108 protein-coding genes and 1 riboswitch (2 of these 109 running past the window's edge) are annotated in these 113346 nt (G+C 66.8%); of the genes, 69 read left to right on the plus strand and 39 right to left on the minus strand.

Going from position 1 to position 113346, the window contains the following annotated elements; all coding sequences use genetic code 11:
- From ACIBK2_RS25305 to ACIBK2_RS25320, 4 genes are all read left to right on the plus strand, one after another.
- On the plus strand, positions 1 to 270 hold the final stretch of the coding sequence (locus tag ACIBK2_RS25305) for a response regulator transcription factor (protein ID WP_396970815.1). The gene continues 426 nt to the left of window position 1, outside the view; only the last 270 of its 696 coding nucleotides appear in the window; its start codon lies beyond the left edge, outside the window; the stop codon is at positions 268 to 270.
- Positions 267 to 1454, plus strand: coding sequence for an ATP-binding protein (locus ACIBK2_RS25310; protein WP_396970405.1), 1188 nt, complete (start codon positions 267 to 269; stop codon positions 1452 to 1454). The genes ACIBK2_RS25305 and ACIBK2_RS25310 overlap by 4 nt, the downstream gene beginning before the upstream one ends.
- Entirely contained in the window at positions 1451 to 2533 is a 1083-nt protein-coding gene (locus ACIBK2_RS25315; RefSeq protein WP_396970407.1) for a hypothetical protein, read from the plus strand. Before ACIBK2_RS25310 ends, ACIBK2_RS25315 begins: the two co-directional genes overlap by 4 nt.
- 126 nt (positions 2534 to 2659) lie before the next feature.
- Positions 2660 to 2941 carry a LuxR C-terminal-related transcriptional regulator gene (locus ACIBK2_RS25320; protein ID WP_396970409.1) on the plus strand — a complete coding sequence of 94 codons (282 nt, stop codon included), beginning with the start codon at positions 2660 to 2662 and terminating at the stop codon, positions 2939 to 2941.
- Here the strand turns inward: ACIBK2_RS25320 and ACIBK2_RS25325 are convergent.
- Positions 2922 to 3155 (minus strand): hypothetical protein, encoded by a 234-nt coding sequence (locus ACIBK2_RS25325; protein WP_396970411.1) that lies wholly within the window; start codon positions 3153 to 3155, stop codon positions 2922 to 2924. The two genes, ACIBK2_RS25320 and ACIBK2_RS25325, sit on opposite strands and share 20 nt — an antisense overlap.
- Positions 3156 to 3633: 478 nt before the next feature.
- Here ACIBK2_RS25325 and ACIBK2_RS25330 point away from each other — a divergent pair, with 478 nt between their 5' ends.
- The gene (locus tag ACIBK2_RS25330) at positions 3634 to 4044 is read left to right on the plus strand and encodes a hypothetical protein (protein ID WP_396970413.1); all 411 of its coding nucleotides are present in this window, start codon (positions 3634 to 3636) and stop codon (positions 4042 to 4044) included.
- 12 nt (positions 4045 to 4056) lie between these two features.
- Here the strand turns inward: ACIBK2_RS25330 and ACIBK2_RS25335 are convergent, their stop codons facing one another.
- On the minus strand, positions 4057 to 4341 hold the full coding sequence (locus ACIBK2_RS25335; protein WP_396970415.1) for a helix-turn-helix transcriptional regulator: 285 nt from the start codon (positions 4339 to 4341) through the stop codon (positions 4057 to 4059).
- A gap of 266 nt (positions 4342 to 4607) precedes the next feature.
- On the opposite strand from ACIBK2_RS25335, the gene ACIBK2_RS25340 reads away from it, so the two are divergent.
- Positions 4608 to 5840, plus strand: coding sequence for a TetR family transcriptional regulator (locus tag ACIBK2_RS25340; RefSeq protein ID WP_396970416.1), 1233 nt, complete (start codon positions 4608 to 4610; stop codon positions 5838 to 5840).
- A 62-nt stretch (positions 5841 to 5902) separates the two neighbouring features.
- Here ACIBK2_RS25340 and ACIBK2_RS25345 read toward each other — a convergent pair whose 3' ends face one another.
- Together ACIBK2_RS25345 and ACIBK2_RS25350 are read right to left on the minus strand one after the other, a co-directional pair.
- Positions 5903 to 6046: a hypothetical protein gene (locus ACIBK2_RS25345; protein ID WP_396970417.1), complete on the minus strand. Its 144-nt coding sequence runs from the start codon at positions 6044 to 6046 to the stop codon at positions 5903 to 5905.
- On the minus strand, positions 6043 to 7422 hold the full coding sequence (locus tag ACIBK2_RS25350; protein WP_396970419.1) for an alpha/beta hydrolase family protein: 1380 nt from the start codon (positions 7420 to 7422) through the stop codon (positions 6043 to 6045). Before ACIBK2_RS25350 ends, ACIBK2_RS25345 begins: the two co-directional genes overlap by 4 nt.
- An 83-nt stretch (positions 7423 to 7505) precedes the next feature.
- On the opposite strand from ACIBK2_RS25350, the gene ACIBK2_RS25355 reads away from it, so the two are divergent.
- The gene (locus ACIBK2_RS25355) at positions 7506 to 7946 is read left to right on the plus strand and encodes a nuclear transport factor 2 family protein (RefSeq protein ID WP_396970421.1); all 441 of its coding nucleotides are present in this window, start codon (positions 7506 to 7508) and stop codon (positions 7944 to 7946) included.
- Positions 7947 to 7948: 2 nt separating this feature from the next.
- On the opposite strand, the gene ACIBK2_RS25360 is transcribed toward ACIBK2_RS25355, so the two are convergent.
- Entirely contained in the window at positions 7949 to 9040 is a 1092-nt protein-coding gene (locus ACIBK2_RS25360; protein WP_396970423.1) for a ThiF family adenylyltransferase, read from the minus strand.
- Positions 9037 to 10476 carry a phenylacetate--CoA ligase family protein gene (locus ACIBK2_RS25365; RefSeq protein WP_396970425.1) on the minus strand — a complete coding sequence of 480 codons (1440 nt, stop codon included), beginning with the start codon at positions 10474 to 10476 and terminating at the stop codon, positions 9037 to 9039. Before ACIBK2_RS25365 ends, ACIBK2_RS25360 begins: the two co-directional genes overlap by 4 nt.
- 84 nt (positions 10477 to 10560) lie before the next feature.
- Between ACIBK2_RS25365 and ACIBK2_RS25370 the strand changes: the two genes are divergently transcribed.
- Together ACIBK2_RS25370 and ACIBK2_RS25375 are read left to right on the plus strand one after the other, a co-directional pair.
- Positions 10561 to 10767 carry a hypothetical protein gene (locus ACIBK2_RS25370; protein WP_396970426.1) on the plus strand — a complete coding sequence of 69 codons (207 nt, stop codon included), beginning with the start codon at positions 10561 to 10563 and terminating at the stop codon, positions 10765 to 10767.
- Between the two features lie 249 nt (positions 10768 to 11016).
- Positions 11017 to 11142 carry a pentapeptide repeat-containing protein gene (locus ACIBK2_RS25375; protein WP_396970428.1) on the plus strand — a complete coding sequence of 42 codons (126 nt, stop codon included), beginning with the start codon at positions 11017 to 11019 and terminating at the stop codon, positions 11140 to 11142.
- A gap of 285 nt (positions 11143 to 11427) precedes the next feature.
- Here ACIBK2_RS25375 and ACIBK2_RS25380 read toward each other — a convergent pair whose 3' ends face one another.
- Positions 11428 to 11550: a hypothetical protein gene (locus ACIBK2_RS25380; RefSeq protein ID WP_396970430.1), complete on the minus strand. Its 123-nt coding sequence runs from the start codon at positions 11548 to 11550 to the stop codon at positions 11428 to 11430.
- A gap of 309 nt (positions 11551 to 11859) precedes the next feature.
- On the opposite strand from ACIBK2_RS25380, the gene ACIBK2_RS25385 reads away from it, so the two are divergent.
- Genes ACIBK2_RS25385 through ACIBK2_RS25430 form a run of 10 tightly spaced genes read left to right on the plus strand, consistent with a single transcriptional unit; the run spans position 11860 to position 29328 of the window.
- Positions 11860 to 12366: a hypothetical protein gene (locus tag ACIBK2_RS25385; RefSeq protein ID WP_396970432.1), complete on the plus strand. Its 507-nt coding sequence runs from the start codon at positions 11860 to 11862 to the stop codon at positions 12364 to 12366.
- The gene (locus tag ACIBK2_RS25390; protein WP_396970433.1) at positions 12333 to 15047 is read left to right on the plus strand and encodes a vWA domain-containing protein; all 2715 of its coding nucleotides are present in this window, start codon (positions 12333 to 12335) and stop codon (positions 15045 to 15047) included. Before ACIBK2_RS25385 ends, ACIBK2_RS25390 begins: the two co-directional genes overlap by 34 nt.
- A 50-nt stretch (positions 15048 to 15097) precedes the next feature.
- Positions 15098 to 18643, plus strand: coding sequence for a tubulin-like doman-containing protein (locus tag ACIBK2_RS25395; protein WP_396970435.1), 3546 nt, complete (start codon positions 15098 to 15100; stop codon positions 18641 to 18643).
- A gap of 16 nt (positions 18644 to 18659) precedes the next feature.
- Entirely contained in the window at positions 18660 to 21278 is a 2619-nt protein-coding gene (locus ACIBK2_RS25400; protein ID WP_396970437.1) for a hypothetical protein, read from the plus strand.
- Positions 21279 to 21292: 14 nt separating this feature from the next.
- A complete protein-coding gene (locus ACIBK2_RS25405) occupies positions 21293 to 23323 on the plus strand; it encodes a hypothetical protein (RefSeq protein ID WP_396970439.1) in 2031 nt (676 codons plus the stop codon).
- A 1-nt stretch (position 23324) separates the two neighbouring features.
- A complete protein-coding gene (locus ACIBK2_RS25410; protein ID WP_396970441.1) occupies positions 23325 to 26102 on the plus strand; it encodes a hypothetical protein in 2778 nt (925 codons plus the stop codon).
- Complete coding sequence (locus ACIBK2_RS25415; RefSeq protein ID WP_396970443.1) at positions 26099 to 27076, plus strand: hypothetical protein; 978 nt, start codon at positions 26099 to 26101, stop codon at positions 27074 to 27076. Before ACIBK2_RS25410 ends, ACIBK2_RS25415 begins: the two co-directional genes overlap by 4 nt.
- Positions 27073 to 28236, plus strand: a complete 1164-nt coding sequence (locus tag ACIBK2_RS25420; RefSeq protein ID WP_396970445.1) for a hypothetical protein — start codon at positions 27073 to 27075, stop codon at positions 28234 to 28236. Before ACIBK2_RS25415 ends, ACIBK2_RS25420 begins: the two co-directional genes overlap by 4 nt.
- A 49-nt stretch (positions 28237 to 28285) precedes the next feature.
- A complete protein-coding gene (locus ACIBK2_RS25425) occupies positions 28286 to 28804 on the plus strand; it encodes a hypothetical protein (RefSeq protein ID WP_396970447.1) in 519 nt (172 codons plus the stop codon).
- On the plus strand, positions 28801 to 29328 hold the full coding sequence (locus ACIBK2_RS25430; RefSeq protein WP_396970449.1) for a hypothetical protein: 528 nt from the start codon (positions 28801 to 28803) through the stop codon (positions 29326 to 29328). Before ACIBK2_RS25425 ends, ACIBK2_RS25430 begins: the two co-directional genes overlap by 4 nt.
- A gap of 22 nt (positions 29329 to 29350) precedes the next feature.
- On the opposite strand, the gene ACIBK2_RS25435 is transcribed toward ACIBK2_RS25430, so the two are convergent.
- A complete protein-coding gene (locus ACIBK2_RS25435) occupies positions 29351 to 30463 on the minus strand; it encodes an alpha/beta fold hydrolase (protein ID WP_396970451.1) in 1113 nt (370 codons plus the stop codon).
- 378 nt (positions 30464 to 30841) lie between these two features.
- A complete protein-coding gene (locus ACIBK2_RS25440) occupies positions 30842 to 32041 on the minus strand; it encodes an esterase/lipase family protein (protein ID WP_396970453.1) in 1200 nt (399 codons plus the stop codon).
- A 309-nt stretch (positions 32042 to 32350) separates the two neighbouring features.
- Here ACIBK2_RS25440 and ACIBK2_RS25445 point away from each other — a divergent pair, with 309 nt between their 5' ends.
- Positions 32351 to 33382 carry a fused (3R)-hydroxyacyl-ACP dehydratase subunits HadA/HadB gene (locus ACIBK2_RS25445; protein ID WP_396970455.1) on the plus strand — a complete coding sequence of 344 codons (1032 nt, stop codon included), beginning with the start codon at positions 32351 to 32353 and terminating at the stop codon, positions 33380 to 33382.
- 4 nt (positions 33383 to 33386) lie between these two features.
- On the opposite strand, the gene ACIBK2_RS25450 is transcribed toward ACIBK2_RS25445, so the two are convergent.
- The 4 genes from ACIBK2_RS25450 to ACIBK2_RS25465 form a co-directional block, all read right to left on the minus strand.
- Positions 33387 to 34421: an LLM class flavin-dependent oxidoreductase gene (locus ACIBK2_RS25450; protein ID WP_396970457.1), complete on the minus strand. Its 1035-nt coding sequence runs from the start codon at positions 34419 to 34421 to the stop codon at positions 33387 to 33389.
- 343 nt (positions 34422 to 34764) lie between these two features.
- On the minus strand, positions 34765 to 35766 hold the full coding sequence (locus tag ACIBK2_RS25455; protein WP_396970459.1) for an alpha/beta hydrolase: 1002 nt from the start codon (positions 35764 to 35766) through the stop codon (positions 34765 to 34767).
- Between the two features lie 29 nt (positions 35767 to 35795).
- Positions 35796 to 36746: an acyl-ACP desaturase gene (locus ACIBK2_RS25460; RefSeq protein ID WP_396970461.1), complete on the minus strand. Its 951-nt coding sequence runs from the start codon at positions 36744 to 36746 to the stop codon at positions 35796 to 35798.
- A 160-nt stretch (positions 36747 to 36906) separates the two neighbouring features.
- Positions 36907 to 37863, minus strand: coding sequence for a transcriptional regulator (locus ACIBK2_RS25465; RefSeq protein ID WP_396970462.1), 957 nt, complete (start codon positions 37861 to 37863; stop codon positions 36907 to 36909).
- Positions 37864 to 38421: 558 nt separating this feature from the next.
- Here ACIBK2_RS25465 and ACIBK2_RS25470 point away from each other — a divergent pair.
- Positions 38422 to 39969 carry an acyl-CoA carboxylase subunit beta gene (locus tag ACIBK2_RS25470; RefSeq protein ID WP_379288518.1) on the plus strand — a complete coding sequence of 516 codons (1548 nt, stop codon included), beginning with the start codon at positions 38422 to 38424 and terminating at the stop codon, positions 39967 to 39969.
- A 202-nt stretch (positions 39970 to 40171) separates the two neighbouring features.
- Here ACIBK2_RS25470 and ACIBK2_RS25475 read toward each other — a convergent pair whose 3' ends face one another.
- The 6 genes from ACIBK2_RS25475 to ACIBK2_RS25500 form a co-directional block, all read right to left on the minus strand.
- Complete coding sequence (locus tag ACIBK2_RS25475) at positions 40172 to 40756, minus strand: hypothetical protein (RefSeq protein ID WP_396970465.1); 585 nt, start codon at positions 40754 to 40756, stop codon at positions 40172 to 40174.
- Entirely contained in the window at positions 40753 to 41397 is a 645-nt protein-coding gene (locus tag ACIBK2_RS25480) for a TetR family transcriptional regulator (RefSeq protein WP_379288514.1), read from the minus strand. The genes ACIBK2_RS25475 and ACIBK2_RS25480 overlap by 4 nt, the downstream gene beginning before the upstream one ends.
- A 175-nt stretch (positions 41398 to 41572) precedes the next feature.
- A complete protein-coding gene (locus ACIBK2_RS25485) occupies positions 41573 to 42436 on the minus strand; it encodes a helix-turn-helix domain-containing protein (RefSeq protein WP_396970467.1) in 864 nt (287 codons plus the stop codon).
- 213 nt (positions 42437 to 42649) lie between these two features.
- A complete protein-coding gene (locus tag ACIBK2_RS25490) occupies positions 42650 to 43717 on the minus strand; it encodes a fused (3R)-hydroxyacyl-ACP dehydratase subunits HadA/HadB (RefSeq protein WP_396970469.1) in 1068 nt (355 codons plus the stop codon).
- A gap of 212 nt (positions 43718 to 43929) precedes the next feature.
- Positions 43930 to 45363 (minus strand): lipase family protein, encoded by a 1434-nt coding sequence (locus ACIBK2_RS25495; protein ID WP_396970471.1) that lies wholly within the window; start codon positions 45361 to 45363, stop codon positions 43930 to 43932.
- Positions 45364 to 45587: 224 nt separating this feature from the next.
- A complete protein-coding gene (locus tag ACIBK2_RS25500; protein ID WP_396970817.1) occupies positions 45588 to 46811 on the minus strand; it encodes a lipase family protein in 1224 nt (407 codons plus the stop codon).
- A 299-nt stretch (positions 46812 to 47110) separates the two neighbouring features.
- On the opposite strand from ACIBK2_RS25500, the gene ACIBK2_RS25505 reads away from it, so the two are divergent.
- Complete coding sequence (locus ACIBK2_RS25505; RefSeq protein ID WP_357388477.1) at positions 47111 to 47353, plus strand: hypothetical protein; 243 nt, start codon at positions 47111 to 47113, stop codon at positions 47351 to 47353.
- A 98-nt stretch (positions 47354 to 47451) separates the two neighbouring features.
- On the opposite strand, the gene ACIBK2_RS25510 is transcribed toward ACIBK2_RS25505, so the two are convergent.
- Positions 47452 to 48576: a lipase family protein gene (locus ACIBK2_RS25510; RefSeq protein WP_396970819.1), complete on the minus strand. Its 1125-nt coding sequence runs from the start codon at positions 48574 to 48576 to the stop codon at positions 47452 to 47454.
- A 212-nt stretch (positions 48577 to 48788) separates the two neighbouring features.
- Between ACIBK2_RS25510 and ACIBK2_RS25515 the strand changes: the two genes are divergently transcribed.
- From ACIBK2_RS25515 to ACIBK2_RS25530, 4 genes are all read left to right on the plus strand, one after another.
- Positions 48789 to 49307, plus strand: coding sequence for a DUF2599 domain-containing protein (locus tag ACIBK2_RS25515; RefSeq protein ID WP_396970473.1), 519 nt, complete (start codon positions 48789 to 48791; stop codon positions 49305 to 49307).
- A gap of 34 nt (positions 49308 to 49341) precedes the next feature.
- A complete protein-coding gene (locus ACIBK2_RS25520; RefSeq protein WP_396970475.1) occupies positions 49342 to 50037 on the plus strand; it encodes an SDR family oxidoreductase in 696 nt (231 codons plus the stop codon).
- Positions 50038 to 50088: 51 nt separating this feature from the next.
- On the plus strand, positions 50089 to 50367 hold the full coding sequence (locus ACIBK2_RS25525; RefSeq protein WP_357388470.1) for a putative quinol monooxygenase: 279 nt from the start codon (positions 50089 to 50091) through the stop codon (positions 50365 to 50367).
- 296 nt (positions 50368 to 50663) lie between these two features.
- Positions 50664 to 50891, plus strand: a complete 228-nt coding sequence (locus tag ACIBK2_RS25530; protein ID WP_379291615.1) for a hypothetical protein — start codon at positions 50664 to 50666, stop codon at positions 50889 to 50891.
- A gap of 800 nt (positions 50892 to 51691) precedes the next feature.
- Here ACIBK2_RS25530 and ACIBK2_RS25535 read toward each other — a convergent pair.
- Both ACIBK2_RS25535 and ACIBK2_RS25540 read right to left on the minus strand, forming a co-directional pair.
- Positions 51692 to 52585: a helix-turn-helix domain-containing protein gene (locus ACIBK2_RS25535; RefSeq protein ID WP_396970477.1), complete on the minus strand. Its 894-nt coding sequence runs from the start codon at positions 52583 to 52585 to the stop codon at positions 51692 to 51694.
- 89 nt (positions 52586 to 52674) lie between these two features.
- Positions 52675 to 52896, minus strand: a complete 222-nt coding sequence (locus ACIBK2_RS25540) for a DUF397 domain-containing protein (protein ID WP_357388464.1) — start codon at positions 52894 to 52896, stop codon at positions 52675 to 52677.
- Between the two features lie 326 nt (positions 52897 to 53222).
- Here ACIBK2_RS25540 and ACIBK2_RS25545 point away from each other — a divergent pair, with 326 nt between their 5' ends.
- The 4 genes from ACIBK2_RS25545 (at position 53223) to ACIBK2_RS25560 (ending at position 56482) form a co-directional block, all read left to right on the plus strand.
- Complete coding sequence (locus tag ACIBK2_RS25545) at positions 53223 to 54011, plus strand: SAM-dependent methyltransferase (RefSeq protein ID WP_396970479.1); 789 nt, start codon at positions 53223 to 53225, stop codon at positions 54009 to 54011.
- A gap of 211 nt (positions 54012 to 54222) precedes the next feature.
- On the plus strand, positions 54223 to 54453 hold the full coding sequence (locus tag ACIBK2_RS25550; RefSeq protein ID WP_357388460.1) for a hypothetical protein: 231 nt from the start codon (positions 54223 to 54225) through the stop codon (positions 54451 to 54453).
- 262 nt (positions 54454 to 54715) lie between these two features.
- A complete protein-coding gene (locus tag ACIBK2_RS25555) occupies positions 54716 to 55978 on the plus strand; it encodes a PucR family transcriptional regulator (protein ID WP_396970482.1) in 1263 nt (420 codons plus the stop codon).
- A gap of 69 nt (positions 55979 to 56047) precedes the next feature.
- Complete coding sequence (locus tag ACIBK2_RS25560) at positions 56048 to 56482, plus strand: CBS domain-containing protein (protein ID WP_379291626.1); 435 nt, start codon at positions 56048 to 56050, stop codon at positions 56480 to 56482.
- A 10-nt stretch (positions 56483 to 56492) separates the two neighbouring features.
- On the opposite strand, the gene ACIBK2_RS25565 is transcribed toward ACIBK2_RS25560, so the two are convergent.
- Positions 56493 to 56915 carry a pyridoxamine 5'-phosphate oxidase family protein gene (locus ACIBK2_RS25565; RefSeq protein ID WP_396970484.1) on the minus strand — a complete coding sequence of 141 codons (423 nt, stop codon included), beginning with the start codon at positions 56913 to 56915 and terminating at the stop codon, positions 56493 to 56495.
- Between the two features lie 158 nt (positions 56916 to 57073).
- Here ACIBK2_RS25565 and ACIBK2_RS25570 point away from each other — a divergent pair, with 158 nt between their 5' ends.
- From ACIBK2_RS25570 to ACIBK2_RS25590, 5 genes are all read left to right on the plus strand, one after another.
- Positions 57074 to 58390: an aminotransferase class V-fold PLP-dependent enzyme gene (locus ACIBK2_RS25570; protein ID WP_396970486.1), complete on the plus strand. Its 1317-nt coding sequence runs from the start codon at positions 57074 to 57076 to the stop codon at positions 58388 to 58390.
- Positions 58387 to 59667 (plus strand): heavy-metal-associated domain-containing protein, encoded by a 1281-nt coding sequence (locus ACIBK2_RS25575; protein WP_396970488.1) that lies wholly within the window; start codon positions 58387 to 58389, stop codon positions 59665 to 59667. Before ACIBK2_RS25570 ends, ACIBK2_RS25575 begins: the two co-directional genes overlap by 4 nt.
- Positions 59664 to 61142 (plus strand): decarboxylase, encoded by a 1479-nt coding sequence (locus tag ACIBK2_RS25580; protein ID WP_396970490.1) that lies wholly within the window; start codon positions 59664 to 59666, stop codon positions 61140 to 61142. Before ACIBK2_RS25575 ends, ACIBK2_RS25580 begins: the two co-directional genes overlap by 4 nt.
- A complete protein-coding gene (locus ACIBK2_RS25585) occupies positions 61142 to 62467 on the plus strand; it encodes a pyridoxal-phosphate dependent enzyme (protein WP_396970492.1) in 1326 nt (441 codons plus the stop codon). Before ACIBK2_RS25580 ends, ACIBK2_RS25585 begins: the two co-directional genes overlap by 1 nt.
- A gap of 116 nt (positions 62468 to 62583) precedes the next feature.
- Complete coding sequence (locus ACIBK2_RS25590; RefSeq protein WP_396970494.1) at positions 62584 to 62991, plus strand: hypothetical protein; 408 nt, start codon at positions 62584 to 62586, stop codon at positions 62989 to 62991.
- On the opposite strand, the gene ACIBK2_RS25595 is transcribed toward ACIBK2_RS25590, so the two are convergent.
- Complete coding sequence (locus ACIBK2_RS25595; protein WP_396970496.1) at positions 62957 to 64387, minus strand: condensation domain-containing protein; 1431 nt, start codon at positions 64385 to 64387, stop codon at positions 62957 to 62959. The two genes, ACIBK2_RS25590 and ACIBK2_RS25595, sit on opposite strands and share 35 nt — an antisense overlap.
- A gap of 220 nt (positions 64388 to 64607) precedes the next feature.
- On the opposite strand from ACIBK2_RS25595, the gene ACIBK2_RS25600 reads away from it, so the two are divergent.
- The 5 genes from ACIBK2_RS25600 to ACIBK2_RS25620 all read left to right on the plus strand — a co-directional run bounded on the left by ACIBK2_RS25600 (position 64608) and on the right by ACIBK2_RS25620 (position 70129).
- The gene (locus ACIBK2_RS25600; RefSeq protein WP_396970497.1) at positions 64608 to 65237 is read left to right on the plus strand and encodes a TetR/AcrR family transcriptional regulator; all 630 of its coding nucleotides are present in this window, start codon (positions 64608 to 64610) and stop codon (positions 65235 to 65237) included.
- A 107-nt stretch (positions 65238 to 65344) separates the two neighbouring features.
- A riboswitch (M-box (ykoK) riboswitch) is annotated at positions 65345 to 65516 on the plus strand.
- Positions 65517 to 65754: 238 nt separating this feature from the next.
- Positions 65755 to 66471, plus strand: coding sequence for an MgtC/SapB family protein (locus ACIBK2_RS25605; protein ID WP_396970499.1), 717 nt, complete (start codon positions 65755 to 65757; stop codon positions 66469 to 66471).
- Between the two features lie 73 nt (positions 66472 to 66544).
- Positions 66545 to 68281, plus strand: coding sequence for an ABC transporter permease (locus ACIBK2_RS25610; protein ID WP_396970501.1), 1737 nt, complete (start codon positions 66545 to 66547; stop codon positions 68279 to 68281).
- A 40-nt stretch (positions 68282 to 68321) separates the two neighbouring features.
- On the plus strand, positions 68322 to 69668 hold the full coding sequence (locus ACIBK2_RS25615) for an AAA-associated domain-containing protein (RefSeq protein WP_379291595.1): 1347 nt from the start codon (positions 68322 to 68324) through the stop codon (positions 69666 to 69668).
- 71 nt (positions 69669 to 69739) lie between these two features.
- Positions 69740 to 70129, plus strand: a complete 390-nt coding sequence (locus tag ACIBK2_RS25620) for a hypothetical protein (protein WP_396970502.1) — start codon at positions 69740 to 69742, stop codon at positions 70127 to 70129.
- On the opposite strand, the gene ACIBK2_RS25625 is transcribed toward ACIBK2_RS25620, so the two are convergent.
- Positions 70130 to 70996, minus strand: a complete 867-nt coding sequence (locus ACIBK2_RS25625; protein WP_396970504.1) for a LysR family transcriptional regulator — start codon at positions 70994 to 70996, stop codon at positions 70130 to 70132.
- 92 nt (positions 70997 to 71088) lie between these two features.
- Between ACIBK2_RS25625 and ACIBK2_RS25630 the strand changes: the two genes are divergently transcribed.
- The 5 genes from ACIBK2_RS25630 to ACIBK2_RS25650 all read left to right on the plus strand — a co-directional run bounded on the left by ACIBK2_RS25630 (position 71089) and on the right by ACIBK2_RS25650 (position 74489).
- Positions 71089 to 71805 (plus strand): SDR family oxidoreductase, encoded by a 717-nt coding sequence (locus tag ACIBK2_RS25630; protein WP_396970506.1) that lies wholly within the window; start codon positions 71089 to 71091, stop codon positions 71803 to 71805.
- 215 nt (positions 71806 to 72020) lie between these two features.
- Positions 72021 to 72485: a YbaB/EbfC family nucleoid-associated protein gene (locus ACIBK2_RS25635; RefSeq protein WP_396970508.1), complete on the plus strand. Its 465-nt coding sequence runs from the start codon at positions 72021 to 72023 to the stop codon at positions 72483 to 72485.
- Between the two features lie 2 nt (positions 72486 to 72487).
- Complete coding sequence (locus ACIBK2_RS25640) at positions 72488 to 72829, plus strand: type VII secretion target (protein WP_396970510.1); 342 nt, start codon at positions 72488 to 72490, stop codon at positions 72827 to 72829.
- Positions 72829 to 73725 (plus strand): hypothetical protein, encoded by an 897-nt coding sequence (locus ACIBK2_RS25645; protein WP_396970512.1) that lies wholly within the window; start codon positions 72829 to 72831, stop codon positions 73723 to 73725. The genes ACIBK2_RS25640 and ACIBK2_RS25645 overlap by 1 nt, the downstream gene beginning before the upstream one ends.
- Positions 73726 to 74102: 377 nt before the next feature.
- Positions 74103 to 74489 carry a hypothetical protein gene (locus tag ACIBK2_RS25650; protein ID WP_396970514.1) on the plus strand — a complete coding sequence of 129 codons (387 nt, stop codon included), beginning with the start codon at positions 74103 to 74105 and terminating at the stop codon, positions 74487 to 74489.
- Positions 74490 to 74517: 28 nt separating this feature from the next.
- On the opposite strand, the gene ACIBK2_RS25655 is transcribed toward ACIBK2_RS25650, so the two are convergent.
- Positions 74518 to 77547 (minus strand): tetratricopeptide repeat protein, encoded by a 3030-nt coding sequence (locus ACIBK2_RS25655; RefSeq protein ID WP_396970515.1) that lies wholly within the window; start codon positions 77545 to 77547, stop codon positions 74518 to 74520.
- 166 nt (positions 77548 to 77713) lie between these two features.
- Between ACIBK2_RS25655 and ACIBK2_RS25660 the strand changes: the two genes are divergently transcribed.
- The 5 genes from ACIBK2_RS25660 to ligD all read left to right on the plus strand — a co-directional run bounded on the left by ACIBK2_RS25660 (position 77714) and on the right by ligD (position 81879).
- Positions 77714 to 77947, plus strand: a complete 234-nt coding sequence (locus ACIBK2_RS25660; protein ID WP_396970517.1) for a hypothetical protein — start codon at positions 77714 to 77716, stop codon at positions 77945 to 77947.
- A 19-nt stretch (positions 77948 to 77966) separates the two neighbouring features.
- Positions 77967 to 79067, plus strand: a complete 1101-nt coding sequence (locus tag ACIBK2_RS25665; RefSeq protein WP_379291586.1) for an SPFH domain-containing protein — start codon at positions 77967 to 77969, stop codon at positions 79065 to 79067.
- A gap of 34 nt (positions 79068 to 79101) precedes the next feature.
- Positions 79102 to 79506 (plus strand): cold-shock protein, encoded by a 405-nt coding sequence (locus tag ACIBK2_RS25670; RefSeq protein WP_396970519.1) that lies wholly within the window; start codon positions 79102 to 79104, stop codon positions 79504 to 79506.
- 295 nt (positions 79507 to 79801) lie between these two features.
- Positions 79802 to 80881, plus strand: a complete 1080-nt coding sequence (locus ACIBK2_RS25675) for an ATP-dependent DNA ligase (protein ID WP_396970520.1) — start codon at positions 79802 to 79804, stop codon at positions 80879 to 80881.
- A complete protein-coding gene (gene ligD, locus ACIBK2_RS25680) occupies positions 80878 to 81879 on the plus strand; it encodes a non-homologous end-joining DNA ligase (protein ID WP_396970522.1) in 1002 nt (333 codons plus the stop codon). Before ACIBK2_RS25675 ends, ligD begins: the two co-directional genes overlap by 4 nt.
- A gap of 6 nt (positions 81880 to 81885) precedes the next feature.
- Here ligD and ACIBK2_RS25685 read toward each other — a convergent pair whose 3' ends face one another.
- Entirely contained in the window at positions 81886 to 82650 is a 765-nt protein-coding gene (locus ACIBK2_RS25685) for a DUF4190 domain-containing protein (RefSeq protein ID WP_396970524.1), read from the minus strand.
- Positions 82651 to 82844: 194 nt separating this feature from the next.
- On the opposite strand from ACIBK2_RS25685, the gene ACIBK2_RS25690 reads away from it, so the two are divergent.
- On the plus strand, positions 82845 to 83207 hold the full coding sequence (locus ACIBK2_RS25690; protein WP_396970526.1) for a hypothetical protein: 363 nt from the start codon (positions 82845 to 82847) through the stop codon (positions 83205 to 83207).
- 79 nt (positions 83208 to 83286) lie between these two features.
- Here the strand turns inward: ACIBK2_RS25690 and ACIBK2_RS25695 are convergent, their stop codons facing one another.
- From ACIBK2_RS25695 to ACIBK2_RS25705, 3 genes are all read right to left on the minus strand, one after another.
- Positions 83287 to 83934: a TetR/AcrR family transcriptional regulator gene (locus ACIBK2_RS25695; protein ID WP_396970527.1), complete on the minus strand. Its 648-nt coding sequence runs from the start codon at positions 83932 to 83934 to the stop codon at positions 83287 to 83289.
- Positions 83918 to 85063, minus strand: coding sequence for an acyl-CoA dehydrogenase family protein (locus ACIBK2_RS25700; protein ID WP_396970529.1), 1146 nt, complete (start codon positions 85061 to 85063; stop codon positions 83918 to 83920). Before ACIBK2_RS25700 ends, ACIBK2_RS25695 begins: the two co-directional genes overlap by 17 nt.
- A gap of 122 nt (positions 85064 to 85185) precedes the next feature.
- Entirely contained in the window at positions 85186 to 85875 is a 690-nt protein-coding gene (locus ACIBK2_RS25705; protein ID WP_396970531.1) for a TetR/AcrR family transcriptional regulator, read from the minus strand.
- A gap of 221 nt (positions 85876 to 86096) precedes the next feature.
- Here ACIBK2_RS25705 and ACIBK2_RS25710 point away from each other — a divergent pair, with 221 nt between their 5' ends.
- From ACIBK2_RS25710 to ACIBK2_RS25740, 7 genes are all read left to right on the plus strand, one after another.
- Complete coding sequence (locus tag ACIBK2_RS25710) at positions 86097 to 87026, plus strand: alpha/beta fold hydrolase (protein WP_396970533.1); 930 nt, start codon at positions 86097 to 86099, stop codon at positions 87024 to 87026.
- Positions 87027 to 87055: 29 nt separating this feature from the next.
- Complete coding sequence (locus ACIBK2_RS25715) at positions 87056 to 87271, plus strand: hypothetical protein (protein WP_396970535.1); 216 nt, start codon at positions 87056 to 87058, stop codon at positions 87269 to 87271.
- The gene (locus ACIBK2_RS25720) at positions 87268 to 88791 is read left to right on the plus strand and encodes a hypothetical protein (protein ID WP_396970537.1); all 1524 of its coding nucleotides are present in this window, start codon (positions 87268 to 87270) and stop codon (positions 88789 to 88791) included. The genes ACIBK2_RS25715 and ACIBK2_RS25720 overlap by 4 nt, the downstream gene beginning before the upstream one ends.
- Positions 88792 to 88836: 45 nt before the next feature.
- Positions 88837 to 89628: a hypothetical protein gene (locus ACIBK2_RS25725; RefSeq protein WP_396970538.1), complete on the plus strand. Its 792-nt coding sequence runs from the start codon at positions 88837 to 88839 to the stop codon at positions 89626 to 89628.
- Positions 89629 to 89723: 95 nt separating this feature from the next.
- Positions 89724 to 91154 (plus strand): SDR family NAD(P)-dependent oxidoreductase, encoded by a 1431-nt coding sequence (locus ACIBK2_RS25730; RefSeq protein ID WP_396970539.1) that lies wholly within the window; start codon positions 89724 to 89726, stop codon positions 91152 to 91154.
- A 54-nt stretch (positions 91155 to 91208) separates the two neighbouring features.
- Positions 91209 to 91988 (plus strand): O-methyltransferase, encoded by a 780-nt coding sequence (locus ACIBK2_RS25735; RefSeq protein WP_396970541.1) that lies wholly within the window; start codon positions 91209 to 91211, stop codon positions 91986 to 91988.
- Between the two features lie 16 nt (positions 91989 to 92004).
- Entirely contained in the window at positions 92005 to 92394 is a 390-nt protein-coding gene (locus tag ACIBK2_RS25740) for a DUF2784 domain-containing protein (protein WP_396970543.1), read from the plus strand.
- Positions 92395 to 92431: 37 nt separating this feature from the next.
- Here ACIBK2_RS25740 and ACIBK2_RS25745 read toward each other — a convergent pair whose 3' ends face one another.
- Positions 92432 to 93199, minus strand: a complete 768-nt coding sequence (locus ACIBK2_RS25745) for a thioesterase II family protein (RefSeq protein ID WP_396970545.1) — start codon at positions 93197 to 93199, stop codon at positions 92432 to 92434.
- 40 nt (positions 93200 to 93239) lie between these two features.
- Here ACIBK2_RS25745 and ACIBK2_RS25750 point away from each other — a divergent pair, with 40 nt between their 5' ends.
- From ACIBK2_RS25750 to ACIBK2_RS25760, 3 genes are all read left to right on the plus strand, one after another.
- A complete protein-coding gene (locus tag ACIBK2_RS25750) occupies positions 93240 to 94586 on the plus strand; it encodes a CoA transferase (RefSeq protein ID WP_396970547.1) in 1347 nt (448 codons plus the stop codon).
- A 394-nt stretch (positions 94587 to 94980) separates the two neighbouring features.
- Entirely contained in the window at positions 94981 to 96003 is a 1023-nt protein-coding gene (locus tag ACIBK2_RS25755; RefSeq protein WP_396970821.1) for a nucleoside hydrolase, read from the plus strand.
- Positions 95996 to 96904, plus strand: a complete 909-nt coding sequence (locus ACIBK2_RS25760; protein ID WP_396970549.1) for an amidohydrolase family protein — start codon at positions 95996 to 95998, stop codon at positions 96902 to 96904. Before ACIBK2_RS25755 ends, ACIBK2_RS25760 begins: the two co-directional genes overlap by 8 nt.
- 154 nt (positions 96905 to 97058) lie before the next feature.
- Here ACIBK2_RS25760 and ACIBK2_RS25765 read toward each other — a convergent pair whose 3' ends face one another.
- Positions 97059 to 97700, minus strand: coding sequence for an NAD(P)-dependent oxidoreductase (locus ACIBK2_RS25765; RefSeq protein ID WP_396970551.1), 642 nt, complete (start codon positions 97698 to 97700; stop codon positions 97059 to 97061).
- Positions 97701 to 97808: 108 nt separating this feature from the next.
- Between ACIBK2_RS25765 and ACIBK2_RS25770 the strand changes: the two genes are divergently transcribed.
- Positions 97809 to 98303 (plus strand): MarR family winged helix-turn-helix transcriptional regulator, encoded by a 495-nt coding sequence (locus tag ACIBK2_RS25770; RefSeq protein WP_396970553.1) that lies wholly within the window; start codon positions 97809 to 97811, stop codon positions 98301 to 98303.
- A gap of 135 nt (positions 98304 to 98438) precedes the next feature.
- Here ACIBK2_RS25770 and ACIBK2_RS25775 read toward each other — a convergent pair whose 3' ends face one another.
- The 4 genes from ACIBK2_RS25775 to ACIBK2_RS25790 all read right to left on the minus strand — a co-directional run bounded on the left by ACIBK2_RS25775 (position 98439) and on the right by ACIBK2_RS25790 (position 104570).
- Complete coding sequence (locus tag ACIBK2_RS25775) at positions 98439 to 98744, minus strand: hypothetical protein (protein ID WP_396970555.1); 306 nt, start codon at positions 98742 to 98744, stop codon at positions 98439 to 98441.
- A gap of 542 nt (positions 98745 to 99286) precedes the next feature.
- Positions 99287 to 100402, minus strand: a complete 1116-nt coding sequence (gene meaB, locus ACIBK2_RS25780) for a methylmalonyl Co-A mutase-associated GTPase MeaB (protein ID WP_396970557.1) — start codon at positions 100400 to 100402, stop codon at positions 99287 to 99289.
- A complete protein-coding gene (gene scpA, locus ACIBK2_RS25785) occupies positions 100399 to 102693 on the minus strand; it encodes a methylmalonyl-CoA mutase (protein ID WP_396970559.1) in 2295 nt (764 codons plus the stop codon). The genes meaB and scpA overlap by 4 nt, the downstream gene beginning before the upstream one ends.
- Complete coding sequence (locus tag ACIBK2_RS25790) at positions 102693 to 104570, minus strand: methylmalonyl-CoA mutase family protein (RefSeq protein WP_396970561.1); 1878 nt, start codon at positions 104568 to 104570, stop codon at positions 102693 to 102695. The genes scpA and ACIBK2_RS25790 overlap by 1 nt, the downstream gene beginning before the upstream one ends.
- Positions 104571 to 104753: 183 nt before the next feature.
- On the opposite strand from ACIBK2_RS25790, the gene ACIBK2_RS25795 reads away from it, so the two are divergent.
- Positions 104754 to 105461 (plus strand): TVP38/TMEM64 family protein, encoded by a 708-nt coding sequence (locus ACIBK2_RS25795; RefSeq protein WP_396970563.1) that lies wholly within the window; start codon positions 104754 to 104756, stop codon positions 105459 to 105461.
- Positions 105462 to 105516: 55 nt separating this feature from the next.
- Here the strand turns inward: ACIBK2_RS25795 and ACIBK2_RS25800 are convergent, their stop codons facing one another.
- Positions 105517 to 106419, minus strand: coding sequence for a S1C family serine protease (locus tag ACIBK2_RS25800; RefSeq protein ID WP_396970823.1), 903 nt, complete (start codon positions 106417 to 106419; stop codon positions 105517 to 105519).
- A gap of 370 nt (positions 106420 to 106789) precedes the next feature.
- Between ACIBK2_RS25800 and ACIBK2_RS25805 the strand changes: the two genes are divergently transcribed.
- Positions 106790 to 107752 (plus strand): NADP-dependent oxidoreductase, encoded by a 963-nt coding sequence (locus tag ACIBK2_RS25805; protein ID WP_396970565.1) that lies wholly within the window; start codon positions 106790 to 106792, stop codon positions 107750 to 107752.
- Positions 107753 to 107793: 41 nt separating this feature from the next.
- On the opposite strand, the gene ACIBK2_RS25810 is transcribed toward ACIBK2_RS25805, so the two are convergent.
- Together ACIBK2_RS25810 and ACIBK2_RS25815 are read right to left on the minus strand one after the other, a co-directional pair.
- Entirely contained in the window at positions 107794 to 108081 is a 288-nt protein-coding gene (locus tag ACIBK2_RS25810; protein WP_396970824.1) for a hypothetical protein, read from the minus strand.
- 157 nt (positions 108082 to 108238) lie between these two features.
- Positions 108239 to 108523 (minus strand): hypothetical protein, encoded by a 285-nt coding sequence (locus ACIBK2_RS25815; RefSeq protein WP_396970567.1) that lies wholly within the window; start codon positions 108521 to 108523, stop codon positions 108239 to 108241.
- Between the two features lie 291 nt (positions 108524 to 108814).
- Here ACIBK2_RS25815 and ACIBK2_RS25820 point away from each other — a divergent pair, with 291 nt between their 5' ends.
- The 5 genes from ACIBK2_RS25820 to ACIBK2_RS25840 form a co-directional block, all read left to right on the plus strand.
- Positions 108815 to 109639, plus strand: a complete 825-nt coding sequence (locus tag ACIBK2_RS25820; RefSeq protein WP_396970569.1) for an amino acid-binding protein — start codon at positions 108815 to 108817, stop codon at positions 109637 to 109639.
- A gap of 124 nt (positions 109640 to 109763) precedes the next feature.
- Positions 109764 to 110642, plus strand: coding sequence for a metal-dependent hydrolase (locus ACIBK2_RS25825; RefSeq protein ID WP_396970571.1), 879 nt, complete (start codon positions 109764 to 109766; stop codon positions 110640 to 110642).
- Positions 110643 to 110684: 42 nt separating this feature from the next.
- The gene (locus ACIBK2_RS25830; protein ID WP_396970573.1) at positions 110685 to 111548 is read left to right on the plus strand and encodes a metal-dependent hydrolase; all 864 of its coding nucleotides are present in this window, start codon (positions 110685 to 110687) and stop codon (positions 111546 to 111548) included.
- Positions 111545 to 113083 (plus strand): flavin-containing monooxygenase, encoded by a 1539-nt coding sequence (locus ACIBK2_RS25835; RefSeq protein WP_396970574.1) that lies wholly within the window; start codon positions 111545 to 111547, stop codon positions 113081 to 113083. Before ACIBK2_RS25830 ends, ACIBK2_RS25835 begins: the two co-directional genes overlap by 4 nt.
- Positions 113080 to 113346, plus strand: the beginning of a protein-coding gene (locus ACIBK2_RS25840) for an SDR family NAD(P)-dependent oxidoreductase (protein ID WP_396970576.1). The gene runs 681 nt beyond the window's last position; only the first 267 of its 948 coding nucleotides appear in the window; its start codon is at positions 113080 to 113082; its stop codon lies off the right edge, out of view. The genes ACIBK2_RS25835 and ACIBK2_RS25840 overlap by 4 nt, the downstream gene beginning before the upstream one ends.

Here is a 113346-nt window from a genome sequence, read left to right on the forward strand (position 1 = left end):
GCCTGGGCATCGGCCATCGACAGCGACCCGGCGCTGACCAATATCAATCTGCCACCCAGACAACGAGACGTGTTGGAGCACTACGCGAATGGTGAGACCGCGGCGTCGGTGGCACACAAGCTCGGGCTCTCCGAACACACGGTCAACGACTACCTGAGCCGGATTCGCCGCCGCTATGCCGAGGCAGGGCGGCCGGTGCGTTCGCGCGTCGATCTCTACCGCGAGGCGAAGCGGGACGGTTTCATCGGCGGCGACCCCCGGCCCCGATGATCGATGCCGCCGCGCCACGGCGCAGCGCCGAAGCCCGCCTCGTCCGCGGCGCCTGCCTTTTCGTCGGGACAGGCGGTCTGTTCTACGCGGCGCTCACCGTGCCGATCGCGCTCACCCAATCGTCGTTGGCCGCGCCGTGGTGGACACCGCTCGCGATCATCGCCGTCTACGCGCCGGCCGTGCTCATCATCGCCGCCGCGCTGCGCTGGCGCCTCGACCTGGTCCGCTACGCGGTACTCGCGTTCGCGATCGGCTATCTGCTCGCCGCGGGCAGCTGGCTCCTCGTGCGGACCGGGGCGACCGTACCCGCCGAAAAATCGTTGTGGACCACCTGGATTCCGGGGCTGCCCGCGGTGGCACTCGGTGTCTTCTGGCGGCGCATGCCATTCGGCTATCTCACCGTAGCCGCGGTCCTCGCCCAGGTCGCCGCGGCAGCCGCCCGTGGACCGGACGCGCACAACCCGATAGTGCCGGAATTGCTGTTCGCCGTGGCATATTCGGCGCTCCCCTGTGCGGCGTGCATCGTCCTGGTACAGGTCGGCCGGACACTGGACCGAACCTCGCACGCGGCACGCGCGAAGGCCACCGCCACCGCCGCGGCCGACGCTCGCCGATTCGAGCGGCGGCGCTTCGACGCCCTCGCCCACGACTGGGTCATCGCCACGCTGCTCGAGGCATCACGCACACCCAACTCCGCGGTGCTGACGCATCACGCGGACGTGACGTTGCGTGATCTCGAACGGCTACGGTCCGGGCTGCCCGTGCAGGACAACCTCGACCTCGACCAAGTCGTCGCGAGCATCCGCGCGGCGGCGGCCGAGGTCGACGACACGGTGCGGCTGCGCGCCGACCGGGCCGCCGATGTCGATCTCATGGTGCCGAGCGATGTCGCGACCGCATTGGCTGCCGCGGTGGGTGAGGCGCTCCGTAACTGGCAGCGGCACGCCAGTTCCCACACTCGCGAGGCGGCCTGCGTGGTCCAGGTCACCGCCGACGCGGACTCGGTGCAGGTCGATGTCGTCGACGACGGCGTCGGTTTCGATCCGGCGGCTGTCCCGGCCGATCGCCTCGGCCTGCGGGCCAGCATCACCGACCGGCTCGCCGAACTGCCCGGTGGTTGGTCCGCCATCGATACCGCGCCGGGTCGAGGGTGCCGGGTGAGCACCGGATGGGTGGCGACATGACGACGAATCATCCGGTCCGCGACGATGTGCGCGACATTCTCGGGATGCGAACCCCGGCCGCGTGGCTGCTGTCGGTCTTGTTCGCTGTCGCGATCTGCTCGATGGCGCTTTCCGCGAACGCGGGTATCCACGATATCCGGGTGACCGCATGCGCGGCGGTGCTCATTCTCGGCGCCGGGCTGAGCATGATTGTCGCACCGGGCGATCCGCTGCCCGCCCGGTTCGCGCTACCCGCCGCGGCGGCGGCACCACTGGCCACCGCGTTGGCCATCTGGCAGCTGCCGGTCCCGATGGCCAACTCCACCCAGGTGTGGTTCCTCGGCGCCGGATCGGCGTATCTGAACTTCCTGTGCGTGCGCGGAGCTCCGCTGTGGGCATGGGCGGGCGTGCTCGGGCAGATCGTGATCTGCGCCGAGTGGACCGCACACACCGGTCAGGGGCTGCTCACCGGCGTGGGGTTCTCGTTCATCAACCTGACCCCGCTGCTCATGGCGACCTTCTTCGCCAGGGTGGTTCGCCCCATGGCGCACTCGATTCTCGCGCTGCGCCAACAAGATACCGAGCGAGCCGCGACCGAGGCCGCCGCACTGGCCGCCCAGCAGGTGCGAGACGAGCGGGTCGCCCGGCTGGACAGCGCCGCGCGCCCGCTGCTGGAGATCATCGCTTCCGGCCGCCCGCTCACCGCTCAGGAACAGGCCGAGTGCAGGCTCGTCGAGGCGGAGCTGCGCGACGATATTCTGGGCGGCGTCATGATCGACGCCTCGGTCGGCGCCGCGGCGCGCGCCGCGCGACAACGCGGGGTCACCGTGGTCCTCGACGACGGCGGCGGCCTCGACGAGGTCGATGCCGACCTTCGACAACACGTACGCACGGTCCTGCGGGACGCGCTCGATTACGCCGAAGGCGGCACCGTCACCGCCAGGATCCTGCCGCCCGGCCGCACCATCCTCGCGTCGATCCTGTTGCGCGACAACGGAGAACTGCGGATCGAGGTCGAGGCCACCGGCAAGGTGCGCTCCGACCTGGACGGCGAGCAACTTGTTCGCGAAGCGAAGCAAGACCCCAGACCTAAGGGCTGAGAGCTGGGGAATTCCCCTGGGCGGCAATGGATCATATATTCAGTAGGCACATCGGTTATTGGGCCGCAACCTTCGGGGAGGTGTGGTACCGGAACCGACTGACAATGCTCGAAGTGGGAAGTACTGATGACCTCGATCGTTCCGGATCCCCGACCACAACCCGACCGACCACCATCGTGGCGCGACCCGCACCTGTCGGCGCGCGAACGCGAGGTGCTCGTCGCGTGGGTGAAATGCGATTCGAAAACCCTGGTCGGCAAACAGTTATACCTGTCGATCGGTACGGTCAACACCCATATCACCCGCATTCGCGGCAAGTACGCAGCGGCCGGGCGGCCGGCCAATACCAAGGCGGCGCTGGTGGCACGCGTGCTACAGGACGGCCTGATCATGCTGGACGAGTTGTAGTCGCACGAACAAAGGTTCGCTGGCCGGGTATTGCCGACCAGCGATTCTTTGCCGCTTCGGCGACCACGTCCGGCGACGCTTGCGCCACCACAATTACGTGCCGCCCGGCCACGATGGTGAGCGCCCAACCCGCGACGCGCAGTCCGACGCTGATCGACCACGACGCGAAGATGCCGATCATGCCGATCGCGAAGGCAATAAGAACTACTCCCACGATTCCACTCCGAATCCGACTCAGGACAAATGTCCGAGGAAACCAAGGAATTTCGGTACGGCCCGGACATGAATGACGCTAACATCGCTGTCCGCGCATCGAAATCATTCAAATGACGGATGCCGATCAGGCGACGCAGGCCCGCACAGCTACGGCGTTGCGCGGCTCACCCGCACACTGCAGCCGCGCTGTCGAGGACACTCCGACCCGGCCGGCCGCATCGCCCGACGGAGCCCCCCACAGTCGTGTCGGACATTTGACCGACAGACAACGATGCCAAATCGTGACACCGTCAGGGTTCGAGGACGAAACATGACAGGGCATCCGGCGGGACCGCGCCGCGATGCAGATCAGTTGCGACCACGATCTTCTCGAACATTGATTATTCTGAACTCGGTCGCCGGTGCGACAGGATCGCGACCGCATGCGGAAGGTGTGGGCACCGATCGTGAACCGTCGACAAACATATGAGGTGACTGTGTCGGCCTCGGCTCTCGGCGAGCTCATCCTCGCGGTGCACGAAGCCGCAGGGCAGTCGAGTGGGCCATCGGCACGGCGGTGGCGGTACGGCAACGTCGTCGGCATCAGCACGCCACGGGTGCGCGATCTGGCCCTGACCACCGTGCGGGTCAAACATCTCGTCGAGCGTAGGGCGGTCGCGGCAATCACCGTCGCGGTGCATCGGAAAGTCGCGGTAGATGTGGTGTTCGTGCTGGACAGCGGCGTTGCCTCGGCTCAATTCCTCTGTGCGACAATCGACTCCGAGATCGTCATCGAGCAGGAGACGTCCTGGGCCGAGTACCTCGCGACCAAGACATCGGCGGCGCTCACCGCTACCGACATTGCGACCAGTTTGTCGCACCGGTGCCCGAGCGCCACCACCGACTGACCTGAGAGGTGATCACAGGTCATCGACGCCGACGAGCCCATCCTGCAACGCCCGGGCGACCAGGGCCGCCTTGGTCGGTGCCGGCCTGCCCACCGCCGCGTACTTGTCCCTGATCCGGGACAGGTGCGTGTTCACCGTGCCCGGCGAGATGAACAGCAGCGTGCAGACCTCCGGCTTCGAGTCGGCGCGCAGCCACGCAAGCAGCACCTCGACCTCACGTCTGCTCAACGTCGGACGCCTGCCCTGGTCGGTCACGGTGCGGATCGGGTCGTTCTGGTGATCGGCCACGGTACTCATCGACGGTTCCTTCGTTCACTGTGCCAGTACCCGACGAGCGCAATGGCATCGAAGGGACAGCGACTATGTAACCGTGGATAGAACCGCACGTCACTGCCACCGCGCGGACCGATCGCCCTCACCTGAGAGCGATCACTCTCAGCACCTGGGCGTAACGGCTCACCGGCGAGTCCGGATCAAGTCACTGACCGCCCGCGCACCGACCCAGCGGGAAATCCAGTCAGGAGCAACTCATTCCCATCGATGACCGCGCCGCCGCCGAACTCGTGCACGCCGGACTGCAGCTGGTGCTCGACCAGCCGGGAAAGCTGCTGGACAGCGGCCTACGCATCGAGGACGTGATCGCCGGCGCGAACTCCTCGAACGCGACCTTCTACCGGAAGTTCGCCACCAAATCCCGGTATCTGACCGAGGTGCTCGATCAGTTGATCGATGATGCCCGACCCGCGCCCGCCGATGTCCGGCCGCAGGTGCAGCTGGTGCTGGACAAAGCCGATGGTGACCGCATCCGCGCGGTACGCCGGCTCGTACTCGATTATTTCGACGCCGCCTTCGCCGACAAGGCCGCTACCAGAAGGCTTCTCGCGATCACGCTCGGCCCGTCCAGCCCGCATACCGCGCGCCGGATCCGGGCAACGTACCAGCGCACCGATCAGCTGATCCTGCAAATCTTCGAGGTCCTGTTCGCCCGGGCCGGCGCGACGCTGCGCAAGCCGCTCACCAAGGACAGCTTCTGCGTCGTGCTGACCGCGCTGCTGGAGGGATTCATCATCCGGCACCGCGCCGAGCCGGGGGCGGTGTCCGGCGAACTCGTCGCCGACGCCGTGCTCGCGGTGCTGAACATCGCGGTCGACGGTTCGCAGCGGCATGCGCACATCGACGACGCGCTCACCGCGCTCACCGGCACCCTCGCACAGCCGACCGCGCTGCCGAGCGAGCCGCGCGCGGCGCTGCTCACGGCCGCACGCGCGGAGTTCACCAAGCGCGGCTATTTCATGACCGGGATCGATTCGATCGCCGCCGAGGCACGCGTGCCTGCCGAGTCGGCCCGCCGAATCTTCCCGACGAAAACACATCTCATCGTCGACGCATTGAAGTCGGCATTCGCGAGCCTCGGCCAGGACATCACCGACGACTCGGCGATCGGGTACGACCCGGTGGCCATCGTGCGACGGCATTTCGTGCGGGTCGCCCGCTTGGTCGCCGACGAACGCGCGTTCATGGACGCGCTGATGGCCGCCGTCGCGCACGACACCTATGCCGACGAGGACGGTCTGGTCTCCATCAAACAGGAACTCAACTTCCCCGGACTCCTCGTCCCACTCATCGTCCGGGCGCAGAAGGACGGGGAGTTCGCCGGTGATCAGCCCGCCGAGGAGATCGCGGCGCTACTCACCAACACCTTGCTGCTGCGCTGCTTCACACGCAGGGAGCACAGCCCGGCCGAGAATGCCGAATTCGTCAGCCGACTGGTACTGGACGGACTGCGCCTGAGATAGCCGATCACGCTGCCGCACAGCCGAATACGCGGCGCCCGCCGATCGACGGGCGCCGCATACTGTTATCGGTTGAGCATCCACCAGGCGATCATCGTGCCGCACACACTGCCGACAGCGTTGCCGAGTCCTTGGATCGCGGCGACCAGTGCGGCGGTGGTCAGTTCCGCCCGGCGGGTGGCACGGGCGCGGCGGGTGATCAGGTTCATCTGGAATCCCTTCGGTCGAGCCGGTGCGGATCCACCGTCTCTGCCCTCTCTCCGATCCCCCGGCACAGCCACGCCATCGCCTCGTCCAGCCATTCCACGAAATGACCAGGCGCACAATGGTCGTCACTCGGATACAGGCGCAGCGTCGCGCCCGGCACCGACGCGGCAAGTTCGGCCGAGTCGCGCACGTCGACCACCGAATCGGCATCGCCGTCGACAACCAGGAGCGGAATCCCGATGCGGTGGTACATCCCCCGCAGCGAGAGCGCGGCGAGCTTCCTGCCGATGCCGAACACGCTGCCCGCGCCGACGGCGGCGCCCATGGTCCGCAGCACCGGCTCCGGCATGCCGAGCGCCGCGGCCGGGCCGAAGCCGCGGTGGGTCGGCGTGCCGACGCATACCGCGCACCGCAGCCTGGTGTCGACCGCGGCCAGCCGCGCCGCCCAGTAGCCGCCGAAACTCATGCCGAACATCGCGATTCGGCCGGCGTCCACCCGTCGGTGCGCACCCAAGTAGTCGAGCACCGAACGATAGATCTCCTCGGATGCCGCGGACATCGGCCGCGCGGCGGTGTAGCTGCCCGGCATCTCCATGATCAGCATGCCAAGACCGGTGTTCCGGTACGTCAGCAGTGGCAGCACCAGCTCCTGCACCGTCCCGTCGAGTCCGTTCGTCACGAGCACTACCGGGCAGCGCCGTGCCCCCTTCGGAAAAACCGTGACGGCCCGGACGATCTCGGACCCGGCCGGAATCTCCACCGCACCGACCTCGACGTCGAGCTGCGGCCCGAGTGCGGTGAGCAACATCTCGAACAGCCGCCGCGAGGCGTGGTAAGCACGCAGTCGCGCGGGCGTCGCACCCGGCCAGGCCGCCACCAGGTGGTAGACGATCGCCTTGACCAGCTCGTCCATGGCGACCACCCGCGCACGCTCCGCTGCGCCGACCGGACGCCCGGACAGGAACCGTTCGACGGCGTCCGGGCCCGGCGCGGCACCTCGGTCGCCCAAGAATTCGGCCGCGGGCCCGAGCAGCCTGCCGAGCAGCTCCACGAACATCATCGCGTCCGCCCCGAACAGCACGTCCGCCTGCGGCAACCGTTCCCCGCGCTCAGCAGCCACGACCGTGAGCGCGCGGTAGGCGCTTGCCGTCCGATCCGCGGCCAGTCGCTGCCAATGCCCGGTCCAGCCTTGATCACTGAACGACCGCGCGGCATCGAGGTGCGCGGTGAATTCGGCGATCTCGAAACCGCCGAGCCCTGCGAACCGGTGCACCAGCACGTCGGGCAGGAACCAGCGCGCGCCCGTGTATCGGGCAACCAGATCGGTTGTCTTGGTGAGTGCACACGCGGTGACCAGCGCGCGCCGCAGCGGCCTCATCGCCGCACCTCCCGATTCGGTCGTGCGCGTACGCCTGCTCGATTGCCATGGCATCGGCGGCCGGGCTGCATTAGTTTGACCGCATGACGTCGAAGCCGCGGTGCATCGAGGACCTGTTCGACCGCGCCGAATTGCAGGATCTCGTCACCGTCCTCACCACGTGCCTGGATTCCAGGGACTTCGACGGGCTGTCCGGCGTGTATACACCGGATGCGACGCTGGAAACGCCCGCCGGTGTGTCGACCGGCGCGGCCGCGATCGTCGACGTCGCCCGCAGCAACCACGAAATATATGCCGCCACCCAACATTTCGTGTCGGGTGTCGCGATCACCCAGGCCGGTGCCGAGGCAACGGTGACCGCCGACGTGCTTGCGGTCTTCGTCCCCGCGCAGAGCAAGCCCGGCGAGCACCGAATGTTGGGCAGTCGCTATACCTTCCAGGCTCGCAAGGCCCGCGCTGGCTGGCGGTTCCATCAGCACGTCATCACCCCGATCTGGGCACACCGTCCGCCGGCCGACCAATAGCCTCATTTGTCCTGCCGCCCTTTCGAATTCGCCGACATCGCGGCGAGGAAGTCACGCTCGCCCAACTCGTTCCAGCCGGTTGTCGCGTCGGCGGCCGCGCCGAGCATCGCCCGATCGAGATCTACCCGATAACGTCCGGACGGCAGCGCGTGCCCGGTCGCCACCATGCGTGCCGCGTAGGCCGCTGCCGCGCCCGCCACCGTCGCCGCGGTGCCGAGTTGCGGCCAGGAGGTCAGCGAACGACCCACCTCGGTCAGCGAGAACCGGGTCCGTGGCGTGAGGTCCGCGCCGACGATGCGCTGCGCAATGCGGGCCCTGGTGCGCGGGTCCGCGAGGTCCTCGTCGGCCGAGCCCGCGAGGTCACCGGCCCGACCGTGGAAAATCGGGTACTCCGGATCCAGATCGAACCGCTCGACATCGACAATCGCGTTGTCTCCGTTATCCGTTGCCATCACCACCGGGATGCCAGCGGCACGGGCGCGCCGCCGGATATCGATCTTGGCGGGCAGGTCGTCCATCTCCTCGACCAGCACGGTCAGCGGTTCGTCGCCGGGTCCGGTGCCGAGGAAATCGGCGGCAGCGGCCGGCGTGTAGCCGTCCGGGAACGCGAAAAGCGCACTGTAGGGATCTATCTCGAGTACCCGCCGCTGCGCGATCGTCAACTTCGGCAGTCCGAGGTCACAGACCGAGGCGGACAACCGATTCAGATTCGTGATGGACAACCGGTCGTGCTCGGCCAGCCGGAACCGGCGTGCACCGGTCAGCGAGCACACCGACAGAGCGGACGCACCGACACTCAGTCCCGCGACGCCGACCAGCGCGGCCGACCAGCGACGCTGCTCGGCATCGTCGAGCAGATATCGGTTTCGCGCGGTGCGCAGCCGCCAGAACGTGTCGGCCTCGGGCAGTCGCACGATCGTCTTGCGCCAGTGGTACACCACGTAGCGGCTGGCTATCGGCCCGGCCGCCGGGTCGATAGCGGCCAGTTCGTCGGACGCACTCGCCCACGCGTCCACCAGTCGGTACCGGGCGGCGGGCCGGAGCAGGACGGCGATGCGCTCGGTATGGATTACCGGGTCAAGGATCTCGATCATCGGTTGTTCTCCAAGTACGTGTGCTTGACGGAGTAGCGGAAGCCGCTGCTGCCGAAGGGAACTAGCGTGATTGCGGGTTCGGCCGCGGCATCGAGCACGGTGCGCAGCTTGCGGTATTCGCTGTTGGTACGGTCCAGCGCGGCCGTGACGAGCTGTCGGAGCTGTGCGACGAGTTCGCCGGTGGGCTCGACCGATTCGCGCAGTTCGACACGCAGGTCCAAGGTCTGGGCGAAGGCCGCGTCGGAGACGGTGGCCAGGACGAACTTTCCGGTGACCAGCTCGCGGACCGCGGCGGCCTCCAGCGCCGCACGGATACTCTCCGGATACAACTTCACCGCGTAGAAGCTCGCGGCCACGTCGCTGCGCCGGCGCAATACGAGGAAGCCCGCGCCGAACGTGGAGGTGCGCACCGGAATTCGATAGCCGCACCGGCGCAGCGCGGCCGCGACGCGCCATGCGGTGAGGATCGTGCCCTCGTCGTTGATGCGATAACGCACCAGCGGCAGCGCGCTGTCGACGGTGAACAGGAAGCGACCCTGCTCGTCGGTTTCGGTGTAGCGCAGGTGCGGATCGTATTCGACGAAGGTCGGCAGGGCCGGGTCGTCGTCGCCGAACAGCTCCCTGCGCAACCGCGCATCGGTGCGCGCGAGCCGCCGGATCGCAATGGTGGTCGGCGTCTCGTGCCCCATCACTCCGGCGTCGGCTGTCCCGTAGATCAGGCACGTCCGGTCCGGCCGGTCCGGCTGACCGATCCGGTCGAGAATGTGGTCGCGCCACTCCTCGCTGATGTTCTCGCCGGCCAGCAGCACGCCCAGATTCATGGCACGCACCTGCTTGTCGGCCCGATCGAGGACGTCCTGCGCGAACGGCGGATATCCGGCGAGCACCACCTGGTCGTAGCTGGGACCGAGGTCGGCGATGTTGGCGAGGATGGTCTCGGCGTCGATGCCCGGCGCGACCACCGACACCCGGTGTCCGCGGCGGCGCAGTTCGAGCACGGCCTGATAGGTGTAAGTGCCCCCGATCCAATTACCCATCGCGAAGCCGACGACCAGCAGCGTGCTGCGCCCGGCCGAATCGAAACTCTGGCACAGCATTCTGCTGTAGAACTCGATGCTCTCCTGCAACGACATCAGGTCACGCGGAAAGTAGGTCGGTTTGCCCGAGGAACCCGAGCTGCTCGACCAAGTCCCCGCCTCACTGATGTCGCCGTGCCAAACCAGGGCGCCGAGCGGATTGCGCCGCAGGTAACCGTCTTTCGTGACGACGTCAACCCTGGCGAAATCCGCAGGCGTCCGAACCGAATCGGGGTCGATGCCGTGGCGATCAAGGTGTGCCCGGTATGCGGGCACATCCCGGGCCGCACGGCGGAATATGTCCAATGCCCGAACGAATCCCGGCTCCCCACCCGGCTCGGGGGACAGTAGCGCAGTCATTTTCGTCGAATCTCCCTCTGTGAGCGATGGACCGAAGTCCTGTGCTCGCAGAAGCGATCCCCCGGGGCGGGAACGGCATTGCGGGTGCGATTCGTCGAGCGATTCGGCGCCGCCGCCGCGCAACTCGGGTCCAGCGACGTCGCAGTCCGGATCGCAGGCGGGTACGCGATGGCCGGTGCCGCCGACGACGAGGAACGCCATCTCGAATACCGGCACAACGACAAGGAAGTACGACCGACCATCGCGCGGGTCATCGCCGACCGGATCCGGCCGACGGCGGAGTACAACTAGGCGCGGTTCACGAGCGCGTCGTTCGCCGACCGAGTCGGGTTCTCTACTGCGACATTCGCGGGCACTGCCCAGTTCGCCGACTCAGTTTTCTCGGGTCAGGCCGAGTTCGTACTGGTGGCGTTTGCTGGTCGTGCTCAGTTCGTGCGTGCGCAATTCCGGCACACAGTCTTGTTCTCCGGCACGACGTTCGGCGATACGGCGTGATTCAGCGACGCCGTTTTCCGGCGCGCCGCGTTCCGCGGTATCGCGGTGCGCGTCGGCGCGCGGTTCGGCGGGGACGCCGACTTCGAACGTGCGCTCTTCGCCGATGCCGCCGACTTTCGCGGCGTCGACTTCGGCGGCAACCGAGCCACCTTCGCCGGTCCCGCACAGTGAGGTCCGCCCGCGCCGAGGTTCGACTGGGATGCCGACGTTGCCGCGAAGCCCGCGAAGCCCGCGAAGCCCGCGAAGCCCGCGAACGTCGTACCACAGGACTGGCCACCGCCGGTATCCAGCGGTGGCCCAACCGAACCGGCTCCGAACAGCTAGCATCCTGCGTGGCGGACCCCTCGGTCCACCACGCAGGGCCCCGACGAGCAGTGTCGGGCTGACCGCCAAGGGTTTTCGGATCGTCGAGGCGGAGGCGCAGTCTCGTCGTCACGACCGCCTGGACCACACGCGCTACTTCTTGTTGACCGCGTTGATCGCGGTCTTACCCAACGCCCGGTCGGTTTCTTCGGTGCGCGGCTTGACCGGTGGCGGCGTCTCGCTCTTCGGCGTCTTTTCTTTGTTTTCGAATCCCATTTTTGTGTCACCTCCTTCGATATTGTGCGTGACCAACGCTATTCGCGACGGTCCGCAAATGATGTCGGCTGTTCGAGGGACAATTGACCCACCGGGTCCCGCCCGAACATCGGCGGCGCCAACACCCTCCATTAGAGTGACTCTCCCACTCCCACAGCGTATTTGGTGGCTCCGAAGCCGATTCCGGCACATCGTCACCGGAGTGCTCGCCGGCCATGTCATTCGTTCGCACGATATTTTTCGCCGCCGCGTCTCTTTATTCTTGGGCGACTCAGTTATGCACGGCCAAAAGCCAGTTGGGGAGAAACGGTGGCTGTTCCGCCAGGATCGCACGGTCAGTTCGACTACAGCGAGTATCGATCGCGTCAGCAACAGCGCGCGGCGACGACCGATGGTGCATCCGATGTTCGTGCGACGCCGCGGCCGAGCGACCCGGTCGGTGCCGACCGGCCGGAGCCGCGCAGCCGCCGCAGGCAGAAGGACACGAAAGCCTCTTTCGAACAGGCTGTTTCGCATACCTCCGGCCGGCCGCCGGTGCTGTGGCTCGTCCTGGCGGCAAGCGCTGTCGCGGCGGGAATAGTGCTGGCACTCGTGGTCGGCCGTTCGCCGTTCGCGGTCGCCGCGTGGGCCCTCGCCGGACCGCTCGCCATCAGCGTATTGGCGATTTTCACCCGGATCGATATCGAGCAACGGGCGCGCGCGGTCTACGACTCGTGGCCGTACGCAACCGTCGTCTACTGGCTCGTGCTAGGCGCCGCGGCGTGCGGAGTCCTGCTGAGCGGATGGCTTTTCGCGAACTGGTGGGCCCGACTGTGAACCGGCGTCGCTGGCCACGTGCGGTGGCCGTCGCGGTGTTCCTCGGCTGTGTGCTGCTCGGCGGATTCCCCGCGCACGCACAACCATCGGACACCTCCTCCGCGGTCGTCGACTACGGCGCCTGCCTGCTCGGCCAGCAGCGCGGCGATCTGCTGCTGTTGCTGGACGAGTCCGGCAGCCTCGGTGGCCCCAATGGCTCCGATCCGCACGCCGCACGCGTGCTCGCCGCCAAGCGGCTGCTCGACAAGCTCGCCGAGTGGACCGACAACACACAGGTCTCGCTCGACATCTCGATCGCCGGCTTCGCACAGGCTTACGACACGCGCCATGACTGGGTGACGTTGAACGACAAGTCCCTACCTGAGCTGAAGGCCACCATCGACGGCGAAGCCGGCCGCACGCAAGGCGTCGACACCAACTACGGTGTCGCACTCAGCGAGTCGCTGCGAAACCTCACCGAACACCGACCGGACCCGAACCCCGCCGCCTGTCGCGCCATCGCGTGGTTCACCGACGGGGAGCTCGACTTCGGCACCCCCGACAAAGATGTCGAGAAGCAGCGCATCGACACGACCCGTGATTCGATCTGCGTGCCAGGCGGTATCGCCGATCAGGTCAGGGCTACCGGAGTCCGCACGTTCGCCCTCGGCCTCGGCGGCCTGCGCAGCAGCGGCGACGGGCAACCGCCGAAGCCGCCCGATTTCGGGCTGCTCGAATCGATCGCTACCGGAAAGCCGTTGTTCGACGGCACACCTTGTGGCGACATCCGCACGCCACGGCCCGGAGAGTTCTTCACGGCCGACAACATCGACGAACTGATCGCCGGATTCGCCAAGCTGGTGCCGCAACCACCCATCATCGATAGCCGCCGCATGATTTGCTCGGGACAGGTTCAAGACGACTGCAAACACAAATTCGTGCTCGACAACTCGATCCGCGCGGTCAACGTCGAAGCCAACGGCGGCGCCCCCGGACTGACAGCGACCTTGATCGCACCGGATGCAACGGCGGTCGAAATACCGGGCGCGAACGAGGGCACCGTCGCCATCGGCGGTATCTCGGTGAATTACCGATGGAACTCTGCCAGCGACCTCTCGTTCAAGATGGCGAACGCCCCCGGTACCGCATGGCGGGGCGTATGGGCGCTCGCGTTCGTCGACAAAGATCGTAAACTCCCTGCGACACAGTCGAAGTCGAGTATCACCATCTACGGAAACCTGGTCCCGACCTGGACCGAGCCGAGCAATCGGATTCTGCACGCGGCGGAGAAGACCCGGCTGCGCCTCGGTATCAGCGACCGCGCGGGCAAGCCGGTCGATCCGGCCACGATCGAGGGCTCGGCCGAGCTGTCGGCGACCATCATCGAACAGTCCGGCGCACAGCACGAACTGGCGAAAGCCCTTCCCCGCGAGCACATCAACGACCCACTCGCCGTCGACCTCACCGACATCCGGCCGGGACCCGCGACATTGCGACTGTCCCTCGCGATCACCACCGCCGCGTCCGGCGACCAGCCCGGAACACTGCTGCACCCCGAACCGCTCGACATTCCGCTGCAGATCGCGCCACCGGCGGGGTTCCCGGAGCCGGGCGCGCTCGACTTCGGCACCCTGGCGGGGTCCGGCGAATTCACCGCGGTGCTGCCGGTGCGCGGTGAGGGGTGTGTGTGGGTTGCCCCCACCCGTCAGCCGGTGTTCAAGACACGGCCCGACGGAATCGGCGCCCTCGCGCTGACCAACACCGCGCCCACCGACGCGCAAGGGTGTGTGCCCGGAGCGCAGGCTCGTTCGATCCCGGTGGTACTGCGGATCGAAAACCAAACCAACGGCCTGGTGAGCGGAACGATTCCGGTCACCGCGGCCCGGGCGAACGAGATCAACAGCGCGATCACGATAGATGTACCGTTCCGAGCGAAAGTCGAGAAGAAGCCGGATATTTCGCGCTTCTGGATCGTCCTGATCCTGACCATCGTGCTCGGCCCCGGCATTCCGCTGCTGCTGCTCTACCTGATGAAGTGGATCACCGCCCGCATCCCCGGCCAGATCCTCAAGGCGCAGCAGTTTCCCGTCCGCGTGACAAACGGCGTACTGCTCAGGGACGGCGCGCGTTTCGCGCTGCGCGATACCGATCTGGTCGACAGCGTCAGCGGACTACACCACTCCACCCGCAAGATCGATCTCGGCGGAGTGATATTGCGGGCTCGGACCGGATGGGCACCGGCCGGCCGCGGCTACGTCACCGCGCATGCATCGGGAATGGTGGGCGCGTCGAGCGTCGAGCCGCGCACCAATGCCCGCGGCAACGCCGTACTCCCCCTGTCCTTACAGGGCACCTGGTTCGTCCTGCACGACCCGGACGGCCCCGCCGACCACGCCACCCTGGTGCTGCTGCTCGGTGGCGGCAGTAGCCCGGCACAACGTGCCGGATTGGCAACGGACGCAAGCAATAACGTGCCCGGGCTCATCACGGAGCTGCGCAGCAGGGGCGCATCCGGCGGTGGCCGGTCGGCCTCGCGGAACTCGGCGGCCGAGCAACCACCCGATCCCGTCGATCCGTTCGCGTCGCGGTACACGAACCCGTCCGCATCGGGAGGTAACGGCAACGATCCGTTCTCGTCCGACCGGGGCAGCCCGTCGAGCCACTACCGCGGTGGCGGCGATGCCGATCCGTTCACCCGCTGAGCGAACCCGAACCCCATGACCCGCAGGAATATTCAATCGAAGGAACCAGAATGAGGCGCTTCCTCGTCGTCGGTTGCGGTGGCTCCGGTGCCGTCACCATCGCGTACATGATGGACCAGGTGCGGTCCGACCTCGGCAGGGCCGGGATTCACACCATCCCGGCGGGCTGGCAGTTCGTCAGCATCGATGTGCCGACCGCGCCGGGCGGATTGCCCGTCGGCCTGCGCAACGTCCGCGAACAGGGCGGCACCTACTTCGGTGCGGCGCCGCAGGGCGAGAAGTATTCGGTACTCGACAATGCCCTCACCCACCAGTTGCGGCAGAAGAACAGGCTAGACACCATCGCCACCTGGGCCCCGCGCGACCCCGAGGCGGTACCGGTGCCGGTCAGTACCGGAGCGGGTCAGTTCCGCGCCGTCGGCCGGATGATCACGCTCAATCAGGTGGCGGCGATATCGCAACGCTTGCAATCCAGTTGGGATCGACTCAACTCGATCGAAACGGCCGCCGAGATGCGCGCCCTCGTGTTTCCCGGCGGCGGCCGATACGAGCCGGAAGCGCCGCCACTGGTGTTGGTGGTGTCCTCGATGGCGGGCGGGTCCGGCGCGTCGATGGCGTTGGATGTCTGCCGTTTGCTCACCATGGTTCAGGGTCTCGATCCGTTGACCATCGGGCTTTTCATGGTCACCGCGGATGTCTTCGACCATCTCGGCGGCGCCGCGACGACGGGCGTGCGGCCGAATGCGCTCGCGATGCTCGGCGAGATCATTTCCAGTCAGCTCGGCTCGGCCAGGGAACACGACGTCGACATACTGTCCGCGCTGGGGCAACAGCAGGGCACCGGTGCGCCCGTGCCGTTCGCGCGGGTGTTCCCGGTCAGCCGGACGATGGGCGCGCAGGCGGCACCCTTCGGCGACGGCACCCAGGAAGCCATCTACCGAGGGCTGGCTCGCGGCCTGGCCGGCATGATGTTGAGCGGGCGCGCGACCGACCAGTTCGTCGACTATGACCTGACCAACCGGGCCGCCGTCGCGGGCGAACGCGATTACGTCGGGTGGGGTGCGAACGACTGGGATGCCTTGCCGTGGGGCAGTTACGGCTTCTCCAGCCTGAGCATGGGCCGGGAACGCTACGCCGAGTACTCCGCGCAACGGTTGGCCCGAAGCTGTGTCGACCTGTTGCTCGACGGCCACGCCGACCCGGCCAGCCGGGCCTCCGACGATCAGCAGATCGACGCGATCCTGGACAGTCAGTGGGGAACGGTACTGTCGCGGACCGGGCTCGGCACCCACGACCTGAATCCGCACGACGTGGTTGGTTGGCTCACCGACATCCTGCTGCCACCGGCAGACCTCGACCTGATGATCGACCATGTCGCCGAAACTGTGCTCCGCCCGGCCATTCCGCGCGCCGACGGCAGGCATGCCAGACAGTGGGTGCCCGATGTGCGCGCCGCGCTGGACGACGACTCGCTGCGCAAAAGGATGCGCGATGCCGCTAATCGTGCCGCCGACACCCACGCGTTCACCTGGTACCCGGCACTGGTCGCCACGATCGAGGACCGGGTCGCCGATGCGGCAGCGGCGATCGGATTGCCCTACGCCACAGCGATGCTCAACCGGCTGGCCGCCCATCTCGGGGACAACATCCGGCCGGGAGCCGAGGACTTGGCCAAACACGCGCCGCGCGATATCACCGAACCCCCGCCCGCCGTCGAACACACCCTGAAGGGCCTACGGCGCGGGCAGATCACCTCCGGCACGGCCATCATCAGGTCCATCGTCAAGGACTATCGGCCGCAGATCCGCACGCAGATCCTGGCCGCGCTGTCGGCGAAGGTCGCCGACCTCGCCACCGCGATAGTCCCGGAGGTGCTCAACCCGCTGCTCGACGCGCTCAACCAACCGCACACCACGCTGCGGGCCGACCGCGACCGGCCCGCCAGGGACGTCGGGCTCGCACTGCTCGCCACCGACCAGTACACCGCGTGGCCCTCGGACCGCGCGCCGATACCACGACGCTTCATGCACGCGAACAACGAGGTAATGCTCACGCCCTCAACAGCATTCGCCGCGCAGTACGCCGCGGACATGCCGCACGCCGTCGCGGGAGACGCCGAGGCACCGCCGCCGCTGACCAGGGCGGTGCAGATCGCGGCGACCACGGTGGTCACCGGAATATGGAGCACCAGAGACGGTTCCCAGGCTCCCGGAGTGCGAACACCGCTGATCGAGCGCGCCCACGATTGGCGGCCCAAGACCTTCGTCCTCGACCCCGCCACCGGCGAGCAACTGCCGCCGCCTGCCGCCGCCCGCTACGAGGTACACCTGCGCTCCGACGAAATCCTGGAACGCGCAAGGGCTTTCATCGAACGCACCGGCGAATCCTTCGACCGTTTCGTCCGGGTCAGCCTGCGCGATTTCGTATCCGACCGCCGGGAACGGGAGGCGGTCCTCACCCAGCGGCGCGAGCTGATCGCGGCCAACTTCACCGATGCGTTGCGGCTCGCGCGTCCGCTCGCCAGCGTCAACAACGACGCGCTCGGGGTACTGCACCCGAACCAACCGCTGCTCTATCGCTACAAGTTCTCGTCGATCCCGTTCTCCGACATGCCGATCGCATCGGATCTGCTCGCCGCGCTGCGCAACGACGCGTCCATCGAGGAAACCGTCCAAACGTCGTTGCAGAACTCGCTCAACAGCGAGGACGGATTGACCCGCATCGACATCTTCGGTTCTTTCCCCAACTATTCGCCGCTGGTCTTTCGTTCGGTGCTCGATCCGGCGGCCAAGCAGTGGGACGGGTCGACGCGCTCGCAGCAGGCCCAGTTCTGGAAATGGCGGCGCGCGCGCCCGCTGCCTGCCGCGCTGCCGATGACCGACGCGGAACGCCGCACCATGGTCGCCGGCTGGTTCCTCGGCCTCAGCCTCGGGTTGGTCCAGATCCCGGCCGCGCCGTACAACGAGCCCGTCCGGGTCTGGGACGACGAGTTCGGGCGATGGCTGGACTTCCCGCACCCGCTGCTCACTCCGCCGGACCGGCTCGGCACCAATGACTGGCTGCCCGCTGTTTTGGAGTCCGTGCTGCTCGCGATGGCGCACGCCCACGACGCACCCGTCATGCATTCCCTGCGCCCGTACAAGGCGCTACGCGGAATCTACGACGCCTCGCTCTACGATCCGGCCGAAGGACTCAACCGCGCCGGCCGCTCGTCCGACGAGTTGGTGATCGACTGGCTCCGCACCGGCAAGACCCGATCCGGATCGGCGCCGGTCGACGGCGTCGCCAGGGGCGATACGGTCGAGGCACGTGCGGCGGCACTGACCGCGTGGTTCCAGAAGGTTCGCGGCATCTGCGGGACGTACTACATGCCGCGCGGACCGTACGGCGCGGTGGGCGGCGGAAAGTTCTCGAATATCTCGACTCGTGAACTCGCTTCGCAGACATCACTGTTCCGCGATCTGGCTCCTGATGTCTATCAGTCCGCAGGTGATCTGATCGAGCTGATTCGGCGCTGCAAACCACTGGCGGAGGTACCCGACGAGCTCACCTACAACGCCGACAATCCCGACGATGAGCCAGATCTGAGCGTGTGACATGCGGAGAGTAACGGTGATCGTCGCACCGACCGGATCCGCGGCAGCGATCAAGGATGTCTTGACCGACCTGTCCGCGACCGGACTGGTCCGTGACTGCTACTGGCTCGACAATGCCGACACCGCAACGGTTTCCGGAGCGACACCGGTGCTGCGACTGCACGATGGCGTCGAGGATCCGCAGCGGTTGGCGGACGCGCTGGCCGGCCCGACGCCGGTCGATCACGTCACGCTCTGCGTGCTCATCACCACGGTGACCGGCGACCGGGCAACCAGCGCCGCCTGCGAACGCGCACTGTCGGCGTATCTCGACGAACACCGCCGTGCGGCCGCTCAGTTCACCAAACTTCGCGTGTTGATCGTGCGCGGTGGCGCCGAGCTGCCGGACGGCGCCGAACCCGCGTTCGCGGGCTGGCACAACGTCGTGATCACGCCCGAGGACGCGCACGGCCCGGCCCTCGGCCACGAATCGCTGGATACCGACGACCCGGTGCTGGTAGCCCGCAACGCCACACCCGTGTTGGCCGCGCTCTGCGGCCTGTGGTCGGCGGTCGAACACCGGCCGATGGAGGCCATGCAGCCACTGCCCGGCGATACCTTCCGGGTCGCGCGTTCGTTCTATCGCCAACTCGAATGCGGCGGCGTCGCAGAACAGTTGCGCCGCAAGCTGTTCGATGTCGGCGGCAGGCTGCCGCTGCCGTACGACCAGATCGATCCGGTGATCTACGTCAACGATGTGACACAGGAAACGCACCGGATGGCCGAGCAACTCTGGACCAAGCACGAGTCGCTGCTGAAGGGCGCCCGTGCGATACCGCCGCCGGGCAGCACGCGTAAGTTCATCGGTTGGCGCGAAATTCTGCGGATGTTTCTGTCCTTCCTGTGGGCGGCACTGAAGAACTCGCCCGGTTCCTGGCAGCAGCGGTACTCCGACGAACGTGCCACCGCGACAGCGCGATTGATCGAAACGCTGGTGCTCGGCAAGGGGTCGGACTACCGGGTGGTGGTCGACGGAAAGACCTCGGACGGCCGTGCGGTGCAGTGGACCGCCTATGCGCCGGCGGCCCGTCAGCTCGCGAACGCGCTCGACGAGTCCGCGAACGAGCCGATGGGGACCATCGCGAACTCCGACCTGTCCGTCGTGTGGAAGGACTATGCGTCCGCGGCGTTTACGCTCTGCGATGCCCAGGAACGGTCGGATCGGTTGCCGCCCGCGCAGATCGGCGTCAATCGGGCCATCATTCCCGCCGCGGCGGATGTCATACCGGCGCCCGAGTCCGAATTCGTGGTGGCACCGGAGGCACTCGCGGATGAGGCCGGCATCAGCTCGGTCTCCCCCGGCGACATCGCAGGTATCAATATGCTCACCGAACGGCTCGACGCTATCGAAGCAGATGAGTCGCTCCGGGCCGAAGCGGGTAGCGCCACAGCCGAACTCGGGAAGTGGCGGTCGGGTTTGCACCGCAGCTACGGATACGCGTTCGGGCAACGGATCACCCAGGAACTCGACCGCACGCTCGCGGAGGTGCGCTACCTCCTCGAGAAGATTCGGGAAGCGGCGAAGGCTGCGAAACCGACCGCCGCCACCAAGCGGCAGCGCTGGCTGGTCTTCTGCACGCAGATCGCGATTCTGCTGTTCCTGCTCGTGGTTGCGGCCGATGTCGCCGGGGTGATCACGAAACGACTGACCGTGGTCCCGGCACTCGAGATCGCCGGCGGCGCGGCGATCGTACTCACCCTCGTGCTGCTACTCGCCTTCGTCCTTACCGAACGTGCGCTCTTCCGGTTGCTCAACCGGCTGCGCGAGGCGGCGAGCACCATCGACATCGACAAGCTGAATCTGCGTACCGCGTTGCGCGACGTCGAACGGCTCAGCCAGGCATGCACCCAATATCAGTCGTGGACACAGATTCTCGGCACATTCCTGGCCGATCCGCTCGGATACACCGGCACCCCGACCGACCACGCCGCGCGGATTCGGTGGGGATTGCCCCGCAAGACCGCGGTCGGGTCGGCCCGGCCCGACGATCGGCAGGTGGATGAGGTCGCGGCCGATCTGCGGGCGGGTCTGTTCCAGGTCGGCTGGATGTCGGCGCCGTGGGAGCAGATCATCGGCTCGGTGGGTGAGCAGCTCGGCCCGACCGCGCGCGATATCCGGCGCAAACCCGAGCTGATCCTGTCCCAACAGGGCGCGGGCTCGGGCTCGGCGCTTGATATCTGGGCCGAGCAGCTCACCCGCGGGGGCGTGCCCGCGACCGGCTCGTCGGCCATGTGGCAGACCGCGCTGCGTGAGCTGAGCCCGGGCACCGCACGGGATCGGATGATTCGTGACGTCGAGTACTTCGAACACGGTGTGCCGCAACTGGTGTCGGTCGAGCATTTCCGCGCGGGCGTCGGTGATATCGACGCGGCCGATGGCGGTCACTTCGACACCGCGCTGTTCACCGACCCCGCGGTGGCACGCGGGAAGACGAAAGTCACCGACAAATCCGCGATCGACTTCGTCGACAAGGATCTGGGCTGGATCGCGGTGACCACACAGTTCAGCGACGGGGTGTCGTTCGACGAGCTCGATCTCGTTGGGCCAGTGACGCCTTCGCCCCCGGTGTCCGAACCGACCGCACCGATCTTCTGAAGGAGGAAGCCGACGTGACATCTCTCGACGAGAGGGTCCTCGACGATCTGCGCGAGTGGCGCGACGAGCAGGTCCGCCGAGAAAACCTCGAGGCAGACACGATCAAGGACACCCACCTCACGCAGGTCCTCCGCTCGGGTAAAACGAGTGTGGCGGGTATCGAGGAGAACCTGCCGCTGTCCGCGCGGTGGGCCGCGCAATTTCTTGCCGTACTGATCAATCGGGACCGCGTGGACGCGCCTGTCGACGCTCCAGAACCCGAAACGACCACCGACGCGGCAATGGCAGCGCAATCGACCTCGGACACACCGGACGGCGAATTCGGCGAGATGCCGGATCCGTTGCCGGACACAGCATCCGTGCTCAGCAATGCCGACTTCCCGAACAACGACGTCGTTCGGGGATCCGGTGCCGCCGCGCGGCTGTCGATCACGACCACACCCGACGGCTATCGATTCGACTGGAAGAACGAAGTCACCGACGACACCGGCGTCGTCATCTATCGCGTCGCCGCCCGTGACGACTACGAGCCGCATCGGCCGGACCGAGGACGTTTCATCGCGGCGACCACCTCGACCGAGGCACACGACCCGGCGCCGTTGACGGCGGCGGCACGATTCGTGGTGGTCTGGCGGCATCGCGGCGGCACGATGGAGCAGGCCGAACGCAGCGCGCCGGAACTGCTGGCGCGCGGACAGATCATCGCGCCGGTCAGTGGTTTCGAGCTCGTCCCCGACCACGGCTCGGTGATCGGCAGGTGGTCGGTGCTGCCCAACACCACCCGGGTTCGGGTGTACCGGGTACCGCTGCGCGGGATGATCGACATCGGCGACGAGCGGCACCGCATCCTCGCGACGAGCCGCAATCTCACCGGCTTCACCGATACCGAGGCACCGCCCGGCGTCTACCTCTACCGCGCGATCAGCGAGGTCGACATCGGCGACGGAACCGTTTTGTCGGAGGCGACCGAAGCCGAGGCCGACTTCCGCGGTGAGCTGCGGCAGATCACCGATCTCGCCTTTCAGGAACGGGGCAGTGGCGCCAAGACCTGGCTCGACCTGTCCTGGACGACCCCGCCGACCGGCGATGTGCACATCTACCGCACCGCGGCCAAACCACCGCTGAGCCTCAGCGAGTCTGTCCTGGCCGCCGAACGGCTGACCAGCGAAAACATCGCCGCCGACGCGCGGCTGACCGCCGCGAACCGCGTGCCGAATCCCACTGTCCCCGGGGACATTTCGCAGATGACCGAGGTTTCCTGGCCGCCGGACTGGGTGTTCGTCTATTTGACCCCGGTCACGACGCACGAGGGGAAGGTCCGAGTGGGCACGACGGTGGTGGCGGCCCGCCGCTCAGGCGTCATGCCGAGTGCACAAGTGATCGAGCGCTGCAACGAGCAGCTCATCACCATGGCGTGGCCCGCGGAGGCGGACGAAGTCCGAGTGTTCGTGGCGGCCAACAACATTCCCGTCGAGACCGCGTTGGCGCAACGCCCCGTCGGCACCATCCACCGCGATATGTACGGCCGTGACGGCGGGTTGCATCTGCCCGAACCGCTCCCCGCGCTCGGCTGCTCGGTGCACCTGGTACCGGTGACCTTTGCCGGTGGGGCCCAAATTCTCGGCGCCGTAACGAGTATCGAATACCCGGGGCTGCTCAGGTTGCGCTATGAGGTGCTCACCACGCAGCTCAAACGGCGCGAGCGCTGGTTGTACATCAAACTACTGCCGGAACTGGACCGGCCGACGGCGCCGCCGTTCGTCCTGGTGCACCATCCGGAACGACTGCCGTTGAGCATCGACGACGGCAGGCGGTTCGACACCTACTTCTACGACCAGAACGCCGGATCCGCACCGATGAACTGCATTCTTCCGTCCGCATTGCGGCGCGGGGACCCGCATCTCGTCTGGCGGGCACCTGCCACGGAGCTCGCCGGATACGTTCGCCTCTTCGCCGACGTGCGACCCGAACAGCAGCGCGTGCTGGCGGTCATCGATCCGCCGGTGCGCACTCTTCGCCTCGCCGGACCGTCCCGTGAGCGATGACGTGACGACTCCCCGACATCCGGCCCAGGCCGCGCCCGCCACCACCGGCCGGTTCAGTCAGCTCACCTACACCTCGTATTCGGCGCCGTCGGTGACCGGCGCCGCGGCACGCAGCGGCTGGCAGCCGAAGGATCAGACCGCGGACCTCACCGACAGCGAGCAGGCCGCGCTGGTCGGCTGGGTGTCCACGCAGCTCGACCCGGTGACGCCGATACCCTCGTTTCCCACGGCCGACGACATCGCGCTGCTGCCGAGGCGACTGATGTATGCAAGCCCCGACGCCCGCTCGGCCGTCTACTGTCACACCGTTCCCGCGGGTGCGGACGCCGCGGGCAGGCCGGGAAATGTGTTCGCGCACATCCTGTTCGACCGAGACATCGGCCAGGCGAACGGCGCGCGCCCGATCGATCTGTGGCGCTCACCCGATTGGCTCACCCCCTTCGGGCAGGCGAATGTCGCCGCGGCCGAACTGGATCCGACGCTCGAGCGGACGCGGCCGGGACGAGCCATCGACCGGTCGACAGTGCTCGAATTTCTGCTCAGCCACGAGACCTGGCGCATCGGCGTCCTGCGCGTTCTGCTCGACGCGGTCGAGCACAGCCTGCGCGGCGGTCCGCGCATCGTGCTCGCCGTGGACGATCCCGACACCGCCGCGCTCTGGATCGGCGCCGTCAGCTATTTCATGTCGGCCGCTACGGCGGCGAGGTTGAACTGGACCACCTTCGACCGCGCGGATTCGGTCGCCTCGTCGATCACGAGCGGCTTACATATCGTCGCCGTTCCGGTACCCGACAGTGCGGCCATCCAAGACAGTGACCGGGTGGTCCTCATCGATGCCACCCAACCGGTCCAGCCCGGCGAGTTCGGCCGATCCGAGCATCACACGCAGCGCGGCACCGTCGTGCCCCTCACCGGCTGGTCGGCCCTCGCCGAAACCGTGCTGGTGGACTACGCGACCGCGGACCGGGCACTGCAGCGCGTCGACGCGATCGCGGCGCGAGTACCGGAGACCTCGCTGGCGCCGAGCTGGCCGCTGGCGATGGTGGTTGCCGAGAACCCACGACTGCACGACGCCAAAGAGGCCGCGCGGCAGATCATCGACCGCGACTCACCCGCGTCCCTGACCCAGGATCTGGTGCTGCTCGGATCCGTCGCAGGCGTGCTGGTACCCGCGCTCGGCTACACCGCCGAGGACGCGTGGAACGCGTTGGCCGACACCGCCATCGGCGCCTCGCCGGGCGGGGTGACCAGAGACTTCGTCGGCCAGATCTTCGTCGCGCGCGCACTGCAAGATCCGCAGTGGCTGGCGCGCGAACAGCGTAGCTACGAATCGCGTCTCCTGCCCGAGGCCGGCCACGGTCCCACCGATCTCAGCGGCGAGGTTCGCGGCGCCGTCGACGCACTCGCGCATCGCGCGCAGGTGGCCGCCGCGGACTTGGCGTACTGCGCACAGGTGGCCCGCACCGCGCTCAGAATGCTCGAGCTGCTCGATTACGCCGGACTCCTCGGCGGCGACATCGCCGAGGTCATGCGTGACGTGCTGGTCAGGGCGCTGCGGCCGGTCCTGTACGACCACACGTATGGTCCGGAGTTCGTCTCCGCGATCGGATCGATTACCGAACGTGTCCGTGCGGAGTTCGTATTTCCCGCAGTGTTGCCCACGGAACCGGTTGTCGGTCGCCCGCTCGGCGAGCGCTTCGCCGGGGCGGTCGCGCAGTGGCTGATCGGTTCCGGCAGCATCGGATTCGATGCGCTGAGCCGCAACCGGAACCTGATCGAGACGCCGCTGTGCCAGCTCGTATCGGACTCGGTCTTCCGGATCTACCGCTCCGCCGACGGGCAGCTCCGACGCGACTGGGCGTGGGCGATGCCGATCGGCCTGTCCCGCGCCCTCTACGAGGAAGATTCGCCACAGGGTTGGCGCACCACCGACATCACGCCGCTGTTCGCCGATGAGCAGTGGGAGGTCGATGCGCTGTTGCGCGTAGATGCGCAGTGGCCCAACAGGATTCCGCCGCGTTTCTTCCGGCTGTCACTGCTCGAATCGCGGTCGTCGACGGAGCTCACCGCCCTGATCGGCTGTATCACAAGACGAGCCGGATCGGGCCGTCCCCGGTCCACGCCGCTCATCGGCACGCCGAGCGACGATGTCCTCGACGAACTGGCTCTCACCTGGGCCAAGCTGGCAACGATCGACTGGCGCGGACTGCGTCGGTCCGACATCGATACGCTGGGGCCGATATTGGCGGACTACGGGCAACGACCACACCCGCGGCTACCCGCGCCGCTCGACACGAATGTGGCCATCGCCTACATCCTGTGGCGGTCCAAGGAGGCCGAGCGGCCGACCGCGTCCCACGCGCTGACGCTCGACTCGGCCCATGCGGACGCGCTGGCGAACTATGCGATCCAGCACCGGCAGGCCACCGTCGATGCCTTGCTCGCCCTGATCGATCGCGCCAGCCTCGACGCCCACTGGGTGTGCGTGCTCGCCGTGCTCGCGGCGCCGTCGGCGCCGCGGTCCGCGGCGCGATCGCCGGACGACCCACTGCTGCTCATGCGAGAGCCGAGCGGGACAACGATTTTCGAGGAGATAGCCGTGCAGGCCATGCGCAAATCGCACCTGTGGGACGCGCCGCGAAGCGAGGCAGCGCTCGTCGAGGAGGTCGAGCGGGAGCTGCGGGCCCGGATCACCGAGCCGGGCCCCCTGATCCACGACTTCGAGCATTTCACCCGAATGTGGCACAAGGCCAACTGCCGGAGCGGGGTTCGACAATGACCACCTACTTCCTCGATCAGGGCAATCGGATCCTGTTGCCGCACAGCGAATTACAGGTTCGGTCCGAGGGCACCGGCGGCCGAGTCCGGATCAGCGTCGAACGCACGGACCGATCCGAGACGTGGGCGGCTCGGGTCCATCAGGGTCATATCGTCGTCTCGGACATCGAATCACCCAGTACCGTCACGGCTTTCCCGAGCGACGGCGCCGCGGTGTTTCGCGACGGCACCGCCGTGACGCTCTTCCTCGAGGTGGACGGTGGCGCAAGCAACGCGGATTCGCTCCGAGTCGAGGTGGTCCAGCAGGACGTGAGCGGGCTGTATCGAGCGGAACTGGCGCGGCTGCGGCCTGCCGGAAACCAGATCGAGGTCAGTGTGCGGCTGCCCGACGAGCTCGGCCCGCTTGCCCGCGCGGCCTGCAGCGCGGCGCACGAGCTACTCGGTTCCGAGCAGGCGCCGCGTATTTCGGCGACCGACGTCAGTCTCGCGATCGACACGACCGCATCCATGATGCCGAGGATCAGCGACGGCTCCATCGCGGTGCTCACCGAGCTGGTCACCGGCGTGGCCGAGGCCGCCTCCTGCGACCTGCGCAGCGTCGACATCCTCGGACCGACAACGCTTCCCGTCGACGTGCACCCGATCGGCGAGCTCGCCGAACGGATCGAGGCGATGCTGCGTGACATGGGTACGGGCATCGGCTTGACGACATTAGATCTGTTGCCGCACAACCAGCATCACGTGGTTCTGGTGATCACCGATACCCCACCGCTCGACAGGGGCGCGGGGCGAGGTCTACGCCATCTCGTCCTCACGCACGGCACACCCGCGCCCCGGGCGACCGGGTACACCCCGATCGATCCCGGCGACCTGAGGAATTTGCCCGACGCCGACAGCCACGAGCCGGTGCTACGGACCGTCGTCCGCGGGTTACTCGCCGCACTCACCACCGAAGACAAGGAGATGGAGCGGTGATCCGATGCCCATTGTGTTTCAACGCACTCACCCCGGAACGCATCACCTGGATGGCAACCAGCGGTAACGCCGAAACCGACCCGGTCGCGTCGAGCTACTACCGGACACCCGTCGAGTCGCGCCGCATGGTGGCGTCCGAGTTGAAAAGGGAGCGGAACAACGCGGTGCTGATTCCGTCCCGCGCCGCGGCCGCGGCTCAGGTCGGGTCGCAGGTGGTGGAGGTGTGCCCGTCCTGCCATTACCGGATACCCGACGGCTGGCGCGACAGCCGAACAACCTGTATCGCCATGGCAGGCGCGCGGGATACCGGCAAGACCGTCTATGTCGCCGTGCTGATCAAGACGCTGCAGCTGCTGGGCGAACGGATCGGCTGCGTGGTCGAGCCGAACGACCAACGTACGGCCGACATCTATCACCAGCACTACGAGCAAACCCTGTATCTGCAGCGAAAGATGTTGCCGCCGACCGCCAGTATCGACACTGCCGCCCCCTTTCAGCGTGATCCGCTGGTCTTTCGTCTCGGGCACTGGAACGACAGAAAGCAGTACCTCGTCATTCGCGACGTCGCGGGCGAGGACCTGCAGAATCAGCGCAACATCGGCCAGACCTGGACCGAATTCTTCGGCAACGCGGACGGCGTCGTCTACATGTTCGATCCGCTCAAGGTGCCGAGCATCGCCGGTCAGCTTCGAGACCTTATTCCAGCCCAGGAGGCCCAGGAAGTGGCGCCGATCACCGTGCTGCAGACGGTGCTCTCGATGATCGGCCGGCGCGACCCGAAACTGGCGGTGGTGTTGTCGAAATTCGACGCGATGCACGAGTTGAAGAATGTGGTAGGTACCGATTGGAGCTCCATCATGGGCAATCCAGGCGCGGGATTCTCCCGTGACCCGAGCCTGATCCGCGGGCCGTACGACAATGACGACGGCGAGCTCGTCGACGCCGAAGTCCGGAGTCTGCTGGTGAAACTCGGCGCGAAATCGATCATTGATGCCGTCGACACACCACACACCGGCGCCCGGCTGCCCGCGCGATTCTTCGCCGTGTCGGCGCTCGGTGCATTGCCATCGGGCGAGCAGGTGCACGAGGGCGGGATATCACCGTTTCGGTGTCTCGATCCCGCGCGCTGGATCTTGAGCGGGGCGGGCGTATGGAACTGACCACGCCGTTCGGCGCGCTGCTCCTTCGCCTCGACCGGGGGCGGGCGTAATGGCCGAAATCTTCTTCCGGCTCGCGATGGCGTTGCTGATCGCGGTCGGCTGCATAGCACTCGGCTATTGCCTGCGCGTACTGGAACGCCGGGAACAGCAATGGGATTCGAACGACGAACCGTATCGACCGCTGCCTGCTGTCGAGTCCACCGCGCTCCGGCAACAGGAGGAACTCGTCGCGCGCCTGCGTAGTGAAAAAGCCGGCCTGATCGACGGGCTGATCCGCGCCTACGACCTGAGCCAGGGTATCCGAGAGGCCCGCTTGCACATCTGGCGTGAACTCGACAGCGTCGGGGTTTCGTACTTCCAACCGGTCGAAGACGAGCCCGTCGATCCCAACCGACATGTGCAGGTCGGGACGGTGCCGACCGATCGCGTCAGCGCGATCGGCCGGGTCGCGAAGACGCCACGCATCGGTTGGCAGGATCAACAGCACCGGGTGCTCCGACCGGCCGACGTCACGGTCTGGGCCACCGACACCGCCGACGGCCGGTACAGCGAAAGGTGGGACTCATGAAACCGTTGGAGTGGTCGACGCTACTGCCGATCGCCGGGGCGGTGGTCGGCGGTCTGACCGCCCTGTCCGCGACCGTCGCGCTGCTCATGCATACGACACCCGCCGAGCCCGCCGAACCAGTTGCGCCGCCGCCGAATTCGACAGTCGAATCGACACCGAACCGCACCATCGGCATCGACTTACCGCACGCGATCACCGACCCCGGCAGCTGCAGGCGGGTCAGCGTGCCGCATGCCGCGATCGCCGCATTCACCTGCGCCACAGGTGATGGCAAGCCACTGACGGCCGTCAAGTACACCGACAACGACGCTGCTCGCGACGTCGCTTCGACCTATCCGAATTCTTGGCCCGCGACCGGCGCTGCACTGGGACGCTATGTCGCGGAGCAGGATTCGACCGGATCGTGGGTGCTCCGGTGGATGCAGACCACCATCGCGACCGTGATCGAGGTCCCCGGCTTCAAGGACAAAGCGTCTGCCGAGCAGTGGTTCCGGGAGATCGATCCACAACTCGAACCGCGCTGACAGCGCGGACGCTTGCGGAGCGTCAGAGATGCCCGCCACCGCCGATCAGCCACGGGTTGAAGGTGCAGGCCAGGTTCGGGTGGCCTGCGGGGTCGAGCGCGCGCAGCGCGATGGACAGGGCGCGGGGCGAGTACATCAGGGTTTGATGGTCGGACAGATCTGTTTCGCAGCCGTCCTGGAGGGTGATGTTCTGGACGGAGGCGCCGCGGGTCGGCCGGAGGAAGGTCAGGTTGTAGGGGGTCATGATCTCGTCGTAGCGGGTGCCGACGACCGTGTAGTCGATGCCGGGAATGGTGTCGCCGTTGGCATTCAGTTGATTGACGAAGTCCGAGCCGATGGTTTGTTCGGCCACGGCGTGCCCGACGACGATCGAGCTTGCGCCGACCACGTCGACACCGATGTTGTTGATGGCCCTGCCCAATGCGGCGATGCCGTCAATGGTGGAGCCGTGATGCGTCGCGCCGAAGGTGATCAGGTGCTGCACCTTGTCCGCGCCGCCCTCGAACTTGGTGTACCAGTTCGCCATCGCGCCGCCCTGCGAGTAGCCGATGATGTCCACGGCGGGTGCGCCGGTGGCCGCGAGCACCCGGTCGACGAAGGTGCCGAGCTGCTTGGCCGAGTCCTCGATATTGCCGGTACCCATCACGCCGGGCAGCACCGGCGGGATGCCGCCGCCCTGCACCGGGTTGGACCGACCGTAGTTGAACGCGAAGGTGCAGAAGCCCGCGTCCTTGATCGGCTGACTCATGAACGCGAAGCTGTTGTAGGCGTTCATCCAGGTGCCGTGCAGCAGCACCACCGGGCGCCGATGTTCGGCGGTCGGCTTGCAGTTCCAGTCGTTGGCGCCGGGCGGCGCGGCGTCCGGGTTCAGCAGGCCGTAGCCGAAGGCGGCCAGCCACGCGGGCAGCACCGGGCCGGAACCCGCTGTGTCACTGGCGAATCCACCGGAGAGGCCCGCGCTGAAACCGTAATCGGCGACCGCGGCACCGCGCCCGATACGGTCGGCGATGAGCTGTTCGATCGACTCGTCCGGCGGTGCGGCGTTCGCGCCCGTGCCCGCGACGCCGAGGACCAGCGCGGTCACGCCGACCAGTACCGCCGCGATCGATGATCGGCTGGAGGTCCTTCGTTTCATGGGTACGCCTTCCTGCGTCGCGCGCAGCACTCGGGAGGTGAAGCTTTTCCGCTGCACAAACTCGTGCCGGACGGTGCGACCTACAGGCAAACAGCGAATCATGGAGCGGATATAACCACGTCACCAATGGCTCGTAAATTTCATCCAGATTCGGTAAACCTCTTACAGATTCGATGAAAAGCACAGTGCCCACCGGGCGGCGCGTGCGGTCGCCGCTCGATGGGCACTGTCGCCACGGCTCGGACCGGGTGCGCAGCACAGCGGGCGGGGTTGAGGTGCCGTGCTGCGCACGCTGGTAGCGTGACGGTGCATCTGCTGAAACAGGCTTGGGGAGTTAGGGTTTCGCCTGCTTACCGAGATGCACGTGCTCTTCGGGTGCTACAGCCCGCCACCACCGCCGATCACCCACGGGTTGAATGTGCAGTCCAGGTTCGGGTGGCCGGCCGGGTCAAGGGCGCGCAGCGCGATGGACAGGGCCCGAGGCGAGTACATCATTGTCAAATGGTCCGAAACATCTTGTTCGCAGCCGTCCTGCAGAGTGATGTTCTGCACCGACGCGCCAGGTCCCGGCCTCAGGAAAGTCAGGTCGTAGGGATTGGTGACTTCGTCATAGCGGGTGCCGACAATCGTGTAATCGACGCCGGGAACGGTGTCGCCGTTGGCATTCAGCTTGTTGACGAAATCGGAGCCGATGGTCTGCTGAATACCGGCGTGGCCGACGAATATCTCGATGAAACCGAGGATGTCGATGCCGAAGTTGTTGATCGCCCGGCCCAGCGCGCCGATGCCGTCCAGCGACGTGCCGTGATTCGTGGCACCGAAGGTGACCAGGCTCTTCACCTTCTCCGCGCCACCGTTGAACTTGGTGTACCAGTTCGCCATCGCGCCACCCTGCGAGTGCGCCACGATGTCGACCTCCGCGGAACCGGTGGCGGCGAGCACCCGGTCGACGAAGGTGGCCAGTTGCGCCGCGGAGTCCTGGATGTAACCGGTGCCCATCACACCGGGCAGCACCGAGCCGAGGCCGCCACCCTGGATCAGGTTGGACCGGCCGTAGTTGAAGGTGAAGGTGCAGAAGCCCGCGTCCTTGATCGGCTGACCCATGTACGCGTAGCCGTTGTAGGCGTTCATCCAGGTGCCGTGCAGCAGCACGACCGGGCGTGGATGCGCGGCGGTCGGCTTGCAGTGCCAATCGTTGGCGCCGGGCGGTGCGGCATCCGGATTCAGCAGGCCGTAACCGAAGGCGGCCAGCCAGGAGGTCATCGGCGGGCCGTAACCGACTGTGTCGCTGGCGTATCCGCCGGACAGCCCGGAGCTGCTGCCGGAACCGCCGTAGCAGTTGCCGGAGCCGTTGCCCGATCCGGCGCCGCTGCCGGAATTGCAGGCCGAGCCGGACGCGCTGCCGGAATCGGCGACCGGTGCCGCCGTGCGTCCCGCCGCGATGTAGTCGGCCAGTGACTGCTCGGTCGGCGCGGGGTCGGCGTTCGCGCCGGGCCCGGCGATGCCCATGACCAGCACCGAGACGCCCAGCAGCACCGCCGCCGCGAGCGACGGTCGACCGGAGGTACTTCGTTTCATTGCATGCCTTCCTACGTCGAGCACAGAATTCGAGTGACAGTGCCGAGGTATGCCGGTAACCGGCACTGAAACTGCGCCAACGCTAAAACCGAGCGGCTCGATTACCTCCCGGTCGACGCGGTTACTGGACAGCTCACCAAAGCCGCTGTCGCGGTTAGTTAAACGGCACAGTCCAGGCCCGGGAAACAACTCGGTGAGGAATAGTCACAGTGCGATCGCCGGGTTTTCGGGCGGTGCACAACGGCACGTGTCTCCCACTAGACCTCAGCTCACTTGGCAATTCTGGCCCGGTTTGCGAAAGGAGTAATTATGCGCGACATTTCGGTGAATCCGTCCGATCAGGTCAGGGCACTGGTCGACGGTCGATATCGTTCTACGACGCCCTATACGATAGCTCGGGAGAAGATTCGCGAATTCGCCCGCGCCGTCCAGGATTATCACCCGGCGCATTGGAGCGAGGGGGCGGCCGCCGATCTCGGTTTCGCCGGGCTAGTCGCACCGGCCACGTTCTCCTCGATCATCCTGAACCAGGTGCAGCGCGAAATTCTGGACACCGTGTGCACCGGCTATCGGTCCACCCGGATTCTGCACGCCGATCAAGTGCTCGACATCGGTCGGCCATTGCTCGCGGACGACCGGCTGACCTGCGATATCTATGTCGAATCCGTCCGCAATTTCGCCGATTACGACGTACTGGCGATCAAGAGCGTGCTCATCGATCAGCACGGCGCGACGGTCCAGACCGGTTCGACCGCCCTGCTCGCCAGGACGAGCCGCGCCGATCCGCGGCTGGCCGAAACCGTCCGCACCGTCACGCTCCGGGGCTACTCCCCCGTTCAGCCGCGCGCTGCGCACACAGTCAGGGACCCAGCTGTCCCACCCTGTGAGAGCCGGATGCCTTGCACCACTGTCGATTTCGATGTGCTCACGGTCGGCACCGCGCTGCCGATTCGCACCGTGCGACTATCCCACGGTGACCTGATGAATTACGCCGCTGTGCTGGGCGACATCGATCCCGTCGTGTGCACCGACGCCAGTGCGATGAGCGGATTGCCGTCGGCGGTCGCGCCCGGAATGCTGAAACTCGGTATGGCAACAGCATTTCTGAGCTCCTGGCTCGGTGATCCAGCCGCGGTCACCAGGTTTCGCGCGCAGTTCGCGCATTACACCCATTACCTGCGGATCCCGCCGCTCGCGACGAGCGCGATCGAGTTCACCGGCCGGGTGACCTCGCTCGATCCGCGCCGTCGCCGCGCCACCATCGCGATCGACGCACGATCGGACGGACGCAGGCTCTTCGGCTACGCCGCAGCGGAAATCCGCTTCTCCCTTACCGATTGACCTGTCACTGGCCGATGACTGAACGACTGGCCTCCGCAGTGCCGAGCAGCCCGGTCAATCGCGCGAGCCGACGATGTGACTCCAGCCGCGCCGCGCGATCGTAAGTGCTCGTGTGCACCAGTATTTCGTCGGCACCGGTGCTGGTGACCAATCGCTCCAGCTGATCGGCGACCTCGTCCTCGGTCCCGTGCACGTGACCGAACAACGACTCCTCGAAGATCCGCCGCTCCCGTTCGGTCATGGTCAGCGCCTCGATCTCCGCAGGCGGGATCAGCGTCGGGAATTCGCCGCGAGTCCGCGAATACGCGTTCGACCATGCCTCCGGCAACAGCAGCCGGTGCGCCGCCTCGGTGGTATCGGCGATCACGACCGATCCCGACACCACTACGTACGGCTCAGCACCCCACGCGGTGGCGGTGAACCCGGCACGGTAGCGCTCGATCGCCTCGACCATCCGGTCCTGCCCGCCCACCGCCGCGATGACCAGCGGCAGCCCGAACCGCGCGGCCCGCTCCGCACCCGACCCGGTCGCCAGCAGAAACGCCGGAACCCGCAGGCCCTCGGCCGGCCAGCCGTGCACACCGTTGCGGCCGTGGTCGAAGTAGTCGAGCAGTTCGGTCAGCTGGGCGTCGAAGTCCTCCGCGTCACGCTTGTCGTGACCGAGCGCGCGACGCACCCCGTCGGTGAAGCCGACCGACCTGCCGAGCCCCATGTCGATGCGCCCCGGATACAGCGATTCCAGCACGCCGAACTGTTCGGCGACGATCAGCGGCTGATGATTCGGCAACATCACCCCGCCGGTCCCGATCCGGATCCGCTCGGTCGCCGCAGCAGCGGCCGCAGCCAGCACCGTCGGCGCCGACCCCGCCACACCAGGCACACTGTGATGCTCGGACACCCAGAACCGGTGATACCCCCACTCCTCGGCCAGCCGCGCGAACTCGACCGTCTCCCGCAGCGCCGAGGGATGACTCTGCCCACGCCGAACGCGGGAGCGGTCCAGGATGGAGAACCGAACGGAGGAAAGTGCCGAGGTCATATTTGTATCAACGCAACACCCCCGCCGAGATTCCACGATGCGGCCCCAATCACTCCCCCCCCCACCACCAAGATCGGCACCCGCCAGAGAGCGCCGATCTTGCCAACAGCGGTCCCGCTCATGATCAACGAAACATGCTGGCGACCCCTTTGAACCCGCCTCGCACCTTCCCGCCACCATGCCCCTCGGGTGATCCGGCGATGGTTGCCGCGCATGAATTGTGCGGCCGCGCACGGTATTGCTAGCAACTTCGTGCGCGGCTGCATAACTCTTGCGCGGGAGGGGCTTCTTTGCCGTTCGCCGGGCAGATCTCGGTAGCGCGGTGGGTGGCGGACATCGGGGGTCACTTCGGTGATGGCAGTTCTAGTGCCTTCGCCAGTACTGACCAGGCTCGCGGTAGTTCTGCCTCGAAGTCTGGCCAGGAGTGCATGCCTGCGGCGTCGTATTCGACGGTGGCGGGGATGTTCAGGTCGTTCAGTCGTCCGGCGAAACGTTCGGTGCACGCGCGGGCGCCTGCCTCCAGTGCGGCACCGCCGCCGGCCAGGCGCAGCGCTTCGACGACCGTCGGTGACTGCGCGATGGCTACCAGGTCGGTGCCGGTCGGCACGCCGGTGGCGGCAGAGAGGTAGATGGCGGTGCCGCGCAGCGCCTCCGCGCCGAGCAGGCTGTCGTGCTCTGCCCATTCGGGTGAAGTCGGTGGGCCCCAGAGGTTCTCGACGTTGCCGCCGCGCGAGGCGACGGTGATCGTGGTGACGGCGTGGCCGAGCGGGTCGGCGGTGGAATAGCACCCGCTCATGCCTGCCACCGCGCGATAGCGCCCGGGATGTCGTTGGGCCAGCATCATTGCCGCCTGCGCGCCCATCGAGACGCCGGCGATGGCGCGGCGGCCGCTGGACTTCAGGAGCGATTCGACGATCGGCGGGAGTTCTTCGGTGAGGAAGGTTTCCCAGCGGTTGAGGCCGAGGGTGGCGTCGTGGCGGTCCCAGTCGCTGTACATGCTGCCGGTGCCGCCGCTGGTCAGTACCACGTCCACCGGCTTGTCGGCGAAGAACTCCGCCGCGCCGCCCTTGCTGAGCCAGCCCGAGGTGGTTTCGCCGTCGACACCGTCGAGCAGATACAGCGTCGGGCGTGGGCCCGAACCGGTGCCGCGCAGCACGTCGACCTCGATGATCCGCCGCATGGCCGCCGAGGCGATCCGCAGGTGATCGCGGTGCGGGCCCGCGCTCTCGATCGAGATCAGCCCGGTCCGGGTCATCGCCGGGTCGACGGCGGGCGGCGACCCGGTCGGCACGCCGGGAGGGTCCGCCGCCGCGGGCACAGCGACCGTCGCGGCGATCACAGTCATCGCCGCCACGGTGATCGAGCCCCGGAGTCTCATTGCGCTGCGGCGGCTCGTGCTGCCTGCCTGGCCGCCACCCGTTCCCGTTGATCCTCGAATCTGGTTGCCTTCTCGGCCAATTCGTCGAGGTAGGCGCTGAGCTCTTCGCGGGCACGCTCGCCGTCGCCGGATAGGTCGGTGCGCTCGAACACATGCCACGCTCGCAGCACCGGCCGGACCACCACATCGAGGTGCTGGCGTAGGTCGTAGATGCCGTGTTTGGCGAGCACGACCGCGTTGCGGCGGAAGTTCGGCTGGGTGAGACCCGGCATCTGGAAGCGCGTGACGATGTCGGTGATGGCACGCAGCATCTCGTTCGGCATCAGGTCCAGAGCGGCGGCACTGAGGTTGCGATAAAAGATCATGTGCAGGTTCTCGTCGGCGGCGATCCGTTGGAGCATACGCTCGGCGATGGGTTCGTCGCACGCGGTTCCGGTGTTCCGATGACTGATTCTGGTAGCCAATTCCTGCAGCGTCACATAACTGACCGAACGCAGAAACTGTGGCCCCGGCACCGGTTTCGCGACACCCGTGGTCATCTGCGCCATCCTGGCCTGTTCCAGCAGTACCGGATCCACCGCGCGGGTCACCACCAAATAGTCGCGCATGACGATGGCGTGGCGGTTCTCCTCGGCGGTCCAGCGCCCGACCCAGGTACCCCACACGCCGTCCAGGGAGAACGAATCCGAGATCTCCCGGTGATAGGACGGCAGATTGTCCTCGGTGAGCAGGTTCGTCACCATCGCGGTCCTGGCCACCTCGGTCAGCTTCGATTGACCGGGCTCCCAATCCATTCCGCCCATGGCGGCGAAATTGCGGCCGTCGTCCCACGGCACATAGTCGTGCGGATTCCAGTCCCTAGCTTTGCGCAGGTGGTCGTTGAGCAAACGTTCGGCGACGGGTTCGAGCTCGCGGAGAATATCGCGATCGGTCAGCGCAGTGGTCACACGTGCTCCTTATGCTCGGCGCGGGCAGCGCGGCGAATTCGACACCCGGCCGGCTGCGACGGCCGTCGACCGCCCGCGATTCAATGACATTTGCGTCAATCTACGTACCGTTGATCAGCGACTGTTCTTGTCTCACCTCATTTTTCGATCATTTCGCCGTTCACGCAGAACGTTCGATTTCGCGATCATCGGTCGACGTAACGGCGGGAATCTTGACCTGCTGAGCCGGATCACAATCGGTCGTCTCCTGCGGGTCCGCCACCCGATAGAGACCCGGCGGCCTGCCCGCAGCACGGATGCGGTCGAGCAGGTCGTGGGTGCGGGCGGCGAGTTCCGGGATCCGCGCGGTGGTGCCGGTGGCCAGCACGGCGGTCAGCGGTACCTCGGCGGCCTCGGTCAGCATGGCGAGCACGTCGGCGGTCATCGCGGGCGCGCCGATGCGCACGGGCCGCACGTCGGACGGTACGAGCACGGTGCCCCCCGCCGCGGACAGCAGCGATAACGCGCGGGAGCCGAGCGGATCGGCCAGCGCGGCCTGCACCCGGCGCAGCTTGCGCCGGGCCGCCGCCGCGCCCGCACCCGGTCTTCGCTCGTCGGGATGGGCCGGAATGCTGAGCGCCACCACCTGATACGCCGGCGCCACGGCGATCCCGGTCTCGCTCACCAGTTCGCCGACCGCATGGCCACCGAGCAGCGCGGACACCAGGGTCTGCGCCGCGGTCTGGTGTTCCCTTGCCACCAGGCGATGTTCGTCGACATAAGCGGTCGACGACGTGACCGTCACCATTTCCAGCACCCGCAAGATCAACTGTGCCCCGGCGACCACGTCGTCGCCTTCGGTATGTGCCGCGACGAATTCCAGGCCGGAGCGAATTTCGTCATGATAGGCGGCGAGCACGGTTTCCAGCGACACACCCTCGCGCGCCCAACGCGTTGCGGCCCCGGCGATTTCCGGTGGCTCGGCTACTCGGGAACGCTTGCGCGGTGCCAGCAACTCGACGGCCGCCGCAACGCAATCCCTGGTGATGGCCGCGACGTCACCGGGTGGCGCGCTACCCGCCCGTGGCGCCAGGTAGTCGAGAAGTTTCGACGCCAGACTCTCGGAACTCGAACTCATCCGCATTGCCGTCATGACTGCCAAAGGCTAGCGCCGAATCGTGATCGAATCGGGATACGATCACGAAATCGGGTAAGTCATCAGTGATCACGTCATCGATTGGGCGAAATCACAAGCCTCGGAGTGATTTTCGCTGCGTCAACCGTCCCATACGAGAAATATTCCGACGGAAAAGGCGCATTCGGCGCAGATTGATTTTCACTTCGGCGCGACCCCCGGACCCGCCAAATTATTTGTGACGCAGCGCCGACCGCGCATTCCGGCGCTGCGTCGACGTCACCTTAACGCCACCTGCCCGCCGCCGAATAGACACCTCGGCGATCCTCGGGAGCTGTCCTCGGCGCGTCGCCCGCCGACTGGTAAGTTGCACAAACACCGCGCTCCTTCACTGGCAGCGCGGGCTGTCACATCGACAATGAGCGCCCCGGCCGAACCCGTGAGCTCTCCCATGAGATGTGACGAACAACTGTGCAGTAGCTCTCACCACGGTTAACATCGAGCGCTGCGCCCCCACATACGGCGACGCTGCAGAGTTTTCGAAGGGCAATGGCACACCACATGACCGGTACGCGAGAGAAGCTGGAAGAGCTGCGGGGGATCCTGGAGCTTGCTGAGGAACCCGCCGGCGAGGTCGGCATCGCGAAGCGCAAGAAAAAAGGCATCCCGAGCGCGCGGGAACGCGTGCGCGCGCTACTCGATCCAGGCAGCTTCGTCGAGATCGGCGCGCTGATGCGTCAGTCGGCCCAACCCGGCGCCATGTACGGCGACGGCGTGGTCACCGGCCGCGGCCGCATCGACAACCGGCCCGTCGTGGTGATCGCGCACGACCAGACCGTGCACGGCGGCTCGGTCGGCGAAATGTTCGGCCGCAAGGTCGCCGCCGCCATGGAGTTCGCGTACGAGAATGCCTGCCCGGTGGTGGCGATCAACGACTCCGGCGGCGCCCGCATCCAAGACGCGGTGACCTCGCTGGCCTGGTACGCGCTGATGTGCCGCCGCCAGGGCGACATGTCCGGCTACGTGCCGCAGGTGGCCGTGATGCTCGGCAAGTGCGCGGCCGGTTCGGTGTACGGGCCGGTCAACATGGACGTACTGGTCGCCACCGAGAAGTCGTACATGTTCGTCACCGGACCGGAGGTCACCAGGGAGGTGACCGGCGCCGACGTGAGCGCGGAAGAGCTCGGCGGCGCCGCCGCACTCACCCGCAATGGCACGGTCCACCATGTCGCGCCCGACGAGCAGGCCGCCTTCGACTGGGTGCGCAACTACCTGAGCTATTTGCCCTCTAGCTGCCTGGAGCAGCCGCCGGTGGTGAATCCCGGCCTGGAGCCGGAGCTGACCAGCCATGACCTGGAACTGAATTCGATCATCCCGGATTCCGACAAGGTCGGCTACGACATGCACGAGATCCTGCTCCGGATCTTCGACGACGGCGACTTCCACGAGATGGGCGCGGGCACCGCGCAGAATCTGATCACCGGCTTCGCCAGGGTCGACGGCCGCAGCGTCGGCGTCGTCGCCAATCAGCCGCAGGCGCTCGGAGGCGCGCTGGACGCACAGGCCTCGGACAAGGCGACGCACTTCATCCGGCTCTGCGACGCCTACGGCCTGCCCATCATCTTCGTGGTCGATACCCCGGGCGTGCTGCCGGGTATCGAGGAAGAACGCAACGGCGTCATCAAGCGCGGCGGGCGTTTCTTCCGCGCGGTGATCGAGGCGACCGTGCCGATGGTGACCATCGTGACCCGCAAGGCCTATGGCGGCGGCTACGCGGTGATGGGCTGCAAGCAGCTCGGCGCCGACATCAGCCTGGCCTGGCCGACCGCCCGCATCGCGGTGATGGGCGCCGAGAGCATGGTCGGCATCGTCGGCCGCAAACAGCTCGAGGCGGCCCCGGTCGATCAGCGCGCCGCGGTGCGGCAGCAGATGATCGATTTCTACAACGCCACCATGGCGACCCCGTGGATCGCCGCCGAACGCGGCTACATCGACGCGGTCATCGAGCCCGCTCAGACGCGGCTGGAGATCCGTAAGGCGCTGCGGTTGCTGCGCGAGAAGGACATCGCCAAGCCGAATCCGCGCAAGCACAGCCTGCTGCCGGTGTAATCGCGCGACCGGTTGTGTTGGGTCACAACGCAACCGGGGCTCAGATCGTGGCGTGTCCGGTGATCATGTTCTTGCCCAACGGTTTCGGGCTGGATACCCTAACGTCGAGCCGTGCCCGGCCGTCGTTCGCCGCGACCCTGGCACGCGACGTGCCCGCCGGACCTGAACCCTACCCTCGCCGGCGGGCGCGTCGCACTCTCCTTCAGCTGTGGCTGCCCCAGCGCAGATCCGCGGTGGCCCATTCCATTTCCCACATCCGCAGGCGCTTGCGGTCGAGGCTGCGGCGCAGCGCGAAGTAGCAGGCCACCACCGCGAGCAGCACGCCGAACAGGGCGCCGGAGGTGAGCAGCACCGCCTTGCTGAGCGCCTGGGTGCCCGACGGCGGCTCGACGATCTTGTCGGCACCGTTGAGCCAAATGGTCACGGCCTGACCGGGTTGCACGACCGTGGTGGATTGATAGTCCTCGATGTGCGCGACGCCGTCGGCATCCTTCCACTGCACCTTGGTCGGCATGATCGGCGCGTACAGCGGTGCCTTCCCGGTCTCGATCACCGTCGCGTCGACCTGGTGCAGCTGCGCCGTCTTCGCTTGCACCACAGCGGTTTCCGTGTGATAGACCCGAACGCCCACCACCAGCACCAGTACCGGCACGATTATCAGGAACACCAGCGCCAGCGTCGCGGCGACCACGGTCTGCACGCGATCTTCTCTGCGGCGCATCGGGTTTCGATCCAGCCCGACGCGGCGGCAGGTCCTGCGATACATATTCACCGACCCTGTGGTCATGACGGTGACTCCTCGGTCCGGAACTCGGTGGTGAGTGCGACGAGTGTGGCGAAATAATCCTCGATGAGGTCGGGTAGGGCGCTCGGATCGTCGCCGGCGGCCCAGGTTTGCAGCGCGGAGATGAGCAGGCCCGCGCCGGCGGCCACCGCGGTGGCGGGGCGCAGGTCCAGCTCCGGGTCGACGTCGAGCCGGGCGGCGATGATCCGCACTGATTCTCGCTGACCTTCGATGCGGATGCGCTGATATCCGGCGAAAAGCTCGGGTTCGTCCTCGAAACGCTGGAACAGCGTCCACCGCCGGGCCAGCAGCGTGGCGCGTTCGCCGCCGTATTCGACCTCGAACCAATCGTGGACGGCATTGCGGTACGCGAGCAGCGGCGATTCGTGCGGCGGTCGGCGGCACAGCGCCTCGTTGAACAGGTGAACGTCCTGGTCGACATCGCCGAGGACGGCCTCCGCGATGGACGTGAAATGGCGACTGAAGGTACGCCGGGTGACCCCGGCCCGCACCGCGATGTCCTCGACCGCCACGGCGCCGAATCCGCGCTCGGTAAGCAGGTCGAAGGCCGCACGCGACAACGCTTCCCGGCTGCGCCTCGTGCGCAGCCGACGGCCATCGAGATCGACACCATCGTCGCTCATGTTCTCAGTTTACCACCTTATTGTCCCATTGGGACAATACTTCGCGCCCAGTGTTCGGCCGTGTCGGGGTCACTCAGAACCAGGCGGGTCCGCACTCAGCGCGATACGAGCATTCGTCTCGTCTATCGAAATGCCCAATTCGGCCGAGCCGAATCATGGTGGCCTACCGGCAGAGTCAGGCCCTGCGGATGCTCGTCGGCTGATCGAGGATCGGCGGTTGACGCCGACGCAGCGCCTTCAGCAGCGAGACGGTGTACTCCGGCGGCGCGGCATGCACCGAAAGCTGGTTCGCCACAGCGCGATACGCGTCCAGGTCGGCCTGCTTGTCCAGATACAGCGCGCTGGTGAGCTGCTGCAAGTAGACGATGTCGGGCAGATCGGCCTCGGCGAAGCGCAGGATGGTGAACGCGCCGTCGGCGAGCGCGGGCCCACCGACATGGTCGGCGAGCACCTGCACGATCACGTTCTTCTTGTCGACCACCCGCAACAGGTGATCGATCTGCTCGTTCCACACGGTGGAGCCGCCGATCGGGCGGGACAGCGCCGCCTCCTCGACGACCACCCACAGCTGCGGCGGATTCGGGCGGTCGAGGATCGCTTGGCGGCGCATCCGCAGCGCGACCCGCCGCTCGATCGAGGGCTGCGGCTCGCCCGAATGGGCCAGCGACAGCAGCGCGCGGGCGTACTCCGGCGTCTGCAGCAGCTCCGGCACCGCCCTCGGTTCGTAAGCGCGGACCAGCGTGGCCGCCTGTTCCAGGCCGAGATAGGTGTCGTACCACTTGGGCAGCCAGTCGTTGTCGCGGTGCCACCAGCCCGACTCGTTGCCCTGCCGCGCCAGTTCCAGATATTCCTCGCGCTCGGTCGGATCGGTGACCCGGTAGAGGTCGAGCAGATCGACCAGGTCGCGCACCCGGAAACCGGTGCGGCCGAGCTCGAGCCTGCTGATCTTCGAGTGCGAGCCGCGAATCGCCTCGCCCGCGTCCTCGCGGCTCATCCCGCAGTTCTCGCGAAGTTTGCGCAGGCGGCTGCCGAGCATCATCCGCAATACGGTGGGCCCGCCCGCCGGACTCACCCCGCGCAGGAGCGGGGATTCAGCCGGCTGTCGAGCCTCCGAGGGACGCATTCCTAAAGTTTGCCATGCGAACCTTGTCGGTTTCTACTGACCAAAGACCCTGTGTCGGTTTCGGACCGCCGGTACAGTGCCCGCCCAGAACGCGAAATCTCGGCGGCAGCACTGCCTCAGCGCGACAACTCAGCGCAGTGCGACGTCCGCCGTCGCGCGGCCGAACAGCTTCCGGCCGTCGCAGGTCGCGGTGAGCGCGACGGTAGCCATCCGCCGCTCGGGGTCGAGCGACTTGATCTTGCCGCGGAACTCGATCTCGCTCGCCTTGGTCGCCGCGACCGGCGCGAAACCGGCGAACCGCACGCCATAATTGGTGACGGCGGCGGGATCGCCCAGCCACGACGTCAGGTAGCCCGCGCCGAGACCCATGGTGAGCAGCCCGTGTGAGACCACGTCGGGCAGGCCCGCACTGCGCGCGACCACATCGCTGAAGTGGATCGGATTCGAATCACCGGACACACCAGCGTAATTCACCAGATCGCCGCGCGAGAGCGGCATCGAACGCACCGGCAGTTGCATACCGACGGCGAGCTCGTCGAAGCTCGGCACGGTGCGCGGGGTCCGCCGGTGGTCGAGCGGGTCGGCCTGCGCGGGTTCGTCGAAGCACTCGACCACGCCCGCGTCCGCGCCCAGCGACGCCCGCTGTGCCGCCGCGTCGTTGCGGTCGGCCGCCGACTGCCCGCTCATGATCACGCCCTCGACCGCGGTCCGCAGGTCGGTGGCTATTTCCACGCCGGTCTGCGCGACCGCGGTGGAGGTCGCGACCTGCAGCAGTTCCTTGTGCTGATTGGTGAGCACGTTCTTGGTCACCATGAAGTCTTTGTCGCCGAACTGCCGGAACGACTCGATATACGAGACACAGTGCAGCCGATCGCCGGCCAGCACCGGGCGATGCACCTGGATCGACTGTTCGGTCTGTAGCACCTGGCCGATGTCGTAAGCGCTGAGCACGGACTCGAACATGTTGCGCTGCATCAACATCAGCACGATCGAGGTGAAGGTCAGCGGCGCGAGCAGGGCGTCGTAGCCCAGCTCCGCGGCGGCGTCCTCGTGCCAATGCGCCGGGTGCTGCTCGTGCACAGCGCGGGCGAATTCCCGGATCTTCTCGCGCCCTACCTCGTAGTGCTCGGTCATCCGATAGTGCCGTCCCACCAAGGCCATTGCCTGTTCGGACGCGGTGGTCGTGATGTCGTTCATCTGCCTCTTTCGCGAATCCTGGCGTCAAGCTCGCCCGGACCGGCCCACAATACCGAAACGCGGCAGAGTCGCATCGCCGGGGCGGCAGGTCCGGACTTGGCCCAACCGACATCGAGGGGAAGGGTTCGTCCGATTTAGATCGCGGCAAACGCGGCAAACGCTAACACCGACTATCCAGCAGCCTTGACGACATACCAGCCGGTGGCTATTCGTCAGCACTCATTGGGTGCTGGCACACCCTGCAGCCGTTGATCCAGCCACAGCATTGCCTCCGGATAGCCGAGCCCGCCCGCGATCAGGTGCTCGCCGAGCACACTGCGATAGACCGCGGGCACCCCGAGCCTGCATTGTTCGAGGTAAAGATTGTGCGCGCCTTCGGCCGGGATCCAGAATTCCTGCTCACCGTTGTAGATATAGAGCGGCGTACCCGATTTCATGTCCGCCATTTTGGTTACCCGGAATATCTCGTCCGCGACCGCCGAGTGCAGCGGGTCGGGGATGTTCGCGGCGATATCGATCGGCAGCATCAGCACCCCGATCAGCCCGTAGGTGCTTCCGCACAGGTCCTTCGCCGGCGAGGTCACCACCCACTGCGCCAGGTTGTTCATCCGGGCCAGGATTTCCGGGCGCTCCCGGCCGATGCCGAAGACCGCCGCCATGAACACCGCCGAGGCCAGGTTGCCGTTCATGCTGCGCGACAGGATCTCGTAGTCCGCGGGCACGCCGCCCAGCGCCGCGCCGACGATCACACCCGCCAATTCCGGTGCGTAACTGTCGATCAGTTTCACCGCACCGTGCGTGGCGATGGCGCCACCCGAATAACCGGCCATGCCGAATTTGCTGGCGCCGAACTCGTCCGGCAGCAGGCCGCGCACCGCGCGGATCGAGTCCAGCACCGCATGGCCCGCGACATACGGCTCCGCATAGGCCATCCACGGGCCCTCGTGATCGGGAATGAGCACCGCGTAGCCGCGCAACGCCGCGACATAAGTGGTGGGTGGGATGAAGTCGGTGACGCTGGTGTCCGCGTTGAAGCCGTGCGACAGCGTGTAGCTGGGGGTGCAGGTGCGGCCGAGCGCGTCGATCGGCAGATTGTTGACGACGACCGGCCGCTCCCCCGGACCTGGCCAGGCCGCCGCCGGAACCACCAGTGTCGCAGTGGCATACGACGGTGCGCCGTGCGCGTCGGTGGTCCGATATTTCAGCAGCTGCGCGCGTTGGATCGGCAGCAGCATGAGTGGCGCGGTGGTCGCCGTAATGTCACGTGACTCTATGACCTCACCCTCGGCGTAGTCCGCCAGGTTCGCGGGCCAGGCATCGAAGATCGGATCACCGATGTTTCCGGGCAGCGCGGCATCGCGCAGCGCGACCAGCGGCGGCGGCGTGCTCGTCGCCTCCCACACCGGCGACGGCTCCGTCTGAGCAGGCGCGATCGGCGGCGGTGGAATCACCTGATCGATCAGCTTCTGCACACTGGGCAGCAGCGACCCGCCGTCCGGCGGCGGCGGGAAAAGACCCGGAAATTGCGGCAGCGCGGGCAGTTCCGGCAGCGCAGGTGGCGCGGGCAGCGGCTCGGCGACCGCCTGCCCCGTCACCATCGGGCAGACGATCAGCAATGCCACAGCAATGGCAGGCAAGCATCTCATGGCACACGCCTTTGGGTGCGGACGTCAGGTTCACCCGGCACCCAGGAAGATGCGGCTTTCGCCCCCGAAAATACCCCCTGTTGTACCAGACAGTCAGGCTAACCCGCGCAGCGCGCAACTCCGCGCTGAAACGACCGAGTTGTGTGTGACACGTGGCCGAACCGCAACAACCGAGCCGAATGCCGCTTCTCGCGAAACGGCTCGGCTCGGTCGTCGTCAGGTATTCAGCAGTTGCTTGGTGCCGGGTCTCCTCGGAATCGGGCGTCGAGCCAGTTCAACGCGTCCGGAATGCCGAGCACCGCTGCGGTGAGGTGATCGGGCACCGGGATCTGTTCGGTCTGCACCTTCGCGCCGGCGGTGCACCAGCGCTTGTCGGTGTTCACCACGGCGTCCACCGGGATCAACCCGTCGATCGGCGAATGCCATTCGAAGACCGGCATTTTCGGGACGCCGTCGTAGAGCTCGAGGCTGTTCTCCTCCACCACGCCGCGGGCGGTGCTGTCGTTGATCATCGACGTCGTCTTCGCGAAGTCCAGTGCGCCGTGCCCCGCGCCGGCCGAGAGGATGTCGTTGGTGCAGCTGTTGGCCATCTGTGCCCGAGCCGCGAGACCACGATCGTTCAGCTGATCGCTGATCGGGAACCGGTCGGGATATTCGCGTTCCAGGCCGAGACCCGCGGCGAGCGCCAGCCCGAACACCGGGTGCGAGCCGAGGCCGAGCGACTCCAGCATCTTCACCAGGTTCATCGGCACGCCGCCCATCGCAGCGCCCGCGATATCCAGCTCGGGCGCGTACTTCGGTTGCAGCGCGGCGGCCCACGCGGTGGCCATGCCGCCGCCGGAGTAGCCGACCATCGCCACCTTGCTCTGCTGCACCTGCAGCTCGGCCACCTGCTTGACCGCACGGATGCCGTCGAGGGTGATCTGGCCGCCGAGCTTCGCGGCGCCGTAGGCGAAGTTCGGTCCGAGATGATCGGGCAGTGCGACGGTCCAGCCGCGCTGCAACAGCACATTCCAGCCCGGTGCCTCCCGGACGATCAGGTTCGGGTCACCGGTATAGAGGACCTTGGAGACCGAACATTCGGCACCGAGGCCGTTGATGATGTGCTGGAAGGACAGCAGCGGGCCGTCCTTGGCGTGCACCTTCGGGGTGAGCACGGTGGTGGTCGCCGCGATCGGCTGGTCCTCGGAGCTGGTGGAGCGGAAGCGGATCACGGTGACCGTGGTGTCCGGGAAGATCATCAGCGGCGGCATCACCCGGGTCGCGAGCACATCGCCCGGCTTCTTGTCCGCGATATCCGCCGGTGTCGCATAGAAGGGATCTGGGTCCGGTGCGGGGTACAAGGGGGCGGTGTGGCCCGGTCCGGCCATCGTGGCGACGAGCACCAGCCCGGCCGCCATCGCGCCGAACGCGCGAGCCAATCGTGTGCGGGTCGCTCCCCTGCCCATCGAACGTAGGGCCTGACTCATCGATAGGTGCCTCTCGAATGGTCCAACGTTGTGACTCATCCTCGACACTTTCGGCATGGAAAGGCAGATAGCGAAGCGATCATGTTGAGATCTCACAAGTTTGGAGCGACCAGTCTGTGACGATATTCCGCATTCGCTCGTGACACGGCCCCACCGCCGCGACCACGTCCTGTGACATGTCCAGCCAACGAGACCGACCATGTTGCGATCCATGGCGCGGCTCTACCTTCACAACTACCGGCGCGGTTGCCGCGCCCGGCCCGGAAGGAGACGGTGGCATGGACGGCACTGCGCGCAAACTCGCTTACCGCGAAGATATCGACGAGGTGCCGACGCGACGCGTGACCGTCTACTTCGACGGCCCGACTCCCGACGACGCGATGATCCTGGAGTACGCGGCAAGCAGCACGGAGGCTTGGGAATTCACCTCCGCCGCCGTGCACGCCGGGCTCACCGTCACGGTGGACGGCATGCTGCGTCCGGGATTGCGCCGACTCCCCTGCCGATCGCTCTGGCACTGAGCGGATTTCGTCGGACGTGCGGCGAAAATCGCCGCGTTTCAGCACATTCTGCGCGTCAGCACCGCACGCCAGTTGGCAGCGCGTGCATTTCCAGCCCGCTACACCGGATCCAGCACACGACGCAGGAAGGCCACGGCGTCGGGCAACGCCGCCCGCGCGGCACCGAGGTGATCGCCTGGGTAGAGGTGAGTTTCGAGGTCGGTACCCGACGCGCTCAGCTCGGCAAGCAGTTTCGCGGTCAACGGCGGCGGGACCTCCAGGTCGGTCAGGCCCTGACCGACGAAGAGCGGAATCGTGTACCCGGCGGTCGGTATTCGCATCATCTCGGCGGCAGCCGACGTCAGCGCCGGATCGTTCAGCGGCTTGGCCAGCATCTCGCCGATCGGCACCTCGGCCAGCCGGGCGTTGGCCTCGGTGATGCACTCCGTCTCTACTACCCGCAGCGCCGCCTCGCCCGTCGGCGTCAGGTAGCTGTCCACATCGAGTTCCGGTGCGCTGGCCCGCAATCCGGCCAGCAGCATGGCGACGTAGGCGGGGGTCTTCTCCAGCGGCAGCCGCGGAATCCACGGTCCGCCCAGCGGGAGCAGCAGATCCAGGTTCGACGGCGGACCCGTGGCCGCCGCGCCCCGCAGCTGGAGTTCCGGTGCGTCGGCGGGCCCGAGGTGCGCGGTGAACAACGCCGCTTGCGCGCCCTGCGACTGGCCGAGCACCGCCCATCGGGTGCCCAGCTCCGGCGCGACCGCCCGTGCCGCCCGGACACCGTCGATCACGCTGCGCGCCTCCGAAGGTCCGTCCAGATAAGGATGTGTACCCGGCGTGCCGAGCCCGACGTAGTCCGAGATCACCACCGCGTACCCGGCCCGCAGCAGCTCCGGGTACAGCGAATCCAGGTAGTACACGCGGGGTTCGGTGGTGAACGCGCACTGATCGGCGATGCCGGTGGTGCCGTGCGCATAGGCGACGATCGGCCAGCCACCCGCCGGCGGCGGACCCGGCGGCACGTAGACCGCGCCGGTGCTCTGCATCGGCCCGCGTGGCCCCCGCGACCAATAGGTCAGCCGCTGCGCAGTCGCCGCGCCCTCCACCCGGAAACGCCCGGTCAGTTCCACCTGATTGGTCACCGTCCCCGGTGCCTCACCCGTGCCGGCCACCGCCGGTGGCGCGAGCGCGACACCCACCGAGATCACGACCCCGGCCGCCCCCGCCATGATCCGTGTACACATCATCGACCGACTATCCCCACCCGGCCATGCCGGGGCAAGCCACCACAATCAGTGGCCTATGCGGGGCGGGCAGCACGTTTCCGTGGCCGTCGCAGAGGTATGGCTAGGCTTGGTTGAGGGCCCGAAAGCTGTCAAAGGTACCGGGCGGTCGCTAGGCTCGACGGACAGGGCCGGGTCGCCAGCGGCCCGTGCACGACGCGAAAGGAGCCGGAGTGGGACACCCGAACCGGCCGACTCGCCTGTCGCGGCGGGCCGATGTCGCACGCCAGGCCCGGACGACCGTACTGCTCTGTGCCGCAATGCTGCCGACGATGACGGCGTGCGGATCGAGCGGACCCGCCACCGTATCCCCCGCGACGACAACGATTTCCGCGACCACGCCGCCGTCGACCGCCGCGGCACCCGCCGTCGACCCGTTCGCCGGCCTGTCGCTCATCGACCACGCCGACTGGACCGAGGCCATCGACGGCCCGCGGCTGCTCGTCTATCCCACCCCCGCCGGGCGGCAGACCACCTTTCCCGGCACCGACGAACGCGCCTGGCAGGAGGTGCTCGCCCGAGCACCGGATGCGGACACACCCGGCATGCGCGACCAGTTCATCTGTCATTGGACCTGGGCGCGGCTGGTCGAACCGGACAAACCGAGTTGGAATCTGGAACCCTGGCGTCCGGCGGTCGGCTATCAGGCCACCGTCGAAGCGCGCTGCAACCCGGGTGGCCCCGAACGCTGAGTCCAGGCCCACCCCCGATCGGAAGGACCGACCCATGCGCACTGTCATCGCAGGCGGACACGGAAAGATCGCACTGCTGCTCGCCGAACTGCTGACCCGCCGCGGCGACCAGGTGGTGTCGCTCATCCGCAATCCGGCGCACGCCGCCGACGTGACCGCCGTCGGCGCCGAACCCGCCGTGCTGGATCTCGAGCACGCCGACGCGGCGGACCTGCTCGCCACCGTGCGAGGTTCGGACGCAGTCGTTTTCGCGGCGGGCGCGGGACCGGGCAGTACTGCCGAACGCAAGTACACTGTCGACCGAGACGGCTCCGTCCGGCTGGCCGACACCGCCGAACGGGCGGGAGTACGGCGTTTCGTGCAGATCTCCACGATGGGCGCCGGTCAACCTCCCACACCCGGGAGCGACGACATCTGGGCCGCCTACATCGATGCCAAGACGCAGGCCGAAGACGACCTGCGCAAGCGCGCACTGGATTGGACCATCCTGCGGCCCGGCCGTCTGGTCGATACCGCGGGTACCGGCCTGGTCACGCTGGCCGCGCCGCCCGTTGCGCGTGGCGACATCTCGCGCGCCGACGTTGCCGCCGTGCTCGCCGAACTACTCCCCGCGACCCACACCACGGGCGCGACACTCGAACTCGTCACCGGCGACACGGCGATCAACCAGGCGGTGGCGGCGCTCGCCGACCGCACTATTTCGGATGGCGCTGCCCCCGTTGCCGATTGACGTTCACCTTCTCGTTAGGAGTGAGCAACCTTGTTCAGCCGCATCGTATCCATGAAGATCCGGGAGGGATCGCGCGCCGACTTCCTCGACGCCATCTCGCGCAGCGCCGTGTCGTCGTTGCGAGACGAGCCGGGTTGTCTACGCTTCGATGTCTGCGCCGACCGCCTCGACCCGCATCGATTCTTCCTCTACCAGCTATATACCGATGACGAGGCGGCCGAGGCGCACCGCTTCACCGAACATTTTCTGGCGATGCGGGCCGCCGCCGACAAGTACGTGGAACCCGGAACCCAGATCCACTACAGCACAGACGTCCTTTTTGCCAACTGATCGTCTTATTGGTACACCGTGTCAGCAAACAATCAGACGCCGAATCCCGCACGTGCGCTTGCAAATCGATCGTGCAGATGTACTTGCATCTGAAAGGTGCAGCGACCTAAACTCAGTCGCGCAACGCTTTACAGGGGACAACCAGGGGAGGCCGGATGGTCGAGCCGAAGGCCGCAGTCGCCGTGGGTCCGCCGCCGCCAAACGTCAGGGGCGTTCGAATGAACCAACCACTTTCCGGCGCTCGGCTCGGAATAGCCGCCGCCGCACTGGTCGACCAGCCAGCGAACGGTAGAAAAATGAGCACACCAACGGCCCGAAGTGGCCAAAGGACCACCGCGTACTCGCGGGAAACCGCCGTCGCGTTCGTCATCGATGCCGTCGAGTCCAAAGGTGCGGCCACGCGGCACGATTTCGATATCGATCGGATCGTCACCACGGCGCACGATGTGGTCGACGACTGGGACTTCCACACCATGCAGCCGTCGACGTTCTGGCGGATAGCCTCCAGCTTCATCAGGCTGTAAGACTTCCGGGCATCCCGATGTCCGGCGGACGCCGAATTGCCTTGTACCGCAAGCGCTGAGCCAACCTGCTCCACCGGCGATGATCTACCCTCAGGCGCAGGGTTTGCGGCACAAGGCAATTGGGCGCGGAGTCGGATCGAGCCAGTAGACGGCGCACGCGCCGCCCGCTGATGCGCCCGCGATGAATCAACCAGCACCCAAAACGAATTACCGGGCGCCCGTATCGAATTGCATTGCTTGCGTTTCACATTGTGCGGCACTCGTGCCAATTTCCGAGACGCTCGTGCCGAATTTCGAGACGCTCGCAGTGCATCGCACCACGCCCACGTTGAATCGCACGGCGTCCACGCCGAATCGCACCGCGCCCGCGTTGAATCGGACCGCGCCCGCGTTGAATTACCCTGCGTCTGCGCCGAATTGCCCCGCGCCCACAGTGAATTGCCCTGCGGCGAATCGGCCGGCCCCAGCATGGAATCACCAGGCACGTAATCGTGTCGGACTCCCCCGCTGAATTGCCCTGCACTACAGGCACTCAGCACGCCGTCGAGCGGCGGAGACGTGGCACGCAACAGCCCATTCCTGACGGCTGATCGCGCAGAGGGCCGCGCAACGGGCACCGAATCACCCAGTGTTCCCAGCGAATAGCTATGCGGCACAGAATCGCGCACAGCGGCCAGGCCGCCTCGGGCCGACCAGCACCGAACAGCACTCGAACCAGACCACCACGGCCGACTTCGTGACACATGGCGTTCTGGTTTATCCGTGCTGACGCGCTTCACAAATGATCCCCTCGCGGGTGATCAGCTACCGTATCCCTCGGCGTACTTCCGGAGGATCTCCACCGACTTCTCCGGCCGCTCGGCCTGCACGCTGAGCCGGTCCATGACCGACAGGTACAGCGCGAGGTCTTGACGCCGGTCCAGATACAGCGCACTGGTCAGGTGTTCGAGATACACGATGTCCGGCAGCTCGGACTCAGCGAAGCGCAAAATGCTGAATGAGCTACCCGCGGCGGCGTGTTCACCCGACGAGTACGGCAACACCTGAACGGTGACCGTCGGCAGGTCGGCGAGCTGGATCAGGTGCTCCATCTGCTCGCGGTGCACCCGAGGCCCGCCTACTGGCCGATGCAATGCGGCCTCGTCGATAACCGCCCACACGATCGGCGGATCCGAGCGATGCAGAATCTCTTGTCTGCGTTGACGTACCTGGACCCGCCGATCGGTGTCGGCATCCTCGTACCCGAGCGCCACTACCGCCCTGGCGTATTCGGGGGTTTGCAGTAGTCCGGGAACAAGATGCGCCTCGTAGGTGCGGATCTTGCTCGCTGCCTGTTCGAGACCGAGGTAGGTGCCGAACCATTGCGGCAGCAGATCGCTGTAGCGATGCCACCAGCCCGGCTCGTTCGCCTGCCTGGCCAGATCGAGGAACCGCTCGCGCTCTTCGACGTCGTTGACGCCATATAGCGACAGCAGGTCCCGGATATCGCGATCCTTGAAACCGGTGCGGCCCAACTCGAGACGACTGATCTTGGCGTGCGAACCACGGATGGCGTCGCCCGCCGCTTCTCGGGTGATTCCTTTGGCTTCTCGCAGCCTGCGCAACTGGCCGCCCAGTGCGATGCGTAGCACTGTCGGACCACGTTCCGCGACAACGGGATGCACCTGACCATCGTCGTCGGGTTCAGCGATCATTGAGTTCGTCTCCGATACTCGGGGGTTGCCCACAGTGTGTCACAACCACCTGTCGCGAAACACACCGCACCGATCGCTTATGTTACCGCTCAACTCGTCAGATAGTCGAACTCCCCCGCCTTCGCGCCGCGAACGAACGCATCGATTTCGGGACGGGTGTAGAAGAGCACCCCGCCTTCGGGATCCCGGGAGTTCCGCATGGCTACCTGGCCGTTGGTCGCCTCGGCGACCTCGACGCAGTTGCCGCTCGGGTTGCTGTACGTGCTCTTGCGCCATGAGCCAGTGATCTTGTTGATGGATGTATCCGACATTTTCCCCACTCCTCGGTTACGCCAGTGTTGGATCAAACAGTTCGTGCATCTGCACGCTCAAACGTTCTTGCATTTGCACCAACAGTTTGGACGATAGCACGAAGTTCGCCACTACGCCTCTACTAATTCGGACCATCCGGTCCGGGGTCTGAGGCACTGATGTTTCGCACAACGAACCGACTGGTCAGGACGGTGCGGGCGACTGTTCAGGAAAGGTGAATCTTGTACTGTCGCAAAGCAGATCGGATGTATCAGGCATTCGCGACAGCACCCGGTGCGCGCCGACGACACGCGCCCGCACCGGCGTTCCCGAGGAGTCGAACCCCATGCCAGACGAGGACAACAGCCCAGTGATCCGCACCGACATCCCCCACTCGGCGCGCGTCTGGAACTACTGGATGGGTGGCAACGACTACTACGAAATCGACCGGATCGCCGGCGACGCGGGCATCGAGATCGACCCCGAGATCGTCACCATGGCCGTGCAATCGCGGCAGTTCCTGATCCGCGCGGTCCGCTACCTGGCCGGCGACGCGGGACTGCGGCAGTTCCTCGACATCGGCACCGGCCTGCCGACCGTGCAGAACACCCACGAGGTCGCCCAGGGGATCGCCGCCGAGTCGAAAGTCGTTTACATAGACAACGATCCGATGGTGCTGGTCCAATCCAGCGCCACCACCAGGGCGGGCGTGACCACCTATATAGAGGCCGACTGCAACGATCCCGAGCGCATCGTCGCCGAAGCGCAGCACGTGCTGGACTTCGACCGGCCGGTCGGCGTCATGTTCATGGGGGTACTCGGCCACGCCACGTCCTATGCGGATGTGTCGCGCATCGTGCGGACCGTCCTGGCCGCCGTGCCATCCGGCAGCTACCTCGTCGTGTGGGATGGCACCGACGACAGCGCCGACTACGTGAAGCTCTGCGACAACTACACCGGAACCGGCGGCGCGCCGTATCTGCCGCGGCCGAAGGAACAAATCCGCGACCTCTTCGACGGGCTGGAACTCGTTGAGCCAGGCTTCGTTTCGATCACCCAGTGGCGAACCGACACCATGGAAAAAGCCCTGACCAGGCCGATCTCCGCCTACTGCGCGGTAGCTCGCAAGCCGTAGCCCGATCGGGAAGGACGACGGCGGCCGCGAATGACCGCCGTTCGGCAGGATTTCGGCCCGAATTCACCGGGGCCGTTAGTGCAGATGTACTTGCATCTGTAAGCGACGGCGGCATAGACTCGGACCCATATCGGGGAGGTACGCAGGGAGATTCGAGCCGGCGGCGCCTACACAGCAACTTCCCCACACGCCACACGCGAGGGGCGGTCGAATGAGCCAGCCATTCCGGACTCCCCGCCGGGTTGCCGTCATCGGCACCGGCGTCGAGACTTTGCGGCAATGTCCCGCTCCGGTCCAGGTTTCCGACTGCGGTGTCGAACCACCCGGCCTCACCTACCGGCTGGCGCGCGACATCCTGTCCGCCCACGAGGTGCACGGCCCGCAGTGTCGGCAATGGCTGGCCGCGGCCGCCTACCTCTCCGCCGGTCTCGACGACGAGTAGTCGCTCGAATCCCTTGGCACACAATCGATGTTCGAGTGCGAACCGAACATTGTTCGAACCGACCGAACATTCCATGCAGCATAACGCGGTCGCGCGGCGATGTCCCGAGACAGTGGGATGTCACGATCGGGCCACCTCATAATGCCGTAGGCTCCCAATGGATCTCGCCGATAAGTTCCCCGGCGAAGGACCCTTTCGTATAGTGAGCCGAACGATTCGGGCACAGTTCTATTACGCCCGACGTGGCAATGGAGCGACCCGAATGACCTTCTCCGCGCTGCATCTTCCCGCCGATTCGTCCGACACGGCGCTCGAAATCGGTGGCCAGCCGGCTTCGGCGCCCCTGCAGAACACCGACCGGGTGGCGTCGCGGATGGTGGGATATTTCGCCACCTGCATGGCACCGTGCCGCTCGCTTCCCGGCGAACAAATACGCGGTGACGTCACCAAACTCACCCGCAGCTGCCTGGGTCTGGTCGCCGACATGTTCGACCGGCGCACCGTTCCGGGTGACGAACAATTCGGCGAGGTGCGCGAGGCCGCCGCCCAGTGGGCCCGAGAAGGCGTGCCGCTCAGCACAATTCTGCGCGGCTACCATGAGGGCGTTCGCATCGCGTTCGGCCTGGTCACCGCGCCCGCCAGGGCCGACGACGTGGACGAACTGCTGGTCGCCACCGATCTCATGCTGGAACTGCTGGAGGCGGTCACCGCCGCGGTGGCCGATGCCTACGTCGATGAACAGCATCTGGTCGCCAAGGAACACCAGACCGCCGCGCAGACCCTCGCCTCCGCGCTGCTGAGCGGACGGGGCAGTTCGGCGCTGGCCAGACAGGCGGGCATCCCGATCGCCGACGCGTATCAGGTGGTGGCGCTGTCGCTTTCGGAACATCCGGACGAACGCGATTCCCGGGTCGACGCGCACGTCGCGGCCCGCCGCAAGCTACGCAGGCTGCAATCCGCGCTCGCCACCGTGTTCGCCTCGCGCGCGCTCGCACTGCTCAGTACCAAGGGCGGCACGATGCTCATCCCGACGGGCGACAGCGGTGCGGCCACCATGACCGCCGAGACGCTGACCCTGCTGGCCGAGGCCGCCGAGGTGCCGCTCACCGCGACGGTTGTCCCGAGCCCGACCGACGAGGTCCCCGAATCCGCCGACCAGGCACACGAATTGCTCAATCTGGTCCGCGTGGGTGCCAAGCCCCCTGGCCTCTATCAGATGGCCGACCTGGCGGTGGAATATCAACTGACCCGCGGCGGCCCGGCGACCCGGCGGATCGCCACCATCCTCGACCCGCTCGAAGCGCACGCCGAGCTCTTCGAAACCATGCGCGCGTACCTCGGCAACGATATGAACCGCCAGCTCACCGCACGTCAGCTGTATGTGCACCCTAACACCGTCGACTACCGGCTGCGCAGGATCGCGCAGCTCACCAGCATCGACCTGGCCACCTCGGCCGGTATTTCGCAGGCCGCCATCGCGCTGCTCGCCCGCGATCTGGACAACAGCGTCACTCGTCGCCTGTGACTAGGCACTAGCCACCGGGACAGAACCTTGCGATCCTGAAACTGCCGCGGACACTGGATGGGTGACAGTATGCGAATAGCCGAGATCTTGCGCAGAAAAGGGAGCGACGTCGCCACGATCGCACCCGACACGACAATTCGAAGCTTGTTGGCGACGCTGGCCGAGCACAATATCGGCGCGGTTGTCGTGTCACGTGACGGCGAAGGGATCGTAGGGATAATCTCCGAACGCGACGTGGTGCGCAACCTGCACGCGCGCGGCGCGGAGCTGCTCGACACGCCGGTATCGGAGATCATGACCACCGACGTGCGCACCTGTGCGCCCGACGACGAGGTCGACGGGCTCCGAAACACCATGACCGAGCACCGGATTCGGCACCTACCCGTGGTCGATCAGAGCAGGCTGATCGGCATCGTCAGCATCGGCGACGTGGTGAAGAGCGCGATCTCCGAGCTGGCAACCGAGAAGCAGCACCTCGTCGAATACCTACAGGGGAAGTACTGAGCCCTTCGCGCTAGGCGCTGCCGAGGTCTGCCGACAGCCAGTGTTCGGGCCGCAGGTACACCGCGACCTGATCGCCGAAGTTCGCCGCCTGCTTCAGGTAACGGTCGACGGCATCGCCGCTCAGATAGCGCTCGACCATCTCCACATGCAGTTCATCGGTCAGCGGAACGATCCGGGAGACCGAACCCTCGACCGAGACGTACCGAATGGTCGGTTCGCTGCGCTGCACCAGCAGGGTGAACCGCCCGGACTCTTTGATCAACCGGATCTTCTGCGAGTCGGCCCCGGTCGTCACCCAGGGCTCGCCGCCGGGCTCGTACTGGTACCAGATGGGTACCGACAGCGGGCCCCGGCCGGGACCACCCGCCACGGACAGCGCCGCGATATGCGGCTGCGCGAGGAACTCTTGACGCTCTTTCAAGGTCAAAGCCATGGTCTCCACCCTAGTGTGTGAAAGCCGTTGCCCTCGAAGCGCTTGCGAGGACGAATGTCCGGCGCCGCTCGATTACCTTCGAAGACCCTACCAAAAGTGCGTATCGTGGGTGGCGTCCAACGCACCTTGTGAACGGGTTTTGCGGAGGGAGCGTCACGTTGCGATCCCAGGCCTCGAGGTCGCATTTCGCGCGGCCATCAACCACCCGACTATCGGCAGCGTCGACGCAGACCCCGGCCGACATTCGGAAGCTCTTCCCCGCCCTGACCGACTCCACCGAAATCTACCTGGACAGCGCCGCGACCACGCAGAAGCCGCTGCCGGTCATCGAGACCATTCATCGTTATCACAGCTCACGAACCGCCAACGCCGGGCGCGGCACCTACCCGTGGGCGACCAGCCTGACCACCCGGTTGAGCCGAATCCGGGATCGCACCGCGGCCTTCATCGGCGCCGAGTATCCGGACGAGGTGGTCTTCACCGGTGGCGCGACCGCGGCGCTGAATGCCGTCACCCTGTCCTGGGGGTTGGCCGTCCTGGAGGACGGCGACGAAATCCTCTACAGCCCAGCCGATCACGCATCGAATGTGCATCCCTGGTACCACCTGCGCGGCCTGCTCGCGCGGTTCGGGCGCCGGATCGAGCTGGTCCCCTACCGGGTCACCGGCACCGGGGAGGCCGACACCGCCGACATCCTCGCCAAGGTCACCCCGCGCACCCGGTTGATCACCACCAGCCATCTGCACCACGTGTACGGCGGCCTGACCACGCTCGAATCACTGCGCGGGCTGATCGATCCGGCCATTCTGCTGTGCTTCGACTGCAGCCAGAGCGGTGGGCACGTGCCGGTGGACGTGACCGAACTCGGCGCGGACTTCGCGATTTTCGCCGCGCACAAGATGTTCGGCGCACCGGGAACCGGAATCCTGTACTGCCACAGGCGAGTCCACGATACTCTGGTGCCATTCCTGCCCGGCGGTAACTCGGGGGTGCTGGTGAGCGAGGCTGGGTTGGTGCCCGCGGCGATGCCCGCGCTCCTGGAGGGCGGCACGCACAATATCCCCGGCATCCTCGCGCTCGGTAGCGCGCTGGAGGTGTTGGAGTCGTTCGATATCGGCGCCATCGCGGCACACAATCACGCGCTGACCGTACGCCTCATCGAGGGTCTTCGGCCCATCCGCGGGCTCGAATTCCTGCCTGGCCCAGCGCATGCGCCGAACGCGGGCGGCTACGGCATCGTCTCGTTCACCCTCGACGGCATCTCCGCGACCGACCTCGGCTTCGTGCTGAGCGAACTGGGTTTCCTGGTCCGCACCGGCCTGCACTGCACGGTCGCGGTCAAGGACAGCGCGTTCGATCAACGGCTCGCCGATGCCGACGACTCGGTGCGGGTCAGCACCCACATCTACAACACCGCCGACGAGATCGACCGATTCACCCAGTGCGTCAAGACGATTGCCGAGGAGGTCAGATGACCATGGACACTCCGCGCTACGACCGGCGGGCCGCGTCCCGGGTGCTCGCCGGGCTGGCGCAGCCGGGTCTGTTCGCGGCACCGGTGCCCGTCCCCGACCGGCGCAAGTTCGAATTCACCTGCACCGCACTGCATACCGAGCCGAACAGTCACCTCACCTTCTCGCAGCGGCTGTATCTCGAGCGATTCATGCGGCCGTGCCGGCCGTACCAGGTCACCAGCGCCACGCACCGGATCACCTGGACCGACAGCGACGGGATCCCCAACACCGGCCACTATCGCGCCGACGGGCTCGGCCCGCAGGTGCCGATCGCCATGCGCGAGACCGTGTTGGCGCTGTGGCACGCGCTGGACTCGAATACCGCGTTCGCCGAACGCATTTCCGCCCTCGGACCGCGCGAGCACGCGATGCTGGACGGCACCACCACCGACCACGAGCCGATGGATATCTTCCGGGTCGGCATCGAGGCCGCCGGGCGGGCGCTCGCCCAGCACGCCCTGCTCGCCAGGCAAACGCCGTATCGCAGCGCCGCCGAATTCGCGCTCGGCATGCACGAATCCGGCCTGTTCTCCGCCGTCGCCACCCGCTGGTACTGGGAGCTGCAGGCCTCGACCTATCGGCGCGGGATGATTCCGGTGACGCTGATCGCGCAGCCCGACGGCACCGTGCGCTACTCCGCCGAGACGGTGGCGACGCTGCGAGCGATGAAGGACGCCACCATCGCCGACGCGCACACGGTGATGCGCCGGGCCACCCACGTCGAGGGGCTCAGCATTCCGGCGGCGCTGGCCAAGTATCACGACGACCTCGACCTCATCTCCCGCCAGTACGCGCTGCTGCCCGCGGGTACCAGGCCCGCGTGCCTGGCCGCGATGCCGCATCACCTCGGCGGCGGGCACTACAGCATCCTGCCGGTGGTGGTCGATCAGTTCGTCGCGGTGTTCGCCCAGGTCGCTGGGCGCTGCGAGCTCGTCGAGGTGCGCGCCGACCTGGACGGCGACACCGCCGATCGGGCGGCCACCGCCGAGGATCGGGTGTTCTACGTGCCGGATATGACCTGCAAGCACTGCGTCCGGACGATCGGCGGGGTGCTGGAGTCGATGGATATCCGAGTGGTGGAGATCGATCTGATCAGCAAGCGGGTGGTCGCCGAGTTCCGCAGTCCGCGTAACCGCGCCAGGGCCTTCGAGGCTATTCGGGACGGCGGCTACAACCCGGTCGCCGAGCGGCCCGCGGTGGCGGCCGAGGGTGTCGTCGCGTCGGAAACCGCGGTATGACGGCACCGATTCCGGCGCTGCCCGCGAAGATCGATCCGCTGGTGCGCGTCTTTCTCGATACGCCGGGCGCGGTGGCGGCGGCGCTGGATCGGTTCGGTTCGCCGGCGCATCTGGTGTTCCCGCAGGTGTTCGCGGAGAACCTCGCGCAGTTCCGCTCGGTGCTCGATCACGTGTTGTCGCGGTATCGAATCTGCTACGCGCACAAGGCGAATCAGTCTCGCGCGTTCGTGCGGACCGCCGCGCGGGCCGGGATCGCCATCGATGCCGCCTCGCCGCAGGAGGTGACCAGTGCGGTGGCCGCCGGGTTCGGGCCGCAGCGTATCGAGGTGACCGGGCCGAAAGGTGAGGTGTTCCTGCGTGATCTGATCGATCGAGTCATCACGATCAACGTGGACAATCTGTGGGAGTTGGCTCGCATCCCCGAGTTGACCAGCACGAAAGTGCCAGTGCTGCTGCGGGTTTCCGGATTCGATGACGGTCAGGTAAGCCGATTCGGGGTGCCGCTCGGGCACATCGAGCGCGCGTTCGAGCTGCTGTCGGCGCACCGTGACCGAATCGCCTTCCTCGGGTTCGCGTTTCATCTCGACTCCGGCGACACGGGCGAGCGGATCCGCGCGATCGACGCGTGTCTGGCGCTGGTCGAACGGGCCTATGGTTACGGGCTGACGCCGTCGGTGCTGAATATCGGCGGCGGGTATCGCCAAGTCTTCACCGCCGACGCCAACCAATTCGACGCCTACGTGCACGCGTTGCGCGAATCGCTGCTCGGCCGCGGGGAACCGATGAGCTGGGGCAGCAATACCTTCGGCTATCACGTCGCCGGTGGCGCGGTGCACGGGATACCGGTGTTCCACAAGTACGCCAACACGATTCCGGCCACCACGATGCTCGAGGATCTGTTCACCGCGCCGCTGGATCGGCACGGCGGGCGCACCGTCGCCGAGGTGGCCTCGGACAATCTGCTGGACATGTGGCTGGAGCCGGGCAAGGCGCTGGTCGATCACGCGGGGGTGACGGTGGCCATGGTCGAGTTCGTCAAGGAGATCGCCGATGGCACGGTGCTGGTCAACCTCGACCTGAGCCGTGACTCGGTGACACCGGCCGATCAGGAGGTGATGGTCGATCCGGTCATGCTGCCGAGGCCCGGTGGCGGCGAAACCGCTCCTGTCGGTGTGTATTTCGCCGGGCGGCTCTGCTTGGAGCGTGATCTGATCACCAATCACAAGGTGTGGCTGCCGGCGCGACCGCGGCCCGGCGATTTGGTGGTGTTCCCGAATACCGGTGCCTACCACATGGATCTGTCCGCGGCCACGGCTTCGATGCGGCCACCGCCGATCAAACTGGCGGTCGCGCACCGCGGTGGCGACTTCCAGGTATGCCTCGACGCCGACTATGAACCAGAGCTACCGATCGGACAGCCACAACACCAGTCCGCCCCGCGACGTTCGCCGCGCATCCCCACCGAGGCGCCCTGATGCGCTACGACCACATCACCGAACTCATCGGCAACACTCCCCTGCTGCGGCTCGACCCCACGGTGCACGGCCTCCCCAACGTCGACCTGTACGCGAAGCTGGAGTCCTACAACCCCTTCGGCTCGGTCAAGGATCGGGTGGCGTGGGGCATGATCCGCGACGAACTCGACGGCATCGTGGCGAACGGGCAGACCTTCATCGAGGCGTCGAGCGGCAATACCGCCAAGGCGCTGCGGATCCTCGGCGCCATGCACGGCATCGGGCTGCGCGCGGTGACCAACCGGATCAAGGTCGCCGAGGTGCGAGAGCTGTTGCAGCTCTTCGGGACCGAGATCGTCGAGCTGCCCGGCCTGTCCGAGTGCCCCGATCCGACCACGCCGAACGACGTGTACTCGGTGATCGAGGCGACGATGGCGCAGCAGCCGGACGCCTACTTTCACGCGTCGCAGTACACCAACGAGAAGAACATCGAGGCGCACCACCACGGCACCGGCCGGGAGATCCACGAGGACCTGGCCGCCGACGGCATCAACCGGGTCGACTACCTGATCGGCGGCCTCGGGACGACGGGGTCGACCAGGGGGACGGCCACGTATCTACTCAAGCACAATCCCGAATTGCGCACTGTCGCCGTGGTTTCCGACCGCACCGACTTCATTCCCGGCATCCGCTCGGAGAGCGAGATGTGGGATGTCGGCCTGTTCCAAGCCGACTTCTACGACGATATCGTGACGGTCGAGGCCGGGAACGCGGTGGACGCCACGCTGCGCCTCGCCACCGGGTACGGCATCCTGGCCGGACCGACCAGCGGTGCCAGTTACGCGGCCGCGCTGGAAACCCTTGCCACAGCGGATATCTCAGAGCGGACGGACGGGCCGATCGTCGCCGTGTTCATCGTCTGCGACCGACTGGAACCGTACCTGTCCTACATCAAGAAGCGCAGGCCCGACCTGTTCGACCGCGCCGACCGCCTACCGCCGCCGACCGCAACGGAACAGGCTGCCACGCCGACACTTTCCCCCGACGAGCTGGCCGAACTGGACCGCACCGGCAAGCCGACGATCGTGGACACCCGCGGCTCGATGGCCTACCGGATCGGACATGTGCCCGGCGCGCTCAATATTCGCGACGACCAGCTCGACGACATGTTCGCGCACGGCATCCCGTTCCCGCGCTCCCGGCCGGTGGTGTTCGTCTGCCCGGTGGGCGAGCTGTCGCTGCGCTTCGCCACCCGGGCCAAGCAGGCGGGTTACGACGCGAGCAGTCTGGCCGGCGGCATCGTCGCCTGGCGGGATGCGGGCCTGCCGCTGGAAAGTGGCGGGTGACGCGCGCGGGCCATCGGCCATTTCGCGCGTGTCTCTTTCGGGTCGCGGGGAGACTGCTCACGAAGCGCGGAACCCAGCGCTGCCTGTACGTCAACGCCCGAGAGAGATGATTCATCATGTACCGGTCGAAGAAATCCATCGCCGCCGCACTGACTTCCTTCGGTGCCATCACCGCGGCCCTGGTGCTCACCGCGCCCGCCGCACCGGCCGCGGTCTCCGCCGTCGGCGTGGCGCCGGGGCTGAGTTTCGGCAGCTCTACCTCGTTCGGCACGAACTGCACCTATATCGCGACCGCGACCGCGGCGCCCGGCGACGTGGTCGGCTTCTTCGACCCGACCGGCACTTTCGACCCGGGCGGCTGGATCACCGTCCCGGCGTCGGGCACGGTGACCGCGAAGTGGACGCCGCTGCTCCCCGGTAATCACACCGTGTACGCGGTGCACAATTCGAGCGCGTTCGTCTCGACCGCGGCCACCGTCGGCAATGGCGTCAATCTCGGCCCGGTTTGCCTCGTATTGCCCTGAGCGATGCTTCGGGCACCAGCGAATCGAGCGGTCCGCGACAGCCGTCGGCCAGGATTTCCACCGTCGCGGTGAACAGCGCCACGATCTCGGCGGCCGTTGTCTGGTCGAACAGTGCGGTCGGATAAATGAAGACGCCGTCCACGCCCGCGGGCGCGCCGACCCGGTCGTAGCGCTCGACCAGACCGAATTCGAGGTCGTGCTTTGCCCTGGTCACCCCGGTCGGGAGCTCGGTGATCGTCAGCGTGCCGGGGCAGGCGGGCTCGGGCACGGTGCCGCGCTGCAGGATCAGCGTCGCCTGGAACAGCGGGCAGCCTGCGTCCTGCAGCAGGCATCGGCGCAGCCGTTGGTTCGGCGTGTCCGGGTGCGCGAAGGCGGCCAGGGTGACCCGGCGCACCTGGTCGAGCAGCTCGCCGACGTCGGCCGCGCGGTCGAGGCGGATGCGCACCAGCACGTCGTCGGCGAAATTGCCGACCAGATCGTCGAGTAGGCGATGGTCGCGACCCGCCACGGCTGTCGCGAGGGTGATATCCGTGCCGTCGGCGAGCGCACCGACGACGACCGCGAACGCCGCCTGCAACACCATCAGCAGACTCGCTCGTGCTTGCTGTGCCCGCACCAGCAGCGCGGTGTGCACCACGGCGCTGAATACCACGGGCACCGTGGCACCGGCGGTGTCACGTGCGATGTCAGCTGAACGCGCGCAAGCGAATTCGAGCACCGGGGGCCGCCCGGCGAGGGCGTTGGCCCAGTAGCGCAGTTGCTGGGTCGCGCGGCTCCACTCGTCGCTGTAGTCGCCCAATTGTGCGTGCTTCCACAGCGTGTAGTCGGCATAGTCGACCGGCAACGGCGACCAGCCCGGCGGTAGACCGGTCTGCCTGGCGAGATATGCGGTGGCCAGGTCGCGCATCAGCGGCGCGACGGATCGGCCGTCGATCGAGATGTGGTGCGCGACAAGGATCAGCACTACGTCCTGCGGACCGAGCACGCATACGCGGGCACGGAAGGGTAGATCGGTGGTCATATCGAAGGGAACAGCCACGAATTCCTTGATCTGGCATGGTAATTCGACTTCAGTCGACGCGATGATCTCCGTCACGATCGCGGCCTCGGCCGCCGGAACGACCACTTGAACGGGCCCCGACCCGGTTGCCGGGTAGCAGGTGCGCAGCGGCTCGTGCCGGTCGACGACATCATCGATCGCAGCGGCCAGCGCGGGCAGACTCACTGCGTGACCCGAAATACGAACGGCGCGTGCCACATTCCAGTCGCTCGAGCTACCTGCCCGGGACGCGTGCCACATCCGCTCCTGGGCCGGGGCCAGCGGCAGCCGCGCGGGACGCGGCACACGAACCAGCTCCGGTCGCCGGATTGCCTGTAGCACAGGATAATTCGGCACACCGGCCGACCTCCTGTTGACGTACTCCCCCGTCGAAACCCCCGCCGCGGAGCCGTCCACTCGCCATTAACCTCCGCTGTACCGCCGACCGATCGGGCGCACCGTAACCAGCTCGGGTGAACCGAGGATGGCCGCGGGATGGCCGTCCCGAATCAGCGACGGCAAGACCCCGATGTCAGGGGCGCCGATCTCACCGCCGACCAGGCACTAGTCTGGTGCGGTGCAATCAGGCCAGGAATCAGACGACGACGCAGGCCCACGGATCTGGGGCGGCACGACCCTCACCGAACGCAGGGAGGCGCGTCGCACCGCGCTACTGGAGGCCGCGCTCGATCTGATCGGCGAGGCGGGCGCCGCCGGGGTCACCATGCGTGCGGTGTGTCGCCGGGCCAACCTGACCGACCGATACTTCTATGAGAGCTTCACCAGCCGCGACGAACTGCTGGATGTGCTCTATCGGCAGGTCGCCGACGAGTTCCTGCAGCCGATGACCGCGTTCGCCGCGACCGACGAGCCGTCCCGCGACCGCGAACTGGCCAAGATCCTGGTCGACAAAGTGCTCGACGACCCGCGCAAATCCCGGCTGTTCCTGGTCGAGCCCTACTCCAGCACCGGCCTCGGCCAGACCACGATCTCGGTGATGCCGGTATTCACCCGGCTCATGCAGGACCACCTCTTCTCGCATATCGACGATCCGGTCAAGCGCAGGCTCGCCGCGGTGACCATGGCCAGCGGCAACGCGGGCATGTTCTCCGCCTGGCTCAACGGCTCGCTGCGCGCGACCCGCGACGAGATCATCGACCACTGCGTCGCGGTGATCACCGCGTACCGCTCGCTGTACAAGTCCTGACGCAGCGCGTGCTCCGCTCGGGCACAACGGAATTCGCGGCCGCCGTGCGACCGCGATCACATCCGGGTTGCCTTTGTTTCGGTTCGGGTGTTTACTGACCAGCGCAAGGTGCCGATCGTTCGCTGAGGCTCCTTCACGGAAACAGGCCAGCGACCCCGAACGTCGAGAGACGCCCCGGGTCAGGACAGATCTCCCCGGCTTAAGGGGTGATCCCGATTGGCTCCCGGCTCCACCGGGTTTACGCCGTGAAGTGCCAAAGGTCTTACGAGGAGGGGTACTGACCGGCGTTTTAGCCGGGTTCCTCTGGTGTGCTCTGCCACGATCAACTAAGTGACGTGCGGCATTTGTCGTGCGCTGATGGACCAAGGAGGTGAGCCGGATGCCCGGCGGTAATAGTCCGTATCCCCCGTTAGCCAAGTATTCACCCGGCGACACCTCAACAGCTGATTTCACATCGGGAAAAAACCCGTAACCTGCTGTTTTCGACGGTGCGCTGACAAGTTCAGGGAGTGCGGTCATGACAACAGTGGAAATGATCCTCCGGCTACTCGCCGGTGTCGGCTTCGGCGCGGCCATCGGCTTCGAGCGCCAGTACCGGGCCCGAATGGCGGGCCTGCGCACCAACGCGCTCGTCGCCGCCGGATCGACACTGTTCGTGCTGTTGTCGGCACACGGTTTCTCCGGCGGTGACGCCGACCCGACCCGGGTCGCCGCACAGATCGTCTCCGGCATCGGCTTCCTCGGCGCGGGCGTCATCATCCGCGACGGGCTCAACGTGCGCGGCCTCAACACCGCGGCCACCCTGTGGTGCGCGGCGGCAGTCGGCGCGCTCGCCGGCGCGGGCATGTACAGCACGGCCGCTGCGGGCACCGTCGCGGTGGTCGGCGTCAATGTCGCCCTGCGCGCGGCCGGACGCGCCGTGGACAAGCAGCCCGAGGCCGGTCACGAACAGCCCGCCTCCTACGCATTCGCCGCCGTCACCAACGACGACAACGAAGCACACGTGCGCGCCCTGCTCGTACAGGCGTTGACCCGCACCGACTTTCAGCTGATCTCGATCTCCAGTGCGAACACCGGCACGCCGGGCCGGGTCGAGGTGCGCGCCGAACTGTTCGGCGATCAGCGCGACGATCGCCAGATGGAGTCGGCGGTGAGCAGGCTCAGCCTGGAACCGTCGGTGACCAGTGTTGGTTGGCACATCGCCACCACGGATGTGAAGGGCCCGCAAGCATGAGCGAGCGCAGCGAGCGAATCATCAACACAGCGACGCGAGTCAGGCCGGAACCGAGCGCCAGCGAGGTGCAGGCATGACGCTGCTTCGTTCTTTTCCTGCGGGCAGTGCGCTCGATCGGCCGCGCAATCGGTTCGCCGATGTCGTCGTGTTCGTCGGCGCGGCCGTGCTGATCTGGCTGGTCGTGCGGGTGTCGGCCAGCGCGAACGTGCCGTTCGACCAGGCCGACGCCCCCGCGACCGTGTCCACCGATCCCACGCAGCTGCCCTACTACGCGGCGCGCTCGCTGCTGCGGATGTTCGCCGCGCTCGGGCTGTCGATCCTGTTCACCTTCGTCTACGCGACGGCGGCGGCGCGGCTGCGGCGGGCCCGCACGGTGCTGCTGCCGCTGCTCGACATCCTGCAGTCGGTGCCGATCCTCGGGTTCCTGTCGATCACCGTCGCCGGGTTCATCGCGCTGTTCCCCGGCTCGCAGCTCGGCCTCGAAAGTGCCTCCATCTTCGCGATTTTCACCTCGCAGGCGTGGAACATGGCGTTCGCGTTCTACCACAGCCTGGCCGCGCAGCCGCGCGAGCTGGACGAGGCCGCGCGCAACCTGAGACTGTCACGCTGGCAACGCTTTTGGCGCGTCGATGCGCCGAGCGGCATGATCCCGCTGGTCTGGAACGGGATGATGAGCTTCGGCGGCGGCTGGTTCTTCCTGGTCGCGTCCGAGGCGATCAGCGTGAACAACCACGAATACGCGTTGCCCGGCATCGGGTCCTACGTCGCGACGGCCACCGGCGACGGCGATCTCGGCAAGGTGTTCATCGCGATCGGCGTGATGGTGGTGATGGTGGTCGGGGTGAACTTCCTGTTCTGGCGGCCGCTCACCGCGTGGGCGGAGCGGTTCCGGGTGGAGGACACCGGGGCGGCCGACGCGCCGCGCAGTGTGATGCTGAATCTGTTGCGGCGCTCGCACATTCCGCTGCTGCTCGGCAAGGTGTTCGGTCCGCTGGTGTCGCCGCTGGATCGGCTGATGAGCGTGTTCGGGCTCGCCGAGTATCCGCTGCACGCCTCGCCGGTCCGGCGCCGCGCCGGGGATCTGGTGTTCGCCGCGGTGGTCGCGGCCGGCGTCGCCTACGGCGGGTATCGGGTGGCCGACTACATCGAATCCACCGCAGGCTTCGGCGAGGTCGGGCACGCGTTCGGGCTCGGCTTCCTGACGCTGCTGCGGGTGATCGTGCTGCTGGTCTTCGCCACCATCGTGTGGGTGCCCATCGGTGTCTGGATCGGGTTGAACCCCAAGGTGTCCCGGCTCGCGCAGCCGGTGGTGCAGGTGCTGGCCAGTTTCCCGGCCAACTTCCTGTTCCCGTTCATCACCGCCGTGCTCGTGTGGAGCGGGGCCAGCCTCAACTGGGCGGGCACCATCCTGATGGCGCTGGGCGCGCAGTGGTACATCCTGTTCAACGTCATCGCGGGCGCCAGCGCGGTGCCCACCGATCTGCGCGAGGCGGCCGCCAACCTGCAGCTGCCGCGAGAACTGTGGTGGCGCAAGCTGATTCTGCCCGCCATCTTCCCCAGCTATGTGACCGGCGGGATCACCGCGGCCGGCGGCGCATGGAACGCGTCGATCGTCTCGGAGGTCGTCGACTACGGGTCGACCACGCTGGTGGCGGCCGGGCTCGGCTCCTACATCCACGAGGCGACCAAAGTCGGTGACTCACCACGGATTCTGATCGGCGTGCTGGTCATGAGCATCTATGTGGTCGGCATCAACCGGCTGTTCTGGCGGCGGCTCTACGCACTGGCCGAACGGCGGTACTCGCTGTGAACGCCCGCTACTGCTCCATCTGTTCGACGGGAGATCGATCATGACCGTGACCACCACCGAGGCCAACCGCGAGGTGCTGCTGGACATCTCGGGAGTCGGCAAGCGATTCACCGGCGCCGCGGGCGACGAGTTACGGGTGCTCGACGGTATCGATCTGCAGCTGCGCAGCGGCGAAATCGTCGCGCTGCTCGGCCGTTCCGGCTCCGGCAAGTCCACCCTGCTGCGCATCATCGCCGGGCTCATCGCACCGTCCGACGGTGAGGTGACCTACCGGGGCACCCCGCTCAACGGCAGCAATCCCGGTGCCGCGCTGGTGTTCCAGTCGTTCGCGCTGATGCCGTGGCTCACCGTGCAGGACAACGTCGAACTCGGGCTCGCCGCCCGCAACGTGCCGCCGGCCGAGCGGCAGCAGCGGGCGCTGGCCGCGATCGACATGATCGGCCTGGACGGCTTCGAATCCGCCTACCCCAAGGAGCTTTCCGGCGGCATGCGCCAGCGGGTCGGCTTCGCCCGCGCGCTGGTGCTCGAACCGGATCTGCTGCTGATGGACGAGCCGTTCTCGGCGCTCGACGTGCTCACCGCGGAGAACCTGCGCACCGAGTTGGTGAACCTTTGGGCCACCGACGGTTTCCCGACCAAAGCGATCTGCGTCGTCACCCACAACATCGAGGAGGCCGTGCAGTTGGCCGACCGCGTGCTGGTGCTCGGCTCCAATCCTGGTCGCATCATCGCGGAAATCCCGGTGTCGCAACAGCGTCCACGGGACCGGCGCGCGCCGTGGTTCGAGGCCATGGTCGACCAGATCTACGGCCTGCTCACCGGCCGCGACACCGAACCCGTTGTCGCCGAACCGGATAAGGCCACCCCCACCGCCCAGCCGCTGCCCGACGCCTCGGTCGGCGGCCTGGCCGGCCTGGTCGAACTCGTCTACGCCAACGGCGGCCGCGCCGACCTGCCCGACATCGCCGACGAGCTCAACTTCGAGATCGACGACCTGCTCCCCCTCGTCGACGCCGCGGAGATGCTCGGCTTCATCACCGTCGAGGACGGCGACGTGCTGCTCACCGACATCGGCACCAGCTTCACCACCGCCGACATCCAGGAGAGCAAGCGCATCTTCGCCGAACAGGCCCGCCACCGCGCCCCGCTGGTCCGCACCATCTGTAAGGGTCTCACCGGCAGTTCCGACGGCAGCCTGCGCGCCGGCTTCTTCCTCGACCTGCTGCGCCGCGGGTTCGGGCCGGAAGATGCTCGGCGGCAACTGGATATCGCCATCGACTGGGGCCGGTACGCCGAGTTGTACGACTACGACACGGATTCCGACAAGATCACCGCTGATCCGGCGGCCCAGGTCTTCGCGGGGGTGCGGGGCAAGTGGACCGCGTAGACACCCGGCCCGAGGGTCGACTACCTCTGAGGTAATCGACCCCGCATCGCCTGTCGGGAACCCTGATACGTATGGCAACGAATATCGTGTCACCTCCCCCACTGTCCGGCGCGATGCGCGGGTTAGCCGTCGGCCGAATCATGCTGGGTGTCGCGGCCCTCGTGGTGCCGCGCACCATGATCACCGCCTTCGGCATCCGCTCGACTCCCGAATTGACCTACCTGACAAGGATTTTCGGTGCGCGAGGGGTGGCACTCGGCCTGGGCTACCTGACGGCCCCCGCCGACGAGCGCCCACGATGGCAGCGCATCGGGCTGATGGTCGACCTCATCGACACCGCCCACGGCGCCGCCCATGTCGTGCGCGGTGATGTCCCACGCACGACCGCCCTCGCGCTGGCGACGTTGACCGGCGGCTATATGACCGTCGGCGCAACCCGGCTCGCCCGCGATCTGCGGTAGCTAGCGCGGCGCGGTGTCGCGGAGCTCGGCTGCCGAACGGACGAGTGCGGCGACCGCCTGGGAGCGGCTACTCGGCGGCCAGGCGATCACCGTGGTGACATCCGGCGCGTCGATGACGGGCACCGCGACGTGTTCGGGCCACTGCCAGGCCCGGCTGGAGGCGGGGATGACGAGCAGAGTTTTACCGAGCGCCACGAGCTGAGCGAGCTGCGACTGGGTGCGGACCTCGGGCCCCGGCCCGTCCGGGTAAGTCCCGTCGAGCCGGGGCCATCGAGCGATCGGCAGGCCCGGCACATCGCTGACCTCCGCCAACGTGAGCTTCTCGCGAGCCGCGAGCGGATGCCCGGCGGGCAGGAGCGCGATCTGGCCTTCGACGTAGAGGTCCTCGGTGTCGAATCCGGCAAGGTCGTCGTACGGGCGATGCATGAGTGCCACGTCGGCCTGTCCGTCGCGCAGCCGCCGTGCCTGCTCACCGACCTCGCACAGCAGGATTTCGACAGGTGCCGCATCGGGTTCGCGCGCCAGCGCGTCGAGGAGCCGCTGTAGCAGCTCGTGGGAGGCCCCCGCCTTCGTCACCAGCACCAAGGGCCGCTGCGGACTTCCAGCGCGTTGCGTCCGGCGCCCAGCGGCCGCGACCGCATCGAGGGCCGACGCGGCCTCCCGAAGGAGCACCCGGCCCGCATCGGTGAGCGCCACGCCACGACGGTCCCGGTCGAAGAGCTGGACGCCGAGCCGCTGCTCCAGCTGGCGGATCGCGCGCGAGAGCGGCGGCTGGGCGATCCCGAGCCGACCGGCGGCGCGGGCGAAGTGCAATTCCTCGGCGACAGCGAGGAAGTACCGCAGCTCGCGGGTCTCGAGATCATGCACGTCAGCAGCCTACCGGCCTGATACCTGGCGAGTATCACAGTGCACTGAACCGATATTGGACGATCCCGCCGCGCTCGCCAAGGATTGATCGAGTGAACGACACAAAGATCGCGCTGGTCACCGGCGCGAACAAGGGAATCGGCTTCGCCATCGCCCAGGGTCTCGGAGCGCTCGGCCACACCGTCGCGGTAGGAGCCCGCGACGACGCCAGGCGCGCGGAAGCCGTTGCGCGCCTGCGTGCCTCCGGCATCGACGCGTTCGGCGTCGCCCTCGACGTCACCTCCGGCGAGAGCGTCACCGCCGCAGCGACAACCATCGAGCAGACCGCAGGACGACTCGACGTGCTCGTCAACAACGCAGGCATCGCCGGCCGAATCGACGGTGGCGCACAGGATCCGACAACCCTCGACCTCGACGTCCTCCGAACTGTCCTCGACACCAACGCATTCGGAGCCGTCCGCGTAACGAACGCCCTGCTCCCCCTGCTCCGCCGAGCACCCACACCCCGCATCGTGAACGTCTCGAGCAACATGGGCTCCCTAACCCTGCAAACCGGCCCGATCCTGGCCGCCTACGCCCCCTCCAAATCCCTGCTCAACAGCCTCACCACCCAATACGCTCGCCAACTAGCCGACACCAACATCATCGTGAACGCCTGCTGCCCCGGCTACGTAGCCACCGACTTCACCGGTTTCAACTCACCCCGCACCGCCGATCAGGGCGCCGCGATCGCAATCCACCTCGCCACCCTGCCCGATGACGGGCCCCGTGGCGGCTTCTTCGACGACGAGGGCGTCGTCCCCTGGTGAAGTGAACATCGTCACTCTCAGCACCGAGAACCGCCCAACCTGGGCTGTCGTTGACGAAACCAGATTTTCGATGGAACCGATCCGTGGGTTGGTGCGTCGGATTGGGTGATGGACGAATCTGTGTCTCGGAGGATGAACAGCGTCGGAACGGCGCGTGTCGTATTGGGTAGAGTGCTCGACTGCTCGCGAAAACTGTTACGTACGAAGGGGGAAGGATGACCGACGCCTTGGATGGCACCATCGCCGGTCTCACGCAATGGTCGGAAGACCTGGAGCGCAAGGCACAGCGCTACCGAAGCTTGCAGGGCCGGATGGACGGGACGAAGGTGACCGCGACCTCCGACGGCAACCGCGTCAGCGTGACCGTCGACAGCAACGGTGTGCCCACCGATATCCAGTTGTCCAGTGCGACAAAGGGAATGGATCCGACCGCAGTGTCGGCGGAGCTGATGGCGACCTTGCGACAGGCGCAGGCGAAGCTCCGTCGTGAGGTGACCGCGCTGGTGCACGACATGGTGGGCGACGACGAAATCGGCGCGAATGTCCTGTCGCAGTACACCGCTCGCTTTCCGGATGATGAGTCGGCCTCGGCCACGCCCGATCCGCGGCCCGGACCGGCCGCACCGATGGATCCCACCGACGAGGACGAGTACTACCGCAACAAGACTTGGCTGGAGTAGCGATGACCAATCCGGAAATTCAGGTCGTCACCGACGACCTGCGCCGGCACGCGTCGACGATCCAGGGGCTGATGGGGACGTTGACGAAGGCCGTCGAGGCCGCCTCGTACCTCGGGAATGTCGATGACGGCTACGGCTGGATGATCCGCTCGCTGGTCCACTCGCTGATGGACGACAACAATCGGGGCGCGGTCGAGGCGATCAGCAAAGCCGCAGGCGAGACGGCCGAACTTCCCGGCAAGCTGGGCACCAGCGCCGACGCGTTCGACCTATGGGACGACACCTGGGCTCGCGCACTCGACGAGCTGCGCGGCGCCATCAACCGCACGCATCAGGGGCGCTGATGAGCACACAAATCGGCAAGTACATCAACGAGAACATGCTCGGTGTCGGACTCGATGACGACGCGAAGCCGGAGAACAACGACCTCATCGCTGACGGCACCGACTTCCGCGAGGAGTACTTCCAGGAAACGCTGTTTCCGTTCCACCACGTCGGCTTGTCGACGGACGAGAACGGGGTGCCCGAGATATTGAAGGGCACGACCGCCGGTGATGCCTGGCAGACGTACGTGGATCTGCAGGGCGCGAATCTGCTCGACGGGCTGCTCGGCGGCGGCGGAGTCGGGCTCGACGTCGAGGAAATGTTCACCGATCCCTTCGGCTATGTCGGCAGTCAGATCGCCGGGTGGATGTTAGAGCACGTCGAGCCGTATCGGAAGGTGGTCGACGGATTGGCGGGCAACGCCGACATGGTCAAGGCCTACGCGGATTCCTGGGCCAACATCTCCAAGGCGTTGACCGGAGTGAGCACCGACTGGCAGACCGCCGTGCAGACCGACACCGCGAAGTGGACCGGCGCGGCCGCCGATGCCTATCGCAACCGTGCCACCGAAATGACCGACCACATCAACGCCGCGGGCGGTGTCGCGGCAAGCATGTCCGAGGTCATCGCGAAGACGAAAGAGATCGTGGGCGCCATTCGCGGCCTGGTCGGCGATATTCTGGCCAGCCTCGCGGGTGCATTGATCGCCTACACCCTCGAACTCGCGCTGACCCTCGGCGCCGCAGGTCCTTTGGTGGCGGCAGAGGTTTTGCAACGCATCGGCCGGGACGGTCTCAAGATCACGAAGTTGCTCGCCGAGCTCCGCGGAGCTCTCACCGACCTGATGCCGTACGTCCAGCAGATCGGCGGTGTGATTCTGAAGCTCCTCGCGCCGAAGGAGGAGGCACCCGCCTAGCGCGGATCCGGCGGGACTGTCCAATTCGAGATGAAGGTAGATCCGTGAGTAATCCTTTCGGCGGACGGCAGGGGGCATCTGGGCCCGATGGTCGTCAGTACCCGCCGCAGCCGTTGCCGCCGCAGCTGTCTCCGCCCCGGGGGTATCCGCGGGGCTCTCCCGCATATGCGGGGCGACCGGCGTTGATCCCGCCTGATGTGTTGCTGGCCAACCCATTTCAGACGACCGAGCTGCCGCCGTACAGCATGGTCGAGTTGCCTGAGGACTTCTGTATTCCGTGGGCCGGACGCAATCAAGCCTCTGTGCCCAGGTATACGCCAGAGCCCGGTCCGACCGGAATTATGGTGACCGCTTCCCACTTTCCGATACATTTCCCGGTGGATCTGTTGGCGTTCACTCGACCGCGCATCTTCATCAACGGCCAGGAAGTGCCCGATGCCAGTTGGGGTGACACGTTCATCCCCCTCGCGCCGGGCATCTACCGCGTGCGTGTGTGCACCGCAGGGTTGCGCTGGGCCCAGTACATCGGCCTGCAGGCGCTGGGCCATGACCACGGCTTTACCGATGCTTTCCTCCCCGTACCGCACGACCACAGCACGCGGACCTACTATCGTTCCCCGATCGTCACGCAGCTGCCCGGAGCGCTCGACCCACAGCCACAGAAGTCGCCGGGCATGACCTGGTTTTACATCGTCGCGACGATAGTCGCCGTGGTCGGCGGGTTCATGCTGTACGCCATCATCTCGAATATCGCAGGCTGGTAAGCCGATTCGACAAACGGGTCCCGACCCCCTACTTCACGAGTTGGGCGCGCCAGTGGGCGAGGGTGGATTGGGTGCGGATGGTGGCGGCGTGGGTGGGGCCTAGGGCGCGGAGTTCGGCTACCAATAGGACCTCTAGTTCGGCGATCGCTCGGGGGAGATCGCCGGTTTCGGCGTGGCGGGCGGCCAGGTCGTTGCGGGTGGCGAAGGTGTCGGGATGGTCGGGGCCCAGGACGCGGAGCCGGTCGGCGAGCAGGTGTTCGAGTTCGGTGATGGCGTCGGGGAGGTCGCCGGTGTCGGCGCGGTAGTCGGCGAGAGTGCTTCTGGTGGTGAGGGTGTCGGGATGATCGGGACCCAGCACGCGGAGGCGGTCGGCGAGCAGGTGGGTGAACTCGGTGGCCGCCCCCGCGAGGTCGCCGCTGCGCGCACGGAAGGCGGCCAGGCTGTTGCGTGCGGCGAGGGTGGCCGGGTGGTCGGGGCCGAAGATGCGCAGGTTGTCGGCGAGGAGTTGTTCGAATTCGGTTCGGGCAGCGGTCAAATCGCCGTTCTCGCCGTGCCAGTACGCGAGGCTGTTGCGCGTGCGCAAGGTCTGCGAGTCGTCGGCACCGAGTACCCGGGCGCGGTCGAGGCGTAGCTGTTCGAAATCGGTGATGGCGCCGACGAGGTCGCCTAGGTCGGCCCGGTTGGACGCCAGATCGTTTCGGGTACGGAGGGTATCGGGGTCGTCGGGTCCGAGCAGGCGGCGCTGGTCGGCGAACAGGCGCTTGTATTCGCTTCTGGCACCGATGTAATCGCCGCAGCGGGCCCGGTAGGTGGCCAGATTCGTGCGCGTGCCAAGGGTTTTCGGGTGATCGGGGCCGAGCACGCGGAGCCGGTCGGCCAGCAGCAGCTCGAACGCGCTGATCGCGCCGACCAGATCACCGCTTTCGGCGCGGTGGTAGGCCTCACGGCTGCGGGTGGTCAGCGTGTCCGGGTGGTCGGGGCCCAAGGTCTCGACGAACGCGGGCACCCAGGCCGCCCAAAGGTCCCGATTGTCCGCGGATCTCGTGGTTTGCAACAGCTCGAGGAAGTGCAGGGCGCTGGCGGAGTCCCGATACGCGAGGCAATGCCGCACGGCCGAGCCGCGTGCATAGTCAGCTGCACGATCACCGGGACTCTGCTTGATGGCCGTCACGATGGCCCGGTGCGCGTCTTTGAGTTCGGCGCCGAGCTTGGCGCATTCGGCGCGCAGTCCGGGCAGCAGGGCGCCGTGGGTCACGCCGAGGGACTCACGCGGGGTGCCGGGGCGGCTGCGGGTGACCAGCGCCCCCAAAGCGACTGTCATATCTCGGATTCGGGCGATGTGCAGGTCGAGCCCACGCGCCGTCAGCGCCGCATCGAGCAGCTCGATCGGCAACACCGGCCCGACACCGGCGGCAACCATGATGCTGAGGAAAGTACCTGTCGCTCCGGATGTTTCGGCGTACATCCCGCGCAGCGCCGCATCTACTCGCAGCGCGACGATCCGATCGAGCCCGATGCCGGCGGCGACGGCACCGTCGGTGATGCTCGAGGCCACCTCGAGCAGCATCCTGGCCAGCAGCCAGCCGCCGGAGACGACGTGCGGTCCCTCGACGTCCGTGGGCGTTTCGATCAGCAGCGACTGGATCCAGTTCACCCAGTCCGCCGGATCGGCGGGCGCGCCGCTGCCGCGCGCCGACCCGACGACGGTGGCGATGTCGTCGGCGGCGGGTTCGCCCACGTCGATCCGGTACATGTGGGCCAGCGCGGGATCGTCCTCGACGCCGGTGCCGTCCCGGATGCCGACGATGACCCGCACGTGCCGCAGATCGTGGCGGCGGGTCAGATCCGCGATGGCCGAGATCAGCAGCCGCCGCGTGCCTTCCTGCGGCTGGTTCAATCCGTCCAGCACGATCGTCACCCGCCGGCCTGCGGTCGACAGCCGCGCCAGCGGGTGCCGCACCGATAGGTCGAAGATGTCGAACTCGTCTCGAGCCAGATGCACGTGCACCGCCTGCGCCGCCTCCGCGAAGCCGGGTACCCGGGCGCTCAACTGTGCGGCCAGCTCGGCCGCGACCGCCTCGATCGAGCTGGCGGCGGTCAGAAACACCGCGGCGGTGATGTATTCGGGCGTCACCGCCAGGCCCTCCACCAGGCTGGGCCGAATCAGCATGGCGAGCAGGGTGGACTTACCGGCACCGGCCGGGCCGATCACCACGCGCAGCCGATTACTGCCCGCGTCCACGATCGTGTCCAGATGCTCACGGACATCGGGCGTCACCAGCAGCCCGCGCGTCAGCTGATCGACGAAACCCGCTGCGGAGCGCCCACTTACGGCGTCGCGATGCCGAGCGGTGTTGGGCACCAACCAGAGTCCAGGGTCCGCGCCGTGCGCCACCGACACCGCACCCGAGGTGAACGAAAGATATTGCGGCTGTTGATGAATGCATTCGCCGGCGATCGGGTCGACCAGGTCTGCGGGCAGCAGGTTCTCCCCGCGCAGCGGCAGCCCGTCATCGAAGGTGGACAGCATGGTCCGGGTGAAGCAGCCCGAAAACGCGGGCCCGTTCCCCGCCGCGACCAGCATCTCCATCCGCCCCGCCGACTGCGCGAGCAGGTCGGTCCACCGACGCGCCGCACCGAGCACGCCCTGCCCGGTTTCACAGGCGTCGACCAGCACCACCAGACCGTCCACGGCCGACTGGTTCAGCCGCTCCCTGATCTCCTGGGTGAGATGAAAGGCGTTGTGCGAGTTGGGCACCGCGGGCGAGTCATGCCCGAGCAGATAGAAGTCCTCGGCGCTGGTCGCGACGCCGTGCCCGATGAATGCGAGCAGCAAGGTCGCCTGCCGCTGCCCGGCCGCCTCGAAAGCCGCGTCCACCGCCGTGACCAGCTGCGCCGCAGTCGGATTCAGCACCGGGCCGTCGTCGTCGATGGCGGAGCGCCACCCGCCGACCTCTGTCAGACTCCCGTACAAACCCGTCGCGAGTTCGCCGGTGAACCCCAGTTCCCCCAGCGCCATACACTCGGACCCGACAACCAACGCGAGTCGTCCTCCCATGCAAGCAACATACCCGCGTGCTATCGAAAGAGATCACACACCTGCAACCTGGGCATTCCGTCGTCACAACGATCGCGTTACGTTCGCCGAACCGTTCCTATATCGAAACGTGCTGTGTGAGACGTAGTGTGGCGGGCCTGGATACGAGTGGGAGGAGATCGTTGCGATGAGCGACCCCGTGGTCGGTTTGACGGGTACGCTCACCTCGCCGATCCGAGGCGCGGGGCTGCTCGGGGAGGTCCTGGTGGCAATTCGCGGGGGGACGGAGCTGTACATCGCCCGTGCCGTCGAAGCGATTCCAGCGGGCACAACCGTGTTGGTCATCACCGTCAATCCGGGGCGCATCGTCGATGTGGTGCCCTGGATACCGCTGACGCCAGATCCGGCCGAAACCATCTGAAAACGTAAGGGAGACAACCGTGCTGGGTTACCACGTACCCGACCCGGACGAGGCGATGCTGATCAGCGGCGCCAAGAGCAAGGACAACGCGCCGTTCAAGGTGGTGATCGGCCGCGGCACCTGGGCGGTTCCGCTGTTCCGCAAGGTCAGCTACCTGTCGCTGGCCATGTTCGAGGCCGAGATCAAGGAGCGCTGCGTCACCAAGCAGGCGATCCAGCTCGAGGTCCGCGCGGTGATCGCGTTCAAGGTCGCCAACGACACCACCTCGATCGTGAATGCCGCGCAACGCTTCCTGTCCGAACAGGAAAGGGAGATGTCGGTCCTCACCGGCCGTATTTTTTCCGGTCATCTGCGCTCGATCGTCGGCTCGATGACCGTCGAGGAGATCATCCGGGAACGCCAGAAGCTGGCCGATGAAGTACTCGTCGCCTCGAAAGTGGAGATGGGCAATATCGGGCTCTGGGTGGATTCGTTCCAGATCCAGTCGATCGATGACGGCAACCTCGGCTACATTCAGGCACTCGCCGCGCCGCACAATGCCACCGTGCAGCGCGACGCGCAGATCGCGCAATCGCAAGCGGCGCAGCTGTCCGCGCAGGCGGAGCAGGAGTCGCTGCGCAGGCAGGCCGAGTATGCGCGCGAGACCGCGATCCTGCGCGCGCAGTATCAGCGCGACATCGACAAGGCGAATGCCGAAGCGGCACAGGCTGGTCCGCTCGCCGAGGCGATGGCGCTGCAGGAGGTGCTGACCGCGCAGGCCGAGCAGGCCCGCAAGACCGCGGAGCTGCGCGAGCAACAGCTGCAGACCGAAGTGGTGAAACCCGCTCAGGCAGAAGCGGAACGGGTGCGCATCCTGGCCGAGGCGGAGGCCGACCGCACCAGGATCCAGGCCGCGGCCGCCGCGTCGAACAACCGGATCGCGTTGGACCAGTTGTTGATCGAACAACTGCCGGAAATCGTCAAGCAGGCCTCGAACGGGCTGGCGGGCGCGAATCTGACCGTGCTCAACGGCCCGGACGGCGTGAGCGAACTCGTCAACGGAATGGTCGGTCAGGGACTCACCGTTTTCAATTCATTGCAAAAGGCGCTTTCGTCCAACAGTGACGATAACGCGGGCTAAGGTGACCGGGTAGCGACGGCGCGACGAGGAGCGGGTGTTGGTGTCCATCGGGAAATTGGTGTCGTTCGACAGCTCTCGGGGATTCGGGTTCATTCGACCGGAGGACGGCGGGCCGGACGTATTCGTGCACGTCAACGACATCGGTCTGGATGAAGACGAGTTGCGGCAGGGGCGGGTGTTCGAATTCGACATGACAGAGGGTGATCGTGGGCCGAAGGCGGTCAATCTGAGCGTGGTCGGTGGCCAGCCGAGTCCACCGCCGGTGCCGCACAAAATCAAACACCGGTCGAACTCGGGCCAGCTCAACGCCGCCGAACACAAACGACTGATCACCGAGCTACTCCTCGACGCGAGCCCCGCCCTCACCGCGGGCGAGATCCTCACCATCCGCGACCGGCTCACCCTGTTCGCCGAACAACACGGCTGGCTGGACGTATAGGGACGCCTCGTGCCGCCGCATCCGCGACTTCGATGATCTTGTCGGATGCGGCGCTTACGATCATCGGCAAGTACCGATGAGTTTCGATCTTTCACGCCGTCGGTACTGGAGACAGACGAACCGAGGAGGATCGTGTGGACCTATCGGTGATGCCATCCAACGCAAGAGCTGGTCTCGCGGGTACATGGGTAACTCGCCGGGGACGGGCTAATTCGGCGACATTCTCGCCGCCGGACGCCAACGCTGCTCGTGTGGCAGTCGAGTCTGGCCTGAATACGCGGAGAGGCGGGCTAGCGTGGACCTACCGGTGATGCCGCCTGTTAAACCGATGCTGGCCAAAACCGCGCCGGGGGTGCCACACGAGGCGGGGCTGAGTTACGAGCCGAAGTGGGACGGCTTCCGCTGCATCGTCTTCCGCGACGGGGACGAGGTCGAGCTGGGCTCTCGCAATGATCGCCCGTTGACCAGGTACTTTCCGGAAGTCGCCGAGCTGTTGAAGAAGGCGCTGCCGGACCGGTGTGTGGTGGACGGCGAGATCGTCGTGGTCACCGATGAGGGCCTCGACTTCGACACGCTGCAGAATCGGTTGCATCCGGCCGCCTCCCGAGTGAACAAGCTGGCCGTGGAGACGCCCGCCAGCTTCGTCGCGTTCGATCTACTCGCCCTCGGCGACAAGGATCTGACCGAGGAACCGTTCGCCGAACGCAGGCGACTGCTGGAAACCATCCTGGATACCGAGCTGGCTCGGGTCCACCTCACCCCGATCACTCAGGACCCCGCGGTCGCCGAGGACTGGTTCACCCGGTTCGAGGGCGCCGGGTTCGACGGCGTCATGGTCAAGGCCAACGACCTGGCCTACCTGCAGGACAAGCGGGTGATGCTCAAGGTCAAACACGAGCGCACCGCCGACTGTGTGGTCGCCGGATTCCGGTGGCACAAGGACGGCGAAGGAGTCGGATCGCTGTTGCTCGGGCTGTTCGACGACGAGGGACACCTGCACCACGTCGGCGTCGCGAGCAGCTTCACCGCGGCCAGGCGCAAGGAACTCGTCGAGGAACTCGCGCCCCTGCGCGAGAACGCCCTCGAAAACCATCCGTGGCGAGAATGGGCCGACGCCGCGGCCCAGGCCAAGGCCGACGGCAAGATGCCCGGCGGCGTGAGCCGCTGGACCGGCGGCAAAGACCTGTCCTGGGTGGCGCTGCGCACCGAACTGGTCGCCGAGGTCCGCTACGAACACGTGCAGTCCGGGCGGCTCCGCCACGGCGGCAGGCTGGTCCGCTTCCGCTCCGACCGCACACCCGAATCGTGTACCTACGCTCAGCTCGACGAGGCACCGCCCGCGGAATTGAGTGCGATCTTCAGTGAGGCACAGTGACTGCGTCAGTCGATATCGAGACCGACGGGCGGACCGTCACCATCAGCAATCCCGACAAGGTGTATTTCACCAAACGCGGGGACACGAAACTCGATCTCGTGCATTACTACCAGTCGGTGGCCGAACCGTTCCTGAATGTGGTCGGCGGCCGGCCGCTACTGCTGGAGCGTTATCCCGACGGCGCCTCCGGTAAGTCCTGGTTTCAGAAGCGGGTGCCGAAAACCGCGCCGGACTGGCTGCACACCGTCGAGGTGTCCACGCCCAACGGCACCACCGCCGACGCGCTCGTCGCGCACGATCTCGCGCACATCCTGTGGGCAGTCAACCAGGGCTGCTTGGGTTTTCACGTGTGGCCCAACCGGGCGGACAACCTGAAGATCGCCGACGAACTGCGCATCGACCTCGATCCCTCCCCCGGCATCACCTTCGACGACCTCAAGCACGCCGCCGTACTCACCCGAGAGTTGTTCGTCGAGTTGGGCATAGAGTCGCGGATCAAGACCTCGGGTTCGCGCGGCCTGCACATCTACGTTGCGCTGGAACCGAATTGGGATGGCTACCAGGTGCGGGCGGCCTCCGTCGCGCTGGCGCGGGAACTGGAGCGCCGCCACCCCGAGGAGATCACCGCGCAGTGGTGGAAGGAAGAACGCGGCAACCGCGTGTTCGTCGACTTCAACCAAAACGCCCCGCACAAAACGGTTTTCGGGGCGTGGTGTGTGCGCCCGAAGGTCGGCGCGCAGGTCTCCACGCCGATCGCCTGGTCCGAATTGGACAACGTCGTGCCGGACGAACTGACCATCGCCACCGTGCCCGCCCGGCTGGCCGAACTGGGTGACCCGTGGGCCGATCGCGCACCGCAATCCATTGCCCCGCTGCTGGAGATGTCGGAACGCGATATGGCGTCGGGTCTCATGGACGCGCCGTGGCCGCCGCAGTATCCGAAGATGCCGAACGAGCCGCCGCGCGTGCAGCCGAGTCGGGCCAAGAAAGAGGAATAGGCACCGCTACTCGGTCCATAGCACCCAGGTGCCGCTGCGAGTTGCCGGTTCGCACACCAGCGCGCGGCCGTCCGCGGTGCGGCCCGTCTTCGCCGCAGTGCCATCGCATTTCGCCCCGGCCTGCTGGACCACGGTGGACACCGTGTACGGGCCCGCCCACAGGTAGCTGCTTCCCGAACCGAGGCAGATCAGTGTGCCGCCGTCCGCGCCGCTGCCGATCTGACCGACCTGTCCCTCGGTGCATGACGCACCCTTTTTCAGATTGCTCTGATTCGTCGTGGACGGGCTCGCCGTCGTGGTCGCTACCGGAGTCGGCGCGACCGTTGCCGTCGGCTGAGGTAGTTGGTTCACTGTCGCCGTTGCCGAGAGGCTCGCCACGGATTTGTCCGCGCGAGTCAGCGAGTCCGGCAGCATGTTTCCCGACACCACCACCAGCCCCGCCAGCGCCGTCACCTCCGCGACACCGATCAGCAGCGCGAACATCGCCATCACCCGGCCACGCGGATGCGAGAACGCGATGAACCCGAAAACGATGGCCACCGGAAACAACCCGACCAGCGCAGCCACCAGCGCGACAATCGCATACGGATTCACAATGGGCGGAATTTCCACCCGCAACCGACCGGTCCGACGCCGACTCGGCGCGGGTTCCTGCCACCGCTCCTCGGGTTCCTGCTCGACCCACTGTTCCTCTTCGCCCGCCGCAGGCCACCGGTCGTCCTGCCCGGCCGCAGGCCAACGTTCACTTTCACGGCGATCCGCCCGTGCCATGCCAGGTCCCTCTCCACACCAACAACCGTGCAGGAACCTCGGACTGCCCGGACCCGCCCCGATATCCCGACCCACAATAGGGGCCGAACGGCGCGACATCATCTGAAACGTCAATTACTAGCCGTTTTCCCCGATGGAGGTTCATGATGATCGGAATGTGTCACTGATCTTGCGCTGACTCCACAGGAGGAACCATGTTCGGTAGCACCACCGATGACGGCCGCGAAAATCGGCCTTGGCACGCCCAGGCCGGCGATCTGCTCGGCGACAATTACAACGTTCCCGGCCTGATTCTGTGCGCGCTCGGCATCGTCGCGCTGGCCTGCACGCTCACCGCCGCGGGCTACGGCTTCAACGACTGGACCCAGACCGGTGCGATCATCACGGCCGCGCTCTGGATCCTCGGCATCGGCGCGCTGCTGGTCGAGCATCGCCGAGAGGAAGTCATCGAACTGAAATACGGCAGGCTCGGCCATGCGCCGGGCCACCGGCGCCCGGTCCGCTACAGCGCCGACCCCATCGCCCCCAGCGATCCCACCCCGGAAGCGCTCACCTAGCGACCGAAAGCGCCCTTCACACGTCGTGACAGACCGAAAGCCACCTTCATTCGGCAGACCAAACGGGACCGGCGTGCGGTCAGCGCCGGCGGTCCACCTTCGGCAGCGACTCGGTGACCAGGGTCATCAGCATGTCCGCGAGCAGTTCGTGTACCTGCGGGCGGGTCAGCGTGCCGCGGGTGATCCATTCCCGGCCCGCGACTTTCACCAGCCCGCCATAGGCGCGGACCATCGCGCGCAATGCCGCACTGCGTGCCGAATCGGCGAGGCCGACCATCAGCAGCAGCCGCTCGGCCGCCGCGTCGTCGGCCTGGTCCAGGATCTGCTGCACCTCGGGGTCGTCGCCGACGCCCTCGTGGCTGGTCACCTTCACCCAGGTGCTGCCGTGCTCGGCGATGGTATCCAGCAGCCAGTGCACACTTGCCTCGACGCGTTCGCGCTCGGTGCCGGTGGGCACGATCATGTCGTCGAGCTTGGGCAGAGTGACCATCCGGCGCACCACCACGAGATACAAGTCGCGCTTGTTGCCGAAGTAGTGGTTGATCAGACCGCGGGCCACCCCGGCGCGCTGGGCCAGCTCGGCGGTCGAGACGGCCGCGTACGGCCGCTCGCCGAACATGTCGATCGCGCACGCCAGGATCTCGGCCCGGCGCTCGTCGGGTTCCAACCGGCGGCGGCGTGGCGCATCGCCCGCGGTCTCGCTCGTCGTATCAGAGAGACCGGGCAATGAGATCCTTCATCACCTCGTTGCTACCCGCGAGGATGCGCAAGACGCGGGCGCCGGTGTAGAGCTGCGAAATCGGATACTCCGTCATGTAGCCGTAGCCGCCGAACAGTTGCAGGCAGCGGTCAACCACGATACCCAGCTGATCGGTGAGCCAGTACTTCGACATCGCCGCGGTGGGGATGTCGAGCTCGCCGCGCAGGTGCTTGACGATGCAGTCGTCCAGGAAGGTGCGGCTGACCTTCGCGAGGGTCGCACACTCGGCGAGCTCGAATTTGGTGTTCTGCATGGCGAACAGCGGCTTGCCGAACGCCTCGCGGCCCTTGGTGTAGTCGATGGTCAGCTGCACCGCCTTTTCCATCATCGCCACCGCGATAATGCCGGTGACCAGGCGTTCCTGGGCCAGCATCTGCATCATCTGATAGAAGCCGAGGCCCTCGGCCTCGCCGAGCAAGTTCGAGGCGGGCACGCGCAGTCCGTCGAAGAAGAGTTCGGCGGTGTCCTGGGCCTTGCCGCCGATCTTGTTGAGGATGCGGCCGCGCTTGAAGCCGGGGGTGTCGTCGGACACGTCGGCGAAGATCAGCGAGACGCCGGACGCACCCTTCGTCGGGTCGGTCTTGGCGGCGATGATGATGCCGTCGCAGAGCCAGCCGTTGGTGATGAAGATCTTCGAGCCGGTGATCACGTACTCGTCGCCCTCGCGGACCGCGCGGGTCTTGATGTTCTGCAGATCGGAGCCGGTGCCCGGTTCGGTCATAGCGATCGAGAGCACCATCTCGCCGCTGGCCGCCTTGGGCAGCACGCGCTGCTTGAGCTCCGCGGAACCGAATTCTTTGAGGTACGGCGCGATGATCGAGCTGTGCACCGGCATGCCCAGCGAGCCGTCACCGGCGCGGGACTGTTCCTCGATGATCGCGGCCTCGTGCGCGAATGTGCCGCCGCCACCGCCGAATTCGGTGGGGATAGCGGTGCACAGCAGGCCGAGTTCGCCCGCCCGGTTGTACAGCGCGCGATCGGGGTGGCCTTGCGCGACGAACTTCTCCTCGTGCGGGACGACCTCCTTCTCGAAGAACGCCCTCGCCAGGTCGCGTACCGCCTCGACCTCGTCGTCACTCCATGCGGCGCGTGCCATCATCGGATCCTTTGCTCGCAGCTCCCCCGGCGTCGACGCCGGTCATCGTCCTCAGATTGTCGCACTATTGGCAGTGTGTCAACAAGACGGGCATGGCTCGGTCCGATAAGTGCTGGCAGCGGTCAGCTCGCGGGTTGTTGCGCCTGATTCACGGCGGCGAGCGAGGTGAAGATCGGCGTCTCCGGATCGGCCGAGATGCCCTGCCTGCGCAGGAAGCCGTCGATCAGGCCCCAGACGAATTCGGTGGCCTGGTCGACGAATTCGGCGGTCCGGTCCGGGTGCGGCAGCGCCGAATCGGCCAGCCACAGGTCGGTGATCGAGACGACGACGCCGACCACCGCGCGGGACAGGTAGTCGATGCCCGCGGTGTCGATCGGAATGGACTCGGCGATGTCGCGGGCCTGCCTGGTGAAGCGGTCCGAGGCCGCGCGGCCGAGGTCGAACTGCAGCACCGTTCCGTCGGACTGCTGGGTCACCTGCGCCTGGCCGAGGAAGCGAAAAACGTTGGGATGCTGCAGAATACTGTCGGCGTATCCGGTGAGCACCCGGCGCAACGCGGTCCGCGGCGGCTGCAGCATGAGCGTCAGGTCGTTGCCCGCGGCGGCCGCGGCGGCCTTGGCCATCCGGTTGCCGATCTCAGTGTAGAGATCGGCCTTGTCGGCGAACTGGCGATACAGGCGGGGCTTGGTGATGCCTGCCTCACGGGCGATGTCGTCCATGCTCGGCCGCGGTCCGTCCCGGTCGATCACCCGGATCGCGGCGTCGACGATCTCCGCACGGGAGGTCGTCGAACGGACGCTGGGACGAGGCACGACCGCAGCTTACACGTACCGCCGGTACGGATACCGACGTGAGGTGCGCCATAGTCTGCCGGTAGCTCTCCCGTTCCCGGGCATTTCTTCGTACTGTCAGTATCAGAAAACGTACTACCGGTACGGGTCGATTCGTTCCAGCGAGCTATGCGCAGTGTCCGATGCCCGGCCGACCACCGCGTGACCGTCCGGCAGCCCACACCCGAACGAGGCAACAAATAATGACCAACGAGCTCGACACCGAAACGCCCCGCCCGGATCGGGAGTGGACGGTGACCGCCGACGGCACCGAACTCGCCGTCTACGAATGGGGCGACCCCGCCGCCGCACCCCTGGTCCTGGTACACGGCCTCACCGATACCCATCGCGTGTGGGCCACGGTCGCCGCGCTGCTGACCGACGGCTTCCGGGTGATCACCTACGACGTGCGCGGCCACGGTCGTTCGGCAACGCCCGCGCTGCTGTCGGACTTCCGGCTCGATCGGCTCGCCGCCGACTTCTTCGCGGTGATCGATGCGGCGAGTCCGAAGCGGCCGGTGCACACCTGCGGGCACGGCTGGGGTGCGGTGCAGCTGTGGGAGGCGGTGTGTGATCCGCGGGCGAATACCCGAATCGCTTCGTTCACAGCCATTTCCGGGCCGAATCTCGATCACCTCGGTCTGTGGTTGCGGGCCGTCGCGCCACACGCCCGGCTGCATGCGGGTGATATCGGCTGGTGGTTGAGCGGTGTGCGCTGGACGCTCAGCCCGGTGCCGGTGGCGCGCAGGCTCTACCCGCCGCGGGTGCGCACGCTGCTGGTGGAACGGCTCGGCGGTCTCTCGCCGGTGCCGGCCAGGATCGCGCGCACCTGGCGTACGGATCTGATGGCGGGTGGGCGGATCGCGCAGGCCAACCTGTTGCATCATCTGCGGCGGCCGCGGGTGCGGCGCACCGCGGTGCCGGTGCAACTGCTCGTCGACACCACCGATCCGTTCGTGCCGGCCTCCATCTACGACACCTCGACGCGCTGGGTGGACCGGCTGTGGCGCTGTGCCGTTCCGGCCGACCACTGGCTGCCGGTGACCGAGCCGCTGCTGGTCGCCGAGGCGATCGCCAATTTCGTCGATGACATGCGGGCCGACCACGCCGCGATCACCCCGCGCAGCAGCTGACCACAACTCGATACCGATACGGAGATCCCATGCCGGACGCAGCCACGCCGCTGATCCGCACACTTGGCGCACCACTGCCCGACGAGTTCGACCGGCTCACCGACTCCGATCTCGCCGAACTCGACCGCCTGCTGCGCACCGCCGTGACCGCGCGCGGCGAGCGCCTCGGCGCGGCGGTCGAGTCCTCGCTCCAGCTCATTCCCCGGCTGATGCGGCCGACTGTGAAGCGAGCACTCGGGTTATGAGTGCTCAGCTGATGGCTCGCGCCGAGACCACCAAACTCGCACGCCTGCTTGATATTTCCGACCCCGCCGAGCTCGACTTCCTCAATGGGCTTTCGCCGGAGGCGATTCGAGAGTTCCGCGAGCGGGCCACCGATCTACTGTTCAACGGTGACGCCGCACGCATGAAACGCGTTGCCGCAGCGACGAAATTGGTGCCCACCGCGATCAGCGCCAAGGCCGCCGAGCGGGCATTCGGCCCGGTGCTGTGCGCGGCCGTCGCCGGTTCGGTCGAACCTGCCCGCGCGGTCGATATCGCCAAGGCGCTGCCCGCCAAGTTTCTGGCCGAGACCGCGATTCAGCTCGACCCGCGCCGCACCGCCGACATCATCGCAGCGGTGCCGCCGCGGCTGGTCGTCGAGGTGGCGCGCGAGCTGCTACGTCAGGACGACCACGTGACGATGAGCCGGTTCGTCGGTGTGGTGCCCGAGGAGTCGATGCGGGCCGCGGTGCCGGTGTTCGGCGACGCGGATCTGCTGCGCATCGGCTTCCTCATGGAGGACAAATCGGCGTTGGACCGGCTGATGGGGCTGGTCACCGACCGGCTCGCCGGAGTCATCCGTGCCGCGCACGAACAAGACCTGTGGGCCGAGGGACTCGACCTGCTCGACAGCGTCGGCCAGGAGAATCGGGCCACGCTCGGCGATATCGCCGCCGGGCTCGGCGGCGAGGTGCTCGACGGCCTGATCGAGGCGGTCGGCACGCTCGACGCCTGGGACTCGCTGCTGCCGGTGACCAGCGCGATGAACGCGGACAGCTTGCGCGCATTCGCCGAAAGGCCTGCGGTACAGGAGGAATCGGTGCTCGCCTCGATCATGAATGCCGCACTGAACAAAGGCTTTTGGCTCGATCTGCTGCCGCTCGTGGTGCATCTGCAGCCGTCGCAGCTCGCCATTCTGGCCGCGCGGCTGGCCGACAAGTCCGACGAGGAGCTCGGCGACCTTGTCGCCCAAGCGGATACGGCCGGCCTGTGGAACTCCATGCTGCCGATCGCGCTCGCCATGACCGAGGCCGACCGCCGCCGGATGGCCGGGCTGCCGATCATGCAGGACCCCGAGGTGCTCCGCGCGGTGATCGACACCACCGCCGAACACGAACTCTGGTCGCAGGCACTGCCTCTGGTGGACGCGCTGCCCGACTCGGCGACGCCTATCCTCGCCTCGTGCATCGGTGATCTCAGCACAGACCAGCTGCTCGCCGCGGTTCTGGTCGCCTCGCGCAGCGACAACATCGACACCCTCGTCGGTATCGCGCTCGCGCAGGACGCGGACGGCCGCGCGCGAGTGCTCGAGATCATCGACGGGATGGACAAACTGGACGAGTTCCTCGCCGCGCTCACACCGGACACCCCAGATGTGGTGTGGCAGGGGTTGATCGAGGTGCATCCGGAAATCCCTACCGCACTGCGCATTCGGCTGGCCGACCGCGCGGATAGCTGCGGCCGTACCGCTGCGGCCGAGAGCCTGCGTTCGGATCAAGCCTGACCCGAACGTCCGGCGTGGCCACCGGCGAAGTGATACTTTCGCCCCATGATGGGACCGGCTGGTCAGAGGCCTCCGAGCCTCAGCAACGCCGGATGGCTACACGAACCGTTGACGCCGATCGGGCCGATGCGGCCGTACCCGGACGGCCGGGTGCCGCCGCAGCCGCTCGGTCGCTGGCGGCAGCCGGGCGGTAACCGGGGGCGGCTGTGGGTGCTCGGCGCGGTGGTCGGTGTGTCGACGCTCGCGGTCGTCGGCGTGCTCGCCGTGTCCGACAGCCGCAGCGCCGACCCGGTGCCGGATCTGCGGGGCTACCACCACGTCGACAACCTCTGCGCCATCACGGACACCGCGCCGTACGTGCACGCCGGATTCGCCTTGGCGCCCTCCAGTCCGACGACGCTGAAGTACCCGCTGCACCAGACCCGGCTGCATCCGGCGCTCGACTCGATGACGTGCACGATCCGCCTGGCCCCGGCGGGAAAGGGCGAGCGGGCCGACGACACCACCCTGATAGCGAACGCGTTGGTGCACAAGCGGGCCGATCCCGGTCCCGAATTCACCGCGCGGTTCGAGACCTGGACGCAGGCCGACCTCGCCGCGGACGACGCCGTCACGAAGATCGACGGGCTCGGCGACGAGGCGTATATCGTCCGCAAGCAGACCGAGCACGCGCCGAACACGGGCGTCACTCTCGCGGTGCGCGACGGCTGGACCACCTTCGAAATCAGCTGGTTGCACCCGCCGTCGGTGGTCACGACCATCGATATCAAGGTGCCGGAGGTCATCGAATTGCTGAAGCGAACCGCGGCCACCACGATGGCGCTGCTGCGCGCGTAGGCCATCGAGAGGCAACCGGGCGGCAACCTGGTCGCGGAGTTTGCGACAATGGTCCGGTCGATTTCCCAGCTCACCGAAGGATGTCTGTACCACCGATGGCCGAAAGCATGATTGATCCGGACGACCTCGCGACCTGTCTGCGGGTACTGGACCAGGCCGGGCAGCTGGAAAAGGAGCATCCCGACTCGGTGGCGGTGCAGCGCGCGGTCGGGCACATGTTCAAGAAGCTGAAGCAGCGGCGCCGGATCGAGGCCAGGACGGCCGTGGCCGACGCCGACCGCGAGGTGATCGCCGCGACGGCCACCGGCTCGCCGCAGCGGATCGATGACGAGACCGCGGGCATTCCGCTCGCCTCGAACGCCCGCGGCGCGACCGCGGGCACGCTGATCCGGGCGCGGCCCTGCTACATCTGCAAGCAGCCGTACACGCAGGTCGACGCCTTCTATCACCAGCTGTGCCCGGAGTGTGCCGCGAGCAGCCACACCAAGCGGGACGCCCGTACCGATCTGACCGGTCGTCGTGCGCTGCTCACCGGCGGGCGCGCGAAGATCGGCATGTACATCGCGCTGCGGTTGCTGCGCGACGGCGCGCACACCACCATCACCACCCGGTTCCCGAATGACGCGATCCGCCGGTTCGCCGCGATGGACGACAGCCCGGAGTGGCTGCATCGGCTGCGCGTCGTCGGTATCGATCTGCGTGATCCGGCGCAGGTGGTCGCGCTCGCCGACGATGTCGCGGCGCAGGGTCCGCTCGACATCCTGATCAACAACGCCGCGCAGACGGTCCGCCGCTCCCCCGGCGCCTACAGTGCGCTCGTCGACGCCGAGTCCGGTCCGCTGCCCGCGGGTGCGCTGCCCGATGTGGTGACGTTCGGTAAGACGATGCAGGCGCATCCCACCGCGCTCACCGCCTCGCTCACGCCGACGCTGACCGCGGCCGATGTCGCCGAGCTGGCGCTCGTCGCGGGATCGGCTACGCCCGAACGGATTTCGCGTGGTGTCGCGATCGATGCCGGTGGTCTGGTGCCGGATCTCGCACATACGAACAGCTGGGTGCAGACCGTCGCGGAGGTCGACCCGACCGAGCTGCTCGAAGTGCAGCTGTGCAATTCGGTCGCGCCGTTCATCCTGGTGTCGCGGTTGCGGCCGACCATGGCCGCCTCGTCCGCACGGCGGAAGTACATCGTCAACGTGTCGGCGATGGAAGGCCAGTTCGCCCGCGCGTACAAGGGGCCGGGCCACCCGCACACGAATATGGCCAAGGCCGCGCTGAACATGCTGACCCGCACCAGCGCGGGCGAAATGCTCGAAGCCGACGGCATTTTGATGACCGCCGTCGATACCGGGTGGATCACCGACGAGCGGCCGCACTACACGAAGGTCCGGCTCGCCGAGGAGGGCTTCCACGCGCCCCTCGACCTGGTCGACGGTGCGGCTCGGGTCTATGACCCGATCGTGCAGGGTGAGTACGGCACCGATCTCTACGGTTGCTTCCTGAAGGACTACCGGCCGTCGCCCTGGTAATCCGGTAGTGCCCCAGGCAGAATCGGCCGCACACCGACCTGTCTAAGGGGCTGCATGACGAATCAGACTGGGCTCGGCGCACTGGTGCGCGATCGGCTGCCGTTCCTGCGCTGGTCGACCATCCGCATGGGCCTCGGCCTGGGCAGCGTGCTGCGCACGGGGCAGGTGGGCGACGGTCGCGAGCAGGCCTTGCTGGCGCATGTTCGGGCCACTGCCACGGCGGGCGATCCGGACAGTGTGCTCGCCGCGATCGACGACTTCGCGCGCAATCGCAGTCTGCTGATGAACGTCGGCGACGAAAAGGGCCTGATCCTGGACAACGCGGTCAAGCGGGCCGCGCCGACGCTGCTGCTCGAATTGGGCGCTTACTGCGGATACAGCGCGGTGCGTACCGGTCGGGTGATGCCGTCGACCGCGCGGTTGGTGACGGTGGAGGCGAGCCCGGACAATGCCGAGATCGCGCGTGCGGTGATCGAGCACGCCGGCCTGGCCGATCGGATCACCGTGGTGGTCGGCAAGATCGGTGACGGTGGTGCGACCATGCGGCACCTCGCGATCGAGCACGACTTCGGGTCCGGCGCACTGGATTTCGTGTTCATCGATCATTTGAAGACCGCGTATCTCCCGGATCTGAAGTCGATCATGTCCGCGAGTTGGTTGCATCCCGGGACGATCGTGGTGGCCGACAACGTCAGAATTCCGGGTGCGCCCGGGTATCGCCGCTATATGCGCGAGCACGAAGGGTCGCGCTGGCGCACCACGGAGCATAAAACGCACCTGGAATACCAATCCTTGGTCGCCGATCTCGTGCTCGAGTCCGAATTCCTCGGCTGAGGGCTACGCTGGTGGGGTGCTGTATCGGCTGCTGGCCGATGCCACCGCCGCCGCACATTTCGTGTTCGTGGCGTATGTGGTTGTCGGCGGGTTCATCGCGTGGCGCTGGCCGCGCAGTATCTGGCTGCACTTGATCGCGTTCTGCTGGGGCTTCAGCACCGTGTTGTTCCGGATCGATTGTCCGCTCACGCATTTGGAGAATTGGGCGCGGCATCGGGCGGGTGAGGCGGGGCTGCCGTCCAGTGGATTCATCGATCACTACATCACCGGGGTGCTCTATCCGGAGAGCGCGCTCGGGTTGGTGCGGGTGCTCGTCGCGGTGTGTGTCGCGGTGTCGTGGGTGGGGTATGGGTTGCTGCGGCGGCGGGCAGCCGGGTCGACCGCCCGCCTGCAGGCATCCCACTAGTTACATTCCTATGAAACAGCTTGGCCGAGAGCCGTTTTCACACTCGCGAAGCTGCCAGTCGCTGCGCCACCACTTCGGCGACTTCCGCCGGCTGTTCGTCTAGATAGAAGTGGCCGCCGGGGAACGTTGCGCGGCTGAACGTTCCGGTGGTGAAGTCGCGCCACTCGTCGGCCTGCTCGGGTGCCATCGTGGGGTCCTCGATGCTGACGAGGGCGGCGATGTCGGCGGTCAAGGGGTCGCCCGGCGTGTATCGGTACGTCTCTACGGCCTGGTAGTCGCCGCGGACGGCGGGCAGCACCAACTCCGCGAGACTTGGTTCGTCACGCAGCATTTGGATCGGCGCGGGGTCGGCGGCCAATCGCTCCAGGTCCGCGATCAGGTCGCTGTCGGTGCCGAGGTGCAGCTGCTTGGTCTCCACGAAAGTCGGTGCGGGACGGCCGGAGACGAACAAGGTCGTCACCGCCTGGCCCTTGCGCTCGAGTCGGCGCGCGGTTTCGAACGCGACTGTTGCGCCCATGCTATGACCGAATAGCGCTAGCCCATCAACGATTCCGAGCCTCAGCACTTCTTCAGCAATCCGATCGGCGAGCGCCTCCAGGTCGGTGATCGCCGCTTCGCCGAGCCGATCCTGCCGCCCCGGATACTGCACCGCGGCGACGAGGATGCCCGCACCGAAGCGTTTCGCCACATCTCGGTACGCGGTCACCGGACCACCGCCGGGAGGGAAACACAGCAGGTGGTGCCGGGGAGTCGCCTCGGATCGCAGGATCCGCAGCCATTCACCGGACTCGACGGTTCGGCCCATGTAAGTCTCCTTCTCAGACGGAACTATTACGCTCTTTCGGGTGAACGCGCACACACGGCTGGTCCACGACTACGAAGCCGGAATCGGTGTCACCTCCGCTGTCATTACGCCCGCTCCCGATCCCGGCAGCAATCTGGCTGCGACACTGCCGGTCTGGTCGCTCGCCGCCGGGTCGGTCGCCGCACTCATCGGCGCGGCCAACCGGATCCGCGGCGTCCGCGGCCTCGACCCGGTCGCCCACCGCATCGACCCCGCGCGCATCACCGCTGCGTTCTGTAGTGAACGCCTACTCAGGATCAACGGCCGGCCCGCCAAGATGTTCGGCGACCTCTCCGGATTCTTCCCCACCTTCGACGGCTGGGTCCGCACACACGCCAATTACCCGCACCATCGCGCCCGCCTGCTCGCCGCGCTGGGCCTGCCCGCCGACGCGCCCTTCGACCTCGCCGTGGCGCAGATGGCGATGAGTCGCGCGGCCGACGTCGAGGACCACGCGGCCGCGCACGGGGCGATCGCGGTTCGCGTGCGCACCGAACAGGAGTGGGCGGGCAGTGCCGAGGGTTGGGCCGCCGCGCACGGGCCGCTGGTCGGGATCGGGACGCGTGCCGACCGTGGCGAGCCCGGATTGCCGGTCAGCGCAGCACCTTTCCAGCCGTTGCGTGGGCTGCGGGTGCTCGATCTGACCCGAGTGATCGCCGGGCCGGTCGCGACCCGCACGTTGGCGTTGCTCGGTGCCGATGTGCTGCGGGTCGATCCCCCGCAGCTGCCCGAAATCTCTTGGCAGTACGCCGATACCAGCCAGGGCAAGCGCTCCACGCTGGTTGATCTGTGGGCCCAACTGCCGCTGATTCGCGACCTGCTCGCCTCTGCTGACGTGCTGGTCACCGGATACCGGCCGGGCGCGCTGGAACGCGCGGGTCTCATCGCCGCCATGCGCCCAGGATTGATCCACGGCCGCGTCAGCGCCTGGGGCGAGGTCGGACCGTGGGGCGAACGACGCGGCTTCGACAGCATCGTGCAGGCCGCATCCGGCATCGCCATCGCCGAAGGCGCACCCTCCGTCCCGAGCGCCCTGCCCGCCCAAGCCCTCGACCACGCCACCGGCTACCTCCTCGCCGCAGGCGTCATCGACGCACTGTCCCTGCGCGCCGCCGACGGCATCGGCCGCGACGTCCGAGTCGCCTTGGCCCGCACCGCCGCCTGGCTCCTCGCCGCCCCCGACCGCACCCCCCGCCACCCGTCGGCCACCCTCCCCGACCCCGCCCACGCCATGTCCCACGGCGACGTAATCACCGCCACCCCCGCCATTGCCGAATACCCCGCCTACACCTGGCCCGCCCCCACCTACGGCGCCGACCGCCCCGCCTGGCCCCTGAAAACCCACTAACCGACACCACCCGCACCCCTCAACTCGCCGCGCACAGTTCAACCTGACGCGCACGGATCAGCCGACGAATTCGCGCGCGCCACACCACAACGTGCGCGGCGACCATCGCGTGAACCATCGACCACGCCGCGAACAATTCAGCGTGACGCGCACAGTCCAGTGTCCAGCGCACAGATCAGCTAGCGTTTTGGTGCGCGGCACACCACAACGTGCGCGGCACACGATCACGCTCACGCCGCGCGCATCTCAGCGGCACGCGCACATCGTGGTGCCGGGCGTGCGAATCTGCGTGCAGTTCGGGGCGCGGCGTGACGAACGGGGCGCGCGGAGCTGGTGCGAACCCTGCGGAGGCCGGTGGGGCGGTTAGTCTCGTTGGGTGCGGCAGAAGATCATCATGGATGTTGATACCGGGGTCGACGATTCCCTTGCGCTGCTCTATCTTCTTGCGTCGCCCGAGGCTGAGATCATCGGGATCGCCTCGACTGCGGGGAATGTGCCTGCGCCGCAGGTGGCGGCGAACAATCTCGCGTGGCTGGACGTGTGTCGGGCGCCGGAGATCGAGGTTGCGCTCGGGGCCGCCGAGCCGCTGGCGGTTCCGTTGCGGACCACCGAGGACACGCATGGGCCGCAGGGGGTCGGGTATGCCGAGCTGCCGGCCTCGACGCGGGTGCTCTCGTCGCGGTCGGCCGCGCAGATGTGGGTCGATCTGGTGCGTGCGCATCCCGGCGAGATCGTCGGGTTGTGTACCGGGCCGCTGACCAATCTGGCGCTGGCTGTTCGGCTGGAGCCTGCGTTGCCGACGTTGCTGCGCAGGCTGGTGATCATGGGTGGCGCGTTCAATCACCCCGGCAATACGACTCCCACGAACGAATGGAACGTGCACGTGGATCCGGAGGCCGCGAAAGAGGTCTTCGACGCCTTCTCCGCCGCGCCGCAGGACCGTCGGCCGATCGTTTGCGCGCTCGACATCACCGAGACCATCGAGATGCGGCCGAAGCATCTGGCGCTGCTCGCCGAGCGCGCGGGAAGTCTTCCGGTGGAGACGGTTTCGGAGACCGATCCGCCCGAGGCCCGGTCGGTGGCGAGCAATCCCATCGTCCGGCATGCCACCGACGCGGTGCGGTTCTACTTCGACTTCCACCGGCTCTACGACCTCGGGTACCTCGCGCACATGCACGATCCGTTCGCTGCGGCGGTGGCGCTCGACCCGGAGCTCGCCGTCACGCGTCCGGCGACGGTCGACGTCGAGCTCGCAGGGACGATAACGCGCGCGACGACGGTGGCGGACTGGGCGGGCATGTGGGGGCGAGAACCCAACGCGGACATCGTGATCGGCACGGATCAACAGTTGTTCTTCGACCGGCTGATCACCCGGGTCGGCGACTTCGCGCGGAAGGTGTACCCGCCGAATGTGTGAGACAGGAGAGGCCGTGATCGGCGACCAGGACGACAACACCTACCTCGCCCAGTTCCGCAACCGGCTCGGACTGCCCGGAATCATCGACGTGCACACGCATTTCATGCCGGAACCGGTGATGCAGAAGGTGTGGGCGTACTTCGACTCGGCCGGTCCGCTCACCGCCCGCACCTGGCCCATCGCCTACCGGCACGATGAGCAGGTCAGGTTGAAGACGGTGCGCGGCTTCGGCGTTCGAGCCTTCAGCGCCCTCGTCTACCCACACAAGCCCGAGATGGCGGCCTGGTTGAACGAATGGACCGCCGAATTCGCCGAGCGGACACCGGATTGCCTGCACACGGCCACGTTCTATCCCGAGCCAGGCGCCGAAAGGTATGTCGCAGCGGCGATTCAACGCGGCGCCCGACTGTTCAAGGTGCACATTCAGGTCGGCGGCTTCGATCCCGGCAATCCACTGCTCGACCCCACTTGGGCCTTGATCCAAGACGCGGGGATTCCGGTCGTCATCCACTGCGGATCCGGTCCGGTAGCAGGCGAATTCACCGGACCGGCACCCATTGCCGCACTGTTGCAGCGTTTTCCCCGCTTGCGGCTGATCATCGCGCACATGGGCGCACCTGAATACACCGAATTCTTCGACCTCGCCGAGCAATACCCGGATGTCCGCTTCGACACCACGATGACGTTCACCGACTTTTTCGAGGAAGTAGACCCGTTCCCCGACACCGAACGCGGCAGGCTGCGCACCCTCGGCGATCGGATCATGTTCGGCAGCGACTTCCCGAACATCCCCTACACCTACGGCCACGCCGTCTCCGCACTGGAACGCCTCGAACTCGGCGACGACTGGTTACGCAAGGTCTGCTATCAGAATGCTGCCGACCTGTTCGGTATCGAGTAGACGCCTGCCCGCCGGGTCTGCCCTACCTTCCGCCCTCGACAGATGGGGTGCTACCCGGCCGACATCAGCGTCGAAGCCGAGGGCTGCGGGGCAGCACATGCGCCACATAAGATTTCACGCCTATCCCCCGAAGATCGGGGCAATCGATGCGCAGTCAGAACGCCGCGACGGTGAACCTGGCGCGGCGGTGCGCGGGCTGCTCGGCTTCGTCGAGCAGGGCGACCGCGAAGTCCTCCATCGAGATGGTCGATTCGCCGTCGGAGCAGGTGAGTAGCTCGTCGACGCCCGACCGGTAAGTGCCGGTGCGCTCTCCCGGCACCAGCTGGGCGGGCGGGCTCAGATAGGTCCAGTCCGCGACGGTTTCGGTTCGGCACAGTGCGAGCTGATCGGCGCAGGCCTGCGCGATCGGCCGCAGTTCCGTTGGGAAGTCGGGCGTTTCGTGCAGCGTCAGTCCATCGGCGTCCGGCACCAGCAGCGTCGACGCGCCGCCGACGACCAGCAGTCGGACACCGTTGTGCGCCAACGCCTTCAGGAGAACCGAGGTTATCTCGGGCAATTCGTGCTCTTGTCCGGTTGTGGGCCTGGTCGCGGTGATCACGAGATCCTGTCCGGCGCTGAGCGTTACGACATCGTCGAGATTCATCGCATCGCCGATTCTGACCTCCGCCGCGACTGGCACCGCGGCCGCACCGGCCGGGTTCCGCATCACCGCGACGACCTCGTGACCGCGCGCCAACGCCTCGGTCACCACCCGGCTGCCCACCTCACCCGTCGCGCCGAACACCGTGATCCGCATGATCAACCTCCACTCATTTCGATTACTTAGCTCTAAGTAACTTACCTTAGCGCTCAGCAATTCCCACATGCGATACCTCACCGTTGAGATATTCGCTAGAGTGCGGTGGTGACCGATCACGTCGACCATGTTCTCGCGCAGTGGCAGGACCAACGCCCAGACCTGGACGTCTCCCCCATGGCCGTGCTCGGGCGGCTGTCCAGACTGTCCCAGCTCACCGGTGCCGAGCTGCGCAAAACCTTCACCGCACATGGCCTCGACCCCGCATCCTTCGACGTCCTGGCCACACTGCGGCGCAGCGAACCGCCGCACAGCCTCACCCCCACCGAGCTGATGCATTCGGCGATGGTCACTTCCGGCGCGATCACCCAGCGCCTGGATCGCCTCGAGGACCGCGGCCTGGTGCGCCGGTCCCGCAGCGAATCCGATGGTCGCGGCATTCGCGTCGACCTCACCGACACCGGACGCACTCTTATCGATGACGCGCTGCCCGATCACGTCGCCACCGAAGAGCGCCTGCTAGCCCCCTTGAACCCGAAGCAACGCGCCGCGCTCGCCGACGCGTTACGCACATTGCTCGAATCCCTAGGCGACGCAACCTGATTCGATGGCACGTCACGCGCGTCAGTTCGACCGATGCGCACGAAATTGCCAGCCGAACCGTGCGCGTCGCGCTGAACGGTACGCATGGCGCCGGAACCGGTGCGCGTAGCACTGATCGATGCGCGCGAGGCTTGGTCAGGCGGCGGGCAATGCGGCCAGTCCGCGGATGTAGTTGACGCGCTGCTCAGTGTCGAAGACCTGCGCACGGTCGGTGATCTTGACTTGGGTCGCGTAATAGAAGCCGGGCCCCTGAACGCTGACCTGCACGAACCCCTGGATCTTGTCCTCCTTGACAGCCAGGAACACCAGGCCGAGCAGGCAGAACACCATCAGCAGCACGGCCAGCACGATCGCATACGACGGAATGCGCTGGTTGACGCTGGTCTGGTTGGTGACAATCCACGTGGTCCCCGCCAGTGGATGCTGCCCAGAGGGCGTCATGACCTGAGTCGCGGTACACCCGATATCACCGACAGTCACCAAAACCGGCGCCGGAGTGAACGAATTCCACTGCGGCGGAGGCGGTTCCGGCCCAGAAGTCCACTGCGGCCGAACCATCCCCGATTCTGACGGCCGAGCAATCGCTTCATCCGACATCGCCAGCACCTCCTAAGCCCAGCGGAGGGAGAGATCCCCCCGCACACGTCGGCTGGCGAGTCCTCGTCGCCGCATCATCGCCAGCCGAGGAACCTTCCAATCTACTACTCGTCAATATGACTCGACAACTAGCAGACCTTCAGCAAATATCCATCGGACACGATGTTTACGCAGGTAGAGCGACCAACCGACGACACGAGCAGGCACATCCCTGCCCTTGGGCGACCGATCAGCTCTCGACGCGATTCCATGGAGCAAAAGAGTGAGACATGGCGGACGGGCTTGTCGCGGCGACCGCATTGGCGCACGGGCTCGCTGTGGTTACCCGAAATGTGAAGCATTTCGAGGAGACCGGGGCTGCGGTCGTCGACCCCTTCGGGTGAGGGTTAGGGGGTGTCGAAGGCGCGGAGGAGTTCTTCGGCGGCTAGGGCTGCGGTGAGGGTGCCGTCGCGGACCTGATTTTCTACCTGGGCGCGGATGGCTTTCACGTTGGGGTTGTCGGCCAGGCGGCGCAGGAGTTGGTCGTGCACCATGGTCCAGGTCCAGTTGATTTGCTGGCGGCGGCGTTTCTCGTCGAATTCGCCTGCGTCGGTGAGGACGCGGCGGTGTTCGAGGACGGTGGACCAGAACTTGTCCAGGCCAATCCCCTCCAAGCCGCTCATGGTGAGTACCGGTGGGCGCCAGAGGGCGTCGTGCGGGTGGATCAGGCGCAGCGCGCCCGCGAGTTCGCGGGCGGCCGACTTGGCCTCCAGCTCGTGCTTGCCGTCGGCCTTGTTGACCGCGACCAGATCGGCGAGTTCCAGCACACCTTTCTTGATGCCCTGCAACTGATCTCCGGTGCGAGCCAGGGTGAGGAAGCAGAAGACGTCGACCATATTGGCGACCGTGACCTCGGATTGGCCGACGCCGACGGTCTCCACCAGGATCACGTCGTACCCGGCGGCCTCGAGCAACACGATGGTCTCGCGCGTCGCCTTGGCCACGCCACCGAGCGTGCCCGCGGTGGGCGACGGACGGATATAAGCGTTGCGCTCCACCGACAGTCGCGCCATCCGCGTCTTGTCGCCGAGGATCGAACCACCGGTGCGGGTGGACGATGGATCGACCGCGAGCACCGCGACCCGATGCCCCTTGCCGATCAACTCCATGCCGAGCGCGTCGATGAACGTCGACTTGCCGACACCCGGAACACCGGTGATGCCAACGCGATTCGACACCACGGCGTTCGCGGAGCTGTGCTTGTCCGGCGTCAGCTTCAGCAGTAACCGCTGCGCGAGATCCCGATGATCCGCGCGGGTCGATTCGACCAGGGTGATCGCCCGCGCCAGCGCGGCCCGCTCCCCCGCGCGCACCGCGTCCGCCATCGCATCGACGTCGATCGCCCGTCCCCGCCCCGCCGTCCGGCGGCCGATGTCAGCCGGCGCACCGGGGCGACCTGCAGCGGACGAATCCGATCGAAGGTCGCCGTCGGCCGAGGGAGCGACAGAGTTGTGCTCGCTCATTCGCCCTCGGCGGAATCCCCGGCACCGCTGCCGCTTTCGGACCCTAACTGGGGATGACCGAGTTCGGTGGCCAGCTTCTTCAGCAGATCGATCGCCGCGTCCGCGATGACGGTGCCCGGCGGGAAGATCGCCGCGGCACCGGCCTCGTACAGGGCGTCGAAGTCGCCGGGCGGGATAACGCCGCCGACGATGACCATGATGTCGGGGCGGCCCGTATCGGCCAGGGCCTGCCGCAGGGCGGGCACCAGCGTGAGGTGGCCGGCCGCCAGCGAGGACACGCCGACGACGTGCACGTCGTTGTCCGCCGCCTGCTGCGCCACCTCTTCGGGCGTCTGGAACAGCGGGCCCACGTCGACGTCGAAGCCGAGGTCGGCGAAGGCGGTGGCGATCACCTTCTGGCCGCGGTCGTGGCCGTCCTGCCCCATTTTCGCGACGAGGATACGCGGGCGGCGACCTTCCGCCTCGGCGAATTCCTCGACGAGATCGCTCGCCTTGGTGATGTTGCTGACCTTCCCTGCCTCGTCGCGGTACACACCGGAGAGGGTACGGATCTCGGCCTGATGCCTGCCGTATACCTTCTCCAGCGCGTCGGAGATCTCGCCGACGGTGGCCTTGGCGCGCGCGGCGTTGATGGCGAGGGCCAGCAGGTTGTTCTCCATGCCACCCGCCGAAGAGGTTGCCGCACGGGTCAATTCGGCCAGCGCGCGTTCGACCTCGGCCGAATCCCGATCGGCGCGCAACTGCCGCAGCTTCTCGATCTGCTCGGCGCGCACCCGCGAGTTCTCGACCTTGAGGACCTCGACCTGCTGGTCCTCCTCCGCCTGATACTTGTTGATGCCGATCACCGGCTGCTGACCGGTGTCGATCCGCGCCTGCGTGCGCGCGGCGGCTTCCTCGATGCGCAGCTTCGGGATGCCCTCGCCGATCGCCTGCGCCATCCCGCCGTGGGCTTCCACCTCGGCGATGTGCGCACGAGCCCGGTTGGCCAGCTGATGGGTCAGCCATTCGACGTAATACGAACCGCCCCAAGGATCTACCGGCCGCGTGGTCTTCGACTCCTGCTGGATCAGCAGCTGGGTGTTACGCGCGATGCGCGCGGAGAAATCCGTCGGCAGCGCGAGCGCCTCGTCCAGCGCGTTCGTGTGCAGCGACTGGGTGTGCCCCTGAGTCGCGGCCATCGCCTCGATGCAGGTCCGCGCGACGTTGTTGTAGGCATCCTGCGCGGTCAGCGACCACCCGGAAGTCTGCGAATGCGTCCGCAGCGACAGCGATTTCGAACTCTTCGGCTCGAACTTCGCGACCAACTCGCTCCACAGCAGCCGCCCGGCCCGCAGCTTGGCGACCTCCATGAAGAAGTTCATGCCGATGGCCCAGAAGAACGACAGCCGCGGCGCGAACTTGTCCACCTCCATGCCCGCGTCGATACCGGCCCGGATGTACTCGACACCGTCGGCCAGGGTGTAGGCGAGCTCCAGGTCGGCGGTCGCACCCGCCTCCTGAATGTGGTAGCCGGAGATGGAGATCGAGTTGAACTTCGGCATCTTGGCGCTGGTGAAGGCGAAGATGTCGGAGATGATCCGCATCGACGGCTTCGGCGGGTAGATGTAGGTGTTGCGGACCATGAACTCCTTCAGAATGTCGTTCTGAATGGTTCCGGCCAGCAGCTCCGGTCCGACGCCTTGTTCTTCTGCCGCAACGACATACAGCGCCAGGATGGGCAGCACCGCGCCGTTCATCGTCATCGACACGCTGACCTGGTCGAGCGGGATGTGATCGAACAGCTGGCGCATGTCGAGAATGGAATCGATGGCGACACCGGCCATTCCGACGTCACCCTGCACGCGCGGATGGTCGGAGTCGTAACCGCGGTGGGTGGCGAGATCGAAGGCGACCGACAGACCCTTCTGCCCGGCCTGAAGATTGCGGCGGTAGAAGGCATTCGAGTCCGCGGCGGTGGAGAAGCCCGCGTACTGGCGAATGGTCCACGGCTGGTTGACGTACATGGTCGGGTAAGGACCGCGCACGAACGGCGCGACGCCGGGCACGCTGTCGAGCGGATAGCCCTCGGCGACAACGCCATCCCGGTCAGCCTTGGTGAACACCGGTGGCACATCGATACCTTCGGGCGTCGACCACACCAACTGTTCGGGCGCGTAATGGTTGGCCTTCGCGGCCTCGCCGATGAAAGCCTCGACCTGTGCGGCGTCCACGGCAGCGGGCTCCGGCGCGTGCTCGGTCAGCGGCACTTCGGCGAAACTGCCTATCACGTGCTTGATTTCACGAGTAGTCATCAGGCTCCCACCTTCTCCAGCAGGGCGGACAACGCGGCGACCGCATCGATCTTCGCCGCGAGATATCCGTCCGGACGCTGCGCGTCATCGAGCTCGGCGACCGCCTTCGCGGCACCGGCCAGCAACACCGTCTCCACTCCGGCAGCACGCAATTGCCCCACTGCCGCACCGGCTTCCACGCTGTACCGCTTATCCGAACCACACAGCACCGCGATCGGCGCACCGGCTTCGGTTGCCGCCGAGGCGATCGCGTCCACCGCCAACGGTCCGGGATTGATGGACTCGATACCGCCGGAGGCCAGCAGGTTCGCGATGAAGGTCACCCGGACGTTGTGTTCGGCGACCGAACCGAGCGGCACCAGCAGCGCTTTCGGCCGCGCGCCGTGCTCGGCCAGGTAGGCGTCGGACCGGTTGCGCAGCGCCTCGAAGGTGGCACCGTAGCGGGCCACCCGATCGTCCTCGCGCGCCGCCTCGGACAGCGGGCGCTCGGCCAGGTTCGGGAACTCGTTCACCCCGGTGACCGACGTCTTCCGGTGCGCGACATCGGAATCGCGCGCCGCCTTGGTCTCCGCGATGCGCTCGGCGAGCAGCCCGGAATCGAGCGCGGCGAGATAACCGCCGGCCGCCTCGATTTCCTGCATGAACTCCCACGCCTTCACGGCGAGCGCGCCGGTGAGGTCCTCGACATACCAGGAGCCCGCGCCAGGGTCCTGCACGAAGCCGAGGCGGGATTCCTCGAGCAGCAGCAGCTGGGTGTTGCGAGCCATCCGGTCCGCGAACGACTTCGAGACGCCGAGCTCACCGGCGGGCAGTGCCGAATCGAAGGTCAGCACGGTGACCGCGTCCGCCCCGCCGACGCCGGCGCCGAACGCCGCGAGGGTGGTGCGCAGCAGGTTCACCCACGGGTCGCGCTGGGTCATCATGGCCGCGGAGGTCACCGCGTGCTGCGGTGCGCCACCGAAATTCGGTGCGCCGCAGGCGTGCGCGACGCGGGCCCAGAGTTGGCGGGCGGCACGGAATTTGGCGACCGTGGCGAATTGGTCGTCGGTGGCGGCGAAGCGGAAGGTCAGCTGCTCCAACGCATCCGCGATGTCCAGGCCCTCGGTGAGGGCGCGCAGGTAGGTCAGGCCCGCCGCGACGGCGGCACCCAGCTCCTGGGCGTCGGAGGCGCCCGCGTTGTGGAATACGGTGCCGTCCACGGTGATCGCGCGCACCGTCTCGGCGCGTGCGACCGCGGTAGCGGCCAATGTCACCGTCTCCGCGAGCGGAGTATCGGCGACTCCCGCGAACCTGCTGGTGAGCGGTCCCGCACCGAGCGAGACGTGAATGTCCTTGCGCGAGGCCGCGTCATAGCCGTCGAGCGCGGTGTACAGGTGCTCGGCCGCATCGGCGGTCGTGGTGCCCGCGTCCAGGGTCACCGGCGCGAGGTCGAACAGCAGGCCGGACAGGGCGGCAGGCAGATCGGCCACCGGCACACCGCGCTCGCCGACACCGAGCCATACGGCGCTGATGCCGTTGCCGAGACCGGCCATGATCTCCCGGTTGACGGCCGCAGCGTCGCCGCCGCCGAAATGCGCGCTCACGTGCCAGCCGCGGTGCACGTCGCGGGTGGCATCGCTGCCCCGGACGAACGGATACGTACCGGGCAGCGGCTGCTCGGGCAGCTCGTCCTTGCGGGTGTACAGCGGGGCGATGGTCAGCCCGTCGTAGGTCGTTTCATCGAGCAGATGCTCTGGTTCGTCCGGCAGTTCGGCGATCTCGACCCGCCGGACCTTCGCCAGCACCCCGGCCACGCCCTTGCGCCACGCGGCGAACTGCGGCACCGGATCCGCGCCCGCAGGCGCCGATCCCGGTCCGGGCTCTGAAGCAATCGGCATAGCTTGCTGTTCCTCTTCCACTCGACTGCAGGCGCACCCGTGATTGTGTGCCGAAACCGCCGCATTCGCCCAGTTCAGCGACTACTTTGGTTAACGAGCATTCGTCCCGTTTCTTCTGATGCTAGCGGGAACTCCGCAACGCGTTGTCCCCTAGTACCACTACCACCCGGTAATCTGGCCCCGGTGACCAGGCTGATCCGTGACCCGCGCGTGCTCGCGTTGATCGTCGGTGTCGTCGCGTTGTTCGTGGCGGCAATGCTGGTCCCGCTACCCAGTCCGCGGCAGATCCAAGACTGGGCGACCTCGGTCGGTCCGATCTTTCCGGTGCTGTTCTTCGTGGTGCACGCGCTGGTGACGGTCGCGCCGATCCCGCGCACGGTGTTCACGGTCAGTGCCGGACTCCTCTTCGGTCCTGTGCTCGGCATCGCGCTCGCCGTCGGCGCGACGACGATCAGTGCCGCGCTTGCCATCCTGCTGGTGCGTGCGCTCGACCGCGAGCAGGTCGCGTCCCGGCTCACCCATCCGGCCGTGCGCGCCGTCGATGACCGGCTACAGCGACGCGGCTGGCTGGCCGTCGGCTCGCTGCGCCTGATCGCCGCGGTGCCCTTCTCGGTGATCAACTACTGCTGTGGGCTCTCCTCGATCCGCTTCTGGCCGTACATGATCGCCACTCTGATCGGCGTCCTCCCGGGCACCATCGGGACCGTCATTCTTGGCGACGCCCTCACCGGGACCACGCACCCGGCACTGATCGTCTTCTCCGCAGTGCTGATCGCGGTAGGTGTGATCGGACTGGTCGTCGACGCGCGCTGGGGTAACCAGGGCATCGTGCTCGCCGAGGAAGCGACGCAGACCGCAGTCGAACCCACACCGGCGACGGTCGCCGAATAGCCACACCTGCCGCAAACGAAATCGCGTGCGGCAGGTCAGGACGTGGGCGGCGTTGTCAGTCCACCGTCAGTTCGATGGGGACTGCGATCACGTCGACCATCGCGCCATTGCGCAGGACCGTGACCGGGAGTTTGACGCCGATGGCGTCGGCGAAGAGTTGACGCTGAATACCTTGGGCGTCACGGACTTCCGCGCGAGCGACACTGAGGACCAGGTCACCGCGGCGCAGGCCCGCTTCTTCCGCAGGGCCGCCGCGGACTACTTCCATGATGCGGACACCGGCGGCTTGACCGGTGCGCGCGGCGACGGTGGCGGGGAGCGGCGCGGGCATGCCGACCAGGCCGAGGTAGGCGCGGCGGACCCGGCCGTCCGTGTGCAGAGTCCCGATGATGCGTCGCGTGGTGGCGTTGATCGGGATCGCCAGGCCGAGGCCGATTCCGGCGACGGCGGTGTTGATGCCGACTACGCGGCCCGCCGAATCCGACAGTGCCCCACCGGAATTTCCTGGATTGAGGGCCGCATCGGTTTGGATCACGTCTTCGATCACTCGTCCCGCGCGGCGCGAGGCAACCGGGACCGCCCGGCCCAGTGCGCTGACCACTCCGGCGGTGACCGAACCGGCGAGGCCGAGTGGGCTGCCGACGGCAACCACCAGCTGGCCGACGACGAGTTCGTCCGCATCGCCCAGCGTGACCGCCCCGGGTGCGCCGTTGCGTGAGCGCAGCACCGCGAGATCCGACAGCGGATCGATGCCGACGACGTCGAACTTGGCTTCCACCCCGTCGGCGAACACCACCTCTCCGCCGCTGGCCGACCCGATGACGTGCGCGTTCGTCAACATGAAGCCGTCATCGGTGAACACTACCGCCGAGCCGCTCCCCCGTCTGGTCCGCACGCTGGCCACGTGCGGCGTGACCGACGCGGCGACCCTGGTCACCGTGCGCGAATAGGCATCCATCGCGGCGTCATCGTCCACGTCGACCACCACCCCTGATTACACGTCTGCACCAACCCCTCCAGCATGCCCGCACGAGGCCCGGGGCGCACCGTGTTCACCACAGGCACAACCAATCGACGCCGTACCGTCGCCTGCCCAACCGGCGCTACGTGCCGACTGTTGCGTTCAACGCAATATTGCTGTGCAAACTATGCACTGGACATCATGCCACCGGCGACAGAGACTGTGTTCATAGCGAACGTAGCTTTCCGGTCGCCCCGATAAGCAGGGGATTCGGGTTCCGTTCAGCGACATCGCATTACGAAACAACATGTATCCGCATGGCCACTGCGTGCGCAGCGACCGACGAACCAATACAGGAGTGAGCACTATGGCGAGGACCGTGCGACCGACGGCTTATGGAACACCGGAGGTCCTCGAGATCGTCGAGACACCCATCCCGCAGCCTGCCGTCGACGGAGTCGTCGTGGAAGTCCGTGCGGCCGGGGTCAACCCGATCGACTGGAAGGTCTACAGCGGTGCCTTCCACACCGTGGACGACGAACACAAGGATGCCGCCGGACTCGCCGCCGATCTGCCTCGGCTCGGTATGGAGTGCGCGGGCGTTGTCACGGCCATCGGTTCGGCGGTGACCGGGGTTCAGGTCGGCGATGAAGTGATCGTCTACCCGGCCTCCGGCGCCTATGCCGATTACGTCACCGCGCCCGTCACCGCGCTGATCCCCAAGCCTGCCGATCTCGGCTGGCCCGAGGCCGGGTCGTTGATGCTCGCGGGCCTCACGGCGACGCACGCCCTGCACGCCGCCGGTGTGGGTGCGGGCGACACCGTGCTCATTCACGGCGCCGCCGGCGGAGTCGGGTTGGTGGCCGTGCAATTGGCCGCCGCGCTGGGCGCGACGGTGATCGCCACCGCCGCGGAACGCAATCACGAAGTGCTGCGCGGCCTTGGCGCCATCCCGGTGACCTACGGCAGTGGGTTGCTCGACCGCGTGCGGGCTGCCGCAACCGGTGATGTCACCGCCGCGGTGGATTGCGCGGGCAGCGACGAAGCGCTCGCGACTTCCCTGGAGTTGGTGGCCGATCCGCAGCGCATCGTCTCGATCACCGGCGGCGATGGGCGCTTGGCCGCCGGCATCAAAGTGCTCGGCTATGGGCCGGGCGAGGACGCGGGCATCGAGTTCCGGCAGGCCGCACGGGCCGAGCTGGCGGCCCGTGCGGGTGCGGGTGAGCTCCAGGTGCTGATCGACAACGTCTACCCCCTCCAGGAGGCGGCGAAGGCGCATCAGGCCGGCATCAGCGGACACGCCCCCGGCAAGCTGGTACTTGTCCCGTAGTCGCACCCTCGCGAGTGCGAAGTCCGCTGGGCCGCAAGGAGTTAGGCGGCGGGACTCATGGTCGCGCCTTCGAAGAACTCCGATTCGGTCATGCCGAGGCGGGTGGTGACCAGCTCGAGCGCCAGCCGGAGGACTTCTTGGGCGGTCGGGGCGACCACCTGGGACTGTTCGAGGCGGGTGGTTCCGCATTCGACCCGGACTCGGCAGCGCCAGCCCGCGCCGGTGGGATAGGGCTGGGGGCGGCCGATCAGGACGCTCATTCGGACGCCGTCCCGGAGGAACTCGTTCGTGGCCAGCAGGTCGTCGTCGGGGGTGATCAGCATGGTCATGTCACGCACGACCCAAGATAAGCAATGTTGCAGCTACAAGTCGGTTCCGCATCGGATGCTCCCGGTATTACTCAACAGGCAGGGCACTTACGACTATCCGTTCACCATGAAGGTAGCCCGACACACGCAACTCCGCAACATTTGAGCAAACATTTAGTCACGAGAGGGTTGACGCACAGGTAGCCAGCGAGAAGCCCCGCACCTCGAAACCAACGAAGGCGGGGCTTCTCCGCAGTTCGGAGGTTACTTCCGACGGAGGCCCCCCACTGGCGATCCCCAGAACGACGCCATCCACTCGCCGGGATCGAGGACCAACCCCCGGCGAGCCGACAATCAGATCGGTCGCCACGGCGGCGATCATCGCCCCCGTCGCGAATGCGCCGATACACCCCTCCGGCGAATCCAATTTCAGCAACCCGACGAGCCCGACGTAAAGATTCATGTCCCTATCGTTGAAATGGCGTCGACACCCCAAGCGTGCCATTCCGCCGATTCGCGAAATACATGGACATTCAGCACTATTCGGACCATGCGAAGATCGGGCTCATCAACGGCGACGCACCGCCGTTACCGCTGACTTATCCAGTCAATGTGCGCTCGGACACCCACTACCTGCCCTGTGTCCATCATCACCACGTAAACCCCTGCCGCTCAAGCGCTTTCCCTTCCGATTTCACTGCCGCGTTACACATTCGGCACGCGTTCGGAAATGTTCGAGCCGGACGCTGTGCGCATGCGTCCGATGCGATCTCGACATCGTGTACATGTGCTGGCGTGTGACGTCTGCGGCCGATTGCCGCACCCGCGCCGAGCGCGATTGACGCTGGCCAAATTAGCCGCGGTATTTCCGGTCGAACTCGCGCTGCACGCGCTGGTCGTCCACTTCGACCCGCCTTATTTACTCACCGTGGCCTTGCTGACGATCGGCACGACAACGCTCATCATCTGGGTCGTCGAGCCCTCCGCAACGCGCATGCTCGGCGCGTGGCTGCACGGCCCCGAACTCCGCAGCCGCGACGACGTCGACCGCGCGCCCACCCTGTGGCGCATCCGCGTCCGCGTCGACGATCGCCCGGGCCAGCTCGAGGCACTAGCCAGACACCTGGCCCGTCGCGGCGCGAACATCCTCAATGTCCATGTGCACCAACTCGAATCGGGCGTCCTCAACGAACTGGTCATCGCCGCGCCGACCGGCATCACCCCGGACGCCCTGTCGTCGACGGTCGTGCACGCCGGCGGATCCGGGGTCCGCATCTGGCCCGCGTCGGCGTTCGCCCTGATCGACGGCCAGACCAAGGCGCTTGGCATCGCGACCCGCGTCGCGGCCGACCCCGACGAACTCCCGCTCGCTATCGCCGAACTGCTCGGCGCCCGCTACCTCACCCCCGGCACCTTCGTCCACCGCGACCTCGCGTTCGACGGCACCACCCTGGTCGTGCCGTGGCAGCCGGACCGCCCGCTCATCTTCGTCCGCCCTGACGAACCCTTCACCCCGGCCGAGAACGCCCGCGCGCACCGCCTGACCGACCTGGCCCGCAGCGTTACCAGACACGGCTGACGCACGGTCCCAACAGAATTCCGTCTACCTGCGTCATTGCGAACGCCTCTTGCTCTATCCGTCTGGGACGGTATCGTACTAGTAGTACCGCATACTGACGGTACCGAGCTCAATGAGGTGCGAGATGACCGAGCAAAGTGTGCGAGCCAGGGAACGCACGGGCAGCGGATACCCGAAGGCGCGGCGAATCAAATTCCGCTTCGGCGAGCCGGTGCCGATGTCGAAGTACTACGCGGGCGGCGACATGGTGTTCAGCCACTTCATCGCCGGATTGTCCGCAGGGTTCCCGCCCGGTGAGGAGTCGTTCATCCGGTCGGTGCGCCGGTTCGCGGATCAGATCACCGATCCGGTGCTCAAGAAGCGGGTCGCCGGGTTCATCGGTCAGGAGGCGATGCACGGTCAGGAACACCGGCGGCTCAACGAGAAGCTGATCGAGATGGGTTATGCCATCGAATGGCTGGACGCACCGGAGGTCGTCGAACGGCAGAAGCGGTTCGAGCAGCGCATCCCGGCGCGGCTGCATCTCGCGGCGACCGCGGCGGCCGAGCACTACACGGCGGTACTGGCCGAACGCGTGCTGTCCAGTCCGGAGATCCAGGCGCTGGCCGGTGACGAAGAAGTGCGAAACCTGTTGAACTGGCATGCTTTCGAGGAACTCGAGCACAAGTCGGTCGCGTTCGACGTGTACCGCGCGGTCGGCGGCACGGAGACGATGCGCATCCTCACGATGGCGACGTTGGTCGCGCTCACTCTCCCGCTCACCGCCGTCACGCTCACCATGTCGCTCAGCCGCGACCCCGACGCGCGGCAGTACCCGCTGAGCCTGGCCAGGGAAGCCCTCACGCTGTTCCGCGGGCCGGTGTTCCGCGGCATCGGCCGCGAGCTGGTGCTGTATCTGCGGCCCAACTTCCATCCCGACGACATCGACTCGCGAGAGTTGCTGGAGCACTGGCAGAAAGAGCTCTTCGGCACCGAAGGCAGCCTCGTCGATCACCTCAAGTAGCTACTCAACAATCGAATACCCCTGGAATCAACGGAGATTCACATGACTACCAGCGTGCAGAAAAACGGCGCGGGCGGCTACCCGAAGGTGCGGCGGATGAAATTCCGCTTCGGCGAACCGGAACCGATGAGCAAGTACTACGCGGGCGACGACATCGTGCTCAGCCACCTCGTCGCGCTGCTCTCGGCCGCCTTCCCGCCCGGCGAGGAATCGTTCATCCGGTCGGTGCGCCGATTCGCCGAGCAGATCACCGATCCGGTGCTCAAGAAGCGGGTCGCGGCGTTCATCGGCCAGGAGGCGGTGCACGGCCAGCAGCACGGCCGATTGAACGAGCAGCTGTTCGCGCTCGGCTATCCCTTACCGCGATTCGTCAGCGGGCGTGGCGAACTCCTCCAGCGGGCCGAGCGGCTTGCGCCACCCGCCGCCCATCTCGCCATCACGGCCGCCGCCGAGCACTACACCGCGGTGCTGGCGGCGCGGGTGCTGTCCAGCCCCGAAATCCAGGAGCTCGCGGGCGATCCCGAGGTGCGCAACCTGCTCAACTGGCACGCGCTCGAAGAGCTGGAACACAAGTCGGTGGCGTTCGATGTCTATCGCTCGGTCGGCGGGCCGGAGTGGCTGCGGATCGCGGTCATGTCGGTGTTGTACGCCTTCACGATTCCGGTGGTCGGGTTGGGCGTGCTCGCTTCGATCCTCGCCGATCCCCCTGCCTGGCGGCCGATCACGGTCACCCGGCAGTCCTACCGACTGATTCGAGGGCCGATCGTGCGCGGGCTGCTCAGCGAGATCCAGGTGTACCTGAAACCGGGCTTCCACCCGGACGACGTGGACACCGGGGCCCTGCTTCAGCAGTGGCAGACCGAATTGTTCGGCGCCGAGGGCGCGCTCGTGGATCGCGTCCGATGAGCGCGGTGCGGCCCGACAACGAGGTGATCGTGGTCGGCGCGGGGTTCGGCGGCATCGGGGCCGCGATCGCTCTGCAACGCAAAGGCATCCATGACTTCGTCATCGTCGACAAGTGGGATCGGGTCGGCGGAACATGGCACGCCAACACCTATCCCGGTGTCGCCGTGGACATCCCGTCGTTCATCTACAGCTTCTCCTACGAGCAGCGTGGTGACTGGTCGCGAATCTTCGCGCCGGGCACCGAGTTGCGCGATTACGCCGAGGGGATGGTCGACAAATACGGGCTGCGGCCGAAACTGCGGTTGAACACGACGATCGTCTCGGCGGTGTTCGACGCCGAGGACAGCCTGTGGCTGCTCGGCACCGATGGCGGCCGCACGCTCACCGCGCGCTACGTCGTGATGGCGATCGGCGGGCTGGAACGGCCGAAGATGCCCGACATTCCCGGCCTGCACGAATTCGCGGGCACGCTCATGCACACGGCGCTGTGGGACGACGATGTCGCGCTGACGGGCAAGCGGGTCGCGGTGATCGGGACCGGTGCGACCGCGTTGCAGCTGGTGCCCGCCATCGTCGACGAGGTGGCGCACATGAGCGTCTTCCAGCGGACACCGATCTGGGTGTTCCCGAAATCCGATGCGGCCGTTGGTTCGATCGGTCGCGCGATCCTCGAACGTCCCTGGGTGCGTTCCAGTATCCGCATGCTCGGCACCATCGCGACCGAGATCGGCATGGGCGGCATGGTGGCCGGTCCGAGCTGGCTCGGCGACGCGGGCCGGCGGCTGGCCGAGATCCCGGCGCGCCGGTGGATGCGGGCGCAGGTGCACGATCCGGTCATCCGCGAGAAGCTGATTCCGGCCTACGGTCTCGGGTGCAAGCGGCCATCGATGTCGAACGACTACCTGTCGACGTTCAATCGGCCGGATGTCAGCCTGGTCACCGAGCCGATCGGCTTCATCGGCGAGCACGGCATCACCACCGAGGACGGGGTCGAGCACCCGGTCGACGTGCTGATCTGCGCCACGGGATTCAAACTCTGGGAAAAGGATTCGATCCCGCCGTTCCCGGTGACCGGCCGCAACGGGCTCGACCTCGGGGAGTTCTGGGACCGCAATCGATTCCAGGCCTACCACGGCGTCTCGGTGCCCGGGTTCCCGAATATGTTCACCATCACTGGCCCTTACGGCTTTGTGCTCGGCTCCTACATCTGGATGATCGAGGCCACGGCCGCGCACCTGAGCCGGGCCATCGCCGAGACCAAGCGACGCGGTGCGACGGTGTGCGAGATCAGCCAGCACGCCCACGACGAGTACTTCGCCAAATGCCTGCGCCGCCAGGAGAAGAACTTCCTGTTCACCTCCGCCTGCGACGGATCGAACACCTATTACATCAACAGCCACGGCGATTCACCGTTCCGTCCGTCCACCCACGGCGAGATGTACTGGCAGAACCGGCATTTCGATCTCGACGACTACCACTACCGGCAGCCCGTGCCCGCACCGCGGCCCGGCGCGATCCTCGAGGAATCCGTATGAGAATCACCAACATCCACCCGGAACTGGTGGTGGTGACCGGTGCGGGCAGCGGCATCGGCCGAGCCATCGCGATCCGGTTCGCCAAAGCTGGCGCGCACGTGGTGGTTTCCGATCTGGATCTGGATTCCGCGCTGGCGACCGAGGCGATGATCCACGCGCGCGGGCAGCGGGCCTCCGCGGCCCGGCTCGACGTCACCGATCCGAAGGCGTGGGAAGCCTTCGGCCGGGACGTGCTCGCGGACTACGGCGTGCCGGACGTACTG

The organism is Nocardia sp. NPDC050175, from assembly GCF_044459885.1.
Taxonomy (GTDB): domain Bacteria; phylum Actinomycetota; class Actinomycetes; order Mycobacteriales; family Mycobacteriaceae; genus Nocardia.

Excerpts from the sequence above, each read along its gene's own strand:
- ACIBK2_RS25335 (WP_396970415.1), bottom strand. The coding sequence starts at position 4,341 with ATGAGTACCGTGGCCGATCACCAGAACGACCCGATCCGCACCGTGACC.
- ACIBK2_RS25365 (WP_396970425.1), bottom strand. The coding sequence starts at position 10,476 with ATGACTGCGCTACTGTCCCCCGAGCCGGGTGGGGAGCCGGGATTCGTT.
- ACIBK2_RS25555 (WP_396970482.1), top strand. The coding sequence starts at position 54,716 with ATGACCTTCTCCGCGCTGCATCTTCCCGCCGATTCGTCCGACACGGCG.
- ACIBK2_RS25585 (WP_396970492.1), top strand. The coding sequence starts at position 61,142 with ATGCGCTACGACCACATCACCGAACTCATCGGCAACACTCCCCTGCTG.
- ACIBK2_RS25320 (WP_396970409.1), top strand. The coding sequence starts at position 2,660 with ATGACCTCGATCGTTCCGGATCCCCGACCACAACCCGACCGACCACCA.
- ACIBK2_RS25815 (WP_396970567.1), bottom strand. The coding sequence starts at position 108,523 with ATGAATCTTTACGTCGGGCTCGTCGGGTTGCTGAAATTGGATTCGCCG.
- ACIBK2_RS25835 (WP_396970574.1), top strand. The coding sequence starts at position 111,545 with ATGAGCGCGGTGCGGCCCGACAACGAGGTGATCGTGGTCGGCGCGGGG.
- ACIBK2_RS25545 (WP_396970479.1), top strand. The coding sequence starts at position 53,223 with ATGCCAGACGAGGACAACAGCCCAGTGATCCGCACCGACATCCCCCAC.
- ACIBK2_RS25615 (WP_379291595.1), top strand. The coding sequence starts at position 68,322 with ATGACCGTGACCACCACCGAGGCCAACCGCGAGGTGCTGCTGGACATC.
- ACIBK2_RS25610 (WP_396970501.1), top strand. The coding sequence starts at position 66,545 with ATGACGCTGCTTCGTTCTTTTCCTGCGGGCAGTGCGCTCGATCGGCCG.
- ACIBK2_RS25395 (WP_396970435.1), top strand. The coding sequence starts at position 15,098 with ATGAGGCGCTTCCTCGTCGTCGGTTGCGGTGGCTCCGGTGCCGTCACC.
- ACIBK2_RS25575 (WP_396970488.1), top strand. The coding sequence starts at position 58,387 with ATGACCATGGACACTCCGCGCTACGACCGGCGGGCCGCGTCCCGGGTG.
- ACIBK2_RS25800 (WP_396970823.1), bottom strand. The coding sequence starts at position 106,419 with ATGGATGCCTATTCGCGCACGGTGACCAGGGTCGCCGCGTCGGTCACG.
- ACIBK2_RS25430 (WP_396970449.1), top strand. The coding sequence starts at position 28,801 with ATGAAACCGTTGGAGTGGTCGACGCTACTGCCGATCGCCGGGGCGGTG.
- ACIBK2_RS25530 (WP_379291615.1), top strand. The coding sequence starts at position 50,664 with ATGAGCACACCAACGGCCCGAAGTGGCCAAAGGACCACCGCGTACTCG.
- ACIBK2_RS25830 (WP_396970573.1), top strand. The coding sequence starts at position 110,685 with ATGACTACCAGCGTGCAGAAAAACGGCGCGGGCGGCTACCCGAAGGTG.
- ACIBK2_RS25560 (WP_379291626.1), top strand. The coding sequence starts at position 56,048 with ATGCGAATAGCCGAGATCTTGCGCAGAAAAGGGAGCGACGTCGCCACG.
- ACIBK2_RS25715 (WP_396970535.1), top strand. The coding sequence starts at position 87,056 with ATGCCGGACGCAGCCACGCCGCTGATCCGCACACTTGGCGCACCACTG.
- ACIBK2_RS25380 (WP_396970430.1), bottom strand. The coding sequence starts at position 11,550 with ATGGGATTCGAAAACAAAGAAAAGACGCCGAAGAGCGAGACGCCGCCA.
- ACIBK2_RS25765 (WP_396970551.1), bottom strand. The coding sequence starts at position 97,700 with ATGCGGATCACGGTGTTCGGCGCGACGGGTGAGGTGGGCAGCCGGGTG.
- ACIBK2_RS25640 (WP_396970510.1), top strand. The coding sequence starts at position 72,488 with ATGACCAATCCGGAAATTCAGGTCGTCACCGACGACCTGCGCCGGCAC.
- ACIBK2_RS25525 (WP_357388470.1), top strand. The coding sequence starts at position 50,089 with ATGAAGATCCGGGAGGGATCGCGCGCCGACTTCCTCGACGCCATCTCG.
- ACIBK2_RS25505 (WP_357388477.1), top strand. The coding sequence starts at position 47,111 with ATGGACGGCACTGCGCGCAAACTCGCTTACCGCGAAGATATCGACGAG.
- ACIBK2_RS25360 (WP_396970423.1), bottom strand. The coding sequence starts at position 9,040 with ATGATCGAGATCCTTGACCCGGTAATCCATACCGAGCGCATCGCCGTC.
- ACIBK2_RS25735 (WP_396970541.1), top strand. The coding sequence starts at position 91,209 with ATGACGAATCAGACTGGGCTCGGCGCACTGGTGCGCGATCGGCTGCCG.
- ACIBK2_RS25440 (WP_396970453.1), bottom strand. The coding sequence starts at position 32,041 with ATGAAACGAAGTACCTCCGGTCGACCGTCGCTCGCGGCGGCGGTGCTG.
- ACIBK2_RS25490 (WP_396970469.1), bottom strand. The coding sequence starts at position 43,717 with ATGAACGACATCACGACCACCGCGTCCGAACAGGCAATGGCCTTGGTG.
- ACIBK2_RS25690 (WP_396970526.1), top strand. The coding sequence starts at position 82,845 with ATGTTCGGTAGCACCACCGATGACGGCCGCGAAAATCGGCCTTGGCAC.
- ACIBK2_RS25730 (WP_396970539.1), top strand. The coding sequence starts at position 89,724 with ATGGCCGAAAGCATGATTGATCCGGACGACCTCGCGACCTGTCTGCGG.
- ACIBK2_RS25445 (WP_396970455.1), top strand. The coding sequence starts at position 32,351 with ATGCGCGACATTTCGGTGAATCCGTCCGATCAGGTCAGGGCACTGGTC.
- ACIBK2_RS25425 (WP_396970447.1), top strand. The coding sequence starts at position 28,286 with ATGGCCGAAATCTTCTTCCGGCTCGCGATGGCGTTGCTGATCGCGGTC.
- ACIBK2_RS25315 (WP_396970407.1), top strand. The coding sequence starts at position 1,451 with ATGACGACGAATCATCCGGTCCGCGACGATGTGCGCGACATTCTCGGG.
- ACIBK2_RS25605 (WP_396970499.1), top strand. The coding sequence starts at position 65,755 with ATGACAACAGTGGAAATGATCCTCCGGCTACTCGCCGGTGTCGGCTTC.
- ACIBK2_RS25620 (WP_396970502.1), top strand. The coding sequence starts at position 69,740 with ATGGCAACGAATATCGTGTCACCTCCCCCACTGTCCGGCGCGATGCGC.
- ACIBK2_RS25535 (WP_396970477.1), bottom strand. The coding sequence starts at position 52,585 with ATGATCGCTGAACCCGACGACGATGGTCAGGTGCATCCCGTTGTCGCG.
- ACIBK2_RS25470 (WP_379288518.1), top strand. The coding sequence starts at position 38,422 with ATGACCGGTACGCGAGAGAAGCTGGAAGAGCTGCGGGGGATCCTGGAG.
- ACIBK2_RS25810 (WP_396970824.1), bottom strand. The coding sequence starts at position 108,081 with ATGACCATGCTGATCACCCCCGACGACGACCTGCTGGCCACGAACGAG.
- ACIBK2_RS25700 (WP_396970529.1), bottom strand. The coding sequence starts at position 85,063 with ATGGCACGCGCCGCATGGAGTGACGACGAGGTCGAGGCGGTACGCGAC.
- meaB (WP_396970557.1), bottom strand. The coding sequence starts at position 100,402 with ATGAGCGAGCACAACTCTGTCGCTCCCTCGGCCGACGGCGACCTTCGA.
- ACIBK2_RS25520 (WP_396970475.1), top strand. The coding sequence starts at position 49,342 with ATGCGCACTGTCATCGCAGGCGGACACGGAAAGATCGCACTGCTGCTC.
- ACIBK2_RS25755 (WP_396970821.1), top strand. The coding sequence starts at position 94,981 with ATGGATGTTGATACCGGGGTCGACGATTCCCTTGCGCTGCTCTATCTT.
- ACIBK2_RS25540 (WP_357388464.1), bottom strand. The coding sequence starts at position 52,896 with ATGTCGGATACATCCATCAACAAGATCACTGGCTCATGGCGCAAGAGC.
- ACIBK2_RS25580 (WP_396970490.1), top strand. The coding sequence starts at position 59,664 with ATGACGGCACCGATTCCGGCGCTGCCCGCGAAGATCGATCCGCTGGTG.
- ACIBK2_RS25485 (WP_396970467.1), bottom strand. The coding sequence starts at position 42,436 with ATGATGCTCGGCAGCCGCCTGCGCAAACTTCGCGAGAACTGCGGGATG.
- scpA (WP_396970559.1), bottom strand. The coding sequence starts at position 102,693 with ATGACTACTCGTGAAATCAAGCACGTGATAGGCAGTTTCGCCGAAGTG.
- ACIBK2_RS25775 (WP_396970555.1), bottom strand. The coding sequence starts at position 98,744 with ATGACGCCCTCTGGGCAGCATCCACTGGCGGGGACCACGTGGATTGTC.
- ACIBK2_RS25415 (WP_396970443.1), top strand. The coding sequence starts at position 26,099 with ATGACCACCTACTTCCTCGATCAGGGCAATCGGATCCTGTTGCCGCAC.
- ACIBK2_RS25435 (WP_396970451.1), bottom strand. The coding sequence starts at position 30,463 with ATGAAACGAAGGACCTCCAGCCGATCATCGATCGCGGCGGTACTGGTC.
- ACIBK2_RS25725 (WP_396970538.1), top strand. The coding sequence starts at position 88,837 with ATGATGGGACCGGCTGGTCAGAGGCCTCCGAGCCTCAGCAACGCCGGA.
- ACIBK2_RS25685 (WP_396970524.1), bottom strand. The coding sequence starts at position 82,650 with ATGGCACGGGCGGATCGCCGTGAAAGTGAACGTTGGCCTGCGGCCGGG.
- ACIBK2_RS25825 (WP_396970571.1), top strand. The coding sequence starts at position 109,764 with ATGACCGAGCAAAGTGTGCGAGCCAGGGAACGCACGGGCAGCGGATAC.
- ACIBK2_RS25345 (WP_396970417.1), bottom strand. The coding sequence starts at position 6,046 with ATGAACCTGATCACCCGCCGCGCCCGTGCCACCCGCCGGGCGGAACTG.
- ACIBK2_RS25820 (WP_396970569.1), top strand. The coding sequence starts at position 108,815 with ATGCGTCCGATGCGATCTCGACATCGTGTACATGTGCTGGCGTGTGAC.
- ACIBK2_RS25465 (WP_396970462.1), bottom strand. The coding sequence starts at position 37,863 with ATGAGTTCGAGTTCCGAGAGTCTGGCGTCGAAACTTCTCGACTACCTG.
- ACIBK2_RS25590 (WP_396970494.1), top strand. The coding sequence starts at position 62,584 with ATGTACCGGTCGAAGAAATCCATCGCCGCCGCACTGACTTCCTTCGGT.
- ACIBK2_RS25475 (WP_396970465.1), bottom strand. The coding sequence starts at position 40,756 with ATGACCACAGGGTCGGTGAATATGTATCGCAGGACCTGCCGCCGCGTC.
- ACIBK2_RS25450 (WP_396970457.1), bottom strand. The coding sequence starts at position 34,421 with ATGACCTCGGCACTTTCCTCCGTTCGGTTCTCCATCCTGGACCGCTCC.
- ACIBK2_RS25390 (WP_396970433.1), top strand. The coding sequence starts at position 12,333 with ATGGCTTTTCGCGAACTGGTGGGCCCGACTGTGAACCGGCGTCGCTGG.
- ACIBK2_RS25565 (WP_396970484.1), bottom strand. The coding sequence starts at position 56,915 with ATGGCTTTGACCTTGAAAGAGCGTCAAGAGTTCCTCGCGCAGCCGCAT.
- ACIBK2_RS25510 (WP_396970819.1), bottom strand. The coding sequence starts at position 48,576 with ATGTGTACACGGATCATGGCGGGGGCGGCCGGGGTCGTGATCTCGGTG.
- ACIBK2_RS25760 (WP_396970549.1), top strand. The coding sequence starts at position 95,996 with ATGTGTGAGACAGGAGAGGCCGTGATCGGCGACCAGGACGACAACACC.
- ACIBK2_RS25480 (WP_379288514.1), bottom strand. The coding sequence starts at position 41,397 with ATGAGCGACGATGGTGTCGATCTCGATGGCCGTCGGCTGCGCACGAGG.
- ACIBK2_RS25635 (WP_396970508.1), top strand. The coding sequence starts at position 72,021 with ATGACCGACGCCTTGGATGGCACCATCGCCGGTCTCACGCAATGGTCG.
- ACIBK2_RS25550 (WP_357388460.1), top strand. The coding sequence starts at position 54,223 with ATGAGCCAGCCATTCCGGACTCCCCGCCGGGTTGCCGTCATCGGCACC.
- ACIBK2_RS25655 (WP_396970515.1), bottom strand. The coding sequence starts at position 77,547 with ATGGGAGGACGACTCGCGTTGGTTGTCGGGTCCGAGTGTATGGCGCTG.
- ACIBK2_RS25660 (WP_396970517.1), top strand. The coding sequence starts at position 77,714 with ATGAGCGACCCCGTGGTCGGTTTGACGGGTACGCTCACCTCGCCGATC.
- ACIBK2_RS25310 (WP_396970405.1), top strand. The coding sequence starts at position 267 with ATGATCGATGCCGCCGCGCCACGGCGCAGCGCCGAAGCCCGCCTCGTC.
- ACIBK2_RS25355 (WP_396970421.1), top strand. The coding sequence starts at position 7,506 with ATGACGTCGAAGCCGCGGTGCATCGAGGACCTGTTCGACCGCGCCGAA.
- ACIBK2_RS25500 (WP_396970817.1), bottom strand. The coding sequence starts at position 46,811 with ATGGGCAGGGGAGCGACCCGCACACGATTGGCTCGCGCGTTCGGCGCG.
- ACIBK2_RS25350 (WP_396970419.1), bottom strand. The coding sequence starts at position 7,422 with ATGAGGCCGCTGCGGCGCGCGCTGGTCACCGCGTGTGCACTCACCAAG.
- ACIBK2_RS25805 (WP_396970565.1), top strand. The coding sequence starts at position 106,790 with ATGGCGAGGACCGTGCGACCGACGGCTTATGGAACACCGGAGGTCCTC.
- ACIBK2_RS25790 (WP_396970561.1), bottom strand. The coding sequence starts at position 104,570 with ATGCCGATTGCTTCAGAGCCCGGACCGGGATCGGCGCCTGCGGGCGCG.
- ACIBK2_RS25720 (WP_396970537.1), top strand. The coding sequence starts at position 87,268 with ATGAGTGCTCAGCTGATGGCTCGCGCCGAGACCACCAAACTCGCACGC.
- ACIBK2_RS25495 (WP_396970471.1), bottom strand. The coding sequence starts at position 45,363 with ATGAGATGCTTGCCTGCCATTGCTGTGGCATTGCTGATCGTCTGCCCG.
- ACIBK2_RS25710 (WP_396970533.1), top strand. The coding sequence starts at position 86,097 with ATGACCAACGAGCTCGACACCGAAACGCCCCGCCCGGATCGGGAGTGG.
- ACIBK2_RS25455 (WP_396970459.1), bottom strand. The coding sequence starts at position 35,766 with ATGACTGTGATCGCCGCGACGGTCGCTGTGCCCGCGGCGGCGGACCCT.
- ACIBK2_RS25745 (WP_396970545.1), bottom strand. The coding sequence starts at position 93,199 with ATGGGCCGAACCGTCGAGTCCGGTGAATGGCTGCGGATCCTGCGATCC.
- ACIBK2_RS25645 (WP_396970512.1), top strand. The coding sequence starts at position 72,829 with ATGAGCACACAAATCGGCAAGTACATCAACGAGAACATGCTCGGTGTC.